Annotated in this window: 97 protein-coding genes and 2 pseudogenes (1 of these 99 running past the window's edge); 21 read left to right on the top strand and 78 right to left on the bottom strand. The window is 58.2% G+C overall.

Features of this window, described 5'->3' with window-relative positions:
* The 3 genes in view from rbsK to ASD46_RS08125 are tightly spaced (at most 19 nt apart) and all read left to right on the top strand, a layout consistent with a single transcriptional unit that may run on beyond the window.
* Positions 1-9: the 3' portion of a ribokinase gene (gene rbsK / locus ASD46_RS08135; RefSeq protein ID WP_013637544.1), read on the top strand. The gene continues 930 nt to the left of window position 1, outside the view; 9 of the gene's 939 nt are visible here — the last part of the coding sequence; its start codon lies off the left edge, out of view; the stop codon is at positions 7-9.
* Between the two features lie 19 nt (positions 10-28).
* Entirely contained in the window at positions 29-988 is a 960-nt protein-coding gene (gene deoC, locus ASD46_RS08130) for a deoxyribose-phosphate aldolase (protein ID WP_060642083.1), read from the top strand.
* Positions 989-999: 11 nt separating this feature from the next.
* A complete protein-coding gene (locus ASD46_RS08125; protein WP_060641978.1) occupies positions 1,000-3,396 on the top strand; it encodes an aldehyde dehydrogenase family protein in 2,397 nt (798 codons plus the stop codon).
* A gap of 414 nt (positions 3,397-3,810) precedes the next feature.
* Here ASD46_RS08125 and ASD46_RS08120 read toward each other — a convergent pair whose 3' ends face one another.
* From ASD46_RS08120 to ASD46_RS27910, 14 genes are all read right to left on the bottom strand, one after another.
* Complete coding sequence (locus ASD46_RS08120) at positions 3,811-5,562, bottom strand: nitrilase-related carbon-nitrogen hydrolase (protein WP_060641977.1); 1,752 nt, start codon at positions 5,560-5,562, stop codon at positions 3,811-3,813.
* Between the two features lie 24 nt (positions 5,563-5,586).
* Positions 5,587-6,282: an urea ABC transporter ATP-binding subunit UrtE gene (gene urtE / locus ASD46_RS08115; protein ID WP_003516996.1), complete on the bottom strand. Its 696-nt coding sequence runs from the start codon at positions 6,280-6,282 to the stop codon at positions 5,587-5,589.
* Complete coding sequence (urtD, locus tag ASD46_RS08110; RefSeq protein ID WP_013637550.1) at positions 6,282-7,031, bottom strand: urea ABC transporter ATP-binding protein UrtD; 750 nt, start codon at positions 7,029-7,031, stop codon at positions 6,282-6,284. The genes urtE and urtD overlap by 1 nt, the downstream gene beginning before the upstream one ends.
* 1 nt (position 7,032) lies before the next feature.
* The gene (gene urtC / locus ASD46_RS08105) at positions 7,033-8,172 is read right to left on the bottom strand and encodes an urea ABC transporter permease subunit UrtC (protein WP_060641976.1); all 1,140 of its coding nucleotides are present in this window, start codon (positions 8,170-8,172) and stop codon (positions 7,033-7,035) included.
* A gap of 1 nt (position 8,173) precedes the next feature.
* Positions 8,174-9,067, bottom strand: coding sequence for an urea ABC transporter permease subunit UrtB (gene urtB, locus ASD46_RS08100; RefSeq protein ID WP_013637552.1), 894 nt, complete (start codon positions 9,065-9,067; stop codon positions 8,174-8,176).
* Positions 9,068-9,223: 156 nt separating this feature from the next.
* Positions 9,224-10,474, bottom strand: a complete 1,251-nt coding sequence (locus ASD46_RS08095; protein ID WP_013637553.1) for a transporter substrate-binding domain-containing protein — start codon at positions 10,472-10,474, stop codon at positions 9,224-9,226.
* A 249-nt stretch (positions 10,475-10,723) separates the two neighbouring features.
* A complete protein-coding gene (locus tag ASD46_RS08090) occupies positions 10,724-11,332 on the bottom strand; it encodes an ANTAR domain-containing response regulator (RefSeq protein ID WP_003516987.1) in 609 nt (202 codons plus the stop codon).
* 12 nt (positions 11,333-11,344) lie between these two features.
* Positions 11,345-12,496, bottom strand: a complete 1,152-nt coding sequence (locus tag ASD46_RS08085) for a transporter substrate-binding domain-containing protein (protein WP_060641975.1) — start codon at positions 12,494-12,496, stop codon at positions 11,345-11,347.
* 370 nt (positions 12,497-12,866) lie between these two features.
* Complete coding sequence (locus ASD46_RS08080; protein ID WP_013637555.1) at positions 12,867-13,340, bottom strand: hypothetical protein; 474 nt, start codon at positions 13,338-13,340, stop codon at positions 12,867-12,869.
* A gap of 43 nt (positions 13,341-13,383) precedes the next feature.
* Positions 13,384-14,031, bottom strand: coding sequence for a MarC family protein (locus ASD46_RS08075; RefSeq protein WP_003516981.1), 648 nt, complete (start codon positions 14,029-14,031; stop codon positions 13,384-13,386).
* Between the two features lie 65 nt (positions 14,032-14,096).
* Positions 14,097-14,528 carry a hypothetical protein gene (locus ASD46_RS26310; protein WP_082546146.1) on the bottom strand — a complete coding sequence of 144 codons (432 nt, stop codon included), beginning with the start codon at positions 14,526-14,528 and terminating at the stop codon, positions 14,097-14,099.
* A gap of 52 nt (positions 14,529-14,580) precedes the next feature.
* Positions 14,581-16,746: a mechanosensitive ion channel family protein gene (locus ASD46_RS08065; protein ID WP_060641974.1), complete on the bottom strand. Its 2,166-nt coding sequence runs from the start codon at positions 16,744-16,746 to the stop codon at positions 14,581-14,583.
* A gap of 52 nt (positions 16,747-16,798) precedes the next feature.
* Entirely contained in the window at positions 16,799-18,058 is a 1,260-nt protein-coding gene (locus tag ASD46_RS08060) for an alpha/beta hydrolase (RefSeq protein WP_035201433.1), read from the bottom strand.
* Between the two features lie 258 nt (positions 18,059-18,316).
* Entirely contained in the window at positions 18,317-18,742 is a 426-nt protein-coding gene (locus tag ASD46_RS27910; RefSeq protein ID WP_156389993.1) for a hypothetical protein, read from the bottom strand.
* A gap of 66 nt (positions 18,743-18,808) precedes the next feature.
* Between ASD46_RS27910 and ASD46_RS08050 the strand changes: the two genes are divergently transcribed.
* Together ASD46_RS08050 and ASD46_RS08045 are read left to right on the top strand one after the other, a co-directional pair.
* The gene (locus tag ASD46_RS08050; RefSeq protein ID WP_035252442.1) at positions 18,809-19,915 is read left to right on the top strand and encodes an HlyD family secretion protein; all 1,107 of its coding nucleotides are present in this window, start codon (positions 18,809-18,811) and stop codon (positions 19,913-19,915) included.
* The gene (locus ASD46_RS08045) at positions 19,905-20,927 is read left to right on the top strand and encodes a DUF2955 domain-containing protein (RefSeq protein ID WP_013637561.1); all 1,023 of its coding nucleotides are present in this window, start codon (positions 19,905-19,907) and stop codon (positions 20,925-20,927) included. Before ASD46_RS08050 ends, ASD46_RS08045 begins: the two co-directional genes overlap by 11 nt.
* Before the next feature lie 174 nt (positions 20,928-21,101).
* Here ASD46_RS08045 and ASD46_RS08040 read toward each other — a convergent pair whose 3' ends face one another.
* Entirely contained in the window at positions 21,102-22,907 is a 1,806-nt protein-coding gene (locus tag ASD46_RS08040; protein ID WP_060641973.1) for a hypothetical protein, read from the bottom strand.
* 638 nt (positions 22,908-23,545) lie between these two features.
* Positions 23,546-24,463 carry an AraC family transcriptional regulator gene (locus ASD46_RS08035; RefSeq protein WP_003516963.1) on the bottom strand — a complete coding sequence of 306 codons (918 nt, stop codon included), beginning with the start codon at positions 24,461-24,463 and terminating at the stop codon, positions 23,546-23,548.
* Positions 24,464-24,619: 156 nt separating this feature from the next.
* On the opposite strand from ASD46_RS08035, the gene ASD46_RS08030 reads away from it, so the two are divergent.
* Positions 24,620-25,006 (top strand): limonene-1,2-epoxide hydrolase, encoded by a 387-nt coding sequence (locus tag ASD46_RS08030; protein ID WP_025591684.1) that lies wholly within the window; start codon positions 24,620-24,622, stop codon positions 25,004-25,006.
* Between the two features lie 146 nt (positions 25,007-25,152).
* On the opposite strand, the gene eutC is transcribed toward ASD46_RS08030, so the two are convergent.
* From eutC to ASD46_RS07945, 16 genes are all read right to left on the bottom strand, one after another.
* The gene (gene eutC / locus ASD46_RS08025; RefSeq protein ID WP_060641972.1) at positions 25,153-25,959 is read right to left on the bottom strand and encodes an ethanolamine ammonia-lyase subunit EutC; all 807 of its coding nucleotides are present in this window, start codon (positions 25,957-25,959) and stop codon (positions 25,153-25,155) included.
* Between the two features lies 1 nt (position 25,960).
* Positions 25,961-27,352, bottom strand: coding sequence for an ethanolamine ammonia-lyase subunit EutB (locus ASD46_RS08020; protein WP_060641971.1), 1,392 nt, complete (start codon positions 27,350-27,352; stop codon positions 25,961-25,963).
* Positions 27,353-27,361: 9 nt separating this feature from the next.
* Positions 27,362-28,150, bottom strand: a complete 789-nt coding sequence (gene hisN, locus ASD46_RS08015) for a histidinol-phosphatase (protein WP_003516959.1) — start codon at positions 28,148-28,150, stop codon at positions 27,362-27,364.
* Positions 28,150-29,085, bottom strand: a complete 936-nt coding sequence (locus tag ASD46_RS08010; RefSeq protein WP_003516958.1) for a choline/ethanolamine kinase family protein — start codon at positions 29,083-29,085, stop codon at positions 28,150-28,152. The genes hisN and ASD46_RS08010 overlap by 1 nt, the downstream gene beginning before the upstream one ends.
* Positions 29,086-29,132: 47 nt before the next feature.
* Complete coding sequence (locus ASD46_RS08005; RefSeq protein ID WP_035200785.1) at positions 29,133-30,098, bottom strand: phosphotransferase; 966 nt, start codon at positions 30,096-30,098, stop codon at positions 29,133-29,135.
* Positions 30,095-31,384 carry a Zn-dependent hydrolase gene (locus ASD46_RS08000; protein ID WP_019565881.1) on the bottom strand — a complete coding sequence of 430 codons (1,290 nt, stop codon included), beginning with the start codon at positions 31,382-31,384 and terminating at the stop codon, positions 30,095-30,097. The genes ASD46_RS08005 and ASD46_RS08000 overlap by 4 nt, the downstream gene beginning before the upstream one ends.
* Positions 31,377-32,138 carry a DeoR/GlpR family DNA-binding transcription regulator gene (locus ASD46_RS07995; protein ID WP_013637571.1) on the bottom strand — a complete coding sequence of 254 codons (762 nt, stop codon included), beginning with the start codon at positions 32,136-32,138 and terminating at the stop codon, positions 31,377-31,379. Before ASD46_RS07995 ends, ASD46_RS08000 begins: the two co-directional genes overlap by 8 nt.
* A 58-nt stretch (positions 32,139-32,196) precedes the next feature.
* On the bottom strand, positions 32,197-34,032 hold the full coding sequence (locus tag ASD46_RS07990; RefSeq protein ID WP_082546145.1) for an ABC transporter ATP-binding protein: 1,836 nt from the start codon (positions 34,030-34,032) through the stop codon (positions 32,197-32,199).
* A complete protein-coding gene (locus ASD46_RS07985; protein ID WP_003516951.1) occupies positions 34,032-34,949 on the bottom strand; it encodes an ABC transporter permease in 918 nt (305 codons plus the stop codon). Before ASD46_RS07985 ends, ASD46_RS07990 begins: the two co-directional genes overlap by 1 nt.
* Positions 34,949-35,929 carry an ABC transporter permease gene (locus tag ASD46_RS07980; protein WP_003516948.1) on the bottom strand — a complete coding sequence of 327 codons (981 nt, stop codon included), beginning with the start codon at positions 35,927-35,929 and terminating at the stop codon, positions 34,949-34,951. The genes ASD46_RS07985 and ASD46_RS07980 overlap by 1 nt, the downstream gene beginning before the upstream one ends.
* A 71-nt stretch (positions 35,930-36,000) precedes the next feature.
* Complete coding sequence (locus ASD46_RS07975) at positions 36,001-37,584, bottom strand: ABC transporter substrate-binding protein (RefSeq protein ID WP_025591696.1); 1,584 nt, start codon at positions 37,582-37,584, stop codon at positions 36,001-36,003.
* A gap of 917 nt (positions 37,585-38,501) precedes the next feature.
* Positions 38,502-39,551: an ABC transporter ATP-binding protein gene (locus tag ASD46_RS07965; protein WP_003516945.1), complete on the bottom strand. Its 1,050-nt coding sequence runs from the start codon at positions 39,549-39,551 to the stop codon at positions 38,502-38,504.
* Positions 39,551-40,597 carry an NAD(P)-dependent alcohol dehydrogenase gene (locus tag ASD46_RS07960; RefSeq protein ID WP_003516944.1) on the bottom strand — a complete coding sequence of 349 codons (1,047 nt, stop codon included), beginning with the start codon at positions 40,595-40,597 and terminating at the stop codon, positions 39,551-39,553. The genes ASD46_RS07965 and ASD46_RS07960 overlap by 1 nt, the downstream gene beginning before the upstream one ends.
* 7 nt (positions 40,598-40,604) lie before the next feature.
* The gene (locus ASD46_RS07955; protein WP_060641969.1) at positions 40,605-41,423 is read right to left on the bottom strand and encodes a carbohydrate ABC transporter permease; all 819 of its coding nucleotides are present in this window, start codon (positions 41,421-41,423) and stop codon (positions 40,605-40,607) included.
* The gene (locus tag ASD46_RS07950; protein ID WP_003516941.1) at positions 41,420-42,283 is read right to left on the bottom strand and encodes a carbohydrate ABC transporter permease; all 864 of its coding nucleotides are present in this window, start codon (positions 42,281-42,283) and stop codon (positions 41,420-41,422) included. The genes ASD46_RS07955 and ASD46_RS07950 overlap by 4 nt, the downstream gene beginning before the upstream one ends.
* Positions 42,284-42,350: 67 nt before the next feature.
* Positions 42,351-43,601 (bottom strand): ABC transporter substrate-binding protein, encoded by a 1,251-nt coding sequence (locus ASD46_RS07945; protein ID WP_013637578.1) that lies wholly within the window; start codon positions 43,599-43,601, stop codon positions 42,351-42,353.
* Positions 43,602-43,736: 135 nt separating this feature from the next.
* Here ASD46_RS07945 and ASD46_RS07940 point away from each other — a divergent pair, with 135 nt between their 5' ends.
* Both ASD46_RS07940 and ASD46_RS07935 read left to right on the top strand, forming a co-directional pair.
* Positions 43,737-44,675, top strand: a complete 939-nt coding sequence (locus ASD46_RS07940) for an AraC family transcriptional regulator (protein ID WP_013637579.1) — start codon at positions 43,737-43,739, stop codon at positions 44,673-44,675.
* 343 nt (positions 44,676-45,018) lie between these two features.
* Positions 45,019-46,302 carry a RhtX/FptX family siderophore transporter gene (locus ASD46_RS07935; protein ID WP_082546144.1) on the top strand — a complete coding sequence of 428 codons (1,284 nt, stop codon included), beginning with the start codon at positions 45,019-45,021 and terminating at the stop codon, positions 46,300-46,302.
* Between the two features lie 54 nt (positions 46,303-46,356).
* Here the strand turns inward: ASD46_RS07935 and ASD46_RS07930 are convergent, their stop codons facing one another.
* Positions 46,357-47,316: a helix-turn-helix transcriptional regulator gene (locus ASD46_RS07930; protein WP_200951520.1), complete on the bottom strand. Its 960-nt coding sequence runs from the start codon at positions 47,314-47,316 to the stop codon at positions 46,357-46,359.
* 161 nt (positions 47,317-47,477) lie between these two features.
* On the opposite strand from ASD46_RS07930, the gene ASD46_RS07925 reads away from it, so the two are divergent.
* Both ASD46_RS07925 and ASD46_RS07920 read left to right on the top strand, forming a co-directional pair.
* On the top strand, positions 47,478-49,730 hold the full coding sequence (locus ASD46_RS07925; protein ID WP_060641967.1) for a TonB-dependent receptor: 2,253 nt from the start codon (positions 47,478-47,480) through the stop codon (positions 49,728-49,730).
* A gap of 306 nt (positions 49,731-50,036) precedes the next feature.
* Positions 50,037-51,575 (top strand): annotated as a pseudogene (locus ASD46_RS07920) (IS3 family transposase).
* Between the two features lie 503 nt (positions 51,576-52,078).
* Here the strand turns inward: ASD46_RS07920 and ASD46_RS07915 are convergent.
* The 14 genes from ASD46_RS07915 to ASD46_RS07845 form a co-directional block, all read right to left on the bottom strand.
* On the bottom strand, positions 52,079-52,339 hold the full coding sequence (locus tag ASD46_RS07915; RefSeq protein WP_060641966.1) for a hypothetical protein: 261 nt from the start codon (positions 52,337-52,339) through the stop codon (positions 52,079-52,081).
* Between the two features lie 636 nt (positions 52,340-52,975).
* Positions 52,976-53,977, bottom strand: a complete 1,002-nt coding sequence (locus tag ASD46_RS07905) for an IS30 family transposase (RefSeq protein WP_060641964.1) — start codon at positions 53,975-53,977, stop codon at positions 52,976-52,978.
* A 245-nt stretch (positions 53,978-54,222) separates the two neighbouring features.
* Complete coding sequence (locus ASD46_RS07900; protein WP_060641963.1) at positions 54,223-54,522, bottom strand: hypothetical protein; 300 nt, start codon at positions 54,520-54,522, stop codon at positions 54,223-54,225.
* A gap of 231 nt (positions 54,523-54,753) precedes the next feature.
* Positions 54,754-55,458, bottom strand: coding sequence for an HpcH/HpaI aldolase family protein (locus tag ASD46_RS07895; protein ID WP_060641962.1), 705 nt, complete (start codon positions 55,456-55,458; stop codon positions 54,754-54,756).
* A gap of 13 nt (positions 55,459-55,471) precedes the next feature.
* On the bottom strand, positions 55,472-56,275 hold the full coding sequence (locus ASD46_RS07890) for an SDR family oxidoreductase (RefSeq protein WP_060641961.1): 804 nt from the start codon (positions 56,273-56,275) through the stop codon (positions 55,472-55,474).
* 9 nt (positions 56,276-56,284) lie between these two features.
* On the bottom strand, positions 56,285-57,961 hold the full coding sequence (locus ASD46_RS07885) for a hydantoinase B/oxoprolinase family protein (protein WP_060641960.1): 1,677 nt from the start codon (positions 57,959-57,961) through the stop codon (positions 56,285-56,287).
* Positions 57,962-57,972: 11 nt separating this feature from the next.
* Positions 57,973-60,036: a hydantoinase/oxoprolinase family protein gene (locus tag ASD46_RS07880; protein ID WP_060641959.1), complete on the bottom strand. Its 2,064-nt coding sequence runs from the start codon at positions 60,034-60,036 to the stop codon at positions 57,973-57,975.
* A 146-nt stretch (positions 60,037-60,182) separates the two neighbouring features.
* Positions 60,183-61,121 carry a nitrogen assimilation transcriptional regulator NAC gene (gene nac / locus ASD46_RS07875; protein WP_060641958.1) on the bottom strand — a complete coding sequence of 313 codons (939 nt, stop codon included), beginning with the start codon at positions 61,119-61,121 and terminating at the stop codon, positions 60,183-60,185.
* A gap of 165 nt (positions 61,122-61,286) precedes the next feature.
* Positions 61,287-62,495: an aspartate transaminase gene (locus tag ASD46_RS07870; RefSeq protein WP_060641957.1), complete on the bottom strand. Its 1,209-nt coding sequence runs from the start codon at positions 62,493-62,495 to the stop codon at positions 61,287-61,289.
* 36 nt (positions 62,496-62,531) lie between these two features.
* Positions 62,532-63,275 carry an ABC transporter ATP-binding protein gene (locus ASD46_RS07865; RefSeq protein ID WP_060641956.1) on the bottom strand — a complete coding sequence of 248 codons (744 nt, stop codon included), beginning with the start codon at positions 63,273-63,275 and terminating at the stop codon, positions 62,532-62,534.
* Positions 63,265-64,038, bottom strand: coding sequence for an ABC transporter ATP-binding protein (locus ASD46_RS07860; protein WP_060641955.1), 774 nt, complete (start codon positions 64,036-64,038; stop codon positions 63,265-63,267). Before ASD46_RS07860 ends, ASD46_RS07865 begins: the two co-directional genes overlap by 11 nt.
* Positions 64,035-65,021 carry a branched-chain amino acid ABC transporter permease gene (locus ASD46_RS07855; protein ID WP_060641954.1) on the bottom strand — a complete coding sequence of 329 codons (987 nt, stop codon included), beginning with the start codon at positions 65,019-65,021 and terminating at the stop codon, positions 64,035-64,037. Before ASD46_RS07855 ends, ASD46_RS07860 begins: the two co-directional genes overlap by 4 nt.
* Before the next feature lie 42 nt (positions 65,022-65,063).
* Positions 65,064-65,936 (bottom strand): branched-chain amino acid ABC transporter permease, encoded by an 873-nt coding sequence (locus tag ASD46_RS07850; RefSeq protein WP_060641953.1) that lies wholly within the window; start codon positions 65,934-65,936, stop codon positions 65,064-65,066.
* A 21-nt stretch (positions 65,937-65,957) separates the two neighbouring features.
* Entirely contained in the window at positions 65,958-67,148 is a 1,191-nt protein-coding gene (locus ASD46_RS07845) for an ABC transporter substrate-binding protein (RefSeq protein ID WP_060642080.1), read from the bottom strand.
* A 293-nt stretch (positions 67,149-67,441) separates the two neighbouring features.
* Here ASD46_RS07845 and ASD46_RS26295 point away from each other — a divergent pair, with 293 nt between their 5' ends.
* The gene (locus tag ASD46_RS26295) at positions 67,442-67,588 is read left to right on the top strand and encodes a DUF1127 domain-containing protein (protein WP_020008944.1); all 147 of its coding nucleotides are present in this window, start codon (positions 67,442-67,444) and stop codon (positions 67,586-67,588) included.
* A 736-nt stretch (positions 67,589-68,324) separates the two neighbouring features.
* Here the strand turns inward: ASD46_RS26295 and ASD46_RS07840 are convergent.
* Both ASD46_RS07840 and ASD46_RS07835 read right to left on the bottom strand, forming a co-directional pair.
* Positions 68,325-69,416 (bottom strand): rhodanese-like domain-containing protein, encoded by a 1,092-nt coding sequence (locus ASD46_RS07840; RefSeq protein WP_060641952.1) that lies wholly within the window; start codon positions 69,414-69,416, stop codon positions 68,325-68,327.
* Positions 69,417-69,457: 41 nt separating this feature from the next.
* Positions 69,458-71,065: an ABC transporter substrate-binding protein gene (locus ASD46_RS07835; RefSeq protein WP_060642079.1), complete on the bottom strand. Its 1,608-nt coding sequence runs from the start codon at positions 71,063-71,065 to the stop codon at positions 69,458-69,460.
* A 399-nt stretch (positions 71,066-71,464) separates the two neighbouring features.
* Between ASD46_RS07835 and ASD46_RS07830 the strand changes: the two genes are divergently transcribed.
* Positions 71,465-72,307 (top strand): NADPH-dependent oxidoreductase, encoded by an 843-nt coding sequence (locus tag ASD46_RS07830; RefSeq protein WP_060641951.1) that lies wholly within the window; start codon positions 71,465-71,467, stop codon positions 72,305-72,307.
* Positions 72,308-72,594: 287 nt separating this feature from the next.
* On the opposite strand, the gene ASD46_RS07825 is transcribed toward ASD46_RS07830, so the two are convergent.
* From ASD46_RS07825 to ASD46_RS07785, 9 genes are all read right to left on the bottom strand, one after another.
* Positions 72,595-73,818: a metal-dependent hydrolase family protein gene (locus ASD46_RS07825; protein ID WP_060641950.1), complete on the bottom strand. Its 1,224-nt coding sequence runs from the start codon at positions 73,816-73,818 to the stop codon at positions 72,595-72,597.
* A gap of 21 nt (positions 73,819-73,839) precedes the next feature.
* Complete coding sequence (locus tag ASD46_RS07820; RefSeq protein WP_003519305.1) at positions 73,840-74,304, bottom strand: GAF domain-containing protein; 465 nt, start codon at positions 74,302-74,304, stop codon at positions 73,840-73,842.
* The gene (locus ASD46_RS07815) at positions 74,301-75,212 is read right to left on the bottom strand and encodes a branched-chain amino acid ABC transporter permease (protein WP_019567207.1); all 912 of its coding nucleotides are present in this window, start codon (positions 75,210-75,212) and stop codon (positions 74,301-74,303) included. The genes ASD46_RS07820 and ASD46_RS07815 overlap by 4 nt, the downstream gene beginning before the upstream one ends.
* A complete protein-coding gene (locus ASD46_RS07810) occupies positions 75,212-76,075 on the bottom strand; it encodes a branched-chain amino acid ABC transporter permease (protein WP_019567206.1) in 864 nt (287 codons plus the stop codon). The genes ASD46_RS07815 and ASD46_RS07810 overlap by 1 nt, the downstream gene beginning before the upstream one ends.
* A 7-nt stretch (positions 76,076-76,082) precedes the next feature.
* Complete coding sequence (locus ASD46_RS07805) at positions 76,083-77,288, bottom strand: ABC transporter substrate-binding protein (protein WP_060641949.1); 1,206 nt, start codon at positions 77,286-77,288, stop codon at positions 76,083-76,085.
* A 45-nt stretch (positions 77,289-77,333) separates the two neighbouring features.
* Positions 77,334-78,035, bottom strand: a complete 702-nt coding sequence (locus ASD46_RS07800) for an ABC transporter ATP-binding protein (RefSeq protein WP_019567204.1) — start codon at positions 78,033-78,035, stop codon at positions 77,334-77,336.
* Between the two features lie 2 nt (positions 78,036-78,037).
* Positions 78,038-78,802 (bottom strand): ABC transporter ATP-binding protein, encoded by a 765-nt coding sequence (locus ASD46_RS07795; protein ID WP_019567203.1) that lies wholly within the window; start codon positions 78,800-78,802, stop codon positions 78,038-78,040.
* A complete protein-coding gene (locus tag ASD46_RS07790) occupies positions 78,799-79,458 on the bottom strand; it encodes a TetR/AcrR family transcriptional regulator (protein ID WP_060641948.1) in 660 nt (219 codons plus the stop codon). The genes ASD46_RS07795 and ASD46_RS07790 overlap by 4 nt, the downstream gene beginning before the upstream one ends.
* A gap of 524 nt (positions 79,459-79,982) precedes the next feature.
* Positions 79,983-80,888 carry a LysR family transcriptional regulator gene (locus ASD46_RS07785; RefSeq protein WP_060641947.1) on the bottom strand — a complete coding sequence of 302 codons (906 nt, stop codon included), beginning with the start codon at positions 80,886-80,888 and terminating at the stop codon, positions 79,983-79,985.
* Between the two features lie 121 nt (positions 80,889-81,009).
* Here ASD46_RS07785 and ASD46_RS07780 point away from each other — a divergent pair, with 121 nt between their 5' ends.
* Positions 81,010-82,065 (top strand): aldo/keto reductase, encoded by a 1,056-nt coding sequence (locus tag ASD46_RS07780; protein ID WP_060641946.1) that lies wholly within the window; start codon positions 81,010-81,012, stop codon positions 82,063-82,065.
* 100 nt (positions 82,066-82,165) lie between these two features.
* Here ASD46_RS07780 and ASD46_RS07775 read toward each other — a convergent pair whose 3' ends face one another.
* The 10 genes from ASD46_RS07775 to msuE all read right to left on the bottom strand — a co-directional run bounded on the left by ASD46_RS07775 (position 82,166) and on the right by msuE (position 92,701).
* On the bottom strand, positions 82,166-82,540 hold the full coding sequence (locus ASD46_RS07775; RefSeq protein ID WP_019567199.1) for a VOC family protein: 375 nt from the start codon (positions 82,538-82,540) through the stop codon (positions 82,166-82,168).
* 187 nt (positions 82,541-82,727) lie between these two features.
* Positions 82,728-84,176 (bottom strand): FAD/NAD(P)-binding protein, encoded by a 1,449-nt coding sequence (locus tag ASD46_RS07770; RefSeq protein ID WP_060641945.1) that lies wholly within the window; start codon positions 84,174-84,176, stop codon positions 82,728-82,730.
* 270 nt (positions 84,177-84,446) lie between these two features.
* Entirely contained in the window at positions 84,447-85,694 is a 1,248-nt protein-coding gene (locus ASD46_RS07765) for an SfnB family sulfur acquisition oxidoreductase (protein ID WP_060641944.1), read from the bottom strand.
* Positions 85,695-85,720: 26 nt separating this feature from the next.
* A complete protein-coding gene (locus ASD46_RS07760) occupies positions 85,721-86,497 on the bottom strand; it encodes an ABC transporter ATP-binding protein (RefSeq protein WP_060642078.1) in 777 nt (258 codons plus the stop codon).
* 71 nt (positions 86,498-86,568) lie between these two features.
* Positions 86,569-87,903: an ABC transporter substrate-binding protein gene (locus ASD46_RS07755; RefSeq protein ID WP_060642077.1), complete on the bottom strand. Its 1,335-nt coding sequence runs from the start codon at positions 87,901-87,903 to the stop codon at positions 86,569-86,571.
* Between the two features lie 98 nt (positions 87,904-88,001).
* Complete coding sequence (locus ASD46_RS07750; RefSeq protein ID WP_060641943.1) at positions 88,002-89,063, bottom strand: branched-chain amino acid ABC transporter permease; 1,062 nt, start codon at positions 89,061-89,063, stop codon at positions 88,002-88,004.
* Position 89,064: 1 nt separating this feature from the next.
* The gene (locus ASD46_RS07745; protein WP_060641942.1) at positions 89,065-89,961 is read right to left on the bottom strand and encodes a branched-chain amino acid ABC transporter permease; all 897 of its coding nucleotides are present in this window, start codon (positions 89,959-89,961) and stop codon (positions 89,065-89,067) included.
* On the bottom strand, positions 89,961-90,878 hold the full coding sequence (locus tag ASD46_RS07740) for an ABC transporter ATP-binding protein (RefSeq protein WP_060641941.1): 918 nt from the start codon (positions 90,876-90,878) through the stop codon (positions 89,961-89,963). The genes ASD46_RS07745 and ASD46_RS07740 overlap by 1 nt, the downstream gene beginning before the upstream one ends.
* 106 nt (positions 90,879-90,984) lie before the next feature.
* The gene (gene sfnG / locus ASD46_RS07735; protein ID WP_019567191.1) at positions 90,985-92,088 is read right to left on the bottom strand and encodes a dimethylsulfone monooxygenase SfnG; all 1,104 of its coding nucleotides are present in this window, start codon (positions 92,086-92,088) and stop codon (positions 90,985-90,987) included.
* Between the two features lie 22 nt (positions 92,089-92,110).
* Positions 92,111-92,701 (bottom strand): FMN reductase, encoded by a 591-nt coding sequence (gene msuE / locus ASD46_RS07730; protein WP_060641940.1) that lies wholly within the window; start codon positions 92,699-92,701, stop codon positions 92,111-92,113.
* A gap of 670 nt (positions 92,702-93,371) precedes the next feature.
* Here msuE and ASD46_RS07725 point away from each other — a divergent pair.
* The 3 genes from ASD46_RS07725 to ASD46_RS07715 all read left to right on the top strand — a co-directional run bounded on the left by ASD46_RS07725 (position 93,372) and on the right by ASD46_RS07715 (position 96,167).
* The gene (locus ASD46_RS07725) at positions 93,372-94,313 is read left to right on the top strand and encodes a LysR family transcriptional regulator (RefSeq protein WP_060641939.1); all 942 of its coding nucleotides are present in this window, start codon (positions 93,372-93,374) and stop codon (positions 94,311-94,313) included.
* Between the two features lie 168 nt (positions 94,314-94,481).
* Positions 94,482-95,237: an SDR family NAD(P)-dependent oxidoreductase gene (locus ASD46_RS07720; protein WP_060641938.1), complete on the top strand. Its 756-nt coding sequence runs from the start codon at positions 94,482-94,484 to the stop codon at positions 95,235-95,237.
* A 228-nt stretch (positions 95,238-95,465) separates the two neighbouring features.
* Positions 95,466-96,167, top strand: coding sequence for an alpha/beta fold hydrolase (locus ASD46_RS07715; RefSeq protein WP_060641937.1), 702 nt, complete (start codon positions 95,466-95,468; stop codon positions 96,165-96,167).
* A 515-nt stretch (positions 96,168-96,682) separates the two neighbouring features.
* Here the strand turns inward: ASD46_RS07715 and ASD46_RS07710 are convergent.
* The 7 genes from ASD46_RS07710 to ASD46_RS07680 all read right to left on the bottom strand — a co-directional run bounded on the left by ASD46_RS07710 (position 96,683) and on the right by ASD46_RS07680 (position 103,029).
* The gene (locus ASD46_RS07710) at positions 96,683-96,958 is read right to left on the bottom strand and encodes a hypothetical protein (RefSeq protein WP_003519315.1); all 276 of its coding nucleotides are present in this window, start codon (positions 96,956-96,958) and stop codon (positions 96,683-96,685) included.
* 70 nt (positions 96,959-97,028) lie between these two features.
* Positions 97,029-97,409 carry a DUF6481 family protein gene (locus tag ASD46_RS07705; RefSeq protein WP_003519316.1) on the bottom strand — a complete coding sequence of 127 codons (381 nt, stop codon included), beginning with the start codon at positions 97,407-97,409 and terminating at the stop codon, positions 97,029-97,031.
* A gap of 361 nt (positions 97,410-97,770) precedes the next feature.
* On the bottom strand, positions 97,771-97,980 hold the full coding sequence (locus tag ASD46_RS07700) for a cold-shock protein (RefSeq protein WP_003519318.1): 210 nt from the start codon (positions 97,978-97,980) through the stop codon (positions 97,771-97,773).
* A gap of 445 nt (positions 97,981-98,425) precedes the next feature.
* Positions 98,426-99,556, bottom strand: a complete 1,131-nt coding sequence (locus ASD46_RS07695) for an NAD(P)/FAD-dependent oxidoreductase (RefSeq protein WP_060641936.1) — start codon at positions 99,554-99,556, stop codon at positions 98,426-98,428.
* 22 nt (positions 99,557-99,578) lie between these two features.
* Positions 99,579-100,607: a Gfo/Idh/MocA family protein gene (locus ASD46_RS07690; RefSeq protein ID WP_060641935.1), complete on the bottom strand. Its 1,029-nt coding sequence runs from the start codon at positions 100,605-100,607 to the stop codon at positions 99,579-99,581.
* 19 nt (positions 100,608-100,626) lie between these two features.
* On the bottom strand, positions 100,627-102,135 hold the full coding sequence (locus ASD46_RS07685; RefSeq protein ID WP_013637619.1) for an amino acid ABC transporter permease/ATP-binding protein: 1,509 nt from the start codon (positions 102,133-102,135) through the stop codon (positions 100,627-100,629).
* A gap of 60 nt (positions 102,136-102,195) precedes the next feature.
* Positions 102,196-103,029 (bottom strand): ABC transporter substrate-binding protein, encoded by an 834-nt coding sequence (locus ASD46_RS07680; RefSeq protein WP_025591769.1) that lies wholly within the window; start codon positions 103,027-103,029, stop codon positions 102,196-102,198.
* 222 nt (positions 103,030-103,251) lie between these two features.
* On the opposite strand from ASD46_RS07680, the gene ASD46_RS07675 reads away from it, so the two are divergent.
* The 4 genes from ASD46_RS07675 to repC all read left to right on the top strand — a co-directional run bounded on the left by ASD46_RS07675 (position 103,252) and on the right by repC (position 108,462).
* Positions 103,252-104,319: a LacI family DNA-binding transcriptional regulator gene (locus ASD46_RS07675; RefSeq protein WP_060641934.1), complete on the top strand. Its 1,068-nt coding sequence runs from the start codon at positions 103,252-103,254 to the stop codon at positions 104,317-104,319.
* A 420-nt stretch (positions 104,320-104,739) separates the two neighbouring features.
* Positions 104,740-106,023, top strand: a complete 1,284-nt coding sequence (gene repA, locus ASD46_RS07670; protein WP_003518687.1) for a plasmid partitioning protein RepA — start codon at positions 104,740-104,742, stop codon at positions 106,021-106,023.
* A complete protein-coding gene (gene repB, locus ASD46_RS07665; RefSeq protein WP_060641933.1) occupies positions 106,020-107,045 on the top strand; it encodes a plasmid partitioning protein RepB in 1,026 nt (341 codons plus the stop codon). Before repA ends, repB begins: the two co-directional genes overlap by 4 nt.
* Positions 107,046-107,247: 202 nt before the next feature.
* A complete protein-coding gene (repC, locus tag ASD46_RS07660) occupies positions 107,248-108,462 on the top strand; it encodes a plasmid replication protein RepC (RefSeq protein WP_060641932.1) in 1,215 nt (404 codons plus the stop codon).
* A gap of 641 nt (positions 108,463-109,103) precedes the next feature.
* Here the strand turns inward: repC and ASD46_RS07655 are convergent.
* Together ASD46_RS07655 and ASD46_RS07650 are read right to left on the bottom strand one after the other, a co-directional pair.
* Positions 109,104-111,616: pseudogene (locus ASD46_RS07655) on the bottom strand (CoA transferase).
* A 24-nt stretch (positions 111,617-111,640) separates the two neighbouring features.
* Positions 111,641-113,329 (bottom strand): GMC family oxidoreductase, encoded by a 1,689-nt coding sequence (locus ASD46_RS07650; protein ID WP_060641931.1) that lies wholly within the window; start codon positions 113,327-113,329, stop codon positions 111,641-111,643.
* A 160-nt stretch (positions 113,330-113,489) separates the two neighbouring features.
* Here ASD46_RS07650 and ASD46_RS07645 point away from each other — a divergent pair, with 160 nt between their 5' ends.
* The gene (locus ASD46_RS07645; protein ID WP_060641930.1) at positions 113,490-114,419 is read left to right on the top strand and encodes a LysR family transcriptional regulator; all 930 of its coding nucleotides are present in this window, start codon (positions 113,490-113,492) and stop codon (positions 114,417-114,419) included.
* 56 nt (positions 114,420-114,475) lie between these two features.
* Here ASD46_RS07645 and ASD46_RS07640 read toward each other — a convergent pair.
* Positions 114,476-115,343 (bottom strand): LysR family transcriptional regulator (locus tag ASD46_RS07640; protein WP_060641929.1); only part of this gene is annotated, 868 nt, incomplete at its 5' end.

Genomic DNA, 115,343 nt, shown 5'->3' with positions numbered 1-115,343 from the left:
GCAGCCTGACCCCAAGAATGGACAGAAAATGAGCGAAGCATTCCCCAGAAACAACGGCACGGCTCTCAAACCGGAATGGTTTGAAGATGTATCGGTCAATCGCAGTGCCTCTGAACGGCGGGCAGCAACAATCACCACCCGGCGCTCGGTCAAGAAGGAATATCAGGTTGCCTGGCAGATCAAGGCGATTACCTGCATCGATCTGACAACGCTGTCCGGCGACGACACGGCCGGTCGTGTGCGCCGCTTGTGTGCGAAAGCACGACGTCCGGTCAGGGACGACATTCTTGAAGCACTCGGCCTTGCGGACGCCGGCATCACAACCGGTGCCGTCTGCGTCTATCCGACCATGGTGCCCCATGCCGTCAAGGCACTGGAAGGCACGACTATTCCGGTCGCATCGGTGGCGACAGGCTTTCCCTCCGGCCTAACTCCGCTACCGCAGCGGCTGGCAGAAATCCGCTATGCCGTCGAGCAGGGCGCTAAGGAAATTGATATCGTCATTACTCGCGAGTTCGTTCTGACGCAGAGCTGGCCAGCACTTTATGATGAGATCGCCGCGATGCGTGAAGCCTGTGGCGACGCCCATATGAAGGCTATCCTGGCGACGGGTGATCTCAATACGCTTACCAATGTCTATCGCGCCTCGATGGTGGCGATGCAGGCGGGTTCGGACTTCATCAAGACCTCGACCGGCAAAGAAGAAGTCAACGCCACTCTGCCGGTCAGTCTGACCATGGTGCGTGCGCTGCGCGACTACGGCGAACTGACTGGCCAGATGGTCGGCTTCAAGCCTGCAGGCGGGTTGAAGACAGCGAAGGACGCGTTGTCATGGCTGACGCTGATGAAGGAGGAGCTGGGCAATCGCTGGTTGGAACCGGACCTGTTCCGCATCGGCGCCAGCTCGATGCTTGGCGATATCGAGCGCCAGCTCGAACATTTCGTAACCGGTCGCTATTCCAGCGCTCACCATCACGCTGCTGCATAAGGACTGAAAAAATGCGACCCATCAAGGACATTTTGGAAACCATGGAATATGGACCTTCCCCCGAAGCCAATGGTGATGTGAAACAGTGGCTCGACGCGCATGGACGCTCGTTTGGACATTATATCAACGGCCGGTTCGTTTCTCCGGAGGGCCGCGAGACCATTTCCGTGTCAAACCCCGCAAACGGGGATAAGCTCGCGGAAATCATTCGCGGCAATGAGGAAGACGTCGATCAGGCGGTCAAGGCCGCCCGCACGGCCTTCGCAAAATGGTCGAAGCTGTCGGGTCACGAGCGCGCTCGTTACCTCTATGCCATTGCCCGACATGTACAGAAGCGCGAGCGCTTCCTGTCCGTTCTGGAAACGATGGATAACGGCAAGCCGGTTCGCGAAACACGCGATATCGACATCCCACTCGTCGCCCGCCATTTTTACCATCACGCCGGATGGGCCGAAATGGTGGAAGACGAGTTCCGTGGTTTCTCGCCGGTCGGTGTTTGCGGTCAGGTGATCCCGTGGAATTTCCCTCTGCTGATGCTGGCGTGGAAGATCGCGCCGGCGCTTGCTGCCGGCAATACCGTGGTACTTAAGCCTGCCGACCTGACACCGCTGACCGCTGTCGCCTTTGCGGAAATCTGCCACGAGGTCGGCCTTCCCGCCGGTGTCGTCAACATCGTGCAGGGCGATGGCTCGACAGGCGCTGCAATCTGCGACCATGACGGCATCGACAAGGTTGCCTTCACCGGCTCGACCAAGGTCGGTCGCGTTATTCGCGAGCAGATTGCTGGTTCGGGCAAAAAGCTGTCGCTGGAACTGGGCGGCAAGTCACCATTCATCGTTTTCGAGGATGCAGATCTCGATGCGGCGGTTGAAGGTGTTGTTGACGCGATCTGGTTCAATCAGGGCGAAGTCTGCTGCGCCGGTTCCCGCCTGCTGGTGCAGGAAGGAATTGCCGATAAATTTTATGCACGGCTGAAAAAGCGGTTGGAAACCCTGCGGGTCGGCGATCCGCTCGACAAGTCGACCGATGTCGGCGCGATTGTTTCGGCCACGCAGGTGAAACGCATTACGGATCTGGTACGCAAGGGCGTGGAAGAGGGCGGTGAACTCTGGCAGAGTTCCAACCCGTTGCCGGCCACCGGCAATTTCGTCGCTCCCGGCTTCTTCACCGAAGTCGATCAGGCATCGACGGTTTGCCAGGTGGAAATCTTTGGCCCGATCGCTGCGGCGACCACCTTCCGCACGCCGGATGAAGCTGTTTCGCTGGCCAACAATACCCGTTACGGCCTCGCCGCCTCCATCTGGTCGGAAAACATCAATGTCGCGCTTGATCTGGCCGCCCGCGTCAAGGCAGGTGTGGTCTGGATCAACTGCACCAACATGCTCGATGCCGGTGCAGGTTTTGGCGGCTACCGCGAAAGCGGTTTTGGTCGCGAAGGTGCGCGCGAGGGGCTTTACGAATATCTGGCGGCAGACTGGGAAAAGAGCCTGCCGGTCACAAAGCCCGCTGAAGCCTTCACGCCATCTGCATTGCCGAACGCTGACAGCAAGATGGCGATCGATGGCCTTGATCGAACCATGAAGAACTACATCGGCGGCAAACAAGCCCGCCCCGACGGTGGCTACAGTTATTCGGTGACCGGCAAGGGCAACGCCGTGATTGGCATGGCCGGAATAGGCAGCCGCAAGGACATCCGCAATGCTGTGGAAGCAGCGTCCAAGGCAGGCAGCTGGAGTTCCGCAACCGCCCATAACCGTGCTCAAGTGCTCTATTATCTTGCAGAGAACCTCGATGCACGGCGTGACGAATTTGTCGCCCGCATCATCGATAGCACCGGTGTCAGCGAAAAGAAGGCGAAGGACGAAGTCGACGCATCTCTGCGCCGTATTTCCTATTATGCCGCCCAGGCAGACAAGTTCGATGGCGCCGTGCACTCCACCAAGTCACGTCACGTCACGCTTGCCATGAACGAGCCCTGGGGCATCGTCGGGATCGTTTGCCCCGATGAGGCACCCCTCCTGTCGCTGGTGTCGCTGGTGCTGCCTGCAATCGCCATGGGCAATCGCGTTGTGGTGGTCCCGTCGTCTCGCCATCCATTGATCGCCGGTGATTTCTACCAGGTGCTGGACACGTCGGATATGCCCGGCGGGGTCATCAATATTGTGACCGGCGAAAGCGATCTGCTTGCAAAGACACTCGCCGAGCATGATGACGTTGCGGCTGTCTGGTATTTCGGCTCGACCGAGGGAAGCACGATGGTCGAGCGTGCTTCTGCAGGCAACCTGAAGGCCACCTGGGTCAATAATGGCCGTCAGCCCGATTGGCTAAATCGCACCGAAGCGCAGGGTCGTGATTATCTGCGCAGGGCGATCCAGGTGAAGAACATTTGGGTGCCATACGGAGCCTGACCGGCATTGTGCACGGGCGACAACTGACAAAATGGCTTACGGAGGCCAACGGTCTCCGTAGGTTTTTTGAGTTATACTAATTGCTGCAACCGCATCTTTGCCCTGTTGGTCAACCTGGGAAAGTCATTGGCGCAACTTCTGGGTTTCGAGCGGAACGAGGGACTGCGCTTCAGCGACTTGCCGGTTTCCGGCGGATCGGCGATGACGCCAGTCAAAATTTATGTTCCAGCGCCAGTCTGAGCGAGGCTGGCGAGGGGCGGCTGATCAAGTCCCGCCTTGACGACCCCACCGTCGGAAATCACCAGGACACGCGCTCCGAGCTTGGACTTGAGCTTTGAAAGCCTTGCGCTGCAGCCCGTCCCGCAATTATCTGCGGGACGGGCGTGAACGTGAATGTCAACATTGTGCCGACTTTTACTGATGCCATTTGACGAGAGGCTGATAGTGATGCGGCTGACGCATGACGACCAGGTCTTTTCGCCGGACGATGTTCGTCGGATATGGCGTGTCGAGATTGGTGGTATCGACAGCCGCAGCGGCAATCCCCTCCTCATCCAGGATCGCCGATTCCTGACGTGGAAAAGCAAAGGAATCCGGCCCGAATACCGCACTCTTGCCCAGATAACCCTTTTCCTGGTCCAGCACATTGGCGAAGGCGAAATAGACGTTGTTCTCGCCGCCGCGAACGCGAAGCGCATGCCAGTGGTAGGGATCGGCGCCCTTTGGGATCGGATAGTTGTGCGGGATTTTCGTACCGCCATGGCTACCGGTGAAGGTGCCGGCGATCGCCGAAGGGCAGGCAACAAGATCGCATCCCATGAGTGAAAGCGAACGGATGGCTTCCGGATAAAGCGCGTCGTGGCCAATCGTTAGGCCCACCCGGCCAATGGCAAGGTCGTAGATTTTCCATTCGTCGCCGGCCGTTGCCCAACTGTCGGCGACGCCCAGATGCGTCTTGCGATAGCTGCCCACCAGCCCCTCGGGCCCTGCAAGGACCACGCTGTTATAGATCCTGTCTTCGTCCGCTTCGGCAAATCCGGCGACGATATAAAAGCCGAGCTTCATGGCCAGACGAACGAAGGCGGATACGGTTGGACCAGACAGCGGCTCCGCCCGCGTTTGCGGGGCCTCAAGTCCGGTCAGCGACAATTCCGGGAACACCAGAATGTCCGGCGCCGTTGTCGCCTTAGCCTCGTTTGCGAGCCTTGTTATGTGGGCAATATTGTCTGCAATGACGGAGGTTGGCGCGAACTGGGCAACGGCTGCACGCGATCTGCGTCCGCGCGGGATTGGCTGATAGCCATAGAGGCGGAAGTAATCGCCAGGGTTCCAGGTGAAACTGTTGGTCATCATGTTCATGTAGAGCTCGGGCCGGCGCGTCTTGAAGACCGGTTCGCTTAAGACCTCGCGGCGACGGGCACGGGCAAGATCGACCTTGCCATAGGCAATTCCGTCGCCTGTGTCGATGGATGCGGCAACCGTTCCGTCGGGCTCGATCAGGCAACTTCCCCCGGAAAACTGCACGGTTCTTTCCAGACCCCACCGATTACTTTCAATGACATAGCAGGCATTTTCGAAGGCGCGGTTGATCCAGTAGGGAGCGGGCGCGCGCTCCTGCAGCCAGTTGGAGATGTGGCATATGATGTCGGCACCGGCCAGAGCCTCCAGCCGCGCCGTCTCGAAGAAGTGCAGATCCATGCACACCAGCATTGAAATACGTCCGATCTCCGTTTCGAAGACCTCGTGCACGATGTCGCCATTTGCGGCCCATTTTGGCTCGGCGATATAGGGATGCGACTTGCGGTGCCGACCAACGATGCCATCCGGACCGATCAGAACTGCCGTATTGTAATAGAGATCGCTCGCCGGATCGACTTCCGGCATGCCCACGACGATATAGCAGCGGTGTTTGCGGGCAATCGCCTGGAAAACATCGGTGGTCGGTCCGGGGATCGCCTCGACGAAGGGCTTCACCTCGGCCCTGTCGAACCAGCAATAGCCTGTCGTCCCCATTTCGGGGGTGACGATCAGGCGGGCGCCGGCCTGCGCCGCTTCCTCGCAAAGGGCGCTCAGCCGGCTGATATTGCGCGCCTTTTCGAACATGGTCGGTTCGAACTGGATAGCGGCGGCGGTGTAGCTTTGTGTCGGTGTCATGATTGTTCCCATTGTCTTATGAAAGGATGCGTCTTTTCAAACAGCCATATGCCTATGAACCAGCGCGTCGGAGAGCGCGTCGATGGCGCCGGCCGCGACCACACCTCCCTTCTCCAGCATGGCGAAGTGGTGAGAGGCATGCCGCGCAAATGCAACGTTCTGCTCGACGAGGATGATCGTCATGCCGATCTCGCGATTGAGCCGGATGATGATCTTTTCAATCTCCTCGACGATCGAGGGCTGGATGCCTTCATTGGGTTCATCGAGAAGCAGTACCTTCGGATCCGCGGCCAGTGCGCGGGCGATGGCGAGCTGCTGTTGCTGGCCGCCCGAAAGCACACCGCCGGGCCGATCAAGGTTGGCCATCAGATATGGAAAAAGCTCCGGCACCAGTGCCGGAATTTCGCGTTTGCGATCGGTGCGCGCAAAGGCGCCCATCAGGATGTTCTCGCGGATGGTGAAATCGGGAATGATCTCCCGGCCCTGGGGGACGTAGGCGATCCCGGCCCGTGCCCTCATATGCGTCGAAGATGAGCCTATGTCTTTCCCCTGCAGATGCATCTCGCCCGTCATACGGTCGGTCAGCGCCATCAGGGTTTTCAACAGGGTCGTCTTGCCGGTACCGTTGCGGCCAAGAATGCTGGTTACCTTTCCCGCCGGGATATCAAGCGTGACGCCGTGCAGGATATGGCTGCGGCCGTAGTAGCTGTGTACGTTTTTCAATGTCAGCATCAGGATATTCCTTTCGAACCGAGATAGGCCTCGCGGACCTTCGGATTGCTCTCGATATCCCCGACGCTTCCTTCGGCGAGCACCTCTCCCAGATGCAGAACGGTGATGCGTTCGGCGATTTCACGGACGAACCCCATGTCGTGCTCGACGACGAGGATGGTGTGGCGGCCTTTGAGATTTTTGATGATCTGGGCCGTCTTGCGGGTTTCGGCCTGGGTCATGCCCGCCGTCGGCTCGTCCAGCAGAACAACCTTGGGATCCTGGACGATGAGCATGCCCAGTTCCAGCCATTGCGTCTGGCCATGACTGAGATAAGCCGCAGTCACATTCTCCTCCGCTTCGAGGCCGGTGAGGGCGAGTACCTCATCGACGCGTTTGGCTTCGGCGCGTGAAAATCCAAACCGGAGATTGGCAAACACCGATGGATTGCGGCAATTGGCGACCTCCAGATTCTGCCGCACGGTGAGATCGCGAAAAATGCTGGGGATCTGGAATTTTCGACCGATCCCGGCGCGGGCGATCTTGTGTTCCGGCCAGTTGGTGATGTCTGTGTCGTAGACGAAGACCCTGCCTTTTGTGCTGCGGGTCTTGCCGCTGACCAGGTCCATCAAAGTTGTCTTTCCGGCGCCATTTGCGCCGAGCAACACACGCAACTCGCCATCGCGAACGGTAATGCTGACATTGTTGACGGCTCTGAATCCGCCAAAATCGACGCTGAGACCGTCGATGGTCAATGCGATTGCACTCATATTACAATGCCTCGCTTTGTTGCTGTAACGATGAGGATGCCGGGCCTGGTTTGACACGGCGGATAAACTGCCGCAGCACATCGTGCGCGACGCCGCCAAGGCCCCGCGGCATGAACAGGACGACAAGGACGAAGATGAGGCCGATGATCGCTTTCCAGGCCGCGACCAGCGCTTCGGTCTCGCTGACCTCGGCCTCGATCATGTTGATCAGGATCGCGCCGATGCAGGCGCCGAGCAGGGAGGAGCGGCCGCCGACGGCAGCCCAGACGACCATCGTCACCGAGAAAGACAGGTCCATGAAGGTCGGCGAGGCGAACTCCGCGACGACCACATAGAGCATGCCGGCAACGCCGGCGATGCCTGCAGAAATGACAAAGAAGAATACCTGGTAAAGAGAGACGTCGAAGCCAAGATAGCGGGCGCGAAGCTGATCGTCGCGGATCGCCTGTAGGATCATACCTGCACGGGTCTCCACGATGAGACGCGCGCCGATGAGCGTCAGGGACAGGCATGCGGCGCACAGATAATAGGTTGCCCGGCTGTAGGGGTCGAATTCGATGCCGCCGATCGTCAGCCAGCCAAGATCGGTCAGGCCGTTGAAACCGTTCGTCACCGGTTGCGCATCGACCATGACGAGACGCACAAGCAGAACAAGCGCCAGGGTGATGATCGAGACAAAGACACCGGAAATACGCTTGCGGAAAACCAGCATGCCGAGTGCCCCGGCGATCACGACGGGAAGCACGATGCCAAGCACGAGACCCACGGACTGGCTCTGAAACGGAAGCCAGAGGAAGGAGCCCTTGTTGATACAGCAAAGTTCCGTCGGCGCGCCGGGCTCGGCATTCCACAGCATGAAATCCGGAACCGGCCTGTCGGAGCCCTGTTGCAGACTGGTCAGGCTCGACAGTTTCAGCGACATGGCGAGCATGTAGGCGCCCAGGCCAAAAAACAGCCCTTGGCCGAGATTGAGAATGCCGGCATATCCCCATGTGAGCGCAATGGCGACGCCGAGCATGCCGTAGACCAGATATTTCGAAATGCGGTTCAGCCAGAATTCGTCACCGAAAACCGGCGCTGCAAAAATCACCGCGATGAAAAGCACATAGGCGGCGATCTGGAATTTTCGTTCGATGCTCATGTTAGCGCCCCTTGAACGAGAATAGCCCGCTGGGCTTGACGAGAATGACGAGGATGACGACCCCGAAGACGACGGCGCGCGCCAGAATGTCGTTCGTTCCAATCGCCACCAGCGCATTGATTTCGCCCAGAAGCCCTGACGACAGGGCCGTGCCGAAAAGGCTGCCGACCCCGCCGGTCACCACGACCATGAAACCGTCAACGACCATCGTCGTGCCCATGTCGGGGAAAACGGTCTTGAAGCCGGACATCATTACGCCGGCGACGCCCGCAAGGCCGGAACCGAAGGCGAAAGTCAGGGCATTGATGCGTTTCACATCGATGCCGCAAGCGGCGGCCATTTTTGGATTACGGATGATGGCGCGCACCTGCATGCCCGCTGTCGTCCGGTAGAGAATGAACCATGTCGCCAGCGTCAACGTGGCCGTCACCGCGATGATGAAGGTGCGATACGCGTTGATGTCGGCGCCGGCGAACCTGAAGGTGCCCTGCAGATACGAAGGCACGGCGACGTTTTGCAGTCCGGCTCCCAGGCCCTCGATATGAATGCCGAAAAAGCTGAGGCCGAATTCGAGCCTTACGGCCTGCTGCAAAAGGATGGCAATGCCCCAGGTGGCAAGAAGCGTGTCGAGCAGGCGGCCGTAAAGCCTGCGCACCACCACCCGCTCGATCACCAGGCCGAGCAGGGCGGTCACGACAAAAGCCAGGGGAATTGCGAACAGAAGGCCTGTTTTCAGCCAGATGCCCGAGAGGACGGCGACGTAGGCACCGATCATGACCATTTCGCCGTGGGCCATGTTGATGACGCCCATGGCGCCGTAGGTGATGGCAAGACCGAGTGCCACCAGAAGAAGGATTGAGCCGAGACTGAGGCCGATAAAGAGAATGTCGAGCATAACGCCACCGTTCGTGAGAAGGGCGGATCAGACTTTGTCCTGCTCCTTGCCTGCCCCAAAATCGGGTTGGCACCGAGCAGAGGAAAAAACGCAGATCCGCCTTGCCGAGACATGATCCCGCCAGGCATGGCTGGCGGGAGGACGCGGAAAGAGGGGTCAGCCCTTGAGCTTTGCTGCGTCGAGACCGTTGCTGGTGCAGAAAAGATTGCTTTCCGTCTCGCCATAGGCCGAATAGGGCAGCGGCTTGATCGGTGACGGGTAGGCGTTGACGACCTTGCTTTGTCCATCCGGCTGCCATTGGCCGATACGCGGCGTCAGCCAGCAATGCAGGTTGTCGGGGTCGGTGGTCACCTTGCCGCCGGGCGCGTCATAGGTCTGGCCACGAATGCCGGCCCTGATAGCATCGGCGGACAGATCGCCGGATTTCTCCACTGCCTGCTTCCACAGGAATACCTGGAAATAGGCGGCCTCGAGCGAATGGTATGTCACTGCCTTCGGATCGTTGACGAAGGTCCTGAAGCGTTCGATGAAGCTCTTGTTGGCCGGCGTTTCGATCGACATAAAATATGGAAATGATGTGTAGCTGCCCGCCGCATATTCGGCGCCCATGGCGGCGATCTCGATTTCGGAGGTCACTGTCGCGCAGATCGGGATGACCTCCTGCGAGAGGCCCTGGTTCTTGAACTCGCGGTAGAAGGCGATGATCGAGTCGCCAACCACGTTGGAAAGAACCACGTCGGCGCCCGATTCCTTGATCTTGCTGACCATGACAGCCCATTCGGAGTGTCCAAGTTCCAGATATTCGTCCGCCACCCATTCTGCGCCCGCCGCCTCGATCAGTTTCTTGGAAACCTTGGCCATCTCGCGCGGATAGACATAGTTGGAGCCAACGATGAAGAACTTCTTCTTGCCCAGTTTCTCGACAATCCAGGGAATGTAGTTGGAGAGCTGCTGGTTTGGAACGGCGCCGGAATAGACGACGTTGCGCGAGCACTCAAAGCCCTCATAGTGCGTCTGGTAGAACAGCATCGCGCCGCGCCGTTCGAAGATCGGCAGCACGGCCTTGCGGCTGGCAGAGGTGTGGCAGCCGAAGATGGTGGAAATCTTGTCCTTGAGGATCAGTTTCGATGCTTTTTCGCTGAAGGTCTTCGGATCGGAAGCGCCGTCTTCGACGACGACTTCCACTTGGCGGCCAAGAACGCCGCCGGCTGCGTTGATTTCGGCCACGGCCATCATGACACCGTTGGCGAGAAGCTTCTCGGCGACAGAAAGCCCGCCCGTCTGGGAGTAGAGCGCACCGACCTTGATAGCATCGGCTGCAAATGCCCGGCCGCCCAGCGCCGGCAAGGCGAGTGCGGCGGAAGCTGTGGCTGCGGTTTTCAGAAAGTCACGTCTGTTGAACACCATCTTGGTTCCCCTTTTTTTGATTGGCGCACGCGACGGCACTGCCCGGCTCTACGGCGAGGCTTTCATGCCGAAAAAATACTGGAAGGCCGACTTCACTGTCAGCAGATAACAAAAAACCCGCGAGGCTTTTCACAGCCTGCGGGCACCCTTGCCATCATCGCATCACGGCTGCGCCGCGTGCAACAGCGGCACATGGCTTCGCGAAACGAAGGGATGTGCCGGAGGTGTTCATCTGGAACACATCAAAAACTAATCATGTTTTTGGGAAGGGCGCAAGAGCTGTTCGGCGTTGATAATCGAATTGGCGATTTCATCGATTGGGACCCGCCGAGCCATCGCTTGCTCGCGCATTTCACGATACGCCTCATTCTCGCTCGTGCCGCGATTGGCCATGAGAATGGCCTTTGCCCGGGCAAGCTTCTGGTCTCCCAAGACCTTGCGCTTATATTTACGGGCTTCCTTGACGAGCCTTTGGCGCTCAAGCCAGAGACTGCGCGCTATGGCGAGATTTGTCAGCAGGCCGAACGGTTTGATCGGTCTCTCGACAATGGCAAGCGCGCCGCTTTCCAGAACGATCTGCAATGTGGAGGGATTTTCGTAACCGACGATGGCGAGCATGGTCGGAGCGGGATTGGGGAGGCACTTCAGCAGGCGTTCGATTTCCGGTCGCGCCTCGTCTTCCATGGCAAGAAAGACGACATCCGTGCCGTGTGGCAACTCGGCAGGGACCGGCCAGAGGCAACTGACCGTACAACCGATACGGCGCAGGTGATCAACGAGAAACTCTCCTTCGGATGTCCGGGGATGAATCACCAGAACCTTGAGGTCCCGCAAATCTCTGAGAAGGGCGAAAGACATCGTCGCTCCTTCTCAGACCTGAACACGATGTGGGAACGGCTGCGTCAGATCCGGGCGATATTCTCGCATGAAGGGATCTGGCGCCACGCGCAGCGACGGGTCATGGACGATGTCATAGCTGCCTTGCGCATTTACTTTTGCAACCCTTGGCCACAGATGGGTGTGGTTCGTCAGCCGGTCTATCTTCACAGCGCCCTGCGGAGCGTCGTACTCGACCTCGTAAAGGGCTGGAAGAAGCTGCTCCAGCCCGTCGCCACCGGCCCGCTGCAAAGCTCCCGCATAGAGATAGACCTGGAAATAGGCCGCTTCGGCCGGCGCGGTCGGCAGCATCTGCTGGCCGTATCGCTGTTGGTAAGCCAAGACGAAGGCACGCGCGCGAGGCGTATTCAGGGAGGCGAAAAACGGGGCCGCGGTGATATGCCCCTCGGCCACTTCCGGCCGCATCCGGATCACGTCGGCCTCGCTTGTCGACTGACTGGCGATTGGCATCGTCGCTGAATCAAAACCCGCCTCTTTGAACGCCGTGTAGAAGGGAATGATACCGTCGCCGACGATTGTCGAATAGATGACATCCGGCCGTGCCGCGCGAATATGCCGGATGATTTTGGCGACATCTTCGGGTTTTAGGTTGAGAGGAACATATATTTCGTCCAGCACCTGACCGCCCAGCTGAAGAAAGAGATCGCTGATCGTCCGGTTGGATTCGTAAGGGTAGACGTAGTTCGAACCCACAAGGAAAACCCGCTTTCCATAATGCTTGGTGAGGAAGTCGACCAGCTGCACGGAGTTTTGGTTGGGTGCGGCCCCGGTGTAGATGCAGTGCCGAGAGTATTCAAACCCCTCATACAGTGTCGGATAGAATAGCAGGGCATCTCGAGCTTCGATGACGGGCAGTACGGCTTTGCGGGTGCTAGACATATGGCAACCGAAAACGACCCGGACCCGATCCTCGTCGCAAAGCTTGACCGCAAGTTCCTTATAGAGATTGGGCGTCGATTTAGGGTCATAGGCGACAGGCTCGATCATCCGGCCAAGGACGCCGCCAGCCGCATTGATTTCGTCAATCGCCAGCAAGGTCGCGAACCTCTGGGTTTTTTCGACGGCTCCGGTCACACCCGTCTCGGAGAACAGCACACCGACCCGCCAGCTTTCTGAATGCATCATCGCCCACCAAAAAATAAAAAAGCTCCCGCCCGTTTCCGGTCGAGAGCTACCCTGCTCATGGAATATCAGCGGCCCGTTGAAGCCTGCAAAACGATGATGTCAGTTTCCTTGTCCGGTGGCAACATAGAGGAGAGCTGAAAACACTCGCAAATCTAAAATCATGGGATCAAAATTCTTCCGCGTGTTCGCCTGAGCATCGAGAATACGCACACACCCTCTTTGCTCCACCGAGCGATGTCTAACTACCCTTCATCCGCGCGGCGCTATTCGGTAGCCTGGATGGAACGCGATATGGACATCGGTTCCACCGCCAAGTCGGCTTCGACAGCGGCGGCCAACACCACATTGCTGAGCTGTAACCGGAGGCAATTTATGTCTCAGCTGGATCTTCGATCGCCTTCGCAAGGCGTTCAAGTTCGACGGAGTAGCAAAAAAAACTGAACAGTACCAACAGGATCAAAGCCCCCTGCAGAACCGTGTGACCAAGCGGAGGCAGCGTGTTGGATTCCGGCAAGTGTCGAAAGAAGATCGTTGAGAACAAGACGCCTCCGAACAGGAAGGCCAGGCGTGCGGCAAACGATAAGAGGTGAGATACGAATATGGAGTGGAACGGTGCGCGGACCTCGACCCAACGCATTCTTGTCCAGTAGCTTGCCTGTAAAAGCAGCGCAACCGCAAGGATTGTGAGCAATGTCGACACGGGCACTTGTTGGCGTTCGCCAAGATGGGTGACGACGGCGTAAAAGATCGGGAAGATAACCCGGAGCAGGAATGCGACCGCCAGGGACTGGAGCACGATGAGTGATCCGTAAGCGAGAGCATTTTTCCTTCGATCAGTCATCATGCGCATTCCCTTCGAGCCGCCTGGAGAGGCTGCGCCCTATGGGTCAATGGCCCACCGCCGGCGCAATGATCCCTAGACGCCCTAGCCCACTGACAATCAGCTGGACTGCGACAGCGGTCAGCAAAATCCCGAACACGACCTCTGAGACGACCATGCTCGCTGGCTTCATGTGTTTGGACAGCTTGTCGGTATTGGTAAAAACGACATAGTCGAAAGCAGCGACAATCAGGATCAGAACAGCGACAACTACCGCGCTGGCGACTGAGACAACTTCGCCAGACGCCAGGATTATGACGGTTATGCCGACGGGGTTGAGCAAATAGGGAACCGCAAGCGGGAACACTGCGAGTTTGTCCGGATCGATCGGATCGGCAAGCTCGTCATGCGGCTTTTCCGTCGGTCCGGATGCCATCTTGATCGCTATGAGCGCAAGGATGATGCCACCTGCCACAGCGACGGCGCCGCCGGTTATGTGGAGAAGTCGCATCAGAAGCGCGCCGGTCGCAAAGAGGATCAGTGCTGTGACGAGTGCTGTCAGTACCATCTGGCGGCCGATGCGCACTTTGGTCGCGGTGTCGAAACTATGGGTTTTCTCAAGAAACGGCACGAGGGCAATTTTTGGACCCATGCCGATCAAAAGCAAAAGAAGAAGCTTTCCGACAAGCGTGGCGTCGATGGTGTTGAAGTCCATGGAAGATCCCCTTCGTTGATGATCTGCGCGTGCGCGAGCAGCATGATTGTCCCAGCCAAGCAGTTTCAGTGCGGGCAAACGTCCCAGAAGCCGGTCGTTTGGGCCGGAGACGTGTAATACCAGCACTGGCCGGGCTGCGGCGGTGTACCAGCCAGTGCGACAGCTGCTGCACCGGTGACGACGCCAATGGCTGCGCCTGCAGCTATCGCGGCGCCCGGCCGCCAGTAGCGGCGGGGAGCAACAACGACAACGCCGCGCCGCGCTGGCCGGTAGGCCGGGGCCGCAGGCCGATGGGCAGGGCGATATGCGGGTGCATGACGACGTCCGGCAGCAGCGCAACCGCGCGGTCCGCACGCCGCCACACCGCAGCCTCGGGGGCCGCAGGCTGCAGCCCCACGACGGGCTTCAGCGGTCGAGGGTAAAAGAACCGGTATGCTGATCAGCATCAGCACGGCGATCAGGCTGATTAGGTGTGATACGATTTTTGAGGTTTTCATTTCATATCCTCCTTGTGATCTTTGATGGCGTTTCGCCTGGTTCACTTCGTGATCAAGCTGGCCCGGGCACGGTCACGGCGTTGTGTTTTGCCAGCGCCTGTTGGGCAGCGGCAGCAAGACCCTCTTCCTTTCCGCCTGCGACTTGCACGGTCGGAACGGCGATCTTGATGTCTTGGGCGTTGAATGCTTCCCGCAGCATTGCATAAGCTCTGCGACGGATGGCCGATTGCAGTTGGGTAGGTTTCAACGTCATCCCAAAGCTCAATTTTATTCCAATGTCTGTGATCTCTTCGACGCCTTTCATTTTGAGGTTCTCAATAATGAACGGCTGGAATTCGGGGTCATCGTACAGGGCTTTGCCCACGGCTTTGGTGATTGCCTTAACCTGGGCGACGTCGGATTCGTAGGACACGGACAGCAGGAATTTGACCACTGACCAGTCGCGGCTCATGTTCTGGACGGCACCCAGTTCACTGAATGGGACGATGAATATCGGGCCCCTGTGGTGCCTAAGCTTGACCGAGCGGAGACTGAACGCCTCGACGGTTCCTTTGTAACTGCCGCTCTGAATGTATTCACCAATCCGGAATGCATCGTCGAGTAGATAGAACATGCCGCTGATGATGTCCTTGACGACGGTCTGCGCACCAAAGCCAATGGCGACGCCTACGACGCCAGCACCGGCGATCAATGGTCCGATCTCGATTCCGAGTGAAGACAGGGCCATCATGATCGCAATCGCTGCAAAAAGGATCATGACGAAGTTGCGCAGGATCGGTAGAAGAGTTCTCAAACGGGTACGCCGCCGCTCCCGCTCGCTTCCAATCTCAAGCGCGGCTTCCGTGTCTCCCATTTTCCGATCGATCAGCACTTTAACGACATTCCATGCCAGATCGACGACGAGGAGAATGATGCCGGCGCTTAGCACTCCACGTAAGAGCCGTAGCGCGGGTGAATCCTGCATCGTCATCTCGGTCAGTCGAACGTCCATGACATCGGCGAGGAAGAGGATGGCTGCAACGATCAGGGCTGCCCTTATCCCACGCTCGACGACAACCGAAACCACTGTGACACGTTTATGACCATCCTCTTCAGCGCCGGAGCGGCGCAGAATGTTGTTTATCGATGCTTTGGTAAGAACGATCGCGCCTGGCAATGCGGCGCAGACGACCATAATCCAGAAAAGCGTCGTCGCGCCCGCCACCCAGAGCAACCAGATACCGGTTAAATAGGCAGTCCAAAGCCAGTTGCGACCATTCAATCCAATCCGGCTGCCCTGTAACGTGGAGGAATGAGGCGGGCGTCGCCATATGGCCTCGATAGCAATGCCGAGAAGAATGAAACCCAGGAAGTAGGCCGCGAGCTGCCGCGCCGGGATCGATAGGCCAAGCGTACCGAGAAGCCGAATGGTCACCCAGCCAAAGGCGTACCAACCCACGAGATAGCTCAGTCGTTTTGCCCAGTGACCTGCCGTCTCGTCAGAGATCGGAACCACGCGGAAATGGCCTTTCTCGTTCGAGCGTGGCGCCAAAAACACATCCAGTACTGCGCTGGCGAGGCGGTAAATGACGACAGCGAACAGGAAGCCGACGACGATTTCCCTAACGATCGGTGGCCACTCAAAAAGCAGGAAGAAACCGATGCTGCCCAGCCCGAACGACAGCACGTAAAAAGCCGCCCAGAGCAGCCGGGCGGTTATGGCAATAATCCTGTGCCAAACGGTCGTGAACGAGGCTTCTGCCATCCATGACCGCCAGCCAGCACTGATCCACCAAAATACCCATTGAGCGGCAAGTCCTGCGACAACAAACGCGACCACCAGCACGATGGGCCGGGTCCCGCCAATCGTCTTGATGTCCTGCTCAAGTAAAGCGGCGCCACGCATTGCTTCGGACGGAAAAGAATGTGCAGCGTCGACCATTGCGGCGGCATGGGCGCGGAAACGCATTGTCGATGCGGCAAACGAGGGACCCGCCTCTGCGCTGGTCGAAGGCGGCGCTTCAGGATTCGCTCCACGAGCGACGTGCTGCAACCATTTCTGAACATCGGGATCCGACATTAGGGTGATGAAGTGCTGGACATTGGGTGGTTGTTCCGCCGGAGCGGGCGCGTCAGGCATTTGCGCTGCTACGGCTGAGATGCCAACGAAAAGGATGAGCATCGCCGCAATAGACGTGCGAGATATTTTCATCAGCAAAAATTTCAGGCGCATTACCATTGTCTGTCCCTGTTGTGGTACCTCGGCGCCCTTCCGAAGGACGCTCGACCCGCTAGTGATGACATGCTTCAGTCGAAGTGTTCGGTGTGTTGCAGTGCGATGATTTCCGTGTCGTGCCACCTGAACCAAGAAGGGACTGAACGCCCCCGGCATAATTGTCTCTGGTGTCGGCATCGACGACGGCAACCGGAGCGGCAAGGATCAGCCCTGCGGTACTGCCCACTGCCGCTGCCGTGCCGGTTGTTGCTGCAAGGATCGTATCTCCAAGGCCAATCTTGCTGTCCGTCAAAGTCTGTCCATCAGAAATCCGGGCTCCAATCAGCCGGACGATCTCTGGCGACTCCGCGAACTTCCCGTGGTTGAGGCTGTCCCCGGCTTTGATCATGGTGAGGTCGATTACCGAGATCTGGCTTTCGGCCAATTCACTCTTGTAGGGAGGCTGCTCAGGGTCGATAGCGCCAAGCCTCGCGACGTTGCCCCACACTCGGCGGGACACGGCCAATGCCCGATCATCCCGGGAGACAAATAAAGTGAATTTCGGATGCTTTTTGCCCATGTCGGCGATCTGTTGCCGGAAGACGTCGACGTCGACGTCGGGAGATGCGAGCATCACATTCTTGAACTTGGCCGGAAGGCTTCCATTGCGAATGGCCATTTGACGAAGCGCCTCGAGCGCGAGCCAGTTACCCATGGAATGAGCAAGGATCGAAACTTCCTTCACCTGCTTATCCCTGGCCAGATATTGAAAAAGCAACTCCAGGGCATTGCGCGTATAGTTGGTGCTCTCGCGGTCGTAGCCGTACGCAAGTAGGCTTCCGCGCGACGGCCAGGTGACCAGTACGGGAGCGCTCGCTACGCCGGAATCCTGGACGATTTGGGCAAAGCGATAGACCGAGTCTTCAAATCGATTGTTGAAGCCGTGAATGAAGACCAGCACGCTGCCGTCACGGCTCTTTCTGACGGAAGCGCTCAGCCATTTCCGGGCATCGTCGCGGCTGATTTCCTGTGCCTTTAACGTCGCAAAATCAGTGGCTGGATTGGGAGGAATCCTTTTCGGCCAGGCAACATTACCAATCTTGCGGACATTTCCCGGAGGGATGGACACGGTGATCTCCGCGAAGGCCGCATCCCTTGCGCGTTCACCCGTAAACATCTCGCCTTTGTTCGCGGAGCGACTACGCGTTGTTGTGATCAGCATGTCCACCTTGGTGGATGTGGGGGCGCTATCGGCAACAGGGACAAGAACGTTTTTCGCGTGGCCGCCGCAACCAACGAGAGCTGCGAACATCACACAAAAAGGGAGCCTTCCCATTCGATATGGAAAGCGTCCGTTACGGAGGTCCCTTGTATCGTTGCCGTTCACCAGATCGCCCGCCGCCATTTGTCACAGCTTTGTCCTCGCCACGTCGGCGCACAAAAAACCTATGCGAATGACGGGCTGTTTTCCCGTAACATCGGGTATGTTACGGGCATCCGGCGGACGATGCCGTCATCTGAATGCGTGAAAGTGTGGAAGTTGCCAGAGACAATCACACGCGGCCCCGTAACCGTCGTCTTTCTCGTCCGCTCGCTAGCGTGGTAAAACATGCGAGGCCTTGACGGTGCTGCAATTCGACCCCGGTAAGCTGACCGCACCAGCGTATATTACGGTAACATACTGCACGAGCCGCGCTTCATCAAAGAATATGCCATCGAGACATTCGGCGTCGCCGTGACGCTGTGACGGTGGGAGAGGACAATGGATGAAGGTGTGGCTGCGGTCAGGCTGCGGTTTCCCACAAGAGTTCAGGCCATCAACGAGCTTGCGTCGCGTGACGTCATATTCTGTGAAATCTGCCAGGATTTTGCCGAAGCCCAGACGGAGTTGGCAAGATGGGAGGCGGCTTCTTCCGATCCAGTCCGAGATGACCGTGTGGCCGAATACAGGGAATTGTTGGCGGCCCTTGGCAGAGAGATTGAAGATGCTCTCGCCCGAGCCACCGTTGTCTCTCTTCATCGCTCACCTGGTCCGCGCCCGGTGTAATTCCGCCGGATGGGCAGTTAACTTCGAAGGAACGAGATCGTGGCTTCCGAGATATCACACGAGCCAGTAACTACCCCGCCACCCCGCAATCCCCTGCGGAGGATCGCTTTCGCTGTCGTTTGTCTGGCGCTGGTCCTGTTCGTGCTGTCAATCTTCATGGAGCGGCGGACACCATCAACATCTCAAGCGCAGGTCCAGGCGTATGTCGTTGGTATAGCGCCTGAAGTCACAGGTCGCGTCGTGGAAGTGGGCGTTAACGACAATACGCGGGTGGAGGCCGACCAGATCCTGTTCCGAATTGATCCCCAGCGCTACCAACTCGCCGTGAACGAGGCGGAGGCCGGTCTGGCCAGTGTCGGCCAGTCAATCGGCGCATCGACCGCTGCGGTGGATGCCGCCCAAGCAAAGCTTGTCCAGATCCGTGCCGACAGGGACAACCTTCGCGACCAATATGCCAGGGCCTCCGAACTCCTCAAAAACGGCGTGTTTTCAAAAGCCCGTTTCGACGCCGCCAAATCTGCCTTCGATCAGGCAGAGGCCTCGGTTTCCGGTGCGCAGGCTGATCTCACCAAGGCCCGCGAGCAGCTCGGCCCTTCCGGAAACGACAATCCGCAACTGCGCGCAGCTCTTGCGGGATTGGAGAAGGCCAGGCTGGACCTGATGCATACCACAGTGCGGGCGCCTTCGTCCGGGGTCGTGACAAACCTTCAGCTCACCAGTGGCAAGGTCTTGCCAGCCGGCCAACCGGCCATGACCTTTATCGATGTGGGCACCATCTGGATCAATGCCGCGTTCAAGGAGAACAGCCTCGAAAATGTCGTCGTCGGCAACAGGGCGGAAATCCTTTTTGATGCCCTTCCAGGCCGACTGTTCCCTGCCACGGTAGAAAGCGTCGGCTTCGGTGTCTCGCAAGGGAGCACGGATCCGAGCACCGGGTTGCCAACCATGCGCAGTGACAGCGGCTGGGTCAAGGAAGCGCAGCGGTTTCCGGTCCGTCTCAATATCGATGAAGCTCAAAGACCCAAGGGCGGCGTGCGCTACGGTTCGCAGGCGACCGTCATCATCTATACCGGTAACAATCCGGTCACCAATGCTTGGGGATCACTCTGGATCCGTATCATGTCGGTGCTCACCTATGTCAACTGACAGCACCGCCGCCCAGCAGAAACGAAAAGGATTGCGGGTCGCTCTTGCGGTTTCGATCGGCTTTGTGCTGGCGGTGTATTGGGGGGCCTTTGTTCCGTTCCTCGGGCCGCTTTTCGCCGCGCAATTTCTGCTGGGAAGCTCTCGACCGATGCCGCTTGCCAAGACACTTGGCGCGGCGCTCGTCATTCTGGTCGCGGGAATGGCGATGATGATCTTGACCAGCAGCCTCGGCAATCGTCCTGTTCCCTTTCTCCTGCTTCTGGGGCTAACCTATTTCCTGTGTTTTGCCTTACAGGCGTCGGGAAAGGGCGGGCCTGCGGTCTTTCTGGTGTTGGTGGTCGCGATCATCGTTCCGCTGCTCGGTATTTTGAACGATGAGTTGGCCAATTCCATCCTCTCGATTCTTGTTGGTGGCGTGTTGTCGGGCACGCTTTTGATGTGGCTCGCCCATGCGATCTTTCCCGAACCGGTAGTTCTGGACGGAAGTGCCGCGCCATCCTTCGACCAGCCGCCGGCTCTGCTGAGAGCATTGGCCAATACGCTGATTCTGCTGGCATCTGTCGTGATCTGCCTGACGAGCGACAATCTGACGGCCGCGGCGGTCATTCCGATCACCGTTGCATCCTTACTCGGCCAGCTCGACGTCGCCGCAAGCACGCGGGCAGCTGTTGGGCTTATAATGGTCAATCTATTCGGCGGCGTCCTCGCATCTTTAGCTTATGCGATCCTCACGCTTCGCCCCAACCTGTTCTCGATCTTTCTGATTGTCCTTGTCGTTGCCCTCTTTCTGGGAGGTCGGGCAGCAGCTCGTACCAGGGAGGCGCCGATGTTTGCCGGTGCACTGACGATTTTCCTTATCCTGTTCGGGCTCGGCGTGTCGCCCCTGCCTGGCAGTGCTGCGGAAAGCTTCGCCACCCGCATTGTCTATATCGCGTTAGCTTTGACCTACACTCTGTTGCTCGCCACCATTCTGTGGCCCAGAAGGCCGCACCTGAGAAGGATAAACCCATGAAAACGCAGCTCGTCTGATTTCTACAGCGGTGCGTGGATCTGGAAGTATCCGCGTAAGATGTGGGCGTTCGAAAAAGGCCTGAAGGAAAGAGATATTGGCGTCACCTTTCCTACCTCCCCGTTTGGTACGTCGCAGCGGGCGGCATTTCGATTTTCAGCGTATTAAGCCTCTGCGCTAGCGCGGCTGCAAATCCGAAGCACTGATGGTTATCGCGGCGGGTTCTTTAACCTTGGGAGGCAGCATTCCGGCTTTGCGAAGTCCCTCTACCAGTCGGTCACGATCACCTGGCTGTACGTTCCGCATCGCCAGTTCTTCAACGACGTTTGGCAGGAAGTCCGGGCGCATTCGAACGAAAATCTCTGCCTCGTGCCGGGCTTGATCCATCATTCCGGCATCTGCGTATATGACCGCCGCAACCGCATGAAACAGCGGAAATTTTTGCATATCAGCCTTGGTGATCTCGCGGACGGCGGTTGAATTGTCGTGGAGCATGTAGGCTGCAAGAGCGCGTGTGCCGTTATAATAGCCGCTGCCGCCTGGATTGAGTGCGATAGCCTGATCAAGCAGGTTGGCTCCCCGTTGCCACTGGCCGCCAAGGGCTAGTCTGGTGCCGAACTCGCCCATCAACTCGGTGTCGTTGGGGTTGGTAGCGAGGGCCACTTCGCCTACTCGCATCGCCTCGGTAAGCTCCCGGTTGAAAAACAGGGCCATCATCAACGCCTGAAGCCCTCGCGTGTTGCTCGCATCAAGCTGGGTCGACCGCCGCGCCGCGCGAAGCGCCCGCTGCAATGGTGTTTCCGGACCTTGGCCCCTATTGAATTTGAAGCGGTCTTCATCGAGATAGATGATTGATAGCATCGCCCAGGCAGTGGAAAAGGTCGGATACCGCGCAACGGATGTTTCCAGGCATTCGCGAACGTGTGCATGCTCTTCGGGGCTGAGCTCGCTACGATACGCGTAAAAGCGCAGGCTGCATTCGTATGCACCAAGATCCTGCGGTGGAGGATTTGCGGTGTCGGCCTGTGCCATCACACCATATGGCTGCGCAATGGCGGTGGCGACTCTTCTGGCCACGTCCGCCTGTATGGAAAACAGGTCTTTCGATCCGAGATCGTTGTCATAATCCCGGGACCAGACTATTTCGCCATCGTCGGTGTCAAGAAGACGGGCTGTCACGCGCAGGCTGTTTCCAGCAGTTCGCACACCCCCGGTCAGAAGATAACGGGCCCCCAGCTCCTCCCTAACTTTGGATACATCGACGTCCGACGGCAGCGCTTTGGACGTCTCGCGACCAAAGACCTTGATCTCCTTGAAGCGGGGCAGGGCAGTCAGAAGCTCCTCCGTAAGCCCGAGGCTGTATAACTGGGCGTTTGGTCCATCGCCCAAATTGGCGAAAGGAGCCACAATTAGGGCGGGTCTGTCGGGAGCCGTGCTTTCGGCTAACTCTCCTGTTGGCGCCAATCTTGAGTGACTTGAGAATTGATAGGCAGACGCAGCCGTAAGCAGGGCGAGGCAAGCAAGCGAAAGCCGCCCCACGCTCCACCATCGGACCATCGGCGATAGCTGTGAGGTCGGAACGGACCCATTATCGACCTTCTTGGAAACGACCGCAGTATTCAATGAGAACACCGGGGCATATCCGCCCTTCGGTATGTCGATCCTGACCGGGTCCTTGTGACCTTCCACCAGATAATAACGTTCTAGCGAACGCCTTAGACGCGCGGCCTCGATCCGCACGACCGGATCGTCCTGCGTGAAGCTTTCATTGCGGCCGAATACCTCAATTGCGATGGAGTAACCCTTGATGCGGGCGGCCCGCCCGGCGATGGCTTCTTCGACAACATATCGCAGAAATGCGGCACTTCGCCCCAAGCCGGGAAACTCCGCGCTCGCGACGATGCGTTCGAGTTGCGACCGGACTTCCTCTATTCCCGGAGGGTCTCGTGCTGCAGTTGAAGCCGTGGACACCGTCGTCTGCATAGCCGCCTCCCGTCCCCCTCGAGATTCATCGCATGCGTGTAGTGTGTTGTGAGCTTACACCCGAGATATGGGCTCGTCCATTGTTCCATCGAGCCGTCGCCTGTGAAAGCCCGCTGTTTTTGTCTTTATATGCACATAAGGCTAACGCCTTGAGCAAACGTTTCGTTAGTTGCGGTGCCCGACGATTGCACCCGATCAGGCATTTAAGATCGAGAGCGAGCTGGTTGCCATGTTCTTGGCGTCCCAACAGCATGTCCCCGGTGGTGCTACATTTCCATCATCTATGCCGACTGATACGTCCGCTTTCCGTGGACGGCAACGCCGTAGTTTCGACTGTAACAGAGTTGACTCTGGCAACTGGGCAAAGCGCCTGCATTCCAGTCGTGAATTGCGAGGCGCTATGGCCGGCTGCTAGTCGGGCCTCCTGCAATCTGAGATGCTTGTGGTACTGACTAGGACTGAACGCTTCGAGATGGTCGATGCGGTGTTCGTGCCTCTTTTCCGGTACTTCGGTTTCATCGACCCAGCCATAACGCAAACGATATCTCAGGGTCTCCCGCGCGTCACGCGATGGCGCGAGGCTTTGGCTCTACGAGCCAGTGTCGTCGCAGCGGTCAGTCAGGACTACGGTCAGCGGTTCAAGCAACCTCTGGCCGCGCACCGGGTGCTTTTGGCGGATTGATGCCCCCCAGGCCAGCCTTTGCTCGCTTGGTGTCTTGACCCGGGGGCGCTCCGAAGAGGCGCTTGTACTCACGGCTGAACTGCGAGGCGCTCTCATAGCCGACGGCGAACGCAACTTCGGCTGCACCTGCCTGGTTAGCGATCATGCGTCGGCGGGCCTCGTGGAGCCGGATATATTTCTGATACTGAAGCGGACTGACGGCGGCGACGGCTTTGAAGCGATCGTAAAAGACGGATACACTCATGCCGGCAAGTGCCGCGACCGCCTTGAAATCGAGACGCTCGGCGTAGTGGTCGCGTATCCAGGCCATGGCCTTTCGGATGTGCATCAGCCGCGAGTCGGCCCCGGCAATCTGACGCAGCAGGCCGCCATGCGGCCCCATCAGCAGCCGAAACATCAGCTCATGCTCCAGAGACTGAGCCATGACCGGGATTTCGGATGGGCGATCGAGCAGTTCTACCAATCTCCCCCAAGCACCGAGAAGCGACGCACTCGCGGTGCTGACGCCGTATCCCGATTCCATCGGCAACTCCGGCATCGCCGCCATCTCAAGGACGAGGTCGGACAGCATAGGCGGGTCTAGATATAAACCGATTGCGACAAACGGTCTGTCTGGCGACGCTTCGCAAACTTGGCCCAAGGCGGCAATCTCGGCTGCGACGATCATGCTTTGGCCGGGTCCGTATTCAAACATCTTATCGCCGATAAACATGCGCTGCGTACCCTGGATCACCAGGGACGCCGCAGGATCGTAGATCAGCGGATCGACCTCGGTCGTATGGTCGAGAGTATACGCGAACAGTCGCGGCAATTTAAGACTGGGACGGCCAGCATGGCGCATGGCGATGGCGCGTATTTTGTCGAGTTCGCTCATGGAGTCACCCTAAGTCGATTGCCCAGTTCTATCAAGTATTCCGGAAGATCAGGCAAGAGTGACGGAAGTTTCGGCATCGTGGCATTGGGGTCGACATCCTAATATCGCGGCAAGACAGAGGCCAACGGGGCTTCTGATGGCCCAGGAGAAACTGCCATGCCCACCCCAATCGAAACCGTTTCGGCTTTTTGCGCCACGTTCGTTGAAGACGGCGGAAGGCCAGCCGTGCGCCGCTGGTTCACACCCGCCACGCGCTGGGTCAATGAGGGCGTGTCGGTCACGACGGGCGCCGACGAGGCCATTGCGATGATCGACGGACTGGAGACATCGCTGGGAATCTCGACAGTCCATATCGATATGCTCGCGATTGCCGCCGATGGATCCCGCGTTCTCACCGAAAGGCTTGACCGGTTCGAGCGCGCCGACGGCAGTGAAATCGGGCGCGTGATGATCATGGGAATTTTCGAGCTCGAAGGCGACAAGATTGTCGAATGGCGGGACTATTTCGACGTAACCGCCGTCCAGAAGTTCTCTGCCGGCTAGCACGGCAGCTTGCGAACGATGATGTTGAGTGCAGGGACTATTGTCTCCGCACTCAACACAGGGCAGTCGACTGGACTTTCGACGACAGGCCGCAATCCTTCCAAAGCAGATGGGCCACGTCCCGAAGGCTTCGCACCGCAAAGACTTCAAATTGTCAGTAGGTCTTTAGCTGGAAGCGAATTGTCATGTTTTTCGAGAAACTCCACCATGGCAGCCTTGAGCGCCACGCCACTGACGCGGGTCCTCATCATATCCCTGGTCAGCGTCGCAATGATCTCGGCAGCTTCGCAGACCGGCAGACCACCATCCCTGATATTGGAGACACAATTTCGGCTGGAATCCAGGTTTCCCGACTTGGGACCGTAAGTGATGTAAGCACCGAGGCTGTCGGCAGCTGAAAGTCCCGGACGTTCGCCGACAAGCACGATCGTCAGTTTTGCACCTAATGCCTCACCGGCAGGATCGCCGAGCGCGACGCGCGCCTGGCTCGCCAGCACAATTGGTGCAGCGGTCAGGTTCAGGATAGCGAGCTTCGGAACAAGCGCCTCGATCAACGGCACGGCATTGAGATCGATCGCGTGGGACGACAGGCCATCCGCGACGATAATTGCGACATCATAGCCATTGATCGTTCTCTCATGTTTCAGCCGTTTTTCGGATTCCGCCGCAAGCCGCCGGCCAAGATCCGGCCGCCGCACATAGGTGCTGCGGTCACTTGCCATGCTATCGACATTGACAGCCGGAAGGCCGAGACGATCGAGCCTGTCTGCCAGCGAGGGCCGGTCGACGCTCGTCCAGACCGCTTCGCGTGCCCGCGCGTGGTCGAGAAGGAAGGCAAGTTGAGCGCGTGTCGGAAGACCCGCGCCATGACGGCCGAGCGAAACACGCGCATCGGTCATATCCTTGATAGTGAGGTTTTTTCCGGCAGCAGTGGGTTCTCTCACCTCTTCCATGTCAGGCTCCGATCAATGCGCTGTTGCGGACATAATTGGAAAGCGCGACAGGCTCGCCGACCAGCGCGCCATCTGGATCGGTCAGGCCGATTTCGAAAAGCCATTTCTCGAACTCTGGTGCGGGTGGCCGTTTCAGCGTCTCGCGGCAATAGACGGCATCGTGATGCGATAGCGACTGGTAGTTCAGCATGATATCGTCGGCGCCGGGAACGGTGATGACGAAATTGACATTGGCTGCGCAGAGGAGCGTCAACAGCGTATCCATATCTTCCTGATCAGCATCGGCATGGTTGGTGTAGCAGACGTCGACGCCCATCGGCAGGCCAAGGAGCTTGCCGCAGAAATGATCCTCGATGCCGGCACGGATGATCTGCTTGCCGTTGAACAAGTATTCCGGCCCGATGAAACCGACGACCGTATTGACGAGCAGTGGATCGAACTCGCGCGCCACGGCATAGGCACGTGCCTCCATCGTCTGCTGGTCGACGCCGAAATGCGCATCGGCCGAAAGCGCCGCGCCCTGCCCAGTCTCGAAATACATGACGTTTGCGCCCGGCATGCCACGACCAAGCGACCGCCCCGCCTCATGTGCCTCCTTCAGAAGCGCCAGATCGATGCCGAAGCCGCGATTGGCCTTTTCCGATCCCGCCACCGACTGGAAGACGAGATCGACCGGCGCACCCCGTTCGATTGCCTGGATCGCCGTCGTTACATGGCCAAGGCAACAGGTCTGTGTCGGGATCGCAAGCTTTTCCCGCAATTCGTCGAGCAAGGAAACGATGCGGATATAGTCATCCGTCGCATCGGTCGCGGGATTGACGCCAATCACGGCATCTCCCGACCCCATCAGCAGCCCGTCGATGGCAGACGCTATGATGCCGCGGCTGTCATCGGTCGGGTGGTTGGGCTGGTTGCGGGTGGAAAGCCGCCCGGCGAGCCCGATCGTGTTTCGGAATCGCGTCACGACACGTCGCTTGGCAGAAACAGCTATCATGTCCTGCAGGCGCATGATCTTCGACACGGCCGCGACCATTTCCGGCGTCAGTCCAAAGGTCACCGCCTCCAGCCGCTCATGCGACGTCTCGGGCTTGAGCAGCCATTCGCGCAATTCACCGACAGTAAGCGAGGAAACTGCGGAAAAGGCTGCCGGATCGTGCCGTTGCGCGATCAGTCGGGAAACCTCGTCATCCTCCGACGAAATGAGCTCCTCGCCGAGAAATGCCTTCAAGGGGAGATCGGCCAGCGCCATCTGGGCTGCCAAGCGCTCGACCGGGCCTTGCGCCGCAATGCCGGCCAGCTGGTCGCCGGAGCGCTCCGGGGTTGCTTTCGCCAGCAGCATTTTCAGATCATCAAAGCGGAAGACAGTCTGCTCGATTGTCGTCGTATAGGGCATTTGTTCACGTCACCGGTTGAGGAGGGCCAGGGCTTCGTCATGAAGTCTCGGGGTGGCCGACGCCAGAACCCGTCCGTCGGAATGGATCGAAAGCGCATTGCCCCGCCAGTCCGTAATGCATCCGCCGGCACCCGTCACAACGGGCACGAGAGCCATGTAGTCGTAAGGTTGAAGTCCCGTCTCGAGAGCGATGTCGCAATGGCCGGAAGCGATCAGACCATAGATGTAGCAGTCTCCACCGAAACGCCGCAGCCTGGCTTTGCGGGAGAGACGCTCGAAGCTTTCAGCTTCGCTGTCCACGAACATGTCCGGCGAAGTCGTATAAAAACGGGCGCTGGAGAGGTTTTCGCAGCCGCTGGCGTGGGCCGGCTTGCCAGCAAAGAGTGTCTCTCCCGGCCGGCCCTGCCAGCGTTCGCCGGTGGCTGGAATATCGATCAGACCACAGAATGGCTTTTCCTGAAATGTCAGTGAGACAAGCGTACCAAACAGCGGGAAACCGGTGATGAAGCTCTTGGTGCCGTCGATCGGGTCCAGCACCCATGTAAAGGCGTTACCTTCCTTTACGCCGAACTCCTCACCATGGATGCCGTGATCGGGAAAGCGCGCCTCGATCATCTCGCGGAGATGTTTTTCGATCGCCCGGTCGGCGATTGTCACCGGGCTATCGTCGAGTTTTGAGATAACGTCGAGCGGGGTCCGGAAATAGGAGAGCGCCAGCGGACGCGCGGCGTCGGCAAGTTCCGCGGCGAAGGTGATATAGGTCGCAGCTTCTTGCGGGCTGATATCGGTGACGGGCATCAAAGGGCTTTCAGGAACAGGGGCCAACGGGGATCGTGGATAATCGAGCGGGCGCGCATATGCTTCCAGATTCCGTACTTGTAAAAGTCGAAATCGAGGGTCGATATCCGGTTTTGTACCATCGCCCAGGTGCTCCACTTGATGTCGGCGAGTGCCTTGTGGACGATGAAGCGAGCGTGATGCGCCTTGTCGTAACGACCGAAATACTCCTCGATTATCTCGCAGTCGGTCGCCTCGGAATAGAACATCTCGCCACTCCAGATCGCGAGATCGTAGAGCCTCTCATTGTTCGACGCATATTCGAAATCGATCAGCTTGATCGACTTGTCTTCACCGATCAGGAAATTGCCCGGCATCGGGTCGTTGAAACAGGGAACCAGATCGAGCCCGGATGCCTCAAGCGCGGCGCGCGCCTGTCTGTAGTTGCGCAAGAGCCAGTCGTGGTCGAGCGGCCAGTGGCCGTCAAGCTGGCGCACTTGGTCGAAATGTTCCTCGATCATGTCGAAGACGGTTTTTGTCAGGGGCAGGGCAGGGGCATCGTGAAACTGCCGATAGACGCGCACCGCTTCGTTGCGGATCGCCGGGTCTGCAAAATCCCTATGTGTCGAGGCGCGGCGACCGTCGATGAACTCGGCGATTTCGATGTCGAGGTGATCGAGATAGTCGAATGTCTTCGGGCCGATTCCGATCACTTCCGCCTGCTTGCTGGCGGCAGCGGCGGCCTTGCGATCGATGAACATCTCGGTGCCGCGGCCGGGAATCTTTAGAAAATAGCCACGCTCTTCACCTTCGACCTCGATGCGGAAATTGGTGTTGCTGATTCCGCCGGAAACCGGACTGTAGCGCAGCCGCCGTCCTTCCCAAGGTGGTACCTGGATGATTGCAGCCTCAACTGCCCGTTCGGCGTCGGATCGTGCCATTCCCAGTTCATTCATAGGCTTGTTCCCGTTATTGTTTCTAGCCCGTTATCGGTCTCGTATGCCTAGAGCGCTCTCAGCCTGGCCTCGAAATCCGGCTGGCCGAGCAGCATTCGGCAACGCAGGAACCGCCAGCCGGCATATTTCAGGAATTCGACACCCCGCGGCGGCGAACGAAGCTCCAGTACGAGGCTGCGCAACGCCCAGTAGAGGTCGTCTGCCGCCGCATAGACACGGCAGCGGTTGAAGTTTCTTTCGCTGAAACCTCCATCGTGCATTTCCAGCAACGGCCTCATCTGGCTTTCGAACTGGTAGAGTTCGTTCATCTGAACGCCGAGCTGGTAGTATGGGTCGATGTCGGCAGCCATGTCGAAGTCCACGAGCTGCATTTTCCCGTCTGGGCCCAGCATGACATTCGAAGCCTGCGGATCACCATGGGCCGGTTTCAGGTCCACGCCGGCCGCTGAAACTGCCTCGCGGATCGGCGTCATCCAGGAGAGCATCCATTCGACATCGCCGGGCAGGCTGGTGGCATCGGCACTCACGATCGCCCAGAGCTGATCGATGCCGTCGAAGACTGACCATGTTCGGCCGGTGGAAACACTCCCTGCGATCGTCGTCTGCATCTCGATCAGGCGGGCAACAGTTTGCGGCTTCATCAGATCGTCGATCCTTGCCGCTCGCCAGCCGTCGCCAAGTCGGGCAAACAGCATGCTGGCCGTCCCGGCATCGTAACCAATCGGCTCTGGCGAAAGACCAAGGCTGTGAAAACGGTGTGCCGCAGCATTTGCGGTCTCGGCATCCACGAGATCGGTTACCTCATCGGCACCGAGACGCAGGAAATAACGTGCCTCCCCGTCTGTCGGCGCGACCACGAAACCGCAGGATTCGACGGCATGGTAGGACGGCGATGCGACAGCTGCCGTCGCCGGCGCATAGGAAGGGGTGTCGCCAATCACTGCGGAAAAGACTGAAAGCGCCTTCTCCGCGCGGGCTTCCATCGGTGATTGAGGAGAGCCCGATCTCTTCATTCGGCAGCCTCGCTGAGTTCGACAACTTTCAAACCTTCGCAGGCGATCTTGTAAAGCATGTCCGCCACTATCTGCGTGCCAAGGGCCTGGTCTTCAGGCGAGGTATACTCGGTTGGGTGGTGGATGACGCCGTCACGGCTCTGAACCGCCAGAACCACCGCCGGGCAGACATCGGAAACGGCAACGGCATCATGGCCGCCGATCGTATCGAGGTGACGGGCGCTCTGGCCGAGATGCGCCGCAGCACTTTGCGCAAGCGTCACCAGGCCCGGTGCGAACCTTCCCGCCTTGCGGCGGTCGATGGAGCGGACCTCCGAGGTGACGCCGGCTTTCATCGCCGCTTCCTCGATCTTGATCTTCATCTTGCGTTCCGCCTCCGTCAGGACGTCTGGCGATCCCGAGCGCAGCTCGATGAACAGCACGGCTTCGGCCGGCACGACATTGGGTGAATTGGGGAAGACTTCCAGGCGGCCAACCGACGTATGCAGGTCCAGTCCGTGTTCGGTCGATATCTGCTTGAGATCGGCGATCAGATAGGCAGCAGCAAGCAGCGCATCCTTGCGATCTGCCATCGGGGTTGCGCCGGTATGTGCCTGGCGTCCATGGAAGGCGAGGCGATATTTTGTCGCGCCCCAGAACCGCGTGAAGATACCGAACCGCTCCCCGGCGCGGCTGAGCGTCGTGTCACCTTCTATATGCAGCTCGATCAATGCGTCGGGAATTTCCACCTTTTCCTTGCCAGCATAACCGATCTCGTCCAGCGACTGGCGCACCGTAATGCCATCACCGTCGGCCCGTTCGAGCGCCCATTCCAGGTCAATGGCGCCGGTAAACACGCTGCTGCCGAGCAGGCTCGGCTGGAAACGGGCGCCTTCCTCATTGGTCCAGTTGACGATCTGGAAGTTGCAGGCGGACAACCTGCCTTCCGCCTTGAGACGTTCGCTGACGGACAAAACCGCCTCGCAGGCGGCGATGACACCAAGCGCTCCGTCGAACCGGCCGCCGTTCGGCTGGCTGTCGATATGGGAGCCGACCATGACGACGGGCGCATTTGCGCCCGCCAAGGTCATCTTGCCGAACTGGTTGCCGATCGAGTCCACGGCCTGCTCGAAGCCGTTTTCGGCAAACCAGTGCCCCAGCCAGTCGCGCGCCATTCCGTCTTCCCTGGAAAGCGTCAGGCGGGTCATCGAGCCATCGGGGCCGCCGCCAAAAGTGGAGAGGGTCTCCATCAGCATCTGGAGCCGCTCGGCATTGATCGGGACAGGGGAGGAGGAGACGTCAGGCATGTATGATTTCCACTTTGGATTGATTGAATTGATCTGAAAATTCCCGCGCGATGACGCCGCTGGTCACCACCGCGTCGATTTCGCTGAGGCCGAATGTATGGATGGAGCCGAGGCGCCCAAACTTGGAACTGTCGGCAACAATGATCGAACGTTTTGCCTGGGCCTTGGCGACGCGGCGCAGGATCGCCTCGTCCTCGCCGAAATCCATGAACCCGCGTTCGGCGTGAATGGCGCTGATGGCGATGATCGCGAGATCGAAGAAATGCTCCTTCAGCGCGGCCACGGTCTCATGGCCGTATGTCGCCTGATAATCTGGGCGCATGCGACCGCCAAGAACCCGCACACTTGCCTGCGGCAGATTGAAGAAGTGGGCTGCGACCGCCAGCGAATTGCTGACAACGGTCAAGTCCTTGCGCGTCTCGATATGTTTTAGGCAGGCAATCGTTGTGGTGCCGGTATCGATGAACACCTTCATGCCGTCCTCAACCAGCGACGCTGCGGCCTCGCCGATCTTGGCTTTCTCGCGTGAGCTGACACGCAGTCGGTCGGTAAACGGCTGATCGCTTTCCTGCTGGTCAAGGACCGCGCCGCCATAGACGCGGCGGGCATAACCGCGCATCTCAAGTTCCTTGAGGTCGCGCCGGATCGACTCCTGGCTGACCTGCAGATAATCGGCAAGCTCCCTCACATTGACGCGCTGGGTTTGCTTCAGCATGTCGAGGATAAGCTTGAGGCGATGTTCGGTGAAACTCATGAATGCACCCTGGATTCTAGTGATCGTTGCGGCCCCGTCTGTGGCGCCGCAACCATGGTCAGGCTAAAGCCATTTGACGGGTTGCGTCATCGAGAGCCAATGGCTGGATGAGATGACAGGCGGCGAAATCCTGGCTGCCACGCGCGGTAAGCGCGGGCTGCAGGCTGCCGCATCTCTCCATCGCACGCGGACAGCGCGACTTGAAGCTGCAACCTGGAGGAATATCGATCGGGCTTGGTGGTTCACCTTCCAGAAGGCAGTCTTCCGCCTTGTAGCGGCGTTCTTCAAGTGTCGGCATCGCGCTGAGCAACGCCATTGTGTACGGATGTCCAGGATCGAAGAACAACCGCTCGTTATCAGCCAGTTCGAAGACCTCGCCGAGATACATTACCGCCACCCGGTTGCAGACCTTGCGGACCATCGCAAGGTCGTGCGAGATGAAGATGTAAGTGAGGTCGTATTCCTTCTGCAGCTTCTGGAAAAGATCGAGAAGCTTGAACTGTTCTGTCTGGTCCAGGGCAGAAAGCGTTTCGTCCATGATCAGTATTTCAGGCTCCAGAACCAGCGCACGGGCAACATTGATGCGCTGGCGCTGGCCGGCACTCAGGCCGATCGGCAATTCCTCGTAGAGATCGGCGGAGAGGCCGACTTCGCCCATGACCTTGAGCACCCGCTCACGAATTTGGGCACTGTCCTTCCATCCGTGCGTGCGAAGCGGGCCCTCCAGCATCTTCCCGACCGATGTGCGTGGCGGCAGGGAACCGAACGGATCCTGCAGTACCATTTGCAGCTTCTTGCGGAAGGTCAGAAGGTCTTTGCCACCGAGCATGGCGATATCGTCGGCACCGCACAGAACCTGGCCGGAGCTCGGCAGTTCCAGCCTGCTCAGAAGCCGCATCAGCGTCGACTTGCCACAACCGGATTCACCGACGATCGCGAAACTGTCGCCGCGCCGGACATCGAAGGTGACGTTGCGAACCGCACGCACATGGTTGAAGCCACCGAAGCCGGTCTTTTTCTTTACCCTGTAGACCTGTGAGGCATCGCGCAGGCTCAAGACAACGTCGCGTTTGTCGTTGAGACGCGGCATCTCGGTCTTTTCGATCCAGATCTTAGGCGTCTGTTCTACAAGCTCCTTCGTATAGGCATATGCAGGGGCAGCGATCAGCCTTTCGGTTTCCTGTTCCTCGACGATGCGACCTTTCTCCATCACCAAAATCCTGTTGCAGGCTTCGCGGGCAACGGGAAGGGAGGAGGAGACGAACAGCACAGCGGTATTGAAACCATCGGTCAGTTCCTTCATCAGACGGATGACCTGGGCTGCGACGGTAACGTCGAGCGGCTGGGTGACGTTATCTGCAATCAGCAGCGCCGGGTTCGTCACCAACGCATCAACGATCAGTGCGCGCTGCATCATGCCGCCGGAAAACTGCGAAGGGTAGTCGCTGAAACGGCTGCGGGCCGAGGGAATGCGGACGGCCTCCAGAAGCTCGATCGTGCGCTTTTCCGCCTCTTTCCGCGAGGTTCCTGGAACGACCGCACGCAGCTTCTCGACGATCTGGACGCCGACCGGCAGCGTCGGATCGAGTGCACCCATCGGGTTGGCGCCGACATAGGCGACCCGGCGGCGCAGGGTACGCATCTCGTTCTCGGAGATGCCGTAAATATCCTTGCCTTCGAAGAGGACGCTGCCGGAACGCACGGAAAGCGGCGGTTCCAGCCAGTTGACGACTGCCTTGGACAGCACCGTCTTGCCGGCTCCGCTGGCCCCGACCACACCGACGATCTGCCGCGGCGCGAGGCTGAAGGAGATATTGTCCAGAATAATCTTCGCCTTGTCCGAGCGACCGGCATTAACGGTGAGGTTTTTCAGCTCAAGAAGCGGCTTGATCATCACTCGGACCCTCCATGAATGGTGTTGCGGGCCCGTTCCAGCGAAGCGCCTATGAGATTGATGCTGGTTAAAGTGAGGCCGAGGAAAATGCCGGGCATGGTAGCGATCCACCAGGCGTTCAGAAGATATTTTCGGCCATCGGCAATGATATTGCCGAAGGTCGGGGTCGGCGGCTGGACACCCAGGCCGAGGAAGCCGAGTGTCGATTCAAAGATCATCATGCGTGCTACATCAAGCACCGAGGTGAAGATCACCGGCGGCAGGAGCAGCGGCAGAAGCAGGCTGACGATAATGCGGAAATCGGTCGAGCCCCCAAGTTTGGCAGCGCGCACATATTCCCGCTGCCTTTCCGTCATTACAATGCTGCGCATGATGCGCGCATAGACCGGCCAGCTTGAGAGACCAAGCACCAGGACGATGGCCGGAATTGTCGGGCGCGACACGCCAAGAACGGCGATCGCCAGAATGATCATCGGGATAGACAGCTGCGCATCGGTCAGACGCATGATCAGCATGTCGATACGACCGCCGAAGTAACCGGCGATCGTGCCGAGGGCACAGCCGATGATGAGTGTCACTGCAACCGATGCAATCCCGATCAGGAAGGAATAACGCAGGCCGACAAGCGACCTCACCAGCATGTCGCGGCCAATCTGATCGGTGCCAAGCGGGTGGCCCCAGCTCCAGTTGTCGCCGAAGAAAAGTGGCGGCAGAAGGCGGGCCTTCACATCCATCTTGGTCGGGTCGACGCCACTGATTTCCGGATAAAGTGCGGCGGCAATCGCAAGCAGCAGGAAGATCGCAAGGCCAATGCGAAAACCGGGCGTCGATGCGGCGCGATCGAATATGCGGCGCGCAATCGAGCGGCTTGCCATTTTAGAAATGATCGGGGTGTCGAGTGCGGATGTGATGGACATCAGTATTCAAGCCTCGGATCGATGGTTGTTGCGACGAGATCGACGACAATGTTGATCAGTACAAAAATGGCGCTCGTGACGATCGCGATACCCTGGATCAACGGAAAGTCGCGCTGCAGCACGGCGTTGATGGTCAGAAGGCCGAGCCCGGGATAATCGAAGATATATTCGACGATGATGACCCCGCCGAGTAGGCTGGAGAATTGCACACCGAGCAGGTTGAGAAGCGGCACCGAGGCGTTGCGCAGGGCATGGTTGGAGATGATCCGCGAACGGCTCAGGCCACGTACGCGTCCGACTGCCACATAGGGCTCCATCATCTGGCTGGATACGGAACTGACCAGCGTGCGGATCAGCACCGGAGACAATTCGACCGCCAGCACGATTGCCGGCAGGATTGTGTAGGCAAAACCCTGATAGCCAATGGCAGGAAGCCATCCGAGCTTCACCGAGAAAAGCAATGCCAGAACGATGCCGAGCCAGAAATTCGGCAGCGAGATGAATATCGATGAAATGTAGAAGGCAAGCTTGTCTGGCCATCTGCCGATCGAAAGCCCGCCCGCAATGCCGATGATTGCCGAGAAGATCAGTGCAATCACCAGTGTCACGGCCGCCAGTTGAAGCGTCATTGGAAGTGCATCGAAAATCAGGTCGAAGACCTTTGCTCGTTCGCCGCGAGTTGAGTCGTTGAATGTCGCGCCACCGGTCGAGGCGCCGTTTGCCGGGCGCACGAAGGACTGGCCAAGATCGCCACGAACCACACCGCCCATGTAGCGACCGAATTGCACCAGTATGGGATCGCGAAGGCCCATGTCGGTTGCGATCTTTTCGATCAGTGCTTCGGGCGCCATGCCGCCCGCCATAAGGCGTACCGGGTCACCCGGCACCACCCGCAAGAGGGTAAAGATCAGCAAGGACACAAGGAATATGATGATGGCGCCCTGCATGAGGCGTCGCATCAGGAAGTTCACGGCAAACATTCAGTCACTCCGCTCGAAAAGTCACGGGCAAGTCCACACGCCGCCTTACCGCGGCGTGTGGCTGATCACGGTCAGGCAGCAGGTTTGGCCGCGTCGATCGACCCGTCGGGATAGATGTACATGCCCTCAAAGTCCTTCTGCATTGCGTGGATCATCACGGATGTGAACAGCGAGAGTGCCGGCATCTTGGCGGTGATGAGAGGCATGGTCTCTTCCTGAAGGATCTTCTTGCGCTCTTCCAGCGTCGGTGCCGAACGTTCCTTGTCGAGGCTGGCATCGATCTCCTTGTCCTCGATGCCGCAGATGCGGTGCGAGGTGGAATGGAAATGGGTGCGCAGCACCAGATCCGGTTCCGGAGACGCTGTCGACCAGCCGCAATCGACCATATGGCCCGGGCCGCCGCCGGGGCGATGGTATAGTTGCTCGTTCCAGGCCGCAGGTTCAAGCACGGTCAGGCTGACGTTAAATCCCTGCTCCTGCAGCATGGCGGTCAGCATCTCGCCATATTCCTTGGTCTTCGGATAGAAGCCGACGGACGTGATGTATTCCAGTGGCGGCAGGCCCTTGCCGTTTGGGAAACCGGCTTCGGCGAGCAGAGCCTGGGCCTTCTCGGGGTCGAATTTCGGGTAGTTCGCCAGATCGACATAGCCGAATTTGACCGGCGAGACGAAATTCGACGAGGCATGGCCGGCCGAGCCCATCAGTTCCATGATCATGTCGCGATCGATCGAATGGCAGGCGGCAAGACGGATACGCGGATCGTCGAAAGGCGGTTTCGAGCAGCGGAACCACAGATACTTGTTCTCGACCGAAACGACCTTGTTGATGAAAATCGCCGGATTGTCCTTGATCGTGTCAACCTGTTCAGGCTCCAGACGTTCAACGATCGAAGCCTGGCCGTTCATCAGCGACAACATACGGGTGGTGGAGTCGCCTGTGAAAGTGAAGTTGATGCCGGGAATGGCTGGCTTGCCCTTGAAGTAGCCGTCATAGGCTTGCATCACGGTGTCGTTGCCGCGCTGTTCGACGAATTTGAAAGGACCGGTACCGTTGAGCCGCTGGGAGAGCGGGCCGCCGGGGCCGCCGGCGACATCCTTGGCCGACATGATCGGCAGGAAGGATGCAAGAAAGATGAAGAGATGGGCCGGATAGCCGCCCTTGGATGTGTCGACGATGACGGTGTAATCGTCAGGTGTTTCGATCGTCAGCGTCTCGGTCGGGCCGGGATACCACTGCGCCGGACGATCTGCCCTGGAGCCGTATTCGAAGGTTGCCTTGACGTCTTCCGCCTTGAACGGCTTGCCGTCATGGAAGACGATACCTTCGCGCAGCTTGATCTGTAGCCGGTGCGGGTCAAGCAGCTTGATGTCGGTGGCCAGTTCGTAGACGACCGCGCCGGGATCATCGAGTTTCATCGGCGTGCGGGTAAGAAAGCCCATGACGAAACCTTCGATATTCTTCTGAGAAAGTGTCGTATGAGCGGTCGGGTCCCAGTTGCCGGTGATGTTTTCGGCCGACAGGAACGTCATGGTCTTGCCGGCCTGTGCGAAGGCCGGCGAGATGAAGAAGTCAGGATTGATCTGCATGTAGCCAGCGACGGCGGCTGCGCCCGCGGATCCTTGCAGGAAGCGACGACGACTGAATTCTGAACCCATCGAGTTCCCCTTTTCTATTTTGAATAAACCGTCAAATCAGTCAAAACGGTCAAATCAGTCACAAGCAAACAGCGTGCCAATCTCGATTTCTTGCAAGAATCGCGCTTTTGGTTCGATGCAATTTGTGGGATTTGACCATTTATTGGTCGAATGAGAAAGATTTAAGCGACCAGCCGGATCGCTAAAATTACGGGGTTACTTCTGCCGTTGAATCGGGGGATGCTGAGCCGTTGTCAGGATGTGTCCGAAACGGACAGCGACGATGATTTCAAGCGCCGCCGGATTGAAACTCTCACGAGAGTTCAACTGAATATTTCGTTTGCTCTTTTGATGGCGTGAATACATCAACAGCGGGCAGTACATCCGCCGATCCATTTCGTGTATGCCCGCCCGCATTTTTGCTGCGGCCTCATCTCTCTGCCGCCTCAGTTGATCACTTGATCCTTCATAGTGATTAATGCTGTACGATGGGTGATCGCGGTTATAGTGACGTCGCCGGCACGGGCTGTCGGTTCCGTCGTTTCACGCTGGGCTGGCCTCAGTAAGGAAAATAAGAGCAGGACCAGAAGAAGGTTCTTGCCATGGCAATTGGCCGTCTTTCACCGCCCGAGAAATTTAGGTCATGCTTGCCGACGTCACGGGTAAGGCCGCTCGGTATGGCAACCGTTCGGTCATAAATGGCAGCCTGCATATTGCGTGTTTACGGCTGATATCAGCCGCTATACTGCTCTTTCAATATCCCAATGAATTGCTCGTCCGCGAATGCTTGGCGCTGCCCGTCTCTTCAGGGTAACCGACCCTACCAGGATTGAAGGACGTTTTGCGGCTCCGGTCACAGGCCATCTGCCAAAGGCCAGGCGGATTTTAGGCGTCCAGTTGCCCTGCGCGACGTGATTGAAGGTCCCACCTGAGTGGGTCTAAATCAACCTCAGTCCCGTGCCGGGATCAAACACATGCAGGTCGGACGATGCCACTTCAACACCAAGCACCTCGCCGATGGCGGGTCTTATGTCCGCAGGAACAGAAATATTGATCTCGTGGCGGTCGTTTTTCAGGCAGATCAGACGTGTCTCACCGTGGAACTCGTTCCGCTCTACGGTGCCGCGAAAGGCTTGAGCATCCTGGTTTATACGAAATGATCCGGGCCGAATTCCAACGGTAACCTCACCGGAACGGAGGCCTGCCGGAGCTGTAAACCTGACAAGATTGTCGCCGAGCCACTCCTGCGTCATCTGCAACTGAAGGAAGTTCATGTTCGGTGTGCCGATGAAGCCGGCAGCAAACACTGTCCGAGGCGCCTGATAAATTTCTTCGGGCGTGCCCATCTGCTCAATACGGCCGTCCTTCATCAGGACAATACGGTCGGCAAGGGTCATGGCTTCGAGTTGGTCGTGCGTGACATATATGCTTGTCGTTTTCAGGTCGCGGTGGAGGCGCGCGATCTCGACCCGCAGGCTTCCGCGCAACTTGGCATCAAGGTTTGAAAGCGGTTCGTCAAACAGGAAGACCTCCGGGGTCTTGATCATGGCGCGGGCGATGGCCACACGCTGCTGCTGTCCGCCGGACAGTTCCGTCGGCTTGCGCGCAAGATAGACGCCAAGACCGAGCGCGTCGACCACAGGCGCCAGGCGCTGATCGATCGCGGCTTTTCCTATTCCGGCCCTTTCGAGACCGAAAGTGATATTGTCCCGCACACTCATATGGGGGTAAAGCGCGTAGTTCTGGAACACCATGGCGATGCCCCGGTCACCCGGATCGCGATCGTTCATCCGCTCGCCACCGATGAGCAGATCCCCGCCTGAAATCTCTTCAAGCCCGGCAATCATCCGCAGCATGGTGGATTTTCCGCAGCCTGACGGGCCGAGAAAGACGACGAATTCGTGGTTGTCGATCTTCAGGTCAAAATCCCGCATGACCTCAAGCGAACCATAGACTTTCCTGATCCCCCGGCACTCAACAGTGGCCATCACTTCGTCTCCCCGTCCACGACGATCTGCAGCTTCACGTCCTCTGGCCGGCCTTCGGCCGCCCTTTCGAAGGCCTTGATCGATTGATCAAAGGCATAGGTGCCGGAAACCAATGGCTTCAGGTCGACCTTGCCTGCGGCGATCAGCGCCAGGGCACGGTCAAACACGTTGGCGTAGCGGAAAACCGTTTCAATACGGCATTCGCGGAAGCAGGCCGCCGCAAGGTCTACCGCGACGGGTTCCGGCGGCAGGCCGACGATAACGACTGTTCCGCCCGGGCGCACGACCTTGAAGAGATCACGGACCGCGGCCGGTGCGCCGGAGCATTCAAAGACGATATCGGCTCCCCAGCCTTCTGTCGCCTCGTTGACGGTCTCAATGAGATCGACCTCCTTGAGGTTGATACCAGTGATGCCGCCATAACTTTCGGCCAGTTTAAGCTTTGTTGCGGAAATGTCCGAGATCAGCACTCGCGAGCAGCCGCCGGCAAGGGCGGCCAGTGCCACCATGATGCCGATGGTTCCGCAGCCTGTAACAACCGCCGTATCGCCGGGCGTGATCTTCGCCCGGGCGGCCGCCTGCATGCCCACGGCAAATGGTTCAACCATCGCGCCTTCCGCGAAGGAGACATTGTCAGGCAGCTTGTAGGTGAAACTTGCCGGATGGACTGTCTCCGGGCACAAGACGCCGTGCACTGGCGGCGTTGCCCAGAATGTCACCGCAGGATCAACATTGTAGAGGCCGAGCCGCGACGCACGCGATTTCGGATCGGGGATGCCCGGTTCCATGCAGACGCGGTCGCCGGGCTTCAGATGGGTAACGTTGGCGCCGGTCTCGGTGACGGTTCCTGCTGCCTCGTGGCCTAGAACCATGGGCGCGTTCACGACGAAGTCACCGATGCGACCATGGGTGTAATAGTGCACGTCGCTGCCGCAGACGCCAACAGTATGGATACGAATGCGAACGTCATCCGGCCCCAACTCTTGAGGAATTTCGATATCGCGCAGGGAAAGTTCGCCGACATGTTCGAGGACAAGTGCTTTCATGGGTCAGTCAACCTTGGTCAGTTTTCTTGGAAAATGCGGCGTTGAGGCCACCGGCAAGCACTCCGAGCAGGATCAGCGGTGGCAGCGACAACAGAACGACGGCGGCGTTCAGAATACCCCAGGGCACATTCATGCCGAGCTGTGACATCTCGGACGCGATGATCGGCAGGGTCTTTGCCTTCGAGGTCGTGAGCATCATGGCAAGCAGGAACTCGTTCCAGACAAGGACGAAGGAGAAGGCAATGGCGCCGAAGACCTGGAAACGGGCAATCGGCAGGGCGATGCGGAAGAAGGTCGCATAAGGGCCAAGCCCATCCACCCGGGCAGCTTCTTCAACGTGAAGGCTGACACGCTCGAAAGCCGGCACGGAAAGCCAGATGGTGATCGAGGCTGTCACAATGAGATAGGTCACGATCAGCGACAGCCGGGTGTCATAGAGATCAAGACCGAGCCAGATGACCAGCATGGGAATAGCGATCGCGACGGGCGGCAGAAAGCGCAGCGACAGAACGAAGAACTGCGCCTCCGCCGTGATCCTGTTCTTGAACCGGGCAATCACATAGGCCGCCGGTACACCGAGCACGGCGCCAAGCACGACCGCACTCGAGCAGATGATCAACGAATTGGTAAGTGCGCGCGCCACCGAGCGGCGATTGAGCACATAACTCATATTGTCGAAGACAGGCTGGAAGATAAGCTTTGGCGTTGACACCAGCAGATCGGCATTGGTCTTGAAGGCGTTTAGCAGGGTCCATAGGAGTGGCAGCACGACAAGTGCAGCGGCAAGAACCAACAAAAGCCTGAGAAGACGGGTGGATATCTTCATCGGTTCAGCCTCTTCCAGGTAAAGGTAAAGGTGACGATGGTCAGGACCATCATGATGACGGCCATGGAGGACGCATAGGAGATCTTGCCGGCTTCTATGAAGCCTTGGGAATAGGCATACATGTCAAGCGTCTCGGTTGAGATGCCGGGACCGCCGCGCGTCATGACGTAAACGAGGTCGAAGGAGCGAAGACTCTCGATCGCCTTGACCAGCAGCAGACTGATCAAGGGTGCTTTCAGCATCGGCAGGGTCACGAAACGATGGATTTCGAAGCGGGTCGCCCGATCTATGCGTGCGGCTTCCAGCGGCTGAGGCGGCAGGGATTCGAGAAGCTTCAAGATGATCACTGAAAAGAACAAGCCCCATTGCCAGACATCGACGAAAGCAACAGCAAGGAGGGCGCCGAGCGGCGTCGACAGAATGTCGGGCGTGATGCCGGTGAGCTCCCTGACCGGCCAGGTCAGCGCGCCGTAGAGCGGATGAAAGGCGAACTTCCACACAAAAGCGGCGCACACGCGTGGCAGGAGAACGGGAATGATGAAGAGCACGCAGAGGACGTTGCGCATACGGGGGCTCGCTGCCTCGAACATGGCAATCCCGAGCGCAACCCCCGTCACCATGGTCAACGAGACGCTGATAACCTCCCACTTGAAAGATACCCAGAGTGCGTTCAGGAAACGGGCATCCGAAAACAGCGCCAGATAATTGGCTAACCAGACATAGTCTGCATCGGGTGCCGAAAGGGTCCGGTTCTGCAGGGATATATTGATAGCGTAGATCGTCGGCACGAGCGCCAGAATGATCAGGATACCCAAACTGGGCCCAAGAAAGACGTAAGGCAGCGAGCGGCCGCGGCGCATGGCAGATCCTCGGATTGGGAAAAGGGGGCGCGTCATCAGACGCGCCCGTCAGACGGCTTGGGAGGCGTCAAAGTTTGGCTGCGAAGGCTTCGAGGTCGTTCAGCGTCGCCTTGATGTCAGTGCGGCTACCGGTGATCAGCTCTTCCAGCATGATGCCCCACTGGTTGCCCAATTCCTGCCAGCGCGGATCCTGCCAGAAGGTGACGGTGGTCTTTTGACCGGTCGCCGCCATGGCGTCGGCAAGGTTCTGGCCAAAGGTCTTGGCGTATTCCGGGCTCTGATAGGTGCTTGTGCGCGTCAACTCGCCCGGCTGGCCGGCGGCGAGGCGGCGGGCTTCCTGTTCCTTGGATGTTGCCCAGGCAACAAAGAGACCAGCGCAGGCCTTTTCCTCATCTGTCTTGTTGGCCTTGGACGCGATTGCAAAACCATGGGCGTAACCGGCCCCCGGCAGCGGCGACGGCGGAACGGAGAACGCAACCTTGTCTGCAACCTGGCTCTGTGCCTTGTCGACGGACATGCCGCCAAGGGGTGCGGATTCGATGATGATCGCCACCTTGCCGGAGCGGAAGGCGCCGGTGGACTCGTCCCAAGAGCCGGTCTGCGTGCCCGGCGCCGAATATTTGAAGAGTTCGAGATAGGTTTCGGTCGCCTTTACCGCGGCATCCGAATTGAAGGCCGGCTTGCCGTCCTTGAACCACTCGCCGCCGTTTGCTTTGAAGAACGGCATCCAGCGCCAGACGTTGGCGCCTGAACCGCGCTGTCCGCGAAGCGCAGTGCCGTAGACGCCGTTGGCCGGATCATGCAGCTTCTGCACGGCTGCGAAATATTCGTCCCAGGTCTTCGGCGGCGCGATGCCTGCCTTTTCCAGGAGGTCGGTACGGTAGACCATCAGGTCGCCACCGCCCTGCACAGGCGCAAACCACTCTTTGCCGTCATAGGTCGCAGCTGCGCGCATACCGGCGTCGAAGTCTTTGTAGTCGTATTCGGATGGATAAAAGCCATCAAGCGGGACGATCCAGCCAGACGAGGCAAAAAGCGCCAGATTGGCTTCATCAACATAATACACGTTGAAGCTTCCGACCGTCGAGGCGTCGGCCTGCGACTTCGCGCGGCGATCGTTCTCGTTGAGATAACTGATCTCGAAGCCTGCGCCGGAGAGCTCTTCGAACTCATCGACATATTTTTCGAGAAGGGTCAGTCCGTCGCGCGGCTGCGCCAGGACACGCACGTCGCTGGTGCATTGTGCGGCGGCAAAAGCGCTGGATGCTGCAAATATGGCGATAACCGCGCAACCGGCGCGGAGAGCGTTGAGTGTCATGATGTCCTCCCTGAATGGCAACTCCCTTGCCATCGACCAGCCCACATTTACGCAAGCGACGGGCGCGTACTAGTTTGCCTCCGTCACAGAACTGGTATTATATTGACATTTGTGCGCTGTAACATGAGCAATTGAATGCCTATTGCATCAGACTTTCCTCAAACAGTCTCTGAGACTTTCACCGCCACGCGCGAGCAGATCGTCTTACCCGGAGGCGCTTCCTATCTGATCCGGAGGGACGACTATCCCAATCCGATCTGCATCTGGAACTATCATCCCGAATGGGAGATTCACTTCATCCCTGACGCTTCAGGATTTGCTTATGTGGGGGACTATATCGGCCCGTTTCGGCCTGGGCATCTGGTGCTCACCGGGACAAATCTGCCGCACAACTGGATCACACCCGGTGCACCGGCTTTGCCAGGCCGAGACATGGTCCTGCAATTCGACGCGGATGCCCTGATCGGTATTCGCGCAGTATGCCCTGAGTTTGAAGTGCTCCACCGGCTGAAGCCTCTGGCCCAACGGGGGATCGAGGTTCTGGGCGCCGACGCGCTCTTGATTGGAGCGAAGATTCTCGAGCTTCACGCGGTGGGACACCGTGGTGGGCTCGGGCTGTTTTTAGAGATACTGGAGGCAATCGAAGCGGCGACCGAAAAGAGGTTGCTCGCCAGCGAACACTTCATAGCGGTCTATAACCAGGTGTCGGACCGCAGGCACCGCCGGATCGACCAGGCAATCCAGATCCTGCAATCGGATCCTGGTGCGCAGATGCATGAAGTGGCTGCGATGGTTGGTTTCGAGCCGTCCGCCTTCTCGCGTGCCTTTCGGCGTCTAACCGGCATGAACTTTTCTGACTACAGCCGATCCGTCCGCGTCTGGCGAGCAAGAACCCTTCTCGCGGAGACCGAAATATCGATCACCGATATCTGTTTCGAGGCGGGCTTCAACAACCTGTCGAACTTCAATCGCTATTTCCGGATGGAGATGGGACTCACGCCCCGGGCCTACCGAAAGGCCGCGCGCATAAGAGCCAAGTCCGTCATTGGAGGAGTGCCGGTTAAGTCCATTTAATGGGTGGTCGCGCCGAGATATCATCGATCCCTGGGGCTGCAATCGGTTTTTATCGTATCACCGCCGCTTCGATATGTCGGCCTCTTCGCTCACAACAAAACTGGCATCTCCATTTCCCTGAACCAGTCTTGCGAGGGGGGTGGCAGTCGGCCGCTGCATTTGTTGCTTCAGCTCTGTCGCATCGAGCGGCTGTTCGCAATTGTCCTATTCGGGTTCGCCCATATCCAAGCATTTGCTTGCCGGTGAGATAAAGACGATTAAAAAATACTCCTGTTTACGCTCCGGGACAGACCGGCGTTTGAAGCGCTGAAAACCTTACCTGGGTCTGTGGTGTTCCGGGCTCATGAATTCGGTTCTTGCAATGGCCCAAATCGACGACGCGATTCCTGGCGACACCGTTTCGACTTCGACTTCGACGTTCGAGCGGCGGTTGATGTATGTGCTGGGCGGTCTTTACCTCGCTCAGGGGATACCAACGTATTTGCTTTTGGTGGCCCTGCCGCCGATCATGCGTGAGAGTGGGGCATCGCGCACGTCTATCGGGCTGTTTTCGTTGCTGATGCTGCCGCTCATCCTGAAATTTGCGGTCGCACCGTTGGTGGATCGATGGTCTCCGTTACCCAAGCTTGGCCATCGCCGCGGCTGGGTTGTGCCGACCCAGCTTCTCGTCAGCGCCGGTATCGCTTCCATGACGCTGGTGGATCCGAGCGATGCCACGGTCCTTTTTGCAATTTGCATATCGATCACGCTTGTCTCCTCAATCCAGGATATTGCAACCGACGGCTACGCCGTAAGATGCCTGACCGACAAGACGCGCTCGCTGGGGAATGCCGTGCAGGCGGGTGCCGTAGCGCTGGGCGTAATCGTTGGCGGGACGGCGGCACTGGTGGTGTTTCATGTCGCTGGATGGCGCACGATGATACTGCTGGTAGCCGCGCTGTCGTTGCTGCCCCTTCTTGCAGCCCTGGCGATGCAGCCGGAAGCGCCCACGGTTGGCAAAGAAAAAAAGCGCGCAAGCCTTGCTGGTTTTTTCCGCCGTCCGAGTGCCTGGCTGATCCTCGGATTTGCGCTGACATACCGGGCGAGCGAAGGTCTCGTGCGCGGGATGGAAGGCACCTATCTGGTTGACAGCAAGGTCCCGGCTGACTGGATCGGTTACCTCTCTGGCGGAGCGGCGGCAACTGCGGGCCTGATCGGCGTGGGTATCGCTGCCTCCATTATCCGCAAGGTTGGCTTGACGACAACGCTCATCCTGCTGGGTGGCCTCAGGAGCTTGTGCTTCCTCGCCTTCACGCTGAATGCGTCCGGCGTCTGGCCCGGCATGTGGGTGGCGATGTCGGCCTCGGCATTCCAGACGCTGATCCGCTACATGGAGCTGGTAGCCATCTATTCATTCTTCATGAAGAACTCTTCGGACGATCAGCCAGGAACGGATTTTACCATTCTCACCTGTGCCGAACTGGTCGTCTACATGGTTGGTGCATCCGCAGCCGGCCTGGTTGCCGACCGGATGGGTTATTCCGCGCTGTTTTCGACGGCAACAGTTCTTTCGCTTGTCGGAATGGCACTTTCCGTCTGGTTCCTTGGAAGGATTGGACGCGGTTCAGGCGCGTCGCTACGGCGATGATCACAAGCGGCCGGAGTGACGCATTCCAGCGGTGTCACGAGACGGCTTAATTCCTCACAGGTTTTTTGCCTCGTCAGGCGCCGTCATGCGGCGCAGGTCTGTCGGGCGTATTCCGTAGCGACTGCGGAAGGTGCGATTGAAATATGACAGGTCGTTGAAACCGACGCTGTAGACGATCTGGCTGATCGGAGTTGCGGTGTTCTCGGCAAGAATCAGGCTCTTGGCGAGCACCAGCCGCCGCTCCAGCACGTAGCGCGAAAAGGTCGTGCCTGTCCGACTGAAAAGTTTCTGGATCGCGCGCGGTGTGATGCCTTCGGTGCGTGCCACATCAGCTATCGAAAACGCACCGTCGGCAAGATTTTCCTCAACCATCGCCTTGATCGCTTCAATGCGGTTTTGCGGAACTGCCGAAGGCGCAACCTCGTTCCCATATCGGGCGAGAACGGGAAGCAGGGCGTAGAAGTGCGCCACCATCATGGTGGCATGCTCTTTGTCCTGATGGTCCTGTTGAAGAAGATATCCTGCATAGTGGGTCAACAACTGCAATGGCAGGCATTCTGCTAAAAAGGGCCGCAACAAGATCCGGTCGATCGACTTTCGTGCAAGGGTGAGGGCGGCATGGGGAAGATGGGCGCAGTCGAGGCGCCCGCCTTCCGGCAAAATAATTTCCGATGCCATATCCGTGGGAAGGATGATGACATCACGGGGTTCCAGTTCGAAAGTGTGCTTGCGATGATGGACAATCAAGGTTCCGTCAGTTGCACGCAACATCGCGATATCAGGCCTGCCGATCCCATGAGCTGTCAGCCGCAAGGGTGTTTTGGGCAGGTAAACGGTTGCGAGAGAAAGGTTTTCGTGTTTCCAGACAAGGCCGGTGACACCCGCCAGATCACCGTCTTCAACGGTGATTGTTGCTTCTCCCAACATGTCTAGAAGGATTGTGCGGCAGACCAGTCTGCTTTCTGGATCAGGTAGCGAGAGGGTTCCAAGTTTCAGGGGGCGGACTACTTCCATGAAAAATCAAACCTGTCTTTGCTGTTGATGTTCGCATCTATCCAAATCGGGTTCGTTCCCATCCAAGCCCGGCAGTTTCATAGCGCATAAAACATGATCAAAATAGTCTTGTATTTTCCGAGGAACGACTTGGAAGATATTTTTTGCGCATTGGGGGCGACATGATCGGAAAGTGGAATGTCGGCGTTAGTCTTGTGGCTATCGTCGTCGCAATCGGGGGCGGCAACGACGCCGCTCAGGCGCAGGATACGTCTCAGAACGCGCAGTCAGACAATGGTTCTACGGTGCTGGAGCCGATCGTTGTAAGTGGCAACCGTATACCCCAGCAAATCTCGCGGACGGCGCGAACGATTTATGTCGTTGATGCACAGGCCATCGAGGCCGAAGCCCGTTCGGGCAAGTCGCTTCAGCAGATTCTTGCTGAGAGAGTTCCAAGTTTCGACCCCGCCAGCGAAGGTGCGCGCACAGCCTATGGCCAGAACCTGCGGGGACGCACGGCCCTCATTCTCATCGATGGTGTTTCGATGAACTCGGCGCGCTCCCTGAGCCGCCAGTTCGATGCAATCGATCCGTTCAATGTCGAGCGTGTCGAGGTTCTGTCTGGCGCGACGGCAATCTATGGCGGCAATGCAACAGGTGGTGTCATCAACATCATCACGAAGAAGGGGAAAGATGCGCCGGACGGTTTGCGCGGTGAAGTGACGGCGGGCCTTGGCAGTGGCTTTGGCCGTACCCGTGACCTTGACCGCAACGGTGCAGGTGCCGTGACCTATAACAGCGAAAACTGGGATGCGCGTTTCTCCATCGCCGGCAACCAGACCGGAGCCTTTTACGATGGCTCAGGCACAATGCTCACCCCCGATATCACCCAGACGTCCACAGCATTCAACAAGCGCATCGATGTCATGGGAACTGTCGGTTTGCAGATCGATGACGACAGGCGCCTTGAGGTGTCCGGCCAGTTTTATGACAGCGCCCAGGATTCGCCGTTCGGGCTTTATCTTGGCGCAGGCCTTGCCGGGATCCGCAATTCCAACCTGGTTGAAACGCGGGACGGATACCGATCGGATTTCGATCCCCGCACGCGCCGTACCATGGTAAACGCGACTTACACCGACAATGATTTCCTGGGGCAGGAACTGCTTCTGCAGGGCAGCTTCCGACGGGAAGAAATCCGGTTCCACCCGTTCCCCGGTAGTGCGATTTTCTCGCCATTCGTCTATTTCGGCGGCAGCTCGCAGGATACCGACTACTACAGCATCAAGGCAGCGATGATCTCGGAGCCATTGGACGGGCTTAAGGTGACATATGGCATCGACGCCGACCGGGATTCACTCACCTCGAAACAGAACGTATTCGATTTCATCAACGTGGCGAGAAGCGGTGCGATGAATTTCAATACACGCGGCACTACCGGGCTTTATCCCGACATCGATGTCTCGTCCCTGGCCGGTTTCATACAGGGGTCTTATGAGGCGACGGACCGGCTGACGGTCAATGGTGGTGTGCGTTATCAATATGTCACGACCGACGTATCCAGCTTCGCCGGTGCGGCACAGCAGGTCGCCGTTCTCAACGGGGTCGGCTCCTCCGTGGATACCATCCCCGGCGGCGACGTCAGCTACGATGCAGCTCTCTTTAACGCAGGCGCGACCTATGAGCTGACCGACACGCAGCAGATCTATGCCAATTTCAGCCAGGGCTTCGAGCTTCCTGACCCGGCAAAATACTATGGGATCGGGCGCTATACGCTTGTTGGTGGCCGATATGTCCTCCTGGACAGCGTCAATGTCGCCGACTCCGCACTCCAGGCGATCAAGACCAACTCTTTTGAAGTCGGTTATCGTTTCAACGACGATACGTTCAGTTTCGAGACCGCGGCATATTACTCGCTATCCAACCGATCCATCGAGTTGAACCGTACGACCCTGGCTGTTGATGTCGTTGATCGTGAACGACGCGTCTACGGTCTGGAGGCTAGCGCGAGCATGAAACTGGATTACGGCTTTGATGTCGGCGCATCCGGTCATTGGGTGAAGTCAGAAATCAAGGCCGACGGTAACTGGGAGAAGGAAAACATCGGTACGGCCAGCGTTTCCAAGCTCGGCGGGTATGTCGGCTGGACGAAAGATAACTTCAACGTCAAGCTTGCCGGGCAGCATGCCTTCAACCTTAGCGACGATGACAGCGGGAAGATTGATGGTTATACCCTGTTCGATCTAACCGGTGCCTATCGTTTCGAAGCGCAGGATACGACCCTTCGCTTCGGCGTAATGAACCTGTTCGATACCGATTACACAACCATATGGGGCGCACGCGCCAACGCGCTTTATGGGGCTTTGGCAAATGAAGCCGTGTTCGACTACAAGGGACGAGGACGCACTTTCGCCGTTTCACTGACGAAAGTTTTCTGACGGGTCAATAGGGCGATATGCGGCGGGGGATCGTGACTCCCGCCACACCCCGCGAGGTCGCCGGATGACTGGTCCCTGTCGTCTATCGTGCCTTCAATCTCCATGGCCGCGGCACAGTCTAGCTATATCGGGAGGGCCGGCGGGTTCTGGTTTCCGATGCTGATGGAGTAATCACTCGCACTTGGTCTGACCTGTGTAGCTCGCTCCAGCGCTCGGCAATCAAGTACTGATCGCCTACAGGGGGTGAAAATTGGATGTGGAAAAGGGGGGTGCGGACGAAAACTTGGACCACCAAGGAGGTAGTTCATGTATTCCTACGCAGACAGACTTCGAGCGGTTGAGCTCTATATACGGCTTGGCAAGCGGCTTAACGCGACCATTCGCCAGCTGGGATATCCCACCAAGAATGCGTTGAGGGGCTGGTACCGCGAGTACGTACAGCATCTCGACCTGCGTGTTCAGCCGGCTGCCCGAGCGCCAAAATATTCAGAGGCTCAGAGGCAGGCGGCACTTGAGCACTTTCGCACCCATGATCGTTGCATCTCTGCGACAATGAGGGCGCTTGGCTATCCCGGTCGGGGGACTTTGACCGGATGGGTCCGGGAGGCATTTCCTGAGACGCGAACATCGCTGGTCGGTCGATCGTGGCATCCTGGCTGCTGCGAGGAGGTCCGGAAAGCAGGAGTCATCGGGCTATGCAGTGGAGATGAAACTGCTCAACAGGTAGCTGACCGACTGGGCGTGCCAAGGCCAACATTGTACAGCTGGAAAGATCAGCTACTCGGTCATGAGGCTCCCTCATCCATGAAACGCCGCAAATCCAACCCCAAGGTGCCTGAACGTGAAGAGCTCGAGCGACAGCTTGAAGCCCTCCAGCGTGATGTCCGCCAGTTACAACTCGAGCATGATCTCCTGAAGAAGGCCAACGAACTCCTAAAAAAAGACCTGGGCGTCGATCTGCAGATCCTGAGCAATCGGGAAAAGACACAGCTGATTGACGCCCTCAAGGAAGTTTATCGCTTGCCAGAGCTGCTCGCCCAGCTTCGAATTGCCCGAAGCTCCTACTTCTACCATCGCGCCCGCATATGTCTGGCAGACAAGTATGCCGCCGTCCGCCACAGCCTAGCGGAAATCTTTCAAGCAAACCGTCGTTGCTAGGGTTATCGACGACTGCAGGCGTCGTTGGCCAGACAGAGCGTGATAATCTCGGAGAAGGTCGTCCAGCGATTGATGAAGCAGGAGCAGTTGGTCGTTGCCAGGCCGCGTCGACGGCGGTTTGGATCCTATCTGGGAGAGATCAGTCCCGAGCCCGAGAACCTGATCAATCGCGACTTCCATGCAAAAGCGCCGAACGTGAAATGGCTGACAGACATCACCGAGTTCCAGATCCCTGCGGGCAAAGTGTACCTTTCGCCGATCATCGACTGCTTTGACGGCATGGTCATCAGTTGGTCCATCGGTACACAACCAGATGCGGGTCTCGTCAACACCATGCTGGATGCGGCCATTGGGACCGTGACCGACGGCGATGAGCGGCCAATCATCCATTCCGATCGCGGAGCCCATTATCGCTGGCCCGGCTGGCTAACCCGTATCAGCGAAGCAAACCTAGTGAGCTCGATGTCCCGAAAGGGATGCTCGCAAGACAACGCCGCATGCGAAGGGTTCTTCGGCCGGTTGAAACCCGAACTCTTCTATCAACGCGACTGGAAGGCCATCACAATCGAGCAGTTCGTCGAAGAAGTGGACGCCTACATCCGATGGTACAATGAAAAGCGCATTAAAATATCGCTGGGATCACTCAGCCCGGTCGAGTACCGTCAGAGCCTCGGCCTGAATTTATGAAACAGTCCAACTTTTTATCCGCACCCCCTTATGCGCCTAACCGGCTCAGTTCTGCGTGGAAACCAACAGCACGGGGAAACACACTTGATCGATGTCAGCGGCCATCTGACATTTGATGGGTCTGACCTTATTCTGGAGGCCGCTCTTGCCGGATTTGGGCTCGCCTGGCGATCTCATTCCTGTTTTGGAAGACTGGTCTCCCGAATATCCGGGACTTAGCCTTTATTTCTCGCAACGGCGACACATGCCAGCCAAACTGCGTGCGTTCATCGAACTGATCCGAGAGCGTTCGACTAGCGATAACTGATAACCAGAGTCTATCTTACTCCTTAACCGCGTCGTTGGTTCATAGCTCTTCAACGCGAATACCGCCGCAAATTGTTTCCATTTTCAAGTTGCGGACGTAGCTTGGCGGGAAGTCTCCCGATCAATGCGCGGGCGATTCTCAGATGCAGATCGTCCCTAGGTGAGGCTGGATGATGCAGGTAAAGGTCTCGGCCGCTTCAAACATCGGCGTGCTTTATGACGTGAGGCGCCCAGGTGGATCGCGAGATTTCGTCTTCGGTCGGGTTCACCGTGTCATACTCCTCCAACAGCGTTAGGAACGCACTATTTGAATGCATGATATCCTCAGGCTTGAGGAATCCCCACTCACATTCCTCGCAATGCGCATAGATCATCTGCCGGGTCACGTCCTTCTGGAGATAAAGGCGGCCCTGATTGTCACACTGTGGGCAGGTCCCGACATAATAGAGTCTCGCCATCAATGATTGCCGCTCCCGCCATCCAAGCCGGTGTCGTTGCAGCCGCCGGTATGTGGAAGGTAGTCGTGACCGCCAGAGCTATCCGTAACGCCGCTGCCGAACACTCGCCGCAATCCCTCTCTCCGAGGCCAGATGAAGACCAACAGCACGAGCAGGACCAAGGCGAAGCTACCAGCCATCATGAATTGCAACAACAATTTCAAGTCTCCTCACTGCGTGATTTCACGGCTAGCATAGTCCGATCAGCATGAGATGGAACCAGAAAGAGACCGGGTAAGCCGCCGAATTGCATAAGTTCCCAGCATATATCTATAGCCGATAAACTCTCCTGCATCCAAGTTGATATTGAGGGGGCATCGATATGCTGGCTGGATGCGCGTTTTAAGTTCAACCATCCTGCAATACTGTGGATCGGATACCGGGTGTTTTCTCAGGACTAAGAAACGGATGATTTTACCGGTAGCAAATTCAGCTGAAACGTAACCCAGCATCGTACGGTGGGGGGCATTATCGGGGGAGGACGTGCCTGAAGGCCAATTTCACTGGCTTACAGTTTCCGGACGTGGGTTAGATGAAGTGCCAGTGGGGGGGGAGAATCTTCCCGAAGTGCATCATGCCTGTTTTGAGGGTAGGGGATCAGGCCTCTCCTTGCAAATGTGCCATGAACGCTTCGGTTGGCGTCTTGTAGCCTAGGCACTTTCTGGGTTGGTTGTTGAGTATGCGTGTGATTTGGTTCAGCATTGCTTGTGACATCTGGCTGAGGTCCGTGTTCGATGGCAAGAACCGGCGGATGCGCTTGTTAGCGTTTTCCACCGCACCTTTTTGCCAGGGCGCGCTTGGATCGCAGAACCAGCTTCGTGCGCCAATTCCATCCTCCAAAGCCCGGAATGCAGCAAACTCCGTGCCGCGATCGAAGGTAAAACTCTGGCGCGCGAATGCGGGCAGGGACGAGAACGCACGCACGATCTTGTCCATGATCGGGCGCGAATGCCGGCTCGGGTTTTTGATCAGCACCGTGTAGCGGCTTTTGCGCTCTACAAGTGATGTTACATTGGCATGTCCAAACGGACGCTCGAATATGATGAGGTCACCCTCCCAGTGCCCGAACTGCGATCTGTCTCCAATAAAATCAGGCCTTTGCGATATGCGATGGCTCGCGGGGAATACGCCGTCGCGAGGCTTCCTTGAGCCCAGTGGGCGACGTTTGCGACGCGCTTCCGGCAGGTATCTATAGAGACCGAGTTCGTAATCTTCCTTGCTGTAGATGAACCGGTAGATCGTTTCTGCAGACACGCGAACGGGGCTTCTTCTTTCCGACAGCAGACGTCCGGCGATCTGCTCTGGAGACCACCGAGCCTCCAGTTGACTGATAACTTCAGCACGAAGATCTGGATGGCGTCGAAGCTTTCTCAGACGCCGCCGACGTTCGCGCGTAATCTCATCAGCAATGGTCGGAAAGTAGCCGCTGTATTCAGGAAGTTCCTGATCGCGGAACGTGTTTCGACGGATCTCCCGATAGATCGTCGATCGGTGGCGTCCTAGCCGACGGGCCATTTCATTGACAGCAAGTTTCTGCTCTACGAAGCGATGAAGAAGACGACGATCGGCGAGGGTCATTTGCTGATAACAGTCAGACATGCCAAAATCTCCAAAGTGAAGCCATTGAAATCATTGGCATGTCGCACTTGAAAATAGAATGTACCCGGCTACATACGATAATCGCATAAGATATATTATGGAACAGAATTTCGAATAGGCGATGCTCTTTCAATTCTGATGGGAATATAGCGATACGCGCAGGTGCGAACGGTGAGTGGTTCTATAAGTCGTCACCTTGGGCATTCTCCCGGTCCAGACCATCGAAGCGCTTTCAGGACGAGCAGTTATGAAAGGTTCTCTCCGTAAAAAAGCATCATTACAGTGAAGACGAGAACACCAAAGCCTGCCAAGCCGAAAGCGCGAAAAGAGGAAGCTCGGCCTTTCTGAAGCAGTGCTACCACAAAAGCGCAGACAGACCAGAGCGCTGTGAAAATTATCAATAACCAGGAATACACAAACGGACCAAGGTCGTAGCCTCCCCCGCCAATTGATGGTGCAGTATCTGTATCGACTTGAGCTGCTATCAGAACCGACACAGGGACAGCTAGCATCAGCAGCCAAATATAGAGCGACTTGTTTTCCATAGGGTTTAAAATCGCCTTATTTTGGAGGTCGATCCACCAGTTCTGGCGTATATGTTTGACCCGATGTGGCTCGTCAATATCGTGATAGTTGCTCTACTAGACTGCGCGACGAACGCCAAGAGAGCTTTCGATCGCCCGCAAAAACCGAATGTCACATCCTTAATCGATCCCTTAGACGACCGCGTTATGAGCGCACGAGAGCCCGAACAGCTGGAAGCTCATCCGATACTGCTAGCGCGCTATGGTTTGCTTGATGCTCGCGATACCTCGCCTCAGAAATGGATCCGTGTGGATATAGAAATACTGGGCGCCTTTATCGAGCCAGTGCGGCAGTTCGTTTGCCGTGGCCAGCGTGCCGGCTATCTTTCCGGCCTTGCGGATTTTCTCAATCGCGACCCCGACTTTTTCCATGACAGCGGCCGGACGCGGTTCGCCGAGTGGTGGAGCGGGCGGATAACCCATGTCCTGGGAGAGATCACCAGGACCAATGAAGAAGACGTCGACGCCCTCGACCTTGACCATCTCGTCGAGATGGTTGTCGATCGCGTTCTGCGTTTCGATCATTGCCACGACGAGGCGTTTTTCGTAATCGGAGGGCAGCGCGTAACGGACTGCATCAACGATCGCGAGGGCCTGTTCCGGAGTCTCGACCATTGGAACCATGATGCCGTCAGCACCCGCATTAAGGTAACGAATGATCAGCGGTCGTTCGTGCGAATGCGGACGAACGACCGCTGCGCCGCCGGCGGAGCGTACGATCTGCCCTGTCATGCGAACGTCCTCAAAACTCCAGGTGCCATGTTCGCAGTCCAGGAACACGGCGTCTGCTCCCAACTCTATCAGCCGGCCTGCGAGTCCGGTCGAGACATGATGGGTATTGTACATGGTGATCGCCTCGCCTGCCAAAAGCCGCGAGCGCAACTTCGCTCCGTTCATCGTTTTCTCCCAGTTACTTATTCGGCAAGTCCGGCGTATCAGCTGGCGCCCCCACCCAGCGTGCGATCTCGATGTCAGCAGACGTGTCGCGCATGAATGTCGGGCAGATGTGCAGTTCGGGGATGACGGCGCCGTTGTTTAGGCTTGCACAGAGCGAGATCGCCCGAGCGACATCATGAGGATCAATCATCACGGCGCGTTCTTCCTTGAGAGGTGGACGCGCGCGGTTGTTCATGATCGGCGTGTCTGTCTCACCCGGCAGGATGGTCGTCGCCCGGATCCCCTGGTTGCGATAGGTATTGTGAAGGAAGGTCATGAAATTCTTCACGCCCGCCTTCGCAGCGCCATAGGCAACGCCGCCCAAGAGATTGGGATTGAGGGCCGCGAGCGAAGAGACTGTAATGATGGTCCCCTCACCCTTTTCGATCATCGCCGGCAGCACGGCCTGTGTCAGGTTGAACACCGCCGTCAGATTGACGTTGATGGTGGCGTTCCACTCGTCCTCGCTGATGAAGCGGGCGTTGAGAACCTTGCTGGCAGAACCGGCATTGTTCACGAGGATATCGATGGGGCCGACCGCTTCCCGGATCGACTTGATCGTGTCGAAGATCGCGTCACGCGAGGCAATGTCCAGCGTACGGGCGACAGCTTTGCCCTTCTTCTTTTCGATCAACTCCGCGACTTCCCGCAGCGGATCGAGGCGGCGGCCGGTCAGCACAACCGTTGCTCCTTCCTTCGCAAGCAGGATTGCAGTTTCACGGCCGATGCCCGAGCCGGCCCCGGTTACCAGAGCGATCTTTCCGTTCAGTAGTCCCATCGTCGTCTCCTATTCGGCTGCGGCAGCAAGGGCACCAGAATAGCCGAAGATTTCCTTTGCCGCCTTCGAGGTTACCAAGCCTTCGGCAATATCCTGCTCGATCAATTCGTGCGAGCGTTCTGCAGCACGGCCCCAGCCGCCGCCGCCAGGCGTCTGGACTTCGAGACGTTCGCCCGTCTGAAGAACGACCTTGCCCTTCGGGAAATGCGACTTTCCTTCCTTCATCACCTTTCCGGCGGAGCCGTGCTGCCCTTCCACCACGCCAAAGCAGGGATGGCGAACGCGTTCCGATGCCAGATAGATGTTCATCGGGTTCCTGCCGAGATTGCGCAGAACGACACGCTGGCCAAGGCCGCCGCGATGTTTGCCAGCACCGCCGGAGTCGGCGATAAGCTCCTTACGTTCCGTCAGGACCGGAACGGCAACCTCGAACATTTCGATCGCCGTGACCTTGCAGTTGGACGGGAAGCTTAGCGTATCCAGCCCATCGAATTCGGCGCGGGCTCCCTGACCGCCGTGGAAATTCTGCACGGAGGCATATTGCGTTCCGTCATTGCGCTGGCCTACGCAATTGGCAGCCCAGATCGGCGCACCGCCACTGTCGCCCAGCACCTTTTCCGGCACGATGCCTTCAAGCGCCTTGAAGATCAGCGAGGGAATGACGTGACCGATGAGGTTGCGCGAATTGCCCGCCGTCCATTCCTGCGGATTGAGAATGCAGCCGAGCGGCGCCTCATCGGTGATCGGAACGATGCAGCCCTCATTATTGGGCGTTTCGGCATCGAGCAGGCATTTTAATGCGTAGACCGAATGGGCGTAACGGTAGTTGGTGCGGCAGTTGATCGAGTGCAGCACCTGATCCGACGTGCCCGTATAATCCACATGGATGGAGTCATCCCTGACGATAACAGAGGCTTTGAGTTTGACGTCGACATCGTAGCCGTCGAGCAGAACCTCGGCGGAATAGGTACCGTTCGGCCATTCGCGGATTGCTTTGCGGGTCTGCGCCTCGGAGCGGGTATGGATGGCGTCTGCAAGTCCGTCGACATCGTCCAGCCCGTATTCGTCGAGGAATTTCACCAGTTCGCGGCCCATGACGTTATTGGCGGCGATCATCGATTCCAGATCGCCGCGCACTTCCGTGGGAAGACGGACAGAGGCTGCGATGATGTCGAACACGTCCTCGTTCGGAACGCCGGCCTTGAGCATCTTGACGATGGGGAAACGGATGCCTTCCGCAAAAATGTCGCTGGCCTCCGAATGCAGCGGCGCACCGCCGATGTCGGGAAGGTGGGCGATCGATCCCGCATAGGCGACGACCTTGCCGTTCTTGAAGATTGGCGTAATCATCGTCACGTCAGGCAGGTGGCCGGTTCCGATTTCGGGATCGTTGGTGGCGAGAACATCGCCCTCTTCCAGCTTATCAACCGGAAACTTCGGCAGGAAATATTTCTGGGCGGCTGCGGGCAGCGAGGTGATGAAGACGGGGATCGACCAGGTGCATTGCGCCAGCGCCCTGCCCTTACTGTCGAGAAGTACGGTTACGTAATCATGGTTCTCGCGCACGATCGGCGAGAACGCGGTCTTGCCAAGCACGTTATCGGCCTGATCCGCGATGAAGATCAAGCGGTTCCACATGACCTGAAGGTTGATCGGATCGTTGAAATCGGTAGCGGGTTTCGACATCTGATTGCCCCTTAGAGAATATTGATCACGAGATTGCCGTGGGCATCGACGTGAAAGGTGCCGCTCGGTCCGACGACAGCCGTCGATTCACGCTGCTCGACGATGGCAGGTCCCTTGACCTCGTGGCCGACCGGCAGCTTGTAGTGGTCGTAGACCGAGGTCTCGACATAGCTGCTCGCCTCCTGGAAATAGACTGCGCGGCTGCCTTTTTTCGCTTCGGCAACGACGGTTTCGTGCGGCCGGGTGACCTGATCCTTTTCGCCGCTGGCGCGCAGACGCCAGGTGATGACTTCCAGTGGTGCGGCGACGGTGCGGCCGAACAATTCGCGGTAGAGCTTGAAGAAGCTGCTGCGCAGTTCTTCGAGGAAGGCTTCTTTCGGCAGGCTGCGGTCAGGAAGCACCACGGTGATTTCGTGTCCCTGCCCTACATGGCGCATATCCACGGTATAACGATTGCTGATAGTCTCTTTGGCAACACCCGCGGCCGAGACGACTTCCGCGCCCTGGGCGGAGAGATCGTCGAGGAGACGGTTCATCGCATCGATATCCCAGGCCTCGATTGCCATCGGATGGCTTGCAGAGAGATCGACGGCGACCGGTGCGATGAGCAGACCGATGGCAGAGCTGACGCCGGCACCGGTCGGGCAGATGATGCGCGAGATGCCGAGCTTGCGGGCAATACCATAGGCATGCACCGGACCTGCGCCGCCAAAGGCTACCATCGGCAATGAACGTGGATCGACGCCAAGGTCTGTCGCATGCATGGCGGCGGCCTTGCTCATGGATTCGTTGACGAGATCGTGGATGCCCCAGGCGCAACGTTCGACCGATACATCTAGCGAGGCGGCCAGTTTCGACATTGCCTGATGTGCGGCGTCTTTTGAAACCTTGAAAGAGCCGCCGACAAAGGATTCCGTTCCCATATAGCCGAGAAGGATATCGGCATCGGTCACCGTCGGCTCGATTCCACCGCGCTGATAGGCGGCCGGTCCCGGCATGGCACCTGCGGAATGGGGACCGACGTCGAGGAGACCGAGGGGGTTCTTCGCCGCGATGGAACCGCCGCCGGCGCCGATCTCGATCATCTGGATCGACTGGATCTTCAGCGGAAAACCGGATCCCTTGCGGAAACGCTGGTAGTGCGCGACTTCGAGATCGGTGCCAACGTTCGGCTCGCCATCGGGTATGAGGCAGAGCTTGGCGGTGGTGCCGCCCATGTCGAAGGACAGAACGCTCGCCTCACCCGCCGTGCGGCCGAATTCGGCGGCAGCGACTGCACCCGCTGCGGGGCCGGATTCGATCAGGCGGACGGGAAGTTCTGCCGCGCGGCTGCTCGGGACAAGCCCGCCCGAAGACGTCATCCAGAGCACCTGCCGGTCGATGCCCCTGTTGGCAAATTCCTTCTGTAGATGGGCAACGTGTCCGGACATTTGCGGGCGGGTATAGGCATTGACCACCGTCGTTGAGGCGCGGTCGAATTCACGCATTTCCGGGCAGACCTCGGAAGACAAGGAAACGAAGATATCCGGGTCTTCTTCGCGCAGGAGTGCGGCGACACGCTGCTCATGCTGCGGATATTTATAGGCATGCAGCAGGCAGACCGCTACCGAGCGGATACCCTTTTCCTTCAGCCGCTCGGCAATCTCGCGGACGGTCTCTTCCTTCAGTTCCGTTATTACTTCGCCATCGGCAGCAATGCGTTCCTCGGCGCCAAAGCTGTTGGCGCGGGTGACGAGCGGATCGGGATATTTGATGTTCAGGTCGTACAGATCGTAGCGTCCCTCGTTGCGGATGCGCAGCATGTCCTGGAAGCCATCCGTGGTCACGAAACCGGTTTCCACGCCCTTGCGCTCAAGCACCGCATTGGTAACGACGGTGGTCGCACCAAGCACCTGCAGCTTGTCAATCGCGATCGTGTCCGCATGTTTTTCGAGCAGTTCCGACACGCCCTGCACAACGGCTTCGGCCGGATTTTTAGGCGTGCTCAGGACTTTATGGAGGTGAAGTTCGCCGCTGTCGTCCAAAAGCGCGAAATCGGTAAATGTACCGCCAGTATCGAAAGCCAGTTTTGCCATTGTTTCCCTCGAGCGACCATGCAGCATTTTTTGCTGCCTTGTGGACCCACAGGTCGGGCCCGTTCACTGATGGGAAATTGAAACGTTCGGCCGGCCTTTGCCAACACAACCTCGGTCTGGCGCCATAGGGTTTGCTTATAGCGAATTCACACGGCACGAATGCCCGGATGATGCCCACTCTTCAGCTTCGTCACGATTTCGAGAAGCACGGAACGCGCCGCCAGCGCCGGTTCCGACAGCGGCATGTGATCGGAGACGCAAAGCGACACCGTGGCATCGATGACTGGGGTTGTGAGGGGATGCAGCTGCGCGCCGCTGAAGCTCGCGGTTTCCAGTACAACCGAGGCCGGAAGGATGGTCGAGCCGAGGCCATCCAGTACCGCGGCCCCCAGCGCAGGCACCGATTCCAGTTCTGAAATCACCTCCGGCTTCGCGCGCGCCCGTGCCAGGCCCTCATCGATGAGCCGGCGAAGGAAATGCGCCTTGCTTGGCAGCAGCATCGGCCGGCCATCGAGCACTGAGAGGGGAAGCGGCTGACCGGGTTCGGCAGGCAACACCATGTCGACAGGCGAGACAAGGAACATCTCTTCGCGAAACAGCGGTTCCAGCGTCACGCCCTTGATCGGATCGGACGTGTAGATGAGTGCCATGTCCATTTTGCCGGTCATGATCAACTCGCTGAGGATATGGCCGAAGCTGTCGTTAATATGAACCGTGATGGCAGGAAATCGCGCCCGCATCTCCTTGATGAGCGGCAACGATAGCGCACTCGACGAGGAATATGTCGCGAGTCCGATGGAGACGCGGCCGGAAAGCGAGCGCGTCGAGCGGTCAATGTCAGTCTGCGCCTGCTCGATCTGCTTCAGCATGATCTGTGCATGGCGGTAAAGGATCAAGCCGGCTTCGGTTGGCGTGATGCCGACATTGCTGCGCAGCAGAAGCTGGTGCTTGAAGTGTTGCTCCAGCGAGGCGATCTGCTGAGACAGCGCTGGCTGGGCTACGTGAAGGATGCTGGCGGCACGCGAAACGCTGCCGGTATCGACGATCTTTACGAAGCTTTTGAGTTTTTTGAAGTCGACGCTCATCGGTCCCCACTTTATGCGGAAACCCTAGCGCATCGGCGCAGAAACAGAAATCGATTTCTGCAGCGAGAGTACGTAATTTCAATGGGATAGAGTGCTTTTGCCTTCATCCGACGGTCAAACTCTGTGGGACGCGCAAAAGAATCCTTCTGCGCGTCCGATCTGTTTTTAACGCAGCGCCGCCACAGCACGTTCGATGCGGTTGCAGGCATCCTCAAGCACGTCCATTGAGGTGGCGAAGGAAATGCGGAAATAGGGCGAGAGCCCGTAGGCGGCGCCCTGAAGAGCCGCCACGCCGACGCTGTCGAGGAGATAGAGGACAAAGTCGAGGTCGTTTTCGATCACCTTGCCATCCGCCGTGGTCTTGCCGATCACGCCGGCGCAGCTTGGATAGAGATAGAATGCCCCATCCGGAACCGTGCAGGAGAGGCCGGGGATGGCGTTCAGGCGCTCACAGGCGTAGTCGCGCCGCTTTTTGTAGACCGCAATGCTTTCCGTCACGAATGTCTGGTCACCCGAAAGCGCATGGGCTGCGGCAGCCTGGCTGACGGAGGACGGGCAGGATGACATCTGCGATTGCAACTTGTTGATAGCGGCAATGAGTGCTGCCGGCCCTGCCCCATAACCGATCCGCCATCCTGTCATGGCATAGGACTTGGAAACGCCATTGGTCAGTAGCACCCGATCCTTCAGTTCCGGAACGACGGCTACAAGGGTCTTCATCGGCTCGTCCTTGAACCAGACCTGATCGTAAATATCGTCGGAAAGCACCATGACATTGGGATGGCGAAGCAGCACCTCACCTAGCGCTTTCAGCTCCGCCTCGCTGTAGGCCGCACCCGTCGGGTTCGAGGGAGCGTTGAGGATTAGCCACATCGTCTTTGGTGTGATCGCCGCTTCAAGCGCCTTAGCTGTCAGTTTGAACCCCGTCTCCTCCGGGCAGGCGACGATGACGGGCGTGCCATCATTGGCGATGACCATGTCAGGATAAGACACCCAGTAGGGAGCTGGGATGATGACTTCCGCGCCGTTTTCCACACTTGCCATCAGCGCCAGAAACAGGATCTGCTTGGCGCCGCCGCCCACGCAGATTTCACTATCGCCATAGGTAATGTCGAGACGTTTCTGGAAGTCATCGATGATCGCCTTGCGAAGCGCGGGCGTGCCGTTGACCGAAGTGTATTTGGTTTCGCCCCTGTCTATGGCCGCATGCGCCGCTGCCTTGACGGCCTCGGGCGTATCGAAGTCCGGCTCGCCAACCGTCAGGTCGGCGATGTCGCGACCTGCGGCCTTCAGCTCCCGGGCGCGGGCCGCAGCCGCCGTGCTCGGCGATACCTTAATTCTCGACACGCGTGATGCAGGCACAAAAGTGCTCATGGGATTTCCTCGTCTGGATTGATGGCTATGGGCTTGTCAGTGCGCAGCTTCGAGTTCGCCGCGCATCTTTCCGGTCAGGAAAAGTTCGCCGAGTTCGTCATGGGTGATCTCCGCTGGCGTGCCGTCCCAGATCACCTTGCCGAGACGGAGGATGACCGCACGCTGCGCCACCTCCATAGCCTTCTTGGTGTTCTGCTCGACCAGCAGGATGGTCATGCCGTTGGCATGCAGACGCAGGAGCTCGTCGAACACGATGCCGATAGCGGCCGGTGACAGACCGACCGAGGGCTCGTCGACCAGAAGCACCTTCGGCCGCTGCAGAACCGCCATCGCCACTTCGAGCAATTGCTGCTCGCCGCCGGACATGTTGCCTGCAAGCGTCGAGCGCCGCGTCTTCAGGATCGGAAAAAGGTCGTAGACATAGTCCCGATCCGCCTTCACCTTGGCATCGCGGATAGTATAGGCGGCCATCTGCAGGTTTTCGTCGACAGTCATGACCGGGAAGTTGCAACGGCCCTGCGGCACGAAAGAAATCCCCTCGCCCAGAATGGCCCGGGAGGTAGATCCGGCAATGTTCTTGCCGCGCCAGTCGATGCCGCCTTCCTTGATCGTCGTCATGCCGTAGAGCGTCTTGAGCAGAGTGGATTTACCCGCGCCGTTCGGCCCCATGAGGGCCACGAATTGCCCGCCCGGCACCTCCAGATCGACGCCGTTCAGGATATCGAGATTGCCGTATCCCGCGCGCAGGCTCCTGATGGAAAGATTGCTGTTAGCCTCCAAGATAGGCCTCCCTCACACGCTGGTCCTTGATGATGTCATGGGGCAGCCCTTCGACCAGTTTCGTTCCCTGATCGAGCACCACCACGCGCTGGCAGATGCTGGTGACGACATCGATATTGTGTTCGATGACGAGGAAGCTGACGCCCAGCGATTTGTTCGCATACTGGATCGTCTCCACCACGCGCTCGATGATCTTCGGATTGATGCCCGCCATCGGCTCGTCCAAGAGGATAATCTTCGGTTCCGGCATCAGCATCGACGCGAACTGAATGAGTTTCTGCTGGCCACCGGAAAGATTGCCGGCCGGCTGATGGCGAACGTCCCACAGCCCTGCCATCTTGATCAGCTCGCGCGCCCGTTCCCGGAGCCCGGCCACGCGGCGGCGCGACATGCCGCCGAGACCGAATGTGGAAAGCAGCGAGGGAAAGGTGAACATCTGGCCGGCGATTACAAGGTTCTCCTCAACGTCGAGCGCCTTGAAGGTGACCGTCTTCTGGAACGACCGCAACATGCGGCCTTCGCGGGCGATGCGGTTAAGCGACCAGCCGGTGATGTCCTGTCCGTCCAGTATCACCTTGCCGGTGTCCGGCCGGGCAAGTCCGGTGCTGCAATCGAAGAAGGTAGACTTGCCGGAACCGTTCGGGCCGATCAGCCCGGCAATCTCGCCGCGATTGATGTGCATGCTGACATCGTTGACCGCCTTGACCGCACCATAGGACTTGCTGAGGTTCTTTATCTCGAGGATGGGAAGATGAGCCGTCATTTCGAACCTCCGATCGCGTTCCAGAAGCGATTGATCAAGGGGGCGAAACCTTGTCTGAACCAGAAGACGAGAACAAGAAGGCAGAACCCGTAGGCGATCATCCGCACTTCAGGAGCGACGCGAAGGGCCTCGGTCAGTCCCACGAAGAGCAGGCTGCCGAAGACGGTTCCCGAAATCATGCCTGCACCGCCGCCGAGCACGATGATCAGCATCGTCGTCGAATAATACATCTGGAAAGTCAGCGGGCTGACCACCGTCAGATAATGGGCGTAAAGGCAGCCCCCTACTCCGGCAAAAACGGCGCTCAGCATGAAGACGATCAGCTTATAGCGCCAGGTCGGGACGCCGAGGGATTCCGCCAGCGTCTCGTTTTCACGGATGGCGACCATGTTGCGGCCCGCCGGCGAGCGGACGATTGCCCATGCTGCAAGCGTTCCGAGTACGCAGATGGCAAGCGCGAGATAATAGAAATTGGTGGTTCCGCTGACGGTGAAGGAAAGCGGGCCAAGTTCGAAATAGGGTTTGGGGATGCCAGAAAGGCCCATGTCGCCACGGGTCAGCGAAATCCAATTCTTGGCAATCGCCTGGCCGATGATGACGAAACCAAGCGTACACATGACGAAGGACGTTGAACGAAGACGCAGCGCCGGAATGCCGAGCGGCAGGGCGATTGCACCGGTAACGAGGCCGGAGGCGATGAGGTTCACGTAAAACGGCGTATCGTAGTGGACCGCCAGAAGGCCTGCCGTATAGGCTCCTATGCCGAAGAACGCCGCCTGCGCCAGCGACAGCAGACCGGTGTAACCGACGAGCAGGTTGAGCCCGTGCGCTGGCAACATGAAGATGAGCGCAATGATGAGCGAGTGTGTGACGTAGCGCGTGCCGATGAAGGGCGCGGCAAGTGCGACGACGATCAGGACGGCGGCAAGCGGAATGCGCAGATCGCGGCGACGTGCCTGGGGAACGGTGTCGGTGAGAGACATGTCTAGTCCTCAAAATTCGAGAAAACTCGGCAGGCGCGACTTCTAAAAGCGCGCCTGCGTCGAAAACAAGCCGTGTGGGCGCCACATCAGCATCAGGATCAGCGTCGCGAACCCCACAGTGTCGCGGAACTGCAACCCCACATAGGTGGCGACGAGACTTTCGGCGATGCCGAGGATCATGGCCGCGAAGAAGGTTCCCCGCACGTTTCCAAGGCCGCCCATGATGATGATCGGCAGGGTCTTGAAGGTGATGAGTTCACCCATGCCGCCATAAACGCTGACATTGACCGGAGCGGTCAGAACGCCCGAGAGTGCAGCGAGCGCCGCTCCAAGGACGAAGGTCCGCAACACTACCTGCGACACATCGATACCGACCACGCCGCAGCATTCGACGTTCTGCGAGACGGCCCGCATCGCCATGCCGAGACGGCTGTAGGTGACCATCAGTTCAAGGCCGACGAAGACGATGAGGCACACGGCGAGAATGATGATGCGCTGCTGCGCCAGCGTGAAGCCGAAAATGGAAACCGGCTCGATATAACCGCCGGCGAAGAACTTGTAGCCGCCGCCGAAGACGAAAATCACGGCGTTCTGCAGGACAAGCGCGATGCCGAGGGTGGCGAGCACGCCGGACTCCGCCGGCGCCCCCACCATCCTGCGCATTACCAGCTGGCCCACCACATAGGCCACCACCACGGTGGAAAGAACACCGACGACGATCGAGGCCTCATAAGAGAGGCCGAGATAATCGATGGCGAACCACGCCCCGAAGGTTCCGAGCATGTAGTATTCGCCGTGAGCGAAATTGATGGCTCTCAGCACTCCGAAAATCATGGTCATGCCGACGGCGACGATCGCGTAGACGGAACCCGTGACGATCCCGTTTACGACTTGCTCGATAATTGTCGAGAACATGGCTGTACCCCTTCCGGTCTGTCAGTTCGCAGGGTACTGGATTTCCGCCGTGTAGGCGCCCTTGATGCTGGGCTTACCGTTCTCGATCTGAAGCAGGATCATCGGAAGGCGCGCCTGGTTGTGGTCATCGAAGGTGACCTCGCCGACCGGGCTCTTGTACTTGATCTTGGAGAGAGCCTCGCGGACCGCATTGCGGTCGGCGCTTCCGGCCTCCTTGATCGCCTGCGCGAGCAGGTTGACGGTATCCCAATGCACATAGGCGTGATTGTTGGGCGCTTCCTTGTAAGTGGCCGTGAATTTCTCGACGAAAGCCTTACTGGCGGCAGAGTCGAATTGCGGCAGCCAGGCTGCAGCCTCCACTGCGCCTTCCATGGCCTTCGGCGCGGCGGTGATCGTCTTTTCGGTGTTGAATTCGCCGTTACCGATCAGCACGACCTTGCCGGCAAGTCCGAGTTCCAGCATCTGACGGGCAACGATGGGGGTGGTGTCGGCCAGCCCATACATGATGATCGCCTGCGCGCCGTTGTCGCGGATCTTCGCCAGCACGCTGCGGAAGTCGACCTCGCCTTCCTTGTAGTAGTCCTCGCTGAGGATCTCACCCTTGAAGTCGGGCAGGTATTTCTTGGTGAAGGTAATGGCGGAACGGCCATAATCGCTGTCGACCGACAGCACCGCGAACTTGGTGAGACCACGCTGCTCGGCGGCGTATTTCGCCACCACGAGCGCGCGATTCTCGTCCGTCGGATAATTGCGGAAGGTCCATTTGAAACCGCCGACGCCCGCTTGATAGGTGATCTTCGGGTTGGAAGAAGCGGCGTTTAGAAGCAGAACCTCTGCATCTTCCGCGACAGGCTGCATGGCGAGCGTCACGGAGCTGGAGACATCGCCTATGACGAAATCCACCTCGTCCTGATCGATCAGGCGGCGGGTGGCCGAAACGCCTTCAACCGGCGTGCCTTGGCTGTCGGCGTTGAAGAGTTCGATCTGCTGGCCGTTGATGCCGCCGGCCGCATTGATGTCCTTCACCGCGAGTTCCGCGCCATGCATCGAGAAAGCGCCATAGCGCGCATTCGGGCCGCTCATCGGCGCCACGAGGCCAAGCCTGATTGTGTCGGCCGCATAAGCGGATGCGGACATGGCCGGCGACAGGCTCAGGATCGGAGCGACTGCTGCGGAAACCAGTAGAAGTCTGCGAGTAATGCCGTGTTTCATGTTCCCACTCCTTTTCGGATTTATCTGTTCCGGCGCTATACCGGGCGAGCTTTTGCCGCTTTTGCGGTTCTTGTCGATCAACGTCACGCTAATCTTCAAGGCAGAGTAGGTTCATCCCCGGACGTTTTGCCAACACAAGTCCTTTCTGCCGCTATAGCGTTTCCTTATGCCGGGGGCCGTTTCTGTCATTCCAGACGCGGTGCTTCGTTTTTTGCATGGCTTCCATGCAGGCAAACGCCTGTATTTTTTGCGTCTGAATGGACATATCTTGTGCAACACCATTGAAGGAACCTATGAAAATGAAACTTCACGACACCGTTCGCAACTACTTCCGCAATCGCCGCGCTATGGCCGAACTTAGCGCGCTCGACGATAGAAGCCTTTCCGACATCGGCGTTAGCCGCTCGCATATCCGTTCTGCCGTTGAAGGCCGCCGCTAAAAAAACAGGATGGCAACTGTATTTCCCAGTCGGTCTTCGCCGATGACGCAACGGCGTGCCTGACGTCTGCCAGTTCTCCGCCTGAACTGCGCGTTTAAGGGGTGACGCCGGTTCCCGGGGGTTACACGTTACGGTTCAGAGGCCGGAGTGGTGATGTAAAGTCGACTTCGTAGACCGGGCGGTACCAGTATGGTGCGGAGAGGAGGAGAAGTCGATGAGCCGGCCCGCCTGTTCAATCGTGGCCAAAATTCCATCTGTCGAGTAATATCTCCACCTTCGCGCTGTCTCCGGTTTGAGCCCGTTTTCGCGGTTTGCCGTCGAAAAGGGTTTTTAAGGCACAGTCTTTTCCATGCCCGCTCCGTTTCAGCCATGCATCGCGCCACGGCGAGGGTGCTGCACTAAGCAGATCCTCCGTAAAGCCCAAGTGACTGCGGTAAGCATTTTTAAGATTGGGATGGGGCTCGGCCAGTTCGATTTTCAGGCCAAAAGTTCAGGCAATGCAAGACCCAGGCTCCCCAGTTCCTCCGGCAGCTGCAGCCTGTAGACGCCCGCCCGTTTCACTTCGTACGCTTCGAAACGAAGCTCGCGGTTAAGATCGTCGCGTATAGCGTCTCTGCCAATTTTGGGAAAAAGCCGCCGAAATTTAGTGGCAATTGTATCAAAGTGTTCGCAGGGTGCCGAGCCTCAGGCCTGGCGAATTCCTGTCTCAATAAACGTTGGCGAAAATCAAGTCGGCCTAGGCGGCTGCCGCTTCGACACCCTGTTCGAAGTCGTGCAGATGAAGAGCGATTTCGAAACCGCGACGTTGCAGCCAATGCGCCACGACCCTGGCGCGTGCACCAAGCAGGTCGTCCACGAGAATGACCCGCGCTCCGCGCACGGCAATTGTGCGATAGGCAACACCAAGAAGCTGCCCGCCTTCCGACGAAATCGAACCTTGCAGATGGGACGCCGCGAACTCTTCCGGCGTTCGAACGTCGAGAAAATAAGTCGTTCGGGTCGTGTCACGCCGCCACGTTTCGGCTGTTGCCCGATCGATAAACAGCAGTTTGTCATTGTGGGAGAGTGTTTCCAGGCGCGCCCTTGCGGCATCTTTCGCGTTGTCACTGGCAAGCGCATAGATCCGTGAACGCCCCTTTTCCAGTTCAAACCCGTCATCTGTCCAGCCGCGCGTCCCATCGTGCAAATAGCTGACATCGTTTTCAACACCGGCGTCGATCAATGTCTGCGCCCCGAGGATAGCGCGCGGAAGGCCCGCGCAGGAAACGACAACCCTTGTGCCGGGTGATGGCACGAGGTCGGAAAACCGCAGCAGAAGTTCGGCACCGGGTACGCCGATGGCGCCCGGCACGTGCGCCTTTTCATATTCCGCTATTGTGCGGGTGTCGATGACGACAACGTCCTCGCCGGCTTCCTGCCACGCCTTCAGTTCACGGGCGAAAACCACTGGCGTGTTCTTTTCACTTCTCACCTTTTGGGCAAAAGGAACGCCGGGAATATCGAATGTCGGCAGGGCGTCTAGGCCGCCCTCGTTCCACGCCGGGATTCCACCACGGAGAAAATGAATATCGCTCCATCCTTTGGCGGCAAGCCGTTCCGCCGCCCGCTCGGCACTGCCCTCCCCGTCATCAACAAGAACCGTCCGCACGGCAGGGCGCGGAATGAAGCGGTCGATTTCGGTATCCAGGCTTTCACCCGGAAGGTTGGTCGCAAACAGCGGCGAAGCATACCCCACCTCCCCTGCGGAGCGAATGTCGAGAACGGCAAGTTCCTTGCCATCTCTCAGCCACTCGATGAGGCGGTCTTTGGTTACAGCATGTACGGACATTGCATATCCTCCTGACAAATTCTGGTTTTTCGCATCTGGTTTCAAGCTGTCGGATCGAGCCATAGGTCCCCGAAACTCCAGTTCAGCCCTTGCGCGCCGGTGACGTAGTTCCTGACCCGCTTGTGCGCCACGATCTGGCTTCCCGCCGCTACGAGATCGACGGAGGCGACGTCGTCATGGATGAGATGCTGGAACTTGCTCCAGGTTACCCAGCGCTTCTTGGGATCCGGTTCGATGGCGGCCGCCTCAAGAAGCGCATCCGCCTCTGGATTGGCGTAGTTTGCCGCATTGGAAAATGGCAGTCCGATCTTGAAATTCTTGCTCCAATAGGCACGCTGTATGCCGAGCGACGGGTCGAAGGTGTTGGAGAGGGATTCCACCACCAGATCGAAGGCACGGTCCGTGTAGACAGTTTTCAGATAGGTCGGCAGGTCGTATTTGCGGATTTCGACGGCAATCCCGATCTTTTCGAGCTGGCTGCGAAGAACATCGGCATAGCCCGGCGTCAGATACGAATTGCAGGTCAACCGCAGGGAAAAACGCTTGCCGTCCTCCTTACGCGGATACCCCGCAGCATCGAGTAACCTTTCCGCTTCTTTCGGGTCGTAGGCATATGCCTTGACCGATGCATCATACCAGTTGGGAAGGGCCGTGCTGACGGGGCTGGGTGATATCTGCGCATAACCGAAGAGCGCCACATTGACGATTTCATCGAGGTTGATCGCCTGCGCAATGGCGAGACGCACATCTTTCCTGCGGAAGATTTCATTATCGTAGTTGAAGAACAGCTGCTGCTGCGGACCCGCATAGGCATAGGTGTTCGTATCCAGAACGAGGTCGGGGTTCTGCTTCAGCCGCTCGAGGTCTGCGAGCGGCACCGGGTTGTCGCCAAGATCGACTTCACCCGTTTCCAGCGCCACGGCGCGTGCGGCCGGGTCGGTGATGATGCGAAGGATGATACGGTCTAGATAAGGTTTGCCCGGATCCCAATAATCGGGATTTCGATCGAAGATCAAATGGCTTCCCGGCGTCCATTCGGTCAGTTTGAACGGGCCGGTGCCGACAGCGGTCTGAAGCGTCTGGCCATCGGCCGGCTTCAGCTTTTCGAAAATATGCTTCGGCACGATAGGCGATTCCGAACTCGATTGCGCAGCAATCAGAAACGGTGCCGGTTTGGACAGAACGATAATGGCAGTGAGGGGATCCGGCGTCTCCACCGCCTGAACGTTCTGGTACGTGATGCGGCCTCGCGGATGCGCCTCCTTGAGGCGGAAAATCGAAAAGGCAACGTCTTCCGATGTAAAATCTTTGCCGTCATGCCATTTCACGTTGGGCCTGAGTTTGAACGTATAGCGCAGATGATCGTCGGAAACGGACCATTCCGTTGCCAGCAAGGGCTGCGGATTGAGGTCGAAATCGAATGTCAGTAGACCTTCAACGATCTTCGGGCCGATCGCCTGGCCCGTGCCTGACGATGTGTTGATGGCGAAAAGTGCGTTGCCGGGATCGACACGATAGAGCAGCTTGAGCGTGCCGCCGGAGACGGGCCGGCTCGCATCGCCACTTGCGGCGAAGACCGAACCCGGCAGGGCCGTTCCTGCCGTTGCCAGAAGGAGCATTTTGTTGAACTGGCGGCGTCCTATCGTCATGAAAATCCCCGTTTGAAAACGTCGTTTCGATGGGGAAAGCATCAGGGCAAAGCAGCGCATTACTAAGAAGAAAATTCTTCCTGTCGCCCAAAGAAATCGTTACTTGCGGAATTTTATTCCGATACATAGGGAACGGGGCACCAAAACTTGCGCTGGATTACGGCGTTGACCTGGATCTTCGTTGCGTCTCTGGAACCCATGGTGAAATGCGAATAAATCTTGCCGACGGTCGTTTCAGACCTCCTGCAGAAATGTTGTTTCATCGAAAAATCGCAAATGAGAAGGACATTGCTCGGCAGATACCTTGGCGAGGCATATCAAATGGCGAGTATTTCGCAGCTCTTCTAATCCGCACCTCGAGCCCATCCTCCCGCGCCCAACTTTATGGAGTTTCACCCGATGACCCTGTCCAGACCGATCGCCAAACCGGAAATCCCACAGCAGCGCGTCGAGGCCCGTTACGGAACGCAGGCCGATTTTTCTCCGCCTTTCTGGAATGATACGATCGACGCCTTGCTGAACCACCGTACCGCTCGCGCCTATTTGCCGAAGGCTCTGCCGGAGGGCAGCCTGGAACTTCTGGTCGCAGCCGCGCAATCTGCCCCGACATCATCCAATCTTCAGGCGTGGAGTGTGGTGGCGGTGCAGGACAAGGAGCGCAAGGCACGACTGGCGGGTTTCACGGGCGGCAACGCCCATATTAAGGATGCACCTGTTTTCCTCGTCTGGCTAATAGACCTCAAGCGGCTGCGAACGGTCGCTTCAAACCATGGCAACAACGCAGAAGGGTTGGATTACCTGGAAAGCTTCCTAATCGGTGCCATCGATGCGGCACTGGCTGCGCAGAACGCTGTTGCCGCTATCGATTCACTCGGTCTTGGTTCCTGCTACGTTGGCGGTATTCGCAACAGACCGGAAGACGTATCCCGCGAACTGAACCTGCCCGCCGAGACGGTTGCTGTCTTTGGCCTTACCGTGGGCTATCCCGACCCGAACGTGAAGACTGACGTCAAACCGCGCCTGCCACAATCTTCCATCCTGTTTCATGAAACCTATTCGGATGGCGCACGGGATGATCTCGATTCCTATGACGCGGTGCTTAAGACGTTTCAGGAAAAACAGGGCCTGCCACAAAACGGCTGGACAGCGCCCATTGCACAGCGCGTCAAGGACACCGATGCCCTGAAGGGTCGCGCGGAACTGAGCCAGACATTGCGTCGCCTGGGGTTCGGCATCAAATAATGTCCGACGAGATTGCTTCCGACTGGGTGTCGCCCCCACGATCCCTTGTTAGCCGTCGCGGTCGAAGACGCGGCCTGCCGATTTTTGCGCGTGTCTTAGGTGCGGTTATGGTTCTGGACGACGAAGCCAGTGCGCATTTCGTAGCGGCAATCGCGAGCCGAGCTCGCAAGCGCCCGGCAGAATGACGCGAAGCCCTCGCGGCTTATCGGGCGCGCAAGACCCCGGACTGTTAGACGCCCGGCCTTGGTCGGGCGTACAGAATGTCAGCTGAAGTCGGCAACAGGCAATCAGCGCTTGATGAAGACACCAGCCTTCATGATCATTGGCATATATGCGCCCTGATGGGTCAGCAATGTGAGATCCTCGAGAGGGTTGCCGTCGACCACAATCAGGTCGGCATAAGCCCCCGGCGAAACTGCGCCGATTTTGCCTTCCATGCGCAACAGGCGGGCTGCGATATGCGTTGCCGATGCGATAACCTCTACTGCTGGCAGGACACGCCCGCGAATAACGAATTCTTCCGACTGATAAACATGCATGCCGCCAAGCAGATCGCTGCCATAGGCCATTTGCAGCCCGGCCTCACGCATGATGGTCAGCGATTCCATGCCTGCCAGACGCACGTCATCTACCTTTGCGATGGAGGCGGCAGGCAGCCCCATGGCGGCGCCTTCGCTGGACAATTTGTCATAGGTAACAAGCGTCGGGACGGCGAAAGCACCTTTTTCGGCGGCAAATTTTGCCGTTTCGCTGCCGATGAGGTTGCAATGTTCGAGCGAGTGAACACCGCACTCCACCGCGCGGCGAATGGCCTGGTCAGTATAAAGATGGGCCGAAACATAGGTTCCGGCATTTTCAGCTTCCTCAACGACGGCAAGGATTTCTTCACGGGATAAACCGAGGAAATGAATGGGATCCGTGGGCGAAGATACGCCGCCATTGGCCATGATCTTGATGAAGTTCGCGCCGCTCTTCAGTTCTTCGCGCGCCGCTTTTCGCACGTCCGGCACGCCGTCACAGATGCGGCCCAACGCACCGAGCGCAAAGCCGCGTGTGCGCGTCTGGTCGTCATTATAGGGACCGCGATAATCACAGTGGCCGCCCGTCTGGGCCAGCGCCTTGCCGGAAATGTTCAGGCGTGGTGTGGGCCATGCGGCCTCAAGGGTTGCGGCCACGAGACCGGAGGTTGCACCGCCAACATCGCGAACGGTAGTAAACCCTCGCGCCAGCATCTCGCCCATGATTTTGAAGGCGCGCACCGTCACCAGCGCATCTGGCAGCATACCATTCTGGCCGAGATCGGCGGTTGAGGCAACGACGTGAACGTGAGCATCGATCAGGCCTGGCATCAGCGTCTTGCCTGAAAGGTCGATGCGCTGCGCCGAGGCAGAGGCAATGTTCTTTTCCACCTCGCGGATGGAACCGCCCTCAACTAGAACCTGAACGGGTTCGGACGGGCGGTCGGCGGTGCCATCGACGATGCGGGCATTTTCGAAAATAATAGCAGTCATAGGTTCATTCCTGGGAAAGTATCAGCGACGACGCGCTTCCAGATAGGCGGGGATGAGAAGCGGCGCCACGGCCTGCGCCTGGCGCAGATGCTCCTGCGTGTAAGCGCCGCTTTTGTCGAGCAGGTTCATGGTGCCGATTGTCTCGCCATCGTAAACGACGGGAATATTGATGACCGCGCCAAGTCCGAGGCTGAAAATCAGGTCGTGATCGTAAAAGGCCCAGATGATGGCTTCTCTGTCGGGACCCAGAAATGCCTCCTGGCGATCTATTACCTTTTCACCCCAAGGCGTTGGCCCCATCTGTTTGCGGCCGAAGACGGGGTAAGCCTCTTCGTTGGTCGAATAAACACGGGCGACCTCCTGACCGTCCCGGTAGAGGAGAGTGAAGAGGCCAAAGCCGATGGTTTCCGAGAGGTGTTTTTCCAGCGCCCTATACAGCGTTTGCGGCTGTCCGGGGCTTGAAAGAGCCGCGAGAAGGTCGGTCAAGGTGATGTCTCCGTTTTGGGTGCGGGGGCGATACGTTCGGGCAAAAGACCCTGCGGGCGAAGATGCAGCACGCCCAGAAGCGCCAGTCCGACGAGAATTTCGCGCACCGCGGCGACTTGTCCAGGCTGGAGGCCGGGAAAGATTTCTCCAAGGAAGCGTGTCGCCTCAAGGAAGAATACGACGAGGTAAGCGCCGGCCAGCGCGCCGAGCGGCCGGCCGACACCGCCTGCGGTGACAGCCAGAAAGATGTAAATGGTAATCAGCGGCTGGAAGTGGTCGGGCGAGATATAAGTCTGGAAATGTCCGTAGAGTGCGCCCGCAAGTCCGGCGATCGCCGCGGAAAGCGCGAAGGTCTGGATCTTGAAGCGGGTCACATATTTGCCCGCGAATGTCGCCAGTTCCTGGTCCTCGCGAATAGCTTTGAGAACACGCCCGAAGGGCGATCCATCGATGCGTCGCATGGCGAAGAAGACGATGAGAACGATGACGCTGACGAGCGCGAGATAGAACAGGTTGAAACCGTCTATGCCGAGTTCGGCCCGGAAGGGTGCCGGAATGCCGGAAATGCCGTCGGAACCGCGGGTAAGCCAGCGTTCGTTCAGCGCGACCATGCGCACCACTTCCGCAAAGCCGAGCGTGACGATGGCGAGGTAGTCTCCGCGCAGGCGAATGGTTGCAAAGGTGGCGATGACGCCTGCCAGCGCGCCGATGACGCAGGCGAGCAGCATTGCCAGCGGTAGCGGAACCCCCGCTATCGCCACCAGTGCCGAAACATAGGCACCCACGGCGAAAAAGCCGGCAAGCCCCAGATTGACCATGCCCACGCCACCCCAGATGAGATTGAGGCTGAGCGCCAGCAGACCGTAAATGCCGCCGAGCGTGAGCGTGAAAAGCAGATATGACAGCATCAGGTGTTCCTTTCACCCAGTATTCCCGCAGGCCGCAGCGACAGGATAAGCAGGATTGTCGCGAAACCGACGGCGGAACGATAGGTGGCGGGCAGCACGAGAACGGCCAGTTCCTCGCCGATGCCGATCATCACCGCGCCGACGACGGCGCCGGGGATCGAGCCGAGCCCGCCCAGCACGGCGGCGGCGAAGATGGACAAGAGCAGGCGCGAGCCGGTCATCGGATCGATGGCCGTATCGAGGCCGAGCAGCACACCGCCAACGCCCGCCAGCCCTGCACCGAGAGCAACGGTGATCATGGCGATGCGCGAGGGATCCATGCCCAGCAATCTGCCGAGATCGGGATTATCTGCCACTGCCCGCATGGCTTTGCCGAAGCGTGTGAACCGCAGGAAGAGAAACACCGCCGCCATGATGGCAATGGCGATCGCCGCCGTCTGCAGCTGCTGCGGGCCGAGGCGCAGGCCGGAAAAACGCCAGTCGCGTGCGACAGGCAGATCGAAGCCCTGAAGATCATTGCCGAAAATGAAGCGGATGACATTTTCGAGAATGAGATTGACGGCAATAGAGGCGATGGCCACGGCCAGGGCGCCCGATGGCCGAAGCCTTGCGAGCGCCGTCTGCTCTGCCACGAGACCGACGATCCCGCCCGCCACGAAGGCGACGAGCGCCGACGGAAACACACCAAGCCCCAGCCTGGTATTGACATACCAGGCTGCAAAGGCGCCAACCGTGGCATAGGCCCCTATGGCAAAGTTGACATAACGCAGCACGGCAAAGATCGCCGTGAGGCCAAGGGCGGGAATAGCGATGAGCATTCCCGTCATCATCCCGTTGAGTATCGCCTGAGCGAGGGTTGTCATCAATGCCTCACGCGATTTTCAGCAGCTTGAGCTTGCCGTCTTCCACCTGTTCGTAGCGGAACTGGCTGTCGGAAATGTCGCCGGTGTCGGTAAAGTCACAGGGGCCGGAGGCGCCCTCGTAATTGACGGCCTTGCCGGCGGCGATCAGCTTTAGGCCATCGAGCGCGTTATCCACGACTTCGCCGTCCTTGCCCTGGGAGACCGAACGGATGGCGTCGCGAATGGATTTTCCATCCGCTGCACCAGCCTTCGCCATCGCCATGATGACGAGATTGGTCTGGTCATAGACCTGCGTTGTGTAGGGATCGGGATTTTCGACGCCGATCAGCGACACAAGCCGCTTGTAAGCGGTGGACGACTGCGCGGGTGAAGGCGCAATTGTGTAGATGCCTTCCACTATTTCCGCCGGGACACTGTCGATCAGCTTCTGGTTCACCGAATAGGCGAAGGCGATTTTTTTGCCTTCGTAGCCGGAGCGGTAGATGTCCTTCAGCAGAACGGTTGTATCGGCTGCGTAACCGCCAAGCACGATGACGTCAGGCTCATAGGCGAGCATCTCGTCGACCTCACTGCGATAGGAGGGCTTCTTGTCGTCATAGATCATCGATTTGGTTTCACCGCCCGCTGCTGTCACGGCGGCGGTTATGTTGGTAAACTGGCTTTCGGCAAACGGCGTCTGTGGCGAGAAGAAGAATAGCTTCTTCACGCCCTGTTCGACGGCGAATTCGCCGAATTTGCGGCCCTGAAGAATGGTCGTCGGCTGGGTGCGGATGATGTAACCCTGGTGCGGCAGCGCGGTGATGGCGTCGGCACCCGATACGGTGGCAAGCAATGTACCGGATTCCCAGCAGATCGGCGCAACGGCTGTGGTGACGGAGGATGCCCATGTGCCGAGGATCGCCGAAACCTTGTCGACATCCACCAGTTTGCGGGCGGCGCGCACCCCCGCCTCGGGGTTGGTCTGGTCGTCTTCGGAAATGATTTCGATCTGACGACCGAGGACACCGCCTGCATTGTTGACCTCGGCGGCAACAGCCTGGATGGCCTTGACCATGACCGGGCCGTATGGACCGCCGGAACCGGTCAACGGCGTCAGCGCGCCAAGCCGGATCGGGCCTGTCTGCGCCAGAACGCCCTGCGGCAACAGGCCGGTTGCGGCCAGACCAGCGACGCTGCCCATGAAACCACGACGATTGATTTTAAAGCTGCTCATGCGTTGTTCCCTTTTTTTTAATAATGAATGTCAGGCAATTCGATGTCAGCCACCCAGAAACAGGCGACGGATTTCGGGGTCGGCGGCGAGTTCCGGGCCGCCGCCGGTGGCGGCGTTGCGACCGGTGACGATGACGTAGCCGCGTGTGGATATTTCGAGCGCCTCAAGAGCGTGCTGCTCGACCATCAGCACGGGCAGGCCGGACTGGTTCAGTTCGATGATAGCGTGAAACAGCTCTTCAGCCGCCTTCGGGGAAAGCCCGGCCGTCGGCTCGTCCAGCAGCAAAAGCTTCGGCTCGGTCATCAGGCCCATTCCCATTGCCAGCAATTGCCGCTGGCCACCGGACAGTGTACGCGCAAGCGCTTTGCGCTTGTCAGCAAGGATGGGATAACGACCATAGACACTCTCGCGCCTTTGCGACATGCCGGAAGGATTACCGAAGCTGGCGATCTCGAGATTTTCCGCCACCGACATGGTACCAAAGACGTTTTTTTCCTGCATCACAAAGGCGAGGCCGGCTTTCGATCTGCCCAACGCATCTTTTCTGGTCAAATCCGCACCATTCATCACCACGCTGCCGCCTTTCAGCGGAACCAGCCCGGCGATCGCCTTTAGCAGGGTTGATTTCCCCGCGCCGTTGGGGCCGATGATTGTAACGATCTCGCCCGCATGCACCTCGACCGATGCGCCTTTGAGAATTTCCTCGGCGGCCCCGTAACCGGCCACCAGGCCTTCTGCCTTCAACATCGTCAATGCCTTCCGCCCAGATATGCTTCCTGAACCCGCTCGTCGGCGACGACGGTATCGAAACTGCCCTCGGTCAATTTGCGCCCTTCCGCCATGACGATGACCGGGTCGCAAAGGCTGCCAATCAGCTTCATGTCATGTTCGATGAGGCAGATTGTGACACCCTCGGCATTGAGGCTGCGCAAGTGATCGGCAATCTCCGCCGTCAACGTCGGGTTGACGCCCGCCATCGGCTCGTCAAGCAGCACGAGCCGGGGCTTCGCCATCAGCGCACGGCCTATTTCCACCAGTTTTTTCTGCCCGCCCGACAGGGCAGTGACCGGATTGTCCAGAACGTGGGTGAGGCGCAACCGGCGGGCAATCGAGATGGCTTCCTCGGCAAGCTGCTCCTCGCGCCGCTTGCCGGCCGCGCTGCCGGTGATGCTGGCAAACAGGCCTTCGCCCGGATGATCCTGACCATAAAGCATCAGGTGCTGGAAAACGCTGAGTTTGGGAAAACCACGGGCAAGCTGAAAAGTGCGCACCAGGCCCGTCGATACTCTTTCCTGCGGGCTGAGGCGGGTTATGTCGACGCCTGCAAAGCTCACGGAGCCGCTGTCAGGCATGTAGAGACCTGAAATGCAATTAAAAAACGTCGATTTCCCGGCACCATTCGGCCCGATCAGCCCGGTAATCGACCCGTCGATCACCTCGATGTCGACGCCGTTCAGAACCCGCACTCCGTAAAAAGCGCGCTCGAGATTTTTTACCTGAAGAAGAGGCTTCATGGCTGGCGCTCCGCATCATCGGCAAGCGTTGCAAAATAAGCCCTCACCTGTTGTTTCCAGAACGTCAGAAGGTTTTCGTAATAGGTCGGGTCCGCTGGTCGCAGCACCGTCTGGGCAATCATGCCGCGGATCAGGCACATGGTTGCGTTCATGACGATGCGCACGCTGGCCGGATCGACGTTGCGATAAGTCGCAAGCGCCGTCCAGATATCGTCCAGCCTGTCATGGAACTCCTGCACGACCGGAATGAGTCCGTTGCGAAAACCGGTATTGTGGCGCGCTTCCGGAAGGTATTCGAGCGTGACATAGAACAGTCTGTCGAACATCGTCTTCCAGAGATAATCGACGATCTCGTCGGTCGAGCCGCTACCGGATCCGAACGCCTCAGCAAAGTCTGCCAGCCGCCTATTGACGCTGGTCAGGTCATCGGCAACAGCGCCGATGACAAGGTCTTCCTTGCTGCTAAAATGATGGGTCAGCGCGCCGCGAGACACACCCGCCCTGCGGGCAATTTCGGGAGTGGACGTCTTGTTGAAACCCGTTTTGTACAGGAGGTTAATCGTCGCATCGAAAATGGCCTTCCGCGTATCCTCAGACCGCTCACTTTGCGTGCGTTTACGCCGAGCCGGCTGCTGCAGCTCCTTCCCAGTTACCATCAGTTCCCTCGTGTCGTTCCGACTACTTTTTGTGCATTTGTTTTTGCTGCCGCATTCCGGGCATAACTCAAATCTGCATTAAACTTACAAACAATCAAGCCTGTTTTTAAAGTGCGCGATTTCTTATTTGAAGGCATTGGGAATTGGCGACAGATCATCGGGTTCTGGTGGGGCTGAAATCTGCATAGCGTCAGCGCCAGTCCGTTTTGACGCCGCAACACAGACGGCCTCGTTGGCAGGGACGAGGCGTTCTATTTTACGCAGGATCGCAAGGAGTTATGTCTTGTCACGACTGCTCGTTTACATGAAAAGATCTTTGGCTTTTGCCGCATAAGGGAGCGGGACGGCCAGGATTTTTCCTTTGGATTTGACGCGCTTTAGATCTGATTTTTTGCGCTCTACGAGCAGATCAAGTTCATTTTAGCTCAATGGCGCGGGACAAACATGCCGGTGCTTGAAACCTAACGCGAGACGTCGACTCGCGTTTCTGCGAGGGTATCCTCCCCGATAGGCGGGTTTCTCTGCTATGTAACTTTGCCTTGTTTGGCCAGGAAATCAAGAAGAGCGCGCACTCTGGAAGGCAGCGGGCCACCCTGCCCTATATGAATGGCATGAAACTCCTCCCGGTCCCCAGGATTATACTCGTCGAGCACCGGCACCAGTCGGCCGGCCCTCAAATCATCGCGCATCGTGAAGTTGGCGAGGCGGGCAATTCCATTTCCAGCGAGTACCAGCTGGCGCAGCGCCTCGCCGTCATTGGCCTGGACACGGGCGACGACTGGGGCAAAAATCGTCGCGCCTGCCGATATTAACGGCCAGCCATCCATCGAGCGGGTGTAACCAAGGCCCAGCCTGTCATGCCTTTCAAGCTCCTCGATAGTCCGGGGCAGGCCACGCCGGTCGACATAGGAGGGAGCAGCGACGATCGTCATTGCAGTATCGCCAAGCCTGCGCGCGACGAGGCTCGAACTTTTAAGCGGGCCTGCTCGAACCGCAACGTCCATTCGCTCCTCAAGCAGATCGACGACAAGGTCGCTTTGTACGATATCGACGGTAATTTCAGGATATCGCTCCAGGAATTCCGGGAGTATGCCGGCGAGGACATGGGTGGCATAGGAGGCGCTGGTGCTCAGGCGGAGGCGGCCACTGGGCACCTCTCCCGCACTGGCGATCCGCTCGGCATCTTCGATGTCTGCCAGGATACGCGTGGCGCGCTCGAAAAAGACGCAGCCTTCCGAAGTCAACTTGAACACGCGCGTCGAGCGATTGATGAGACGGGTACCCAGCCGCGCCTCCAGTCTCGCGACCAGTTTACTCACCGCCGACGGTGTCATTCCGACGCTGCGAGCAGCTGACGAGAAGCCACCGCGCTCGACAACCTGCACGAAGACTTCCATTTCTCCGGATCGATTGACTTCCGCTCGAGCCATCTGGTCCCTGATTTCACAAATGTTGTTCCCGCCCGCAATCTATATCACGAAAGCCGGATCTCCTATCTCTTCCCCATCAGGTGGCGCAAGTCGCTTCCATTTCTCAAGAAAGGAAGACCAGATGGAATATCGTTCTCTTGGCCGATCAGGCCTCAAAGTCTCGGTCCTGAGCTTTGGTGCAGGCACGTTTGGAGGGGCAGGTCCCCTTTTCAGTGCGTGGGGCACGACCGATGTCTCCGAGGCAAGGCGACTTATCGATATCTGCGTTGAAGCAGGCGTTAATCTGTTCGATACTGCAGATGTCTACTCGAACGGTGCATCGGAGGAGGTGCTGGGTGCAGCGCTGGAAGGTCGTCGCGAGACCGTGCTGATATCGACGAAGACCAGCCTGCCTATGGGAGATGGGCCGAACGATGCGGGTTCCTCCAGGTTTCGCTTGATCAGATCGGTCGAAGACGCACTTCGCCGGCTTCGGACGGACTATATAGACATTCTGCAACTTCATGCCTACGACGCCCGGACACCCGCCGAAGAAGTCTTGTCGACCCTTGATACACTCGTTCGGGCGGGAAAGGTCCGCTACGTCGGCATTTCGAACTTTTCGGGATGGGAAATCATGAAGTCGCTGGCGGTTGCCGACACGTACGGATGGCCTCGCTACATTGCCAATCAGGTTTACTATTCCCTTCTCGGCCGAGACTACGAGTGGGATCTGATGCCACTGGGTATGGATCAAGGCCTTGGAGCACTCGTCTGGAGTCCGCTTGGCTGGGGGCGGCTTACGGGAAAGATCAGGCGCGGCTCTCCCCTGCCGGAGAGCAGTCGTCTTCACGAAACCGCAAGTTTTGGTCCTCCTGTCGATGAGGAGCATCTCTACCGCGTCGTTGATGCCCTTGAAGACGTTGCAAGACAGGTCGACAAAACAGTTGCGCAAGTGGCGCTCAACTGGCTTACAGGCCGGCCCACGGTGTCTTCCATTATCATGGGAGCGCGAAACGAAGAGCAGCTCCGGCAGAACCTCGGAGCGGTTGGTTGGCATCTCACCGATGATCAGATTGCTCTCCTGGACAATGCGAGCGTCTTGACGCCGCCATATCCGCATTTCCCCTATCATCGTCAGGAGGGCTTTGCCCGTCTTAATCCGCCGATGGTAGGTTCCAAGATGCGTGGATGTTGAGCGTAATGTTGCGATTAATGTGGTGGATCCGGCTGCAAAAGTTATGCAGAAAGACCAACCCACAACAGCTGTGAGAATACCAGCAGCTATTGGCGCTGCGTTACTTTGTCGGCTGAGATCGTGCGCTCAGTTTATGTCCGTCCGGATCACGAAGATAAGCGACGAAGGCCCCGTTCGGGCGCTCATTCGGCGGGCTCTCGATCGATGTGCCGCCGTGCATAACACCGGCGTCGTGCCACGCCAGAACATGCTCGCGGCTCAGGGCGGCGATTCCGATTGTCCCGCCATTGGCAACGGTCGCCGCCTTGCCGTCGATCGGTTTCGTGATCATCAGCCGTCCGCCTTCGTGGACATAAATCAGTCTGCCTCTCGCATCCATCTCGCCCGGCCTGCCGCCCAATGCAGCGAACGTGGCGTCGTAGAAGTTTCTTGACCGCTCCAGATCATTACTTCCGATCATGATGTGCGTGAACATGGTCTCATCTCCCCTAAGGCAGCGCGCTGGCAGCAGGGGGCGAGCTCCCCCTGAGCCAGGAGCTCGTTTGCATGCTTTCACCGTATACCGTCCTGAGGGCCCCGCAAAGCGTGGCGAATTTGATGGAATTATCGTCCCAATGCTTTCTCAAAGAGTGGAAGAAATGTATTCAAGAAACAGCGGGCCGTCAGCCTTCCACCGCCTGGCCCGTGCGATGCGAAATCCTACATTCATCGATCAGGTCGCGAATACGCTGCGCGACGAAGATTGCATGCTCGGTAACCTGCGGCAGCCCCATCAGTTCTCCGAAAGTGCCGCGTGCAAGCGGCCCGGCAATAAACAGTGAAGGCGTGCTTTCGCCTGAAGTCGATACGGGATTAGACTTGGCATCAACCAAGATGCCAAGCCCGGTCGGGCAGGGTTGCAACAGGCCCGCCTGCTCAAGTTCTCGAAGCATGGCTTGGCTTTGAAGAATGCCGCCATGCGCCGGGCCCGTGGTGACGACGATCGCATCGACGTCAAGCGTTTCGAGAGACTTGGCGCGCTGGGGTCGCAACGTCACCCTGTAGCCGGCGTCTATCCGTGTCACGGAAGAAAGCGAGGCAGCCCGGACATCCATTTGGCCGCTCGCGATCGCCTGCTCCACAGCAGCCTCGACTTGCGGCGCGATGCGAAAGCGATGCACATCCCAGACCGGCCGCAAGTGTCGGGCAACGCGCCGTCTCTCAATGACAGGCAGATTTCCCCATATGTCCCTCCCCTGCGCCCTCAGCGCATCCGCGACGCTATGCCACGTCATTCCCCGTTCCTCTGCTTCTCGCAGCGTTTGGCGAACCTTATGGAGCAACTTGCTTGCAGAGGTGAACGGTTCAGACAGGAAATCGCCGAAAGGCTCCTGCCCGACGGGGCCATGGCCGCGAGACCGCAAGCCCCTGCGAGAGAACGACGTTATCTGGCCGACATGGCCCCGTCTCTTGAGCGAGGCAACCACATCGGCGGAGGTCAAGCCATTTCCGACGATGAGAACACGATCTCCAGTCTCGACGGCGTCGATCGCATCGGTCACGGTGACATCCGCAATCAGCTTAGGATCATCTTTGAAGGGCTGAAGTACCCGAGGCAAAGAAGGTGGTGGATGGCTGACGGCCAGCACGACTATATCCGCAATGAGCGCTGTACCGTCAGACCCCGCAATCTCATAGCGGTTTCCTTTTTGTGACACCGAGATCGCTTTGGTCCGCCAGTGTCTGATACGGCCGTCATCCAAAAACGGTTGAATCCGTGCCGAGACGTATTCGCCGAAGACAGAACGCTTGGGATAAGGCAAGCCATCGTGTCCTATGAGCTCGGCATCGTCACGGGTCGGAATACCGCCAACATAACGCTCGAAATCATCGGGAATATCCGGAAACAACGTCATTCTTGCAGCGGGAACGTTGACCCGATGCGCCGGATCGGTTGCGCTATAGGCCAAGCCACGGCCCAACTCCGATCGAGGTTCGATGACGACAACGGATGTATCAGTCGGGTATCCGATACCCGCTACCAGATGCATTGCCATTGCCGCGCCGGTGAAGCCACCGCCGACAACTGCCACGGTCAGGCGGGCAGAAGTTATGGGAACAAGAGAATTCATTGCCTCTACGTTCTCCCCAAGGAGATCTGTGCCCTGCACGATTGGAAGGCCCTAAAAAGCGTTTTCCGCTTCCTGTGCTTAAGGCTCATCGTCACCACTATTCTATGTTCCCGAGGTTTCCGGCAAAGCTCCTCGTTACGGGGCGCTTGATTGGAAACGCGCTTGAGGGGCACCGTCTCATCACGTCACTATATCTCATTACTGCTGGTGGATGTAGCAAGATCAATTGCCAACCGGGGCGCCTTGCGCGCCCCGGCCTCCAGAGTTTTCTCAGCTCCAGGCGTGAAGTGGCGGCTTCTCGCCATTGAGGAAGTACTTGCCGAGGATGGAATATTTCCACCGGACCGGATCGTGCAGCGTGTGGGTACGGGCATTGCGCCAATGGCGATCGAGGTGATGCTCTGCAAGCGTGGAGCGGGTGCCTGCAAGTTCGAACAGCTTGTTGGTCGCCGCAATGGCTATCTCTGTCGAGAGAATTTTCGCCTCGGCCGTCACGATCTGTGCTTCGGCGACCGTGTCAGCATTCGGGTTACGGATGGCGCGATCGATGGCATAACCGGCTTTTTCAAGCAGCGCCTGGGCCGCATGCAGTCGCAGCGTCAGATCGCCGACAGCCTGGATCGTGTAGGGGTCATCCCAGGCATGATCTACGCCGCTATCCACCCATGCACGGCTCTTGGTGCGCACGAAGGAGATGGTTTCATCGATTGCCGCCTGCGCTATACCCGTATCCACCGCGACCTGGATAATCTGGAAAATCGCACCATCCGCAGTGGGTTCCGCATAACCCTTGTAGCCGGGAACCAGATGGGTTTTCGGCACTTTGACATTGTTCAGGATCACCGTACCGGACAGCGTCGTGCGCTGCCCGAAGGATGACCAGTCGTCGATGACGGTCAATCCGGGTGCATCCCGCTCGGCAATTGCATACCAGGCGCGGCCTTCATCATCGAGCGCAACGATGGGCACGAGATGGGCGAGAAGTGCGCCGGAGGAGTAGAATTTCTGGCCGTTGACGATCACATGGTCGCCCGCATCGACGAACTTCGTTTCGAAGTCCGCTGCCCGCTTGGAACCGAATTCGGAGAAGGCATTGCCGAAGCGTGTGCCGCGCAGCACTTCTGCGAAAAGCAGCGTCTGCTGAGCCTCATCAGACACCGTCCGGATCGCGGCAACGACGCCGAGATGGTTCTGCGCGATCTGGCCAATCGAGGAATCGGCCGCGGAGACGATCTCGATCACCTTGGCGAGCGTCGCATAGGAGACTTCAGGACCGCCGAACTTCTTCGGCACGTTAATCGACCAGAGCCCGCTTTGCGAGAAGGCATCGAGTTCCTTTACCGGCCAGATGCGATCGCGATCGCGAATGGCTGCGCCGGGGGCAATTTCGGCGGCGAGTTTCTTCGCGACTTCGATCGCTTCGGCATCGCTCTTGATGATGTGTGCCGGCTCACTCGGCCGCGGCACGGCGGGAACGCCTTGAGCCGCATCTTTCGTCTTCACGTTGGAAATGGTCATGCCATGTCTCCTCTTTCCTTTGATTTTCAGTGAATATGCGTGACGAGCACGGCTGGCTTCTGGCCCAGATAGAAGGCTTTCACGTCATCGCGCGCCTTGAGTTCGGCGGCCGTGCCTGACAGCACGCTCACGCCGTTTTCCAGAATGATGGCCCGGTCGGCATAGGTCAGCGCGACTGCTGAGTTTTGTTCAGCGACCAGGATCGAAAGCCTTTCTTCGCGATTAAGGCGCTTCAGCGTGCGGAAAATATCCTGCACGATGAGAGGCGCCAGCCCCATTGACGGTTCGTCGAGGACAAGCAGCCGTGGCCGCGACATCAGTGCCCGGCCGATGGCCGTCATCTGCTGCTCGCCGCCCGAAGTGAGGCCGGAAAGCACCCGGCGCTTTTCCTTAAGTCTTGGGAAATGCGTGTAAATTTTCTCAAGGTCGGTCGCGATTTCAGTGCGCGTGGCGGATCGGCCAAGGCCGCCGGAGACCAGGTTTTCCTCGACCGTCAGTGTCTTGAAGCAATGGCGACCTTCGAGCACCTGCACGAGACCGAGACGGACAAGGCTTGCCGGGGTTTCGCGCGTGACATCACGACCGTCAAACAGGACATGACCGGCGAGCACCTGCCCCCGTTCGGCCGGAAGGAGGTTGGAAACCGCCTTCAGCGTCGTCGTCTTGCCAGCTCCGTTCGCACCGAGAACGGCAAGGATCTCCCCCCGTCCGAGCGAAAAAGTGACCCCATGCAACGCAGTGATGGCATGATTGTAGGTTGCGTGGAGCCCCTCCACGGCAAGCAGCCTGTTCCCATCGGTCATCACGATCTCCTTGGCGCTTTTCGGGATATTGTGGCCGGACACGGGGAGACCCTTGCCCGACCACGCAAACATCAGTTCGTCACGGAATTCGCATCTTCCGACGTGCGAAGCTTGATGCCCTTTTCAGCCGCATAGGCCTCCGACGACTTCTCGATGATCGGGCGCAGCAGGGCCCAGTCCGGTGCGATCCAATCGGAAACCACGTTCCACTTCTTGCCGTCCCACTGCTGGAACGTCACGTAGCCGTTACCCTCATGGTTATCCCAGGTGACATTGATCGAGTGGAAGAGATCCTTGGCGCCCAATGCCTCGACACGGGCTGGATCAAGCTGCAGATGCTCGAAGCCCCAGCGAACTTCGTCGCCGGTCAGGGTGCGCTTGCCGAATTTCTCCTGGGCGATCCGCACCGCCTCGACATTAAGAATACCGTTGACGATACCGAGATTGTGATAGACGGAGCCGATGCGGCTCTTGTCATCAAGGTTGCCCTTGCCCGCGTCATAGACGGTTTTCACGATTTCCTTGACCACCGGATATTCGGCACCGGATGCCTGGGTGGTGATGGCGGTATAGCCTTTGGCAGCGTCGCCGGCGGGAATAACGTCCTCTTCCGAGTTGGACCAGACATTGCCGATGATGTGATCCACCGGGAAACCGGTCTTCGCCGCCGTCTTCAACGCCACGGGGTTCATGACGCCCCAGCCGCGCAGCACGACATAATCCGGCTTGGCACGGCGGATCGTCAGCCACTGCGACTGCTGCTCGTTGCCCGGATGCGGGACTTCGATCTGCTGGAGGTCGAAGCCATACTTCTTGGCCAGCAGGTCATAGATCGGGATCGTTTCCTTGCCATAGGGAGAGCCGTGGTAGAGCACGACGATCTTCTTGCCCTTCAGTCCTCCAACCCCGCCTTCCTTGGATGCAATGTAGTTCACGATGCCGGAGGTTTCGCTGTAGGGATTGAGCAGCAGCGGGAAAACATAGGGAAAAATACGGCCATCGGTCGAATCCGTGCGGCCGTGGTTGATGGTAATGAGCGGCACCTTGTCCTGGGTGATGCGGTCGATCATGGCATAGGCTATGCCGACCGACAGCGGGTTCCAGGCCGCAACGCCGGGGTTGCTCTTCAGGCGTTCATAAGCCTCGACCCCTCGCTCAACTTCGTACTGGGTTTCGGCTTCGGACCATGTCAGCTTGACGCCGTTGATGCCGCCGTCCCTGATGTTGATGAGATTGAGATAATCGATGAATCCGCCGAAAAAGCCCGTGCCACCGGCTGCATAAGGCCCGACGCGGTAGCTCTGCAGGGGGAAGTACTGTTCATCGGCCATGGCCGGGAAGGCGATGGCGGTGAGGCTGATGCCGGCAGCAAAGGCTGCCGCTTTTATTTTGGTATAAAGGGTCATATCTGGACACACTCCGTCTGTCGGCTGGCGCTCGGCCATCCGTGTAGGTTTCAGGAATTCGTTGCTGATAAGCTTTTCTTGTTGGAAGCCTTTGCCTGTCAGGGCCGGCTTCGAGGAATCCACGCCCGCCTGACGGCAGCCGTAACGCGTAACTTCAAGCGATCCCACAATGACACGAGGCCATCAGGTTCCAGGATCAGAAACAGTATGATCAAGGCACCGAGAACGATGCGCTGCGTCATATCGAGCACTCCGGAATTAAAGACATCGCCTAATAGCAAAGAGCCAAGCCGCGAGAGGACGAGCGGAAAGACGACGATCAAAGCCGCGCCGAAGAAGGCACCCCGGATCGAGGCAAGCCCGCCAATGATGACGATGAAGAGTATTTGGAACGAGCGGTCTAGATTGAAGCCGGCCGGCTCCACCGTGCGAAGATAGGCAAAAGCCCAGATTACCCCGGAAACCCCGACGATGAAGGACGAGATTGCAAAGGCGAGCAGCTTGGTGCGAAGCACCGGAATGCCGATGATGCGTGCGGCGGTCTCGTTGTCGCGCACGGCAATGAAGTTGCGGCCGGTCTGCGACGACACCAGGCGGTAGGCGAGGAACGTGAGGACGGCGACAATGGTCAGCGCGAAGAGATAACGCCCGATCGGCCCTTCGAAAGAAATCCCGGCCAGCGACAGTGCTGGCGCATCGATCACGCCGGATGCGGATTCGTTCGAGAACCAGCTGAATTTCGTCAACGCCCATTGCACGAAGAACTGCGCCGCAAGAGTCGAAACGGCGAGGTAGAAACCGCGCAGTCGCAGGCTCGGCAGGCCAAAAACTATGCCGATTGCTGCGGCGGAAAGACCGGCAAGTACAATCGAAACAATAAGCGGCAGCGCATCGATACGCAGATTGAAATTGTATGCCGCGAAGGCACCGACGGCCATGAATGCGGCCGAACCAAGCGAGACCTGACCCGCATAGCCAGTCAAAAGGTTGAGACCAACCCCGGCAAGGCTGAGCGCAAGAAACGGCAGCAGGATTGCCTCGAAGAGGTAACTGGTGCCGACGAACGGCACGACGAGATAAGCAACGCCGAGCACTGCGACCGTGCCGGCATGGCGCGGCAGGGAGAACGACGATGAAAGATCGGCTGTAACGGCGGACATATTAGACCCTTTCCACGAGCTTTTGACCGAAGAGCCCGGACGGGCGGATCAGCAGGAAGGCCAGGGCCACGACATAGGCGAACCACCCCTCGATGCCGCCGCCGAAGTACTCACCGATATAGACCTCGGCGAGCTTTTCCGACGCGCCGACAATCAGACCACCGACGATCGCGCCTAGAATGGAATCGAAGCCGCCGAGAACGAGCACCGGCAGAGCCTTCAGCACTACCAGCGACAGCGAGAACTGCACCCCGAGCCGCGCACCCCAGAGCAGCCCGGCGACCAGGGCAACGAGGCCTGCCGCCGCCCAAACGCTCGCCCATATCCAGGGCAGCTTGAGACCGACGGCAAGCGCCGCGAACTGGTCATCCGCGACGGCGCGGAAGCCGAGGCCGATGCGGGTATAGCGGAAGAAGGCCGAGAGAGCCGCCACCATGCCGGCCGCGACGACTGCGGCAAAGATGTCGAACTGGCTGATGAAAACGCCACCAACATCAAAGGGAATGTCCTCGATACCGAGATCAAGCCCATGAACCTGCGTACCCCAGAGGAGTTGGGCCGCTCCCTCGATGATGTAGGAGAGGCCAAGCGTCGCCATGAACAGCGTGATCGGTGGCTTGTTGGTGAGCGGGCGAAGCACCGTACGCTCGATCGCAACACCGATGACGACCATGATGGCAAAGGTAATGGCAAAGGCAGCTACAAAAGGCACGCCACGCTCGACAAGGCTGACGAAGGTCAGCGCGGCGAACAGGAGCAGCGCGCCCTGCGAAAAGTTTAGGACACCCGATGTCTTGTAGATCAGCACGAACCCGATGGCGACGAGGGAATACATGACCCCGGAGAGCAACCCGCCAACCAGGACCTCGGTAAAGAACAACCAATCAAACGCAGCCATCAGATACCCTCCCCGTCTTCGTTTTCCGGCGCAGCGCCGAGATAGGCATCGATGACACGTTGATCGCTGCCAATTTCCGCAGGCGTGCCATCGGCGATCTTGCGCCCGTAGTCGAGAACCGCGATGCGGTCGGAAAGACCCATCACCACGCCAATGTCATGCTCGATCAGAACGACGGTGACCGCATATTTGTCACGCGCGAGACGCACATAATCGGCAAGTTCGTTCTTCTCCATCGCCGTCATGCCAGCCATGGGCTCGTCAAGCAGCAGAATGCGTGGCTCGGCGGCAAGCGCACGCGCCAGTTCCACCCGCTTCTGCAATCCATAGGGCAGCGTGCCGGCAAGCCGGTCAACATGGGGCGTCAGATGCAGAAAATCGATGATCCGCTCTGCCCGCTCGCGGGCATCGGCCTTCTCGCGACGAGCGCTCGGTAGACCGGTTATCTGGCTCAGGAAATTTGCCCGCTCGGCGTAAGCCCGCCCCGTGGCAACATTATCGAGAACACTGAGACCCTTGAACAAGGCGAGGTTCTGGAACGTCCGCGCCACGCCGAGACTGGCGAGCTTCTCAGTGGGCACTGGACGATAGGCTTTGCCATTAATCGCTACATGGCCACGATCCGGCCGGTAGACGCCTGAGATAACATTAATCAGCGAACTCTTGCCGGCGCCGTTCGGCCCGATAATACCCAGGATTTCGCCCTGCTGCACGGCCAGGTCGATATTCTCCAGAGCGACGACGCCTCCAAAGGAGAGGTCAATACCGCGAAGCTCCAGCACAAGTTCTTTGGTGGCGTCCACCGCGCGGCGTTCTTGCCCGACATGCTCGCTGGGCAAGGCAATGTGTTGGCGAATGTCCGTTGGGATCGCCACTTCCGCGCCAAGGCTTGCAACCAGAAAACTCGATGCTGACATCGTTCAGTCCATGCTCCGCCCAATGGGCACAGGTTTCCAATCACGGAGGCGGTCTCGCCCGTGTTCCAGGCGGCGGCCAAAGGCCGCTGCCGTCCGATTTGCGACATTACTCCGCAGCGATTGCTGCGCTGATTTCCGCCTGTTCCAGTTCGCGCACGAGCGGGATGACATGCTTGCCGAAATACTCGACTTCTTCCTGAAAATGCAGGAAGCCCAGCAGGATAAGGTCAGCACCGGCGCGTTTGAGGTTCACCACGCGTTCGGCAACCTGCCGCGGCGTGCCGATCAGGTTTGAGCGGAAGCCGTCATTATACTGAACGAGATCTTCGAAGCTCGACTTCGCCCAGTTGCCCTCGCCTTCGGGAGAAGACTTGCCGGCATTTTTTACCTCATGGCCGAAGGCATTGACCGCTTCCGGATTGGCCTTTTCGATGATCTCGGCAAGCACGGCTCTCGCCTCTTCCTCGGTCTCACGCACGATGGCGAAGGCGTTCACGCCGACTTTGACCGCGTGGTTGTTTTCCTTGGCCTTGACGCGAATGTCATTCACCTGCTTGGCGATTTCCTCCGGCGTGTTGCCGTTGGTGAAATACCAGTCCGATACGCGGGCCGCCATATCGCGAGCCGCACGCGACGAACCGCCCTGGAAGATTTCCGGCTGCGGATCAATCGGCTTCGGCTTGAGGGAGTAGTTGTTGAAGCGGTAGAAATCGCCGCGGAAGGTGAAATTGTCTTCCGTCCAGATGCCGCGCAGAGCCCGGATGAATTCTTCCGAACGGCGGTAGCGTTCGTCGTGATCGAGCCAAGGCTCGCCGATGGCGTGAAACTCGCCGCGGAACCAGCCGCTGACGATGTTAACGGCAACGCGACCGTTGGTGAGGTGATTGATCGTGGCAATCTGTTTGGCGGCAAGCGCGGGGTTCCACGGACCAGGCAGAATGGCGGCGATGACCTTGAGCGTCGTCGTCGATTCCAGCAGAGCGTGACTGAACGACACGGATTCATGTTGGAATTCGGCACCGTAGCCGGCGGTGAAGCGGATCTGGCTCAGCGCGTAATCGAAGCCGCTCGCTTCAGCGATCTGCGCGAGCTTGCGGTTGTAGTCAATTGTCCAGCTGGTGCGCTGCTCGATGTTCGAGATGACGAGGCCGCCGGACACATTCGGCACCCAATAGGCAAATTTCACGGGCTCGGCGTGGTGTTCAGTCATGGAAATCTCCTCTTTTCTGATGTCAGTTCGCGACCGCGTCGTGTGAAACGAGACGAAGGGCCGAGCGGTGATCGTCGGCGACAAGGTTTCTGGCTGGCAGTAGATCGATCAATTCGGCAACGGCACGCTCGACGCGCGCCTCAACCACGGGGTTCGAGAGCGTGTATCCGGTGAAATCCGCCTCGACGGCGTAGACCGTCGTTGGCACTGTAACGGCGCCAAAGAAGCCGAACAGCGGCCTGAACTGATGCTCCAGCATGAGGCCATGCAGTGCTGTACCGCCCGTTGCCGCAAGGATTACACGCTTGCCTTGAAGCGCACGGAAATCGACGAGATCGAAGAGATGCTTTAACGCGCCGGTGTAGGATGCGCGGTAGACAGGCGAACCGACGACAAGTACGTCGGCACCTTCCACAGCATCAATAATCCTGCGGCCGGCCTCATCCAGTTGATCTGCGCGAAGAGCCCTGAACAGGATCGGCGCCGCCACAGCCAGATCGACCGTGTCCACAGAGACGCTTGCCCGTCTCTCGATCGAGTTCAGGATGTCCGAGACAATGCTTGCCGTGCGTGACGGTTGTTTAACGCTGCCGCTTATTCCAAGTACGTTCATCGTTCGCCTCACTCCTGTTACCTCTAATTTCTATAGTTTTCATAGATAATCAAAGATGCAAATTCCAAAGTGAGGGCATTTTGAGGAAACCAATCTTGTGCAGTCGCCCTCTGACGCAAAGGACTAAGCAGGCAGTGCCAGTGAGCAGCGAAGCGTTTAGGCGCCACGTCGCTCGTTTGGCGTGACCGACATACAAAAACAGTCGCGTTCTCCCTCACCATAATTGAATATGAGGGTGTCGCTCATTTCACTGTATTAATGGTATGCCAGCCATCGAACCGCCCCGCATCGATTGATGAATGACTGACGAGCGATCTACGTCGATAAAATGCACACTTCGGTAGCGCCCAAGTCAGCGCATGTGCGAGGGATAGGTGTCATCGACTGCGTGCGGTCTTTCCGGCATGGCATTTTTTTGCGTGCCGCCGCCATGCCGCGCCTTACCATCAAACCGATTGGGCGACGAAACCAGCCGAAAACGTACCATTTACCGGATCTCTCTGCACAGAGAAGCCAAGCCTCGCATGTATGGCGTCGACTGCGATTTAGCGACAATCAGCATTCGAGGTCTTGTCGGAGGCATGCGACCGACTGAGAGCAAGAAATTCAATGGTCTTGGTCGCGGTTCCGATATAGTCGGTTATCGTAGATCTAAACTGCAGGGCGTTGCATGGACCAGATACTCGCCATACGAACATTCGTTCGCGTCGCCGAAGCCGGATCTTTTACCAAGGCTGCGGACACAATGAATCTCCCACGGTCGTCAGTTAGCAAGCTCGTGCAGGATCTTGAAGCACATCTCGGGACAAAACTCGTTGAGCGGACCACCCGGTCGGTGACAATGACCACGGAAGGTATTGCCTATCACCAGCGCGCCCTTCGCCTGCTTGCGGATCTGGACGACATGGACGGCACCGTCGCTGGCGCCCGCAGCGCGCCCAAAGGAAGGCTTCGGATTGATATTGGTTCTGTCCTGGCGAACCGGATACTCATCCCGTCCCTTTGGGACTTCCAGCGCCAGTATCCGCAGATAGACCTGCTTCTCGGCGTCAGTGATCGATCTGTCGACCTTATTGGCGAAGGGATCGATTGCGTCATTCGTGGCGGTTCACTTGGCGATTCATCCCTCAGGGCGAGGAAGCTATGCGAACTCGACTCCGTGCTCTGCGCAGCGCCAGTTTATCTCGCCGGAAAAGAAATGCCGATGCATCCAGACGACATTCAGGCGCATCGTGTCATCAGCTATTTTTCGGCGTCATCCGGTAAACGGTTCCCGCTGCGCTTCCAGCGCGGCAACGAGCAGACCGAGTATATGCCGATGTCAAGCGGCATTTCCCTCAACGAAAGCACGGCGCATTTGAATGCGTTACTAGCCGGGTTGGGTATCGGCCAAAGTTTCGGTTTCCTGGCAAGACCTAATATCGACAAGGGTTTGCTGATCGAACTGCTTCCTGACTGGAAGCCTGAAAACCATGTTCTGCACCTGGTCTATCCCGCTGACAGATTTTCAAACCCGCGGCTGCGGGCATTCTCGGACTGGGCGGCGAAAGTGTTTGAAGGCGTCGACGCAAGGCGCGGCGCGGCGATGGAGACTGTCCATACAGATGGATAATGTCTCCATACGAACTGGCTTCTCCCTGCAGGGCTGAGGAATTACGTTCTGCACATCGGACGGCGACGACAGGCCCAAGGCCGGCGCCACCTCCCGCATAGCTTTAGACCGTCAACAGGCCGCGAATTCGGACTGACCCTTTCGCGCGCCCAGCCTTAGGAGAATAAAATGACCAAGAGACTAGCAAATAAGATTGCAATCGTGACCGGTGCAACGAGCGGCATTGGCCTGTCGACCGCCAGGCTTTTCGCAGCCGAAGGAGCCCGGGTCTACATTACAGGTCGCCGCAAGGACGCTCTGGACGAGGCCGTCGCAGCGATCGGCCACGGCGCCGTCGGCATACAGGCGGACTCGGCAAAGAACGACGAACTTGACGACGTCTTCGCCCAGGTGAAGTCGCAACAGGGACGCCTTGATGTCCTGGTCGTCAACGCCGGCGGCGGCAGCATGCTTCCCCTCGGCGAAATCACCGAAGAGCAGGTTGACAACACGTTCGCTCGCAATGTGAAGGCGGTCATCTTCACTGTTCAAAAGGCTCTGCCACTGATGGGTCAGGGTTCGTCGATCGTTCTAACGGGTTCCACCGCCGGCACAGAAGGCACGGCCGCATTCTCGGTCTACTCAGCCTCCAAAGCGGCCGTCCGCAACCTCGCCCGCTCCTGGGCTCTCGATCTCAAGGGCACTGGCATCCGCGTCAACGTCGTCTCCCCCGGAGCAACGCGCACGCCCGGACTCGTGGAGCTTGCTGGTGATGACAAGGAGCAGCAGCAGGGTCTGATCGACTACCTAGCTTCCCGTATTCCGCTCGGTCGCGTCGGTGAGCCCGACGAAATCGCCAAGGCGACCCTCTTCCTCGCCTCCGACGATGCGAGCTTCGTCAACGGCGCCGAACTGTTTGCCGATGGTGGCCAAGCCCAGGTCTAAATCCTTGGACGGGAGCGGGCCGCGCCCGCTCTTTTTTCTCCTGGGGCACCAGCGTTCACAGACCCATCAGAATGCACCAATCTGTTTCGATGAAATCGCTCTGGTTCAAACGGCCTCCAAAAAGCAGCGTAGAATCGCTGACTGGTCAGGACTTCAATGAATGAGATACGTTGGCTTCGTTTATCGCGGAAGACGATGATAAACTTATTCTGATGATTGAGAGAAAATATGGAAATTGAATCCAATATCGACATCGTATCCAATGAGTTGGAATCCTTTACCATTACTCGGGTTGAGGCCAAGAACCCAAAGTGCATTGCTTTGTTCGCAGTCGGTCGTGGCGGTAATCCGTCACGCCACCGTCATTTGCTGCAGACCTTGGCTAACGGGAATTGCACGGTCATCGCACCACACTTCGAAATGCTGACCTCAATCGCCCCGACCAAGGCCGAGTTGGACATGCGCATCCGCAGGCTCGAAGCATCTATAGACGATTGCACCTCCAGCAATCTCCCCATCGTGGGTATCGGGCATTCCATTGGAGCTACGGCCATGCTCGCCCTTCAAGGTGCCGAGGGCGAAACCCTTGATGGGCAGCAACTGATTAGAGGCTCGACGCCACGCCTCGAGCGACTGGCAGTCTTCGCTCCGCCAACGGACTTGTTCCGCCGTCCAGGTGCGCTTGACCGTATCAAGATGCCGATGAAAATCTGGGTGGGAGCCAAGGACACAATCACGCCCCCGGCTCAGTCTCGTTTTCTCATGGATGCACTAGCCGCCCAGGCATCTGTGGCGCTCCAAGTTGATCCCGATGCCGGCCATTTCACATACATGGACGAATTGCCACCAAATGTCCCGGAACCTCATCCAGATCGACACACTTTTCTCGCTGGCTTGGCCGATGAAGTAACCGCGTTCTTAGTCGCATAGCGGCTAATGCGGTTAGCAGATAACCGTCATGCCGAGACCGTGGGACAAGTATTGCTTTTAAAACACCCGGTAGGTCCGCGTGCTGTCAGCTATTTGTCCACGCGCCCTGGCAGACAGCCTTGAACAGGTCGTTGACGCGTCAATCGACGCCAACGTCTTTCCACTTGGTCTACTGGTCGAGGTAAGTGGCTCGCTGCGTTGCCTCAATGCTCGCTGATAGTGTGGCGAGTTGCGAGGGCCGGCCACCAGTCGCGCTCAGATCCGCATGGGCAAAATGATCGAACAGGCCGTGATTGAATAAACTGTTAGCTCTCACGGAGCCGAGAGCTCGATCCACTGATGTGGAATACCGGGCACATCAGTTTCAGCTTTAAGGCCAGCTCGGCCACCCTGGCACAGAGAAAGGAGAAAAAGCCAATCCCTCAACCAAACCTTGATCAGAAAATCGTACTCGGAGGTTGCGCACTTCTCCTTGGAAATCGGCTCGGTTCCTCGTTGAAACCGATGTCCAGGGGTCAGGCACGGTCGTAAGTGAAGGACGTCAGCAATGTCGTCACGAAGTTGCTCGCCCTTTCCTTTACAAGCACTTCAGTCCACTCGTCGGTTCCTCGAAGTCGAAGATCGGAGTGGATGCTGTCGACCGCAGCTTCTTCAATACGTTTTATATGGGCCTTGAAATTCGCTTCTCCACCGTCATGGTACATGTCGCGAATGACCATGCGCAGGATTTCCTGGATAGCGATTTGCCACGACGTGTTGATTGCCTGGAGCTCGTTATTATCCGGTGCCATGGGGCTGCTTTCGTTAGAGTGTCACCAGCATGACGCCGTCATGTTGTGGGGTCGGCGTGCAAGGGCAAGGTTAGGCTTGTCTTGCCTTGCGGTTAGCGTAGCGCCGGTCGCGTTCAGCCTTTCGCATCGTCTCATCTTCAATGACTCGGGCTATACGTGCCTTTTCGGCACTCTCCCGCGCTTCGATTTCTGCGACTGCGACCGCCTCAATCGCTGCCTGGCGCTCCAAAGCGTCGGTCTCGATACGCTGCTGTTCCTCAAGCTTCGTGCGCTCGCGTTGAAGACGTCGCTCTTCTCGAGCTGTGGCAATGGCTGCTCGTTCTGCCTGTCTTGCCAGCCTGGAAGGTTCTAAAGCGGTCTTTGCCGCGCGGTACGCATTGAGCAGAGCAGCTTTGGCTTCGGTAGATGCGGCGCGACGGTCGGCGACGTCATTGTTTCGGGCGTTCTTCATGGATATCCTGATAATGAGTGGAAGAGAGATCATCGCGTTTTGGCGCGTTTTATGACCGGACTGATGGAGCAGTGGCCTGCCTTCTTGGCGAGACGTGCCGCTGGCAGCCATTCGGTCTACGGGGCGTGAGCGCCGTATTCCGACACTACCGCAAGGTTGCTTTTGACAGAAAATAACATCTGGATGCCGGTGAGGCAGATCGTCGTCTGCAAGGCGGATCCACTTTGTTTTTCTGCTCTTGCAATCTCAATTGGTTCGGCTTGAAACCGAAACGAAAAAGGCCAGGCAAAACGCCTGACCTTAATGAAGCAGCTTCCGACAGTGCCAGTACATCCGTGGTCAAAGGGAAGCAAATCTTGATTTATGCGGCCTGCAGATTGGTAGCAGACATCTTGCCCGACTTGTTGTCGCGCTCGAGTTCGAAGCCGATCTTCTGGCCTTCAACCAGCTCGCGCATTCCGGCGCGCTCGACAGCGGAGATATGAACGAACGCATCAGCGCCGCCATTGTCGGGCTGGATGAAGCCGAAGCCTTTGGTGGAATTAAACCATTTTACTGTGCCAGTGGTCATGTTGAACCCTTTCAAAGCATAGAGTGTAGGACCGCGAAGCTGATGCTGCGCAGCGAGGAAACCGACTATTTTTGAAATGGAAGTTCGCTTAAAGCGCGGTGCCAATCGCGCGGTAGACAAAGCTCGGCAAGCAAAAGATCGATGATTTATGTATAACGGACAGAAGTCGTCGCGTCAACGATTAGTTTTCAAATAATGCAAACTCACCTTTAAATTGTGCGGCGCGTCGCGACGCAGGGTGCCAACTCCTGCCCGCGTGGTGCCGGTTTTTCTATGCGTGGCAACGGTCTGTTGGTATCTCTGAACCCCAGGTTTTCTCCAGGGTCCGTGCAGCCGACAAGGGCATTAGCCTTATGTGAGAGACCGGACGGGCGTTTCCATACCAATAAAAAATGCCGGCCGCGGCGGCGGCCGGCTCATTTTGGCGATATCTGCCTCACATTGCTCAATTCAAGGGGAAACGCTCAGGTCGGAAGGTTGCGAGCATGGGATGTTCGGTGCCTGTCGCAACCTCGAACGCGAGCAGCTCGCCCACGATGAGGCCGAGTGTAGCGCCGCTGTGGCTGAAGGCCACGTAGTAACCGGAAATACTCTTGATGGCTCCAATCACCGGCTCGCCATCGCCGGGGATCGGTTTGCCACCAACGCCGATGGAAGCCACCTCGAGTTTCGGATTGCCTTCCATCACCCGCGCAGCCTCAACCAAAAGCTCTGAAACCACGCTGTCGTAGATATCATAGCTGCCGTCTGCGCGCACTGTCACACCCTCGTCGGCCGCCCAGTCGGCATCCAGGGAGAATGTGCTGTCCGGCGCCGGGCGAACGGCGACGCGCGGTGTATTGAGAACAGCGCGCAGGGGATGGGCGAGCGGCCTCGTCTGCACGAGAAGGGCGATCGGTGTCCCGTCGGCAATGGTCTGTCCGCTTTCCGCAGCCATCTTCGGGACGGCAGGACCGGTGGCAAGCACGACGGCATCCGCCCGATGGAGAACAGCATTTGCAGTTTGCGCGCCAATGACACGACCACCCTCGATCACCACCCGTGCAGCACCCTGGTCCGTTACCAGAACGCCACCGAGTGCGAAAAACTCCTCAAGCAGCACACCAATCAGCGTCGGCAAATCGACCCAGCCTTCGCCGGGATTGAAGATTGCACCCTGTGGAGTGATTGCGACGGCGTCGACACCGGGCACGACGCGGGCGACTTCGGCTGCTGAAAGGCGCTGCGCATCATAGGCAAGCGAAACTTCGTGGCGATAGGCCGCGTCGATCTCGTTGCGCTCGTCATCCGCGTCCCAGGTCAACCCGCCATCAAAGCGAAGCCATTCTGCGCCGGGATTCTGCGCCGCGAGTGTGCGATACCGGTCGATGCCGGCCATACGCAGCCGATGATAGGGCTCAGAGCGCATGCGTGCCGAGTTCAGCCAGGACAGCGAGCGGCCGGAGGCACCATTGGCCGGCGGGCCGTCATTGAGGATCGTCACCTTAATGCCGCGCCGCGCAAGCTGTACGCCAGTGGAAACGCCGAAGATACCGGCGCCGATGATGACGGCCGAAGAGATGGTGTTGTCGGTCATGGAATTGGCTTTCAATCAATTGTCATACGGATGGGGATAAGGCATCGGGGACCTCCCAGCGACCGCTGGCTGCGGAGCGGAACAGCGCGTCAATCGCCGTCATATTCGCGATTGCGTCGCCAAGCCCCGTCTCGAGTGGCCCGCCGGAGAGAACAGCCTCGGCGAATGCATCGGCCTGTTCGCGATACTGGTCGACAGGCCCGATCGCGATCTCCTCGCGGCCGCCGCCGGCAAGATCGCGACCATCATCAAAGACAAGGATGGTCGGCTCATCAGCTGGTGCATTGAAGGGAATGGGGATTTCCAGACGCCCGCGCGTTCCAAGCACCGTGACCTTCTGCGTGAGGGAGAGTTGTGTGGAACAGGTGAAGGCAAGCTGCCTTCCCTCTGGAAACGCCAGCAGCCCGCTCGTCAGCCGGTCCGTGCCGAAGACGGGATCCCGCTCCATGAGGGCGATCGCCCTTACCGGTTCCGCGTCGAACAGGAGCCGCGCCGTGTTGATGGCGTAACAACCAACGTCGAACAGACCGCCGCCGCCAATATCAGCCTGGTTGCGTACATTCCCGGGGTCGTCGAGATAATAGGAAAAGATCGTCTGGATGGCCCTCACCTCGCCGAGGCGCCCCTCGACAATCAACGCGCGCGCCTTTTTCCATTGCGGATGGTGGCGCACCATGAAGGCTTCCGCGACCGGCAGGCCCGCCGCCTTTTGTGCCGCTGCCAGTTCCCTCGCCTGCTCGGCATCAAGCGCGATCGGTTTCTCGCAGAGTACGGGTTTGCCCTGCACCAGTGCCTTTATCGTCAGTGGCACGTGCAGATGATTGGGCAAAGGGTTGTAGATTGCGTCTATTTCCGGATCGGCAAGCAGTTCCTCGTAGCTGCCATAGGACTTGGCGATGCCGAAGCGGGCCGCCATCTCCTTCGCCTTCGCGGCATCGCGCGAGGCGATTGCCGCAACGCGCCCCAGGCGGCTGGACTGGATGGCGGGAATGACCGCCTTGGCAGCAATGCCTGCGCAACCGAGCACACCCCATCGTATCGTTTGTGTCATTGGTTTCTCCTCCCGGCGCTCAGAGCACTTCCGCAAGGAAGCGCTGGAGACGCGGGCTTTGCGGGTTGTCGAATATTGCCTCTGGCGTGCCAGCTTCAACGACGCGCCCCTCGTCCATGAAGACGACCTGATCGGCGACCCGGCGAGCAAATCCCATTTCGTGCGTGACGACGACCATGGTCATGCCACGCGTGCCGAGCTCGGCCATGAGGTTGAGCACGCCCTTGACCAATTCCGGATCGAGCGCACTCGTCACCTCGTCGAAGAGGATAACCTCCGGTTCCATGGCAAGCGCACGGGCAATGGCAACGCGCTGCTGCTGTCCGCCGGAAAGACCGCCCGGACGGTGGTGCTGGCGGCTCGCAAGGCCGACATCGGCAAGCCTTGCCTTGGCGATGCGCTCGGCCTCGGCTGCGGGCAGGCCCTTGATCTTCGTAAGCGACAGCATGACGTTTTCCAGCGCCGTGTGGTCGGGAAAGAGGTTAAAATGCTGGAATACCATGCCGACCCGGCGGCGCAGCGTTTCCGGCTTCATTGCGAGAATGCTTTCGCCATCGATAAGAATATCGCCGCTCTTCGGCTCGACCAGACGGTTGAGCCCACGCAGCAAAGTCGATTTTCCGGATCCGGACGGGCCGATGATGCAGGTGACGCTGCCTGGCTTGACTAAAAGATCGACACCCCTCAGCACATCAAGATCGCCATAGGCCATACCGAGACGGCGCACATCAAGGCTGCCGCCCTTGAACGAGACGCCAGTCGCGCGAGCTGCACTGTCGAGTTCACTGACCTCCTCCAGTCCGCTGGTGATGACGGAGGGGCGCTGCTTGCCAACCCGCAGACGATTGTCGATCGCATTGACGACATGGGTAAGCGGCACGGTAACGACGAGATAAAATACGCCTGCCAGCAGGAGCGGTGACAGATTGCCGGTCACCACCGCCTGGTCCTGTCCCACGCGAAAGATCTCACGCTCTGAGGCCAGAAGCCCGAGGAAATAGACCAGGCTCGAATCCTTGACGTTGCCGATGAACTGGTTGACGAGGGCCGGCAGAACGCGGCGCACGCCTTGCGGCACGACGATAAGGCGCATGCCCTGGCCATAGCTCATCGACAATGCCCGGCAGGCCTCCATCTGCCCACGGTCGACGCTCTGGATACCAGAGCGGAAAATCTCGCCGATATAGGCACCGGCGATCAGGCTGAGTGCCAGAATGCCGAGCGGATAAGGCGATGGACCGAAGAGCTCGCGGCCAATGCGGGCAAAACCCTGGCCAATGAGGAGAATTGTGACGATGGCCGGCAGGCCACGGAAAATATCGGTATAAAGACGAGCGGGAATGCGCAGCCAGGGCGAGCGGGAAATGCCCATGATCGCGAGCATCATGCCGATGGCGACGCCAAGCACAGTCGAGGTCGCAGCCAGGATCAGCGTATTCTTGAGACCAACGGTGATCATGGTCGGCAGCACTTCGGCCATGGCATTCCAGTCGAGGAAGCTACGGCGCAGGTTTTCAAGCCAGTTCATCAGGATATCCCTTGAAAGAAAGGCCGGTCCGACCGGTAAGGGCCGGACCGGAAGGTGGCATCACTGCTTGGGAAGATATGCCTGCGGCATCGGCGTGCCGGGGAACCATTTTTCGTGCAGCTTTTTCCAGGTGCCGTCCTGCATGGCCTCTTTCAGGCCCTTGTTAAGCGCCTCGCGCAATGCATCGTTACCCTTTCGGATGACGAAGCCGGCGGGCGCGTCGAAGCTCGGAATATTGACTGCGACTTTTAGCGCCGGATAACGGGCGGAATAGTCCTTTGCAGCCTCGAAATCGAGGAAATGTGCATCGACCGTCCCGTTGTTGAGTGCGGAAACGGCTGAATTGTTGTCCGGGAACTTCACGAGATCGGTGCCGGCAAAATTCTTCTCGGCATAGATTTCCTGAAGTGTACCCTGCACCACACCGAGACGCTTGCCTTTGAGACCCGCTGCATCGGTGATGCCTGGCTCCGAAGTGAGGACGCTCAAGAAACCTGCAAGATAACCATCAGAGAAATCAATGGTCTCCTTGCGCTTGGCAGTCGTGCCGATCGCAGCGGCCGCAACATCGAAGCGGCCGTTGGCGACAGAGGGCATCAGGGCCGAGAATTCCTGGCCGGTGAACACCACCTGTTCCTTCTTGAACCCAAGACGTTCGGCTACGTTGAGGAACAACTCTATGTCGAAACCGGTAAAGTTGCCGTCGGCGGTGGTGAAGGCATAAGGCTTGGCATCGCCCATCGTGCCGACACTGATGGTGGCGGGATCGATGAGGCCAAGCGGATTGTCGGCAAGTGCGGGCGTCGCCGCGCCTGCAAGGACACCGAGTGTGATCGCGGCCGTGGTCGCGCGAATTTTTGCGAAGGCGGATGTTAAAGCTTGGGTAAATTGCATTGGTTTCTCCTCTGGTGTCGTTGTCTGCGATAAATTCAAGGCGCACGGGTCCCACCCGGTCGGCGGCATGACGTCACCTACCCGGCCCACGCAGTTCGCATGTCGGAAGTCTTTTTATATTTGAGACCGGTCTCAACTAGAAAGAGACCGGTCTCTTTGGATATTGGCAATTGTTATCTTCGCATTTGCCAGTCGTCAAGTTCTCTTGTAAGGCTACCGCTTATGGACAAGATCCCACCTAAAACTCCTTCCGTGACAGTCGCTGACGTCGCACGCCAAGCCGGCGTTTCAAAGGCAACGGCTGCACGCGTACTGGGTGACTACGGAACCGTCAGCGACCGGGTGAGAGAGGCGGTCCTGGCAGCGGCTCAGTCCCTCGATTATCGCCCCAATGAGCTTGCTCGCAGCATGACGACAGGTCGTTCAGGCACCATCGGCGTCGTGGTGGGAGATATTGAAAACCCCTTTTTTAGCCTTGCCGTGCGAGGCATCACGGATATTGCCCGGCAGGCAGGCTTCACCGTCATCCTCATTAACTCGGGTGAAGACGTCGTTGCGGAAAGAGCGGCCATCCGCACTCTGCTTGCCAAGCGTGTCGACGGTCTCATCGTCTCGCCGGCCAAGGAAAACGATGTCGAGCATCTGCATGAGGTTATTCGCTCGGGGCTTCCGCTCGCGTTGCTCGATCGTGGAAGCGACACGCTCGATGTCGACACCGTTATTGCCGACGACCGGCATGCAGCCGAGAATATTACACGCCGGCTGATTGCGCTCGGCCACCGCCGCATCGCCTATTTAACCGCCTGCGACACGCCGGATCATCGGTTCCGCAGTGCAGACGACATCAGTACCGGTTCGGTCAGGCGACGCATCGAAGGGTATCTTGGTGCGTGCAGTGAGGCCGGTCTGACCAACATGGAAAGCTGGGTACAGGTCGGTGCCGTCACTCAGCAAGAGACGCATCGCATCGTTACCGAAATGCTCCAGTCGGCGCAGCGTCCGACGGCAATCATTGCATCGGACAGTATAATCGGCCTGGAGGTGTTCAAGGTTCACCGTCAACTGGGGCTTAGCATCCCGGACGACCTGTCGCTGGTATCGTTCCATGATGCGGATTGGACGTCTGTAACAACGCCTCCCGTGACCGTCGTGCGCCAACCCGTCTACGATCTTGGTGCGACGGCGGCCAGGTTGCTGGTCGACCGGCTAAATGGCAAAGGTCAGACGGTCCGCAAGGTCGTTCTGAAAACCGAAATCGTTGAACGTGCCTCCATGCGGGAAGCACTTTGACTCGGTAGACGGTGTTGAAAAGCTGCTTTGATCCCTCCGTCGTTTTGTGACGGCCCTTCGCCGATCGATCCGCTGTCACTATTATCGCCAACGTAAAAACGACGCTGGTCCTCGGTCAGACAAAAACCGGTAGATCGGCTCGCAGCCGGCCCTTTTAGTATGGCCGAGTGGTTGCCTCTTGAAATCGAATGTCGTTCGATTCGCCATGGGGTAGATTTTTTGCAGTGAAAATTTCGTTTCGACCGACGCTGATGACCTTGATTGCCGAGCAAAAATGCAGTTGCCGCCGCAGGGGCAGGATGTCCGAAACATTCTATAAGTATCTGATTATAATTTATAAAATGGGCGCGTCTATTCCCCTGTCAACCACGGACGTCAATATCCGGTTAACCGTAAATAACTGGACGGCGAAACAGAATCATGTTGTACCTTTGGCGGACGATGGTCGGCAAACCGGCGAATGCCCGCCAAGAGGAAAATATGGCGATAGCAAAACACGCAGAAATGACGAGCGGTCAGAAGGAAGACGCGGGCGCCAAGATCATGCGCCATGCGGGTCTTCTGTCTCAGCAGTTGCAGGACCTTCGCACCCGCATGTATCCTCCGAAGTCGGAGAAAAGCCTGCGACCGTTCCTCACCAACGAAGTCTCCAAGCTGACCTCAATACCCGATTCTACGCTGAAACTCATGTCGAGCGAAGGCCGTGGACCGATCCCTGGCCGGCTCGAAAATAACCATCGGGTCTATACGCTTGCTCAGATCAATGAATTGCGCGAGCTCTTTGCCGCCCAGAAGCCTTCTGAAGCGCTGAGATTTTCTCCTCGCCGACGCGAGGGCGAGCATCTCCAGGTCGTTGCGATCGCCAACTTCAAGGGCGGCAGTGCCAAGACCACGACCTGCGTCCATCTTGCGCATTATCTCGCGCTGCAGGGCTACCGCGTGCTTGCTCTTGATCTCGATCCGCAGGCATCACTTTCTGCACTGTTCGGCGCGCAACCTGAGTTTGACGTTGGTGCCAACGAAACGATATACGCTGCTCTTCGCTACGACGACGCCGAGCGCCGGCCAATCCGCGATATCATCCGCAAGACCTATTTCGACGGGATCGATCTGATACCCGGCAACCTCGAAGTGATGGAATATGAGCATGAAACGCCGCGGGTTCTGGCGCAGAAATCGGGCTCGGGAGCGATCTTCTTTGAACGGTTGAAGCTTGCTCTTGCCGAGGTTGATCAGGACTATGACGTCGTCATTCTCGATACTCCGCCGTCTCTCGGGTTTCTGACGCTGAGTGCGATTTATGCTGCGACCAGCATGATTATCACGGTACACCCGGCGATGCTCGATGTCGCATCCATGAGCCAGTTTCTCCTGATGATGGGGGACCTGATAAGCGTGCTCAATGAGAGCGGAGCGCAGCTTGATCAGGATTTCATCCGCTATCTCATTACCCGCCATGATCCCAACGACGCACCACAGTCTCAGGTCGTTGCGTTGATGCGCCATCTCTTCGGAACGGATGTGCTTCTTCCGACGCTGATTGAAAGCACTGCTGTCGAGGCAGCAGGACTTGCAAAGCGCTCGATTTACGAACTCGAAATGGGCCAGATCGGCCGTGACACGCATAAACGCGCACGCGAGGCGGTTGATGCCGTCAACGAAGCGGTCGTGAAACTCATCAACACCAGCTGGGGACGCACATGACCAACAAGTCATCGCGTAAATCCATCGTTGCAAATTTTGGCCTGCTGTCGGCGGAACTTGAAAACCGGCTGGCGACCGACGCTCCTGCCTCCCCGCAACAACCTGCACCAACTGCACGTGTCGGTGCCGGCGTGATCGGTGCGGCGCACAGGGCGATCGACGACATCAAATCGGAACGCGACCGCCTCAAGGCGCTTGTTGAATCGGGTGGTGGTGCGATCAGAGAGCTCGACCCGTCAAAGGTCGATCCCTCTCCCTTTCCCGATCGTCTTCCTGATGACGATGCATCGGATTTCGAGTCTTTCAGGAACTCGATAAAGTCCGAGGGTCAGAAGGTCCCGATCCAGGTCCGGAAGTCACCAGCATCGCCCGATCGCTATCAGGTTATCTACGGCCATCGCCGGCTCCAGGCAGCACGCGATCTTGGAATTCCGGTCAAGGCGATCGAAGTCGAGATTTCCGACGTCGAGCTTGTCATTGCGCAGGGTATTGAAAATGCCGATCGCCAGGATCTGACCTGGATCGAGCGCACCCTGTTTGCCCGCCGTATGGATGATGCCGATGTGAAGCCTCGTGATATCAAGGCGGCATTGTCTATCGACGATCCCGAGCTTGCACGAATGCGAGCGGTTTATCGCGCCCTTCCGCTCGATATCGTCGAGACAATTGGTCGGGCAGCCAAGGTCGGTCGTCCAAGGTGGGTGGAGTTTGCAAAGGCTTTCTCCGAACAGCCTGACCTGCATGATGAAGTGCGCAGGGTGCTTTCGGCCGCTACGCAAAGACGGCTTGGATCCGATCAAAAGTTTCTGGCCGCCTTTAACGCCCTGAAACCTGCCGCACCGTCGAAGGCCGGCAAGATGATTGAAGGCGCCGCAGGCGAACCACTTGGCAGCTTTTCTCGCACGAACAAGGATATCCGTATTTCGGCGGATACACCGGCCGGAGCAGAATTCCTGCGTTTCATCGAAGCGCAGCTGCCGTCACTGGCTGAGCGGTTCACGCGTGAAAGATCAAAGATTTGAACTGAGGCTGAGAAACAGACTCCGGAACCATTTTAAGTAAGGAAAACGCGCAAAAGAAAAAGGCCCCCGAAACGTTGCCGTCATGGAAGCCCTTCTCGTCGTGTGAGAGCTAGAGAATCGCATTTCCATGAATCCTAGTCAAGAGTCTTTGGCACCGTTTTGGTGAGCGTGAATCTTTTGCCTTTTTGAAGAGGCGAGGGACATGGAAGGTGGACAAGTGACGACGCCGTTTGGGCGGCGGTCGGTAACGCTTGCGCTTGTGAAGCAGCAGATTGCCACGACCAGGATCAAGGAAGGCAAGTCGGCAGACAAATGGAAAGTCTTCCGCGACGCATCGGAGGCGCGAGAGGTGCTTGGTCTGCAGGATCGCAGCCTTGCAGTGCTCGATGCGCTTCTGAGTTTCTATCCTGAAAATGAGCTGCGCCAGGACGCACAGCTTATCGTTTTCCCGTCGAACATCCAGCTGTCAATTCGTGCGCATGGCATTGCGGGCGCTACCCTGCGGCGTCATCTTGCCCTGCTTGTCGATGCAGGGCTGATCATCCGCAAGGATAGTGCAAACGGCAAACGCTACGCCCGAAAGGATGGTGAAGGCTCGATCGAGCACGCCTTCGGTTTTGACATATCGCCGCTTCTGATGCGCGCCGAGGAACTGGCATGCCTTGCCCAGCAGGTGGCTGCCGATCGGATTGCGTTCCGCAGGGCAAAGGAGAACCTAACGATCTGCCGGCGGGATATCCGCAAGCTGATTACGGCGGCCGTCGAAGAGGGAGCTGCAGGCGACTGGGACGAGCTGGAAGAACAATATCTGGCCGCTGTCAGGCGAATTCCTCGAAACCCGACGCTCGAGGAATTGAGAGATTTGGGCATCGAGATGGATAATTTGCGGCGGAACATCATCAACCAGTTGAATTCCGATGATTTTTCTTCAGAAATGACCACCAATGATGCTCAAAATGAGCGTCACATACAGAATTCAAATACCAACCTCCTTAATGAACTTGAACCTCGCTCTGAAAAAGAGCAGGAGGCGACGCCGAGCCAGAATAAGCAGGCCGAACATGTGCCGATTAAGGCTTTCCCGATTGGTCTCGTCTTGCGCGCCTGCCCCGAGATTTTAAACTACGGTCCTGAAGGCCAGATCAGAAACTGGCGAGAACTCATGACGGCCGCCGTGGTGGTCAGATCGATGCTCGGGGTGAGCCCGTCCGCATATCAGGAGGCCTGTGAGGTGATGGGTCCGGAGAACGCGGCAGTGACGATCGCCTGCATTCTCGAGCGGGGCGGCCACATCAATTCGGCCGGCGGGTATCTCAGAGACCTAACCAATCGGGCCAAGCGAGGTGAGTTTTCGCTGGGGCCGGTGCTGATGGCGCTATTGCGGGCGGCCGGTCATTCGGTGAAGGCAACGGGGTGACGTTGACGTAATGGCTGAGGGTTCCCGTTGCGCCGGTGTTTCCATCTGGAGACTGGAGCATTTGAGGAATCCACATCCAGGTTTGGGGGCTTTCCCTTCATTTTCCGGCCTTCCATATCAGTTCCTTCCGCCTCAATGTTTGCGATCCAATGACAGCTAAACTCTTGTTGGATTGCAGCCAGGTTAAAAGGCCGAGAGAGACTGACATCAGCTACCGGACGTTGTTCACGGAGCTGATGCGGCGGACGTTGTTGCCTAATTTGCGGCGGACTTCCGTTTGGAAGGGTAGTTCGTGACTGTGACGGTCAAATAAAGCGACTGTTGGTATTTCGATCTCCCTATTCCCGTGGACAAGGATGAGCGAAGCTATTCCGGGTCACACTACGATAAGCAGATCACAGTGCGGTATGATCATACGGCACCCTGATGACGATTGTGGTTATCTGGACTAGGGATTGATCACTTTCACCCCGGCAGCCTCGAAAGTGCTTGTATAAGTCATGTCGAGGCAAAAAGTTCTTTCATGGCACTTCCTCCCAAGGTGCCATGTTGAATATCTAACCCGTTAATGCCATCGCGCACTTGGACGGGCCGTGAGCGGCTTCGGTATCCTCCTCAGAACACGAAGCTGCCGTGTCCTGCTAACTCGGCAGATACTCTGCGCTCCAACTCTCGCTGATCGTGCCGGATGAAATCAACCGATCGATCTCGTTATCGGTGTAGTTCAGGTCGCGGAGAACGGCGCGTGTGGAGGCGCCGTACTTCTCCGCTGGCGTTATAGCCGTCACCTTGCCGACTGCCGGACGGATGGCGAAGGGGTCGAGCTGAGTGACGGTGTGCCCGCTCGGATGGTCTGGAAAAACCGAGAATGAATAACTGCCCCGGTCGATCCCCGGCGTGCCGTCGGCAATGCGGGCGCTGCGGCTGCGGATCTCCTCGATGTTCTCGCAGAGAGATACGCCGATATCGGCTTTCTGCAGGCGCTGTTGCCAGGTTTCAGCAGGTGCCGTCATGAAGGCTTTCGCCAGATAGGCCTCGCGATCGGATGCGGCCGTCTCGACAATTGCCTCAAGCCCCTCCGCCCTGCCGAAGCGTGGCAAATCAACTTCCGAAGCACAGAGGAGAATATGATCCCCCGACGCCGTTTCGTAGAGCTGCGACAGGGCGTTATATCCCTTGGTCTCGCGACCGGAAGGCTCATCGAAGGGACCTCGGTTGGCATAGTCATAGCAGAAGGGTATCTGGGCGAGACCGGTAAGCGCTGACAGCGAGGTCCGCGGACGGCCGATGACCCCGGTTCTGGATTTCTGATACAAAGCCGCTGCAATGCCGAGCGCAGCGCCGAAACCGCACATTACGTCAATGGTACCGACATGGGCGTGTTCCTCCGGCGTGTCCATGGAGCCGCCGAAACGTAACATGATGCCGGTTGCCGACTGCACGAGGTCGTCATAGCCGAGATAGTCGGTACGCGGACCGGTGCGAACGCCGCCGAAGCAATCGAGCTGGCAGAAGATCGCTTGGGGGTTGAGCGCTTTCAGGCTTTCGGCATCGAGCCCCATCGCCTTGACCTGACGGTCGGTGGCGTTCCAGACAACGACATCGACTGAGCGCACCAGTTCTTCGAACACGATGCGGCCATCGGGCGAACCAATGTTCAGCAGCACGGACTGTTTGCCGCGCATGTGGGACATGCCGAAGATCACGGTGTTCCAGCAGTCATAGAGCGGCTTGGCCGGATCGATCTTGATGACCTCCGCACCGAAACGGGCAAGATAGGCGACCGAATGCGGACCGGCGATCACATTGCACAGATCGAGAACCTTGACGCCGTCCAGCCAGCCGCCGGGGGCCCCATTCGCTACAACCGGCAAGGAAAGGCGCTCCATGCCGGCGAGCAGTGCTAGCGCCTCCTTCGCCGTTCCCCAACGTCTCGGGCTTGGCGTTAACATAGATTCGGCGCTCTCCTGCAGCCAGGCCATAGGCCCCGGCTGGGTCATGCGGCCGAGGATCGGATCGTCCACTTCGATCATGAGGCCGGCAGCCTTGGCATGATCGTCGGCGATCCATTCCTTCAGCGAGCGTTGCGGCGCGCCCGGAAACAGCCCTTCTCCGAAGACACGTTCCCATTCGGAAGCCGTTTTGGTCAGGAAAACATCCTTCATACGAGCCGCGATTTTGTCAACCCAGAATTTCGGGAGCGGATAGACACCGAGCGAAACGTCCGAAGACCACTGCGAAACTGGAAGATAGGTGTCTTCCTCCTCGCGCAGTCCTTCAGCAACGAGCTCGTCGAAAATGCCAAGCGCTTGCAGGCAGCGTTTGGCATGGTTCTTGTGGCTGGGGCAGACCACGAGAACATCCGCCCGGCGGCGCACCTATAGCTGCGATAGAAGGGATCGAGAAACTCCTGGAGGTCGTCAAAAGACATGTCCATTTGCAGGTCCTCGCCGCGCCGACGCTCGATTTCCCGCTCGCGCTGGGTTTTATAACGCAACGGATAGTCGTCAATCAGAATGGAATTGTAGGACAGGCCCTCCATGACGGCGCTTGCCAGCGGCACCTCAATATGATCGCCGTGGCCGGTGCGCTCACGCGCCTGAAGCGCCAACACCGTCGCGGAGGCCGCAAGCATCGTACCATATGCGGAAGAGAGTGGGAGCGGCGAGAAAGACGGGTTGATACCCATAAGAACGCGGTTTAAGCCCATATCCGTAAAGACGCCCGACGAGGCTGCGATCACTGTCTCGAAGGCTCGCCAGTCCCGGCGGAGTTCATCGTCGGAGGCGAAACCTGGGATAGACAGGGTGATCAGCTCAGGCCGCGATTTACGCAAAGTCGAAAAATCGATCCCGAGCCGGGCAAGCACACCGGGGCGGAAGTTCTCGATCACAATATCAGCCTCGGCCACCAGCGCTTTCGCCTCAAGCAAACCCTTCTCCGTTTTGAGGTCGAGTGCGACGATCAGCTTGTTGCGGTTGAGGATGGCGTTGGCGGGATTGTCCCAGAGCGGCCCGCTGGGGGGATCGATATGCACGACGGTCGCGCCGAGATCGCCAAGGATCATGGCCACGGCCGGGCCAGCAATATACTGCCCAAAATCAACGACTCGAACGCCGGAAAGCGGAAGCGTTGAACGTGCTATTGATGTCATCCTGTAACCTCCCCCAATAGTTTTCTATGCGTGTGCGTCAGCAACAATCCAGCCGGCTGCCTTTTCGGCGATCATCAGCGTCGGCGCATTGGTGTTACCACTGGTGATCTTCGGCATGATGCCCGCATCGACGACCCGCAGTCCCGCGATTCCGCGAACCTTGAGGCGACTATCGACAACCGCCATAGGATCGTCATCCCCGCCCATCTTTGTCGTACCAACCGGATGGAAGATGGTATTGGCAATATCGCCCGCAAGCCGCGCCAGCTCCTCATCGCTTTGGAACTGCGGGCCCGGTTTCCACTCCTCCGGCCTATATTTCGCCAATGCTGGCTGCGACACGATTTTACGCACTTGCCGCAGACTTTCGGCAGCAATCCTGCGGTCTTCGTCCGTGCTGAGATAGTTCGGCGCAATCGCCGGCGCGTCCGACGCCTTATTGGAGCGAATTCGAACGCTGCCCACGCTCGATGGATTGAGGTTGCAAACGCTGGCAGTGAAAGCGGGGACAGTGTGCAACGGTTCGCCGAAGGCGTCGAGGCTGAGCGGCTGGACGTGATACTCCAGATTGGCGTGGGCCTGGCGTTCGTCCGAACGGGTGAAGGCGCCCAGCTGCGAGGGCGACATGCTCATCGGACCACTGCGTTTCAACGCATATTCGAGCCCTATCATCGCTTTACCAAAGACGCTGTTGGCGAGCGTATTCAGCGTTTTCGTATTACCGACCTTGAAGACGGCACGGATCTGCAGATGGTCCTGAAGATTTTCTCCGACACCTGGCAGGTCGTGTTTGACCTCAATACCGAAACGCTTCAGCAATCCCGCTGGACCGATGCCAGATAATTGCAGGATTTGTGGTGAGCCGATGGCGCCGGCCGACAGAATGACCTCTCCCCGCGCCCCAACCTCCGCGCGCTGCCCTTGACGCGCAACAATAACACCGATGCAGCGCTTGCGACCAGATGCCTCGTTCGCAAGGATCAAACGCTCGACATGAGATTGCGTCCAGATCGTCAGGTTTGCGCGGTTTTTCGCTGGGCGCAGGAAAGCCTTGGACGTGTTCCAGCGCCAGCCCGAGCGCTGGTTCACCTCGAAATAGCCGACGCCTTCATTGTTGCCACTGTTGAAATCGTCCGAACGCGGAATGCCCGCTTCCACCGCGGCTTCTGCAAAGGATTCGAGGATATCCCATTTCAGCCGCTGCTTCTCGATGCGCCATTCGCCGCCATGGCCATGCATGTCGGAAAACCTGCTGTTGCCACCAGTCTTCGGGTCTGCGCCATGGTCCAGCCGGTAGTGGTCCTCATGCGCCTTGAAATCGGGCAGGCAATTTTGCCAAGACCAGGCATCGTCGCCGGTTGTCGTTGCCCACCCGTCAAAATCGCGTGCCTGACCACGCATATAGATCATGCCGTTGATCGACGAGCAGCCACCAAGCGTCTTACCGCGAGGATAGCGTAGCGAACGACCGTTCAGTCCGGCGTCCGGTTCGGTTTTGTAAAGCCAGTCTGTGCGGGGGTTGCCGATACAATAAAGATACCCGACCGGGATATGTATCCATGGGTAGTCGTCCTTGCGGCCGGCTTCCAGCAACAGGACACGTTTTGACGGGTCACGACTGAGGCGATTGGCAAGCAAACAGCCTGCGGAGCCACCACCGACGATAATGTAGTCAAAAACGTCGTGGAAATTGCCGGAACCACCATTCCTCATTGAGTTACCCTCCAATCGCGATGGAACACCACACAATTATAAGACTGGACACTTTGCAGTGGCATGCCATGCTTCCTCCCTGCTTTATATGCAGGCATAGCCAACATTCGCTCGTGAAATCCAATGACAAATTCAACCAAGCATTATAAGTGAAATTAATATGCTGGAAGGTATCGATCTAAGAACATTGCGAGCGTTTGTTACCGTGGGGCGAGAAGGGAACGTCACCCGCGCCGCCGAGCACCTGCACGTTACGCAGCCTGCGGTGACGCTTCAGTTGAAACGCTTGGCCGCTGACACCGGGCTAACCCTGTTCCGGCGGACCTCGACAGGTTTGGAGTTGACACAGGAAGGTGCACTGTTGGCGGCAAAGGCCGAGCAAGTGCTGGCGGCGCTGACGGACTTCGGCCAGACAGCCGGACGTTTATCGACCGGCGTCCGGGGAAAATTGCGGATCGGTACGATCATCGATCCGGAGTTCACACGATTAGGGGCGTTTCTGAAAGCACTTATCGAAAACGGGCCAGGTATCGAGACAACGCTGCGTCATGGCATGAGCGGCGATGTGCCGGAGAGGCTGAAGCGAAACGAACTCGACGCCGGTTTTTATCTTGGTGATCCAAGGGACTATGACCCGCCGACCGATGTTACTGGAGGGAGTACCGCGTCGCTTTTCCACTCTCGCGCACTTGCGCAATTGACCTATTGCGTTGTCGCTCCGCCATCGCTCGCCAGCTTTGTTCGAGGGGCCAACTGGTTACAGCTTGCCTCCCTCCCCTGGATCGGCACGCCACCCGCATCGGTTCATAACCGGATGCTGGCACGGCTGTTCACCAATCTTGGCGTTCGCCAACAGATTGTCGCCCAGGTGGATCAGGAAGCGTCAATGATTGCCATGACACGCACAGGGATAGGGCTGAGCCTTTGCCGGGAATCGATTGCCCTTTATGAACAGCAGTCCCATGGACTGGTGATCGCTGATAATGTGAAGCTCTCGACGACCTTAAGTTTCCTCTGCCTGGAAGCGCGTATGAGCGATCCTTCTATCGTCGCTGCATTTGACGCAATCAAACGAGTTTGGGTTCAGTAAACCGACTTAGCGGTGAAGCTCTTGACAGGAATCGAACCGTCGGTGCGCCAGTCCCTTCACACACGCAGCACATCGATGACAGCGCGCAGGCCGGCCGACAGGTATTTCCGCGTCGGGTAATAGAGATACAGCCAGTCCTCGGGCGCACTCCAGGATGCCAGGCATTCGACCAGGCTGCCATTCTCGATATAGGCACGCGCCCGCTCTTCCCAGACGTAAGCCAGCCCCACGCCCGAAAGTGCTGCCTCGACCATCAGCTCATGGTCATCGAGCGACAGAGAGCCGGTCGGCTCGAATTCGATGATCTTGCCTGCGCGGCTGAACTCCCAGGCATAGGGCTTGCCGCTTGGATAGATATTGCGAATACAGACATGGTGACGCAAATCATCCGGGGTTTTGGGGCGCGGATGACGTTCGAAATAGCTTGTTGAGCCCACGACGGCAAACCGCAGCCGCGGCTTGATCTTCACGGCGGTCATGCCATCGCGCAGACTTTCTCCAAGACGGATGCCGGCATCGAACCCCTCCTCCACAATGTCGACAAGGCGGTCGGTAGCGACGATTTCCAGCTCTAGACCTGGATTTTCTGCGATGAGCGGACCAATCACCGATCGGAACACAAATGGCGCCACAGAATTGGGCGCATTGATGCGAACCTTGCCAAATGGCGTGTCGCGAAACTGATTGAGCGCATCCAGCGCCGAGCCGATTTCCCCGAAAGCCGGCGACAGTTGCGCAAGCAACATTGCCCCGGCATCAGTCAGCGACACGCTGCGGGTCGTCCGGTTGAGCAATCGGATGCCGACACGCGCTTCCAGATTGCCGACCGCATGGCTGATCGCCGAGGCCGTCACCCCGCGCTCTTCACCGGCACGGCGAAAGTTGCGGTGACGGGCGACCGCATCGAAGGCCGCGAGTTCAGAG

Origin of the sequence: Rhizobium sp. Root491 (genome assembly GCF_001427205.1) — a bacterium.
Taxonomy (GTDB): Bacteria; Pseudomonadota; Alphaproteobacteria; order Rhizobiales; family Rhizobiaceae; genus Agrobacterium; species Agrobacterium tumefaciens.
This window is presented reverse-complemented; position numbering and strand designations above follow the sequence as displayed.

Excerpts from the sequence above, each read along its gene's own strand:
- deoC (WP_060642083.1), top strand. The coding sequence starts at position 29 with ATGAGCGAAGCATTCCCCAGAAACAACGGCACGGCTCTCAAACCGGAA.
- ASD46_RS08125 (WP_060641978.1), top strand. The coding sequence starts at position 1,000 with ATGCGACCCATCAAGGACATTTTGGAAACCATGGAATATGGACCTTCC.
- ASD46_RS08120 (WP_060641977.1), bottom strand. The coding sequence starts at position 5,562 with ATGGGAACAATCATGACACCGACACAAAGCTACACCGCCGCCGCTATC.
- urtE (WP_003516996.1), bottom strand. The coding sequence starts at position 6,282 with ATGCTGACATTGAAAAACGTACACAGCTACTACGGCCGCAGCCATATC.
- urtD (WP_013637550.1), bottom strand. The coding sequence starts at position 7,031 with ATGAGTGCAATCGCATTGACCATCGACGGTCTCAGCGTCGATTTTGGC.
- urtC (WP_060641976.1), bottom strand. The coding sequence starts at position 8,172 with ATGAGCATCGAACGAAAATTCCAGATCGCCGCCTATGTGCTTTTCATC.
- urtB (WP_013637552.1), bottom strand. The coding sequence starts at position 9,067 with ATGCTCGACATTCTCTTTATCGGCCTCAGTCTCGGCTCAATCCTTCTT.
- ASD46_RS08095 (WP_013637553.1), bottom strand. The coding sequence starts at position 10,474 with ATGGTGTTCAACAGACGTGACTTTCTGAAAACCGCAGCCACAGCTTCC.
- ASD46_RS08090 (WP_003516987.1), bottom strand. The coding sequence starts at position 11,332 with ATGTCTTTCGCCCTTCTCAGAGATTTGCGGGACCTCAAGGTTCTGGTG.
- ASD46_RS08085 (WP_060641975.1), bottom strand. The coding sequence starts at position 12,496 with ATGATGCATTCAGAAAGCTGGCGGGTCGGTGTGCTGTTCTCCGAGACG.
- ASD46_RS08080 (WP_013637555.1), bottom strand. The coding sequence starts at position 13,340 with ATGATGACTGATCGAAGGAAAAATGCTCTCGCTTACGGATCACTCATC.
- ASD46_RS08075 (WP_003516981.1), bottom strand. The coding sequence starts at position 14,031 with ATGGACTTCAACACCATCGACGCCACGCTTGTCGGAAAGCTTCTTCTT.
- ASD46_RS26310 (WP_082546146.1), bottom strand. The coding sequence starts at position 14,528 with ATGAAAACCTCAAAAATCGTATCACACCTAATCAGCCTGATCGCCGTG.
- ASD46_RS08065 (WP_060641974.1), bottom strand. The coding sequence starts at position 16,746 with ATGGTAATGCGCCTGAAATTTTTGCTGATGAAAATATCTCGCACGTCT.
- ASD46_RS08060 (WP_035201433.1), bottom strand. The coding sequence starts at position 18,058 with ATGGGAAGGCTCCCTTTTTGTGTGATGTTCGCAGCTCTCGTTGGTTGC.
- ASD46_RS27910 (WP_156389993.1), bottom strand. The coding sequence starts at position 18,742 with ATGAAGAGAGACAACGGTGGCTCGGGCGAGAGCATCTTCAATCTCTCT.
- ASD46_RS08045 (WP_013637561.1), top strand. The coding sequence starts at position 19,905 with ATGTCAACTGACAGCACCGCCGCCCAGCAGAAACGAAAAGGATTGCGG.
- ASD46_RS08040 (WP_060641973.1), bottom strand. The coding sequence starts at position 22,907 with ATGCAGACGACGGTGTCCACGGCTTCAACTGCAGCACGAGACCCTCCG.
- ASD46_RS08035 (WP_003516963.1), bottom strand. The coding sequence starts at position 24,463 with ATGAGCGAACTCGACAAAATACGCGCCATCGCCATGCGCCATGCTGGC.
- ASD46_RS08030 (WP_025591684.1), top strand. The coding sequence starts at position 24,620 with ATGCCCACCCCAATCGAAACCGTTTCGGCTTTTTGCGCCACGTTCGTT.
- eutC (WP_060641972.1), bottom strand. The coding sequence starts at position 25,959 with ATGGAAGAGGTGAGAGAACCCACTGCTGCCGGAAAAAACCTCACTATC.
- ASD46_RS08020 (WP_060641971.1), bottom strand. The coding sequence starts at position 27,352 with ATGCCCTATACGACGACAATCGAGCAGACTGTCTTCCGCTTTGATGAT.
- hisN (WP_003516959.1), bottom strand. The coding sequence starts at position 28,150 with ATGCCCGTCACCGATATCAGCCCGCAAGAAGCTGCGACCTATATCACC.
- ASD46_RS08010 (WP_003516958.1), bottom strand. The coding sequence starts at position 29,085 with ATGAATGAACTGGGAATGGCACGATCCGACGCCGAACGGGCAGTTGAG.
- ASD46_RS08005 (WP_035200785.1), bottom strand. The coding sequence starts at position 30,098 with ATGAAGAGATCGGGCTCTCCTCAATCACCGATGGAAGCCCGCGCGGAG.
- ASD46_RS08000 (WP_019565881.1), bottom strand. The coding sequence starts at position 31,384 with ATGCCTGACGTCTCCTCCTCCCCTGTCCCGATCAATGCCGAGCGGCTC.
- ASD46_RS07995 (WP_013637571.1), bottom strand. The coding sequence starts at position 32,138 with ATGAGTTTCACCGAACATCGCCTCAAGCTTATCCTCGACATGCTGAAG.
- ASD46_RS07990 (WP_082546145.1), bottom strand. The coding sequence starts at position 34,032 with ATGATCAAGCCGCTTCTTGAGCTGAAAAACCTCACCGTTAATGCCGGT.
- ASD46_RS07985 (WP_003516951.1), bottom strand. The coding sequence starts at position 34,949 with ATGTCCATCACATCCGCACTCGACACCCCGATCATTTCTAAAATGGCA.
- ASD46_RS07980 (WP_003516948.1), bottom strand. The coding sequence starts at position 35,929 with ATGTTTGCCGTGAACTTCCTGATGCGACGCCTCATGCAGGGCGCCATC.
- ASD46_RS07975 (WP_025591696.1), bottom strand. The coding sequence starts at position 37,584 with ATGGGTTCAGAATTCAGTCGTCGTCGCTTCCTGCAAGGATCCGCGGGC.
- ASD46_RS07965 (WP_003516945.1), bottom strand. The coding sequence starts at position 39,551 with ATGGCCACTGTTGAGTGCCGGGGGATCAGGAAAGTCTATGGTTCGCTT.
- ASD46_RS07960 (WP_003516944.1), bottom strand. The coding sequence starts at position 40,597 with ATGAAAGCACTTGTCCTCGAACATGTCGGCGAACTTTCCCTGCGCGAT.
- ASD46_RS07955 (WP_060641969.1), bottom strand. The coding sequence starts at position 41,423 with ATGAAGATATCCACCCGTCTTCTCAGGCTTTTGTTGGTTCTTGCCGCT.
- ASD46_RS07950 (WP_003516941.1), bottom strand. The coding sequence starts at position 42,283 with ATGCGCCGCGGCCGCTCGCTGCCTTACGTCTTTCTTGGGCCCAGTTTG.
- ASD46_RS07945 (WP_013637578.1), bottom strand. The coding sequence starts at position 43,601 with ATGACACTCAACGCTCTCCGCGCCGGTTGCGCGGTTATCGCCATATTT.
- ASD46_RS07940 (WP_013637579.1), top strand. The coding sequence starts at position 43,737 with ATGCCTATTGCATCAGACTTTCCTCAAACAGTCTCTGAGACTTTCACC.
- ASD46_RS07935 (WP_082546144.1), top strand. The coding sequence starts at position 45,019 with ATGAATTCGGTTCTTGCAATGGCCCAAATCGACGACGCGATTCCTGGC.
- ASD46_RS07930 (WP_200951520.1), bottom strand. The coding sequence starts at position 47,316 with ATGGAAGTAGTCCGCCCCCTGAAACTTGGAACCCTCTCGCTACCTGAT.
- ASD46_RS07925 (WP_060641967.1), top strand. The coding sequence starts at position 47,478 with ATGATCGGAAAGTGGAATGTCGGCGTTAGTCTTGTGGCTATCGTCGTC.
- ASD46_RS07915 (WP_060641966.1), bottom strand. The coding sequence starts at position 52,339 with ATGGCGAGACTCTATTATGTCGGGACCTGCCCACAGTGTGACAATCAG.
- ASD46_RS07905 (WP_060641964.1), bottom strand. The coding sequence starts at position 53,977 with ATGTCTGACTGTTATCAGCAAATGACCCTCGCCGATCGTCGTCTTCTT.
- ASD46_RS07900 (WP_060641963.1), bottom strand. The coding sequence starts at position 54,522 with ATGGAAAACAAGTCGCTCTATATTTGGCTGCTGATGCTAGCTGTCCCT.
- ASD46_RS07895 (WP_060641962.1), bottom strand. The coding sequence starts at position 55,458 with ATGAACGGAGCGAAGTTGCGCTCGCGGCTTTTGGCAGGCGAGGCGATC.
- ASD46_RS07890 (WP_060641961.1), bottom strand. The coding sequence starts at position 56,275 with ATGGGACTACTGAACGGAAAGATCGCTCTGGTAACCGGGGCCGGCTCG.
- ASD46_RS07885 (WP_060641960.1), bottom strand. The coding sequence starts at position 57,961 with ATGTCGAAACCCGCTACCGATTTCAACGATCCGATCAACCTTCAGGTC.
- ASD46_RS07880 (WP_060641959.1), bottom strand. The coding sequence starts at position 60,036 with ATGGCAAAACTGGCTTTCGATACTGGCGGTACATTTACCGATTTCGCG.
- nac (WP_060641958.1), bottom strand. The coding sequence starts at position 61,121 with ATGAGCGTCGACTTCAAAAAACTCAAAAGCTTCGTAAAGATCGTCGAT.
- ASD46_RS07870 (WP_060641957.1), bottom strand. The coding sequence starts at position 62,495 with ATGAGCACTTTTGTGCCTGCATCACGCGTGTCGAGAATTAAGGTATCG.
- ASD46_RS07860 (WP_060641955.1), bottom strand. The coding sequence starts at position 64,038 with ATGACGGCTCATCTTCCCATCCTCGAGATAAAGAACCTCAGCAAGTCC.
- ASD46_RS07855 (WP_060641954.1), bottom strand. The coding sequence starts at position 65,021 with ATGTCTCTCACCGACACCGTTCCCCAGGCACGTCGCCGCGATCTGCGC.
- ASD46_RS07850 (WP_060641953.1), bottom strand. The coding sequence starts at position 65,936 with ATGTTCTCGACAATTATCGAGCAAGTCGTAAACGGGATCGTCACGGGT.
- ASD46_RS07845 (WP_060642080.1), bottom strand. The coding sequence starts at position 67,148 with ATGAAACACGGCATTACTCGCAGACTTCTACTGGTTTCCGCAGCAGTC.
- ASD46_RS26295 (WP_020008944.1), top strand. The coding sequence starts at position 67,442 with ATGAAAATGAAACTTCACGACACCGTTCGCAACTACTTCCGCAATCGC.
- ASD46_RS07840 (WP_060641952.1), bottom strand. The coding sequence starts at position 69,416 with ATGTCCGTACATGCTGTAACCAAAGACCGCCTCATCGAGTGGCTGAGA.
- ASD46_RS07835 (WP_060642079.1), bottom strand. The coding sequence starts at position 71,065 with ATGACGATAGGACGCCGCCAGTTCAACAAAATGCTCCTTCTGGCAACG.
- ASD46_RS07830 (WP_060641951.1), top strand. The coding sequence starts at position 71,465 with ATGACCCTGTCCAGACCGATCGCCAAACCGGAAATCCCACAGCAGCGC.
- ASD46_RS07825 (WP_060641950.1), bottom strand. The coding sequence starts at position 73,818 with ATGACTGCTATTATTTTCGAAAATGCCCGCATCGTCGATGGCACCGCC.
- ASD46_RS07815 (WP_019567207.1), bottom strand. The coding sequence starts at position 75,212 with ATGCTGTCATATCTGCTTTTCACGCTCACGCTCGGCGGCATTTACGGT.
- ASD46_RS07810 (WP_019567206.1), bottom strand. The coding sequence starts at position 76,075 with ATGACAACCCTCGCTCAGGCGATACTCAACGGGATGATGACGGGAATG.
- ASD46_RS07805 (WP_060641949.1), bottom strand. The coding sequence starts at position 77,288 with ATGAGCAGCTTTAAAATCAATCGTCGTGGTTTCATGGGCAGCGTCGCT.
- ASD46_RS07800 (WP_019567204.1), bottom strand. The coding sequence starts at position 78,035 with ATGTTGAAGGCAGAAGGCCTGGTGGCCGGTTACGGGGCCGCCGAGGAA.
- ASD46_RS07795 (WP_019567203.1), bottom strand. The coding sequence starts at position 78,802 with ATGAAGCCTCTTCTTCAGGTAAAAAATCTCGAGCGCGCTTTTTACGGA.
- ASD46_RS07790 (WP_060641948.1), bottom strand. The coding sequence starts at position 79,458 with ATGGTAACTGGGAAGGAGCTGCAGCAGCCGGCTCGGCGTAAACGCACG.
- ASD46_RS07785 (WP_060641947.1), bottom strand. The coding sequence starts at position 80,888 with ATGGCTCGAGCGGAAGTCAATCGATCCGGAGAAATGGAAGTCTTCGTG.
- ASD46_RS07780 (WP_060641946.1), top strand. The coding sequence starts at position 81,010 with ATGGAATATCGTTCTCTTGGCCGATCAGGCCTCAAAGTCTCGGTCCTG.
- ASD46_RS07775 (WP_019567199.1), bottom strand. The coding sequence starts at position 82,540 with ATGTTCACGCACATCATGATCGGAAGTAATGATCTGGAGCGGTCAAGA.
- ASD46_RS07770 (WP_060641945.1), bottom strand. The coding sequence starts at position 84,176 with ATGAATTCTCTTGTTCCCATAACTTCTGCCCGCCTGACCGTGGCAGTT.
- ASD46_RS07765 (WP_060641944.1), bottom strand. The coding sequence starts at position 85,694 with ATGACCATTTCCAACGTGAAGACGAAAGATGCGGCTCAAGGCGTTCCC.
- ASD46_RS07760 (WP_060642078.1), bottom strand. The coding sequence starts at position 86,497 with ATGACCGATGGGAACAGGCTGCTTGCCGTGGAGGGGCTCCACGCAACC.
- ASD46_RS07755 (WP_060642077.1), bottom strand. The coding sequence starts at position 87,903 with ATGACCCTTTATACCAAAATAAAAGCGGCAGCCTTTGCTGCCGGCATC.
- ASD46_RS07750 (WP_060641943.1), bottom strand. The coding sequence starts at position 89,063 with ATGTCCGCCGTTACAGCCGATCTTTCATCGTCGTTCTCCCTGCCGCGC.
- ASD46_RS07745 (WP_060641942.1), bottom strand. The coding sequence starts at position 89,961 with ATGGCTGCGTTTGATTGGTTGTTCTTTACCGAGGTCCTGGTTGGCGGG.
- ASD46_RS07740 (WP_060641941.1), bottom strand. The coding sequence starts at position 90,878 with ATGTCAGCATCGAGTTTTCTGGTTGCAAGCCTTGGCGCGGAAGTGGCG.
- sfnG (WP_019567191.1), bottom strand. The coding sequence starts at position 92,088 with ATGACTGAACACCACGCCGAGCCCGTGAAATTTGCCTATTGGGTGCCG.
- msuE (WP_060641940.1), bottom strand. The coding sequence starts at position 92,701 with ATGAACGTACTTGGAATAAGCGGCAGCGTTAAACAACCGTCACGCACG.
- ASD46_RS07725 (WP_060641939.1), top strand. The coding sequence starts at position 93,372 with ATGGACCAGATACTCGCCATACGAACATTCGTTCGCGTCGCCGAAGCC.
- ASD46_RS07720 (WP_060641938.1), top strand. The coding sequence starts at position 94,482 with ATGACCAAGAGACTAGCAAATAAGATTGCAATCGTGACCGGTGCAACG.
- ASD46_RS07715 (WP_060641937.1), top strand. The coding sequence starts at position 95,466 with ATGGAAATTGAATCCAATATCGACATCGTATCCAATGAGTTGGAATCC.
- ASD46_RS07710 (WP_003519315.1), bottom strand. The coding sequence starts at position 96,958 with ATGGCACCGGATAATAACGAGCTCCAGGCAATCAACACGTCGTGGCAA.
- ASD46_RS07705 (WP_003519316.1), bottom strand. The coding sequence starts at position 97,409 with ATGAAGAACGCCCGAAACAATGACGTCGCCGACCGTCGCGCCGCATCT.
- ASD46_RS07700 (WP_003519318.1), bottom strand. The coding sequence starts at position 97,980 with ATGACCACTGGCACAGTAAAATGGTTTAATTCCACCAAAGGCTTCGGC.
- ASD46_RS07695 (WP_060641936.1), bottom strand. The coding sequence starts at position 99,556 with ATGACCGACAACACCATCTCTTCGGCCGTCATCATCGGCGCCGGTATC.
- ASD46_RS07690 (WP_060641935.1), bottom strand. The coding sequence starts at position 100,607 with ATGACACAAACGATACGATGGGGTGTGCTCGGTTGCGCAGGCATTGCT.
- ASD46_RS07685 (WP_013637619.1), bottom strand. The coding sequence starts at position 102,135 with ATGAACTGGCTTGAAAACCTGCGCCGTAGCTTCCTCGACTGGAATGCC.
- ASD46_RS07680 (WP_025591769.1), bottom strand. The coding sequence starts at position 103,029 with ATGCAATTTACCCAAGCTTTAACATCCGCCTTCGCAAAAATTCGCGCG.
- ASD46_RS07675 (WP_060641934.1), top strand. The coding sequence starts at position 103,252 with ATGGACAAGATCCCACCTAAAACTCCTTCCGTGACAGTCGCTGACGTC.
- repA (WP_003518687.1), top strand. The coding sequence starts at position 104,740 with ATGTTGTACCTTTGGCGGACGATGGTCGGCAAACCGGCGAATGCCCGC.
- repB (WP_060641933.1), top strand. The coding sequence starts at position 106,020 with ATGACCAACAAGTCATCGCGTAAATCCATCGTTGCAAATTTTGGCCTG.
- repC (WP_060641932.1), top strand. The coding sequence starts at position 107,248 with ATGGAAGGTGGACAAGTGACGACGCCGTTTGGGCGGCGGTCGGTAACG.
- ASD46_RS07650 (WP_060641931.1), bottom strand. The coding sequence starts at position 113,329 with ATGAGGAATGGTGGTTCCGGCAATTTCCACGACGTTTTTGACTACATT.
- ASD46_RS07645 (WP_060641930.1), top strand. The coding sequence starts at position 113,490 with ATGCTGGAAGGTATCGATCTAAGAACATTGCGAGCGTTTGTTACCGTG.